Origin of the sequence: Vibrio hepatarius, assembly GCF_043642085.1 — a bacterium.
Taxonomy (GTDB): Bacteria; Pseudomonadota; Gammaproteobacteria; order Enterobacterales; family Vibrionaceae; genus Vibrio; species Vibrio hepatarius_C.
The window spans coordinates 56,701-157,549 of sequence record NZ_JBHZSA010000001.1 but is presented as its reverse complement, the minus strand read 5'-3'; the positions used below and the strand labels follow the sequence as shown (position 1 = coordinate 157,549).

At 44.5% G+C, this 100,849-nt stretch carries 86 protein-coding genes and 3 pseudogenes (1 of these 89 cut by a window edge); 48 read left to right on the top strand and 41 right to left on the bottom strand.

Translation table 11 applies throughout. The features are described from left to right. Positions 1-1,159 (bottom strand): Ig-like domain-containing protein (locus ACHUFZ_RS00730; RefSeq protein WP_394125445.1); only part of this gene is annotated, 1,159 nt, incomplete at its 3' end. A 421-nt stretch (positions 1,160-1,580) separates the two neighbouring features. On the opposite strand from ACHUFZ_RS00730, the gene ACHUFZ_RS00725 reads away from it, so the two are divergent. The 4 genes from ACHUFZ_RS00725 to ACHUFZ_RS00710 all read left to right on the top strand — a co-directional run bounded on the left by ACHUFZ_RS00725 (position 1,581) and on the right by ACHUFZ_RS00710 (position 6,082). Further along, complete coding sequence (locus ACHUFZ_RS00725) at positions 1,581-2,888, top strand: TolC family outer membrane protein (RefSeq protein WP_394125444.1); 1,308 nt, start codon at positions 1,581-1,583, stop codon at positions 2,886-2,888. 1 nt (position 2,889) lies between these two features. Further along, positions 2,890-3,501, top strand: coding sequence for an OmpA family protein (locus tag ACHUFZ_RS00720; protein WP_394125443.1), 612 nt, complete (start codon positions 2,890-2,892; stop codon positions 3,499-3,501). Between the two features lie 100 nt (positions 3,502-3,601). After that, a complete protein-coding gene (locus tag ACHUFZ_RS00715; protein WP_394125442.1) occupies positions 3,602-3,955 on the top strand; it encodes a DUF2750 domain-containing protein in 354 nt (117 codons plus the stop codon). 150 nt (positions 3,956-4,105) lie between these two features. Beyond that, positions 4,106-6,082: a tetratricopeptide repeat-containing diguanylate cyclase gene (locus ACHUFZ_RS00710; protein ID WP_394125441.1), complete on the top strand. Its 1,977-nt coding sequence runs from the start codon at positions 4,106-4,108 to the stop codon at positions 6,080-6,082. Here ACHUFZ_RS00710 and queC read toward each other — a convergent pair. After that, the gene (gene queC / locus ACHUFZ_RS00705; RefSeq protein WP_394125440.1) at positions 6,039-6,737 is read right to left on the bottom strand and encodes a 7-cyano-7-deazaguanine synthase QueC; all 699 of its coding nucleotides are present in this window, start codon (positions 6,735-6,737) and stop codon (positions 6,039-6,041) included. The two genes, ACHUFZ_RS00710 and queC, sit on opposite strands and share 44 nt — an antisense overlap. Before the next feature lie 11 nt (positions 6,738-6,748). Then, positions 6,749-7,417, bottom strand: coding sequence for a 7-carboxy-7-deazaguanine synthase QueE (gene queE, locus ACHUFZ_RS00700; RefSeq protein WP_394125439.1), 669 nt, complete (start codon positions 7,415-7,417; stop codon positions 6,749-6,751). Positions 7,418-7,574: 157 nt separating this feature from the next. On the opposite strand from queE, the pseudogene ACHUFZ_RS00695 reads away from it, so the two are divergent. After that, positions 7,575-8,383 (top strand): annotated as a pseudogene (locus ACHUFZ_RS00695) (Cof-type HAD-IIB family hydrolase). Positions 8,384-8,524: 141 nt separating this feature from the next. Beyond that, the gene (locus ACHUFZ_RS00690; protein WP_394125438.1) at positions 8,525-10,162 is read left to right on the top strand and encodes a methyl-accepting chemotaxis protein; all 1,638 of its coding nucleotides are present in this window, start codon (positions 8,525-8,527) and stop codon (positions 10,160-10,162) included. 95 nt (positions 10,163-10,257) lie between these two features. Here ACHUFZ_RS00690 and ACHUFZ_RS00685 read toward each other — a convergent pair whose 3' ends face one another. The 8 genes from ACHUFZ_RS00685 to ACHUFZ_RS00650 form a co-directional block, all read right to left on the bottom strand. Beyond that, complete coding sequence (locus ACHUFZ_RS00685) at positions 10,258-11,685, bottom strand: bifunctional NUDIX hydrolase/phosphatase PAP2 family protein (protein ID WP_394125437.1); 1,428 nt, start codon at positions 11,683-11,685, stop codon at positions 10,258-10,260. Between the two features lie 12 nt (positions 11,686-11,697). Next, entirely contained in the window at positions 11,698-12,177 is a 480-nt protein-coding gene (locus ACHUFZ_RS00680) for a GNAT family N-acetyltransferase (protein WP_394125436.1), read from the bottom strand. Between the two features lie 104 nt (positions 12,178-12,281). Further along, positions 12,282-14,159, bottom strand: a complete 1,878-nt coding sequence (locus ACHUFZ_RS00675) for a propionyl-CoA synthetase (protein WP_394125435.1) — start codon at positions 14,157-14,159, stop codon at positions 12,282-12,284. Between the two features lie 66 nt (positions 14,160-14,225). Next, positions 14,226-15,404 carry a 2-methylaconitate cis-trans isomerase PrpF gene (prpF, locus tag ACHUFZ_RS00670; RefSeq protein ID WP_394125434.1) on the bottom strand — a complete coding sequence of 393 codons (1,179 nt, stop codon included), beginning with the start codon at positions 15,402-15,404 and terminating at the stop codon, positions 14,226-14,228. A gap of 13 nt (positions 15,405-15,417) precedes the next feature. Further along, positions 15,418-18,009: a Fe/S-dependent 2-methylisocitrate dehydratase AcnD gene (acnD, locus tag ACHUFZ_RS00665; protein WP_394125433.1), complete on the bottom strand. Its 2,592-nt coding sequence runs from the start codon at positions 18,007-18,009 to the stop codon at positions 15,418-15,420. Positions 18,010-18,084: 75 nt separating this feature from the next. Next, the gene (prpC, locus tag ACHUFZ_RS00660; RefSeq protein WP_134836340.1) at positions 18,085-19,227 is read right to left on the bottom strand and encodes a bifunctional 2-methylcitrate synthase/citrate synthase; all 1,143 of its coding nucleotides are present in this window, start codon (positions 19,225-19,227) and stop codon (positions 18,085-18,087) included. Between the two features lie 114 nt (positions 19,228-19,341). Beyond that, positions 19,342-20,238 carry a methylisocitrate lyase gene (gene prpB / locus ACHUFZ_RS00655; RefSeq protein ID WP_394125432.1) on the bottom strand — a complete coding sequence of 299 codons (897 nt, stop codon included), beginning with the start codon at positions 20,236-20,238 and terminating at the stop codon, positions 19,342-19,344. An 11-nt stretch (positions 20,239-20,249) separates the two neighbouring features. Next, positions 20,250-20,945, bottom strand: coding sequence for a GntR family transcriptional regulator (locus tag ACHUFZ_RS00650; protein ID WP_394125431.1), 696 nt, complete (start codon positions 20,943-20,945; stop codon positions 20,250-20,252). A 409-nt stretch (positions 20,946-21,354) separates the two neighbouring features. On the opposite strand from ACHUFZ_RS00650, the gene ACHUFZ_RS00645 reads away from it, so the two are divergent. Then, positions 21,355-22,014 (top strand): hypothetical protein, encoded by a 660-nt coding sequence (locus tag ACHUFZ_RS00645; protein ID WP_394125430.1) that lies wholly within the window; start codon positions 21,355-21,357, stop codon positions 22,012-22,014. Between the two features lie 58 nt (positions 22,015-22,072). On the opposite strand, the gene ACHUFZ_RS00640 is transcribed toward ACHUFZ_RS00645, so the two are convergent. Next, entirely contained in the window at positions 22,073-22,975 is a 903-nt protein-coding gene (locus ACHUFZ_RS00640; protein WP_394125429.1) for a hypothetical protein, read from the bottom strand. Positions 22,976-23,134: 159 nt separating this feature from the next. On the opposite strand from ACHUFZ_RS00640, the gene ACHUFZ_RS00635 reads away from it, so the two are divergent. The 22 genes from ACHUFZ_RS00635 (at position 23,135) to ACHUFZ_RS00530 (ending at position 51,846) form a co-directional block, all read left to right on the top strand. Then, positions 23,135-25,117 (top strand): type VI secretion system Vgr family protein, encoded by a 1,983-nt coding sequence (locus ACHUFZ_RS00635; protein WP_394125428.1) that lies wholly within the window; start codon positions 23,135-23,137, stop codon positions 25,115-25,117. Next, a complete protein-coding gene (locus tag ACHUFZ_RS00630) occupies positions 25,117-25,689 on the top strand; it encodes a DUF6931 family protein (protein WP_394125427.1) in 573 nt (190 codons plus the stop codon). The genes ACHUFZ_RS00635 and ACHUFZ_RS00630 overlap by 1 nt, the downstream gene beginning before the upstream one ends. Continuing rightward, the gene (locus ACHUFZ_RS00625) at positions 25,686-25,985 is read left to right on the top strand and encodes a PAAR domain-containing protein (protein ID WP_394125426.1); all 300 of its coding nucleotides are present in this window, start codon (positions 25,686-25,688) and stop codon (positions 25,983-25,985) included. The genes ACHUFZ_RS00630 and ACHUFZ_RS00625 overlap by 4 nt, the downstream gene beginning before the upstream one ends. Before the next feature lie 208 nt (positions 25,986-26,193). After that, positions 26,194-27,633 carry a type VI secretion system protein TssA gene (locus ACHUFZ_RS00620; protein ID WP_394125425.1) on the top strand — a complete coding sequence of 480 codons (1,440 nt, stop codon included), beginning with the start codon at positions 26,194-26,196 and terminating at the stop codon, positions 27,631-27,633. 28 nt (positions 27,634-27,661) lie between these two features. Then, positions 27,662-28,183: an Hcp family type VI secretion system effector gene (locus tag ACHUFZ_RS00615; protein WP_004413924.1), complete on the top strand. Its 522-nt coding sequence runs from the start codon at positions 27,662-27,664 to the stop codon at positions 28,181-28,183. Between the two features lie 19 nt (positions 28,184-28,202). Then, positions 28,203-28,706: a type VI secretion system contractile sheath small subunit gene (gene tssB, locus ACHUFZ_RS00610; RefSeq protein ID WP_053441626.1), complete on the top strand. Its 504-nt coding sequence runs from the start codon at positions 28,203-28,205 to the stop codon at positions 28,704-28,706. After that, complete coding sequence (tssC, locus tag ACHUFZ_RS00605) at positions 28,706-30,190, top strand: type VI secretion system contractile sheath large subunit (protein ID WP_004413922.1); 1,485 nt, start codon at positions 28,706-28,708, stop codon at positions 30,188-30,190. Before tssB ends, tssC begins: the two co-directional genes overlap by 1 nt. 62 nt (positions 30,191-30,252) lie before the next feature. Continuing rightward, complete coding sequence (locus tag ACHUFZ_RS00600) at positions 30,253-31,641, top strand: type VI secretion system contractile sheath domain-containing protein (protein WP_394125424.1); 1,389 nt, start codon at positions 30,253-30,255, stop codon at positions 31,639-31,641. After that, positions 31,641-32,066 (top strand): type VI secretion system baseplate subunit TssE, encoded by a 426-nt coding sequence (gene tssE / locus ACHUFZ_RS00595; RefSeq protein WP_394125423.1) that lies wholly within the window; start codon positions 31,641-31,643, stop codon positions 32,064-32,066. Before ACHUFZ_RS00600 ends, tssE begins: the two co-directional genes overlap by 1 nt. Then, positions 32,059-33,810 carry a type VI secretion system baseplate subunit TssF gene (gene tssF, locus ACHUFZ_RS00590; RefSeq protein WP_394125422.1) on the top strand — a complete coding sequence of 584 codons (1,752 nt, stop codon included), beginning with the start codon at positions 32,059-32,061 and terminating at the stop codon, positions 33,808-33,810. Before tssE ends, tssF begins: the two co-directional genes overlap by 8 nt. A 17-nt stretch (positions 33,811-33,827) precedes the next feature. Further along, positions 33,828-34,757, top strand: a complete 930-nt coding sequence (locus tag ACHUFZ_RS00585; RefSeq protein WP_394125421.1) for a type VI secretion system baseplate subunit TssG — start codon at positions 33,828-33,830, stop codon at positions 34,755-34,757. 52 nt (positions 34,758-34,809) lie between these two features. Then, on the top strand, positions 34,810-37,422 hold the full coding sequence (gene tssH / locus ACHUFZ_RS00580; RefSeq protein WP_394125420.1) for a type VI secretion system ATPase TssH: 2,613 nt from the start codon (positions 34,810-34,812) through the stop codon (positions 37,420-37,422). 25 nt (positions 37,423-37,447) lie between these two features. Beyond that, positions 37,448-39,994, top strand: a complete 2,547-nt coding sequence (locus ACHUFZ_RS00575) for an MFS transporter (RefSeq protein ID WP_394125419.1) — start codon at positions 37,448-37,450, stop codon at positions 39,992-39,994. Then, complete coding sequence (locus ACHUFZ_RS00570; RefSeq protein WP_394125418.1) at positions 39,991-40,998, top strand: ABC transporter substrate-binding protein; 1,008 nt, start codon at positions 39,991-39,993, stop codon at positions 40,996-40,998. Before ACHUFZ_RS00575 ends, ACHUFZ_RS00570 begins: the two co-directional genes overlap by 4 nt. Continuing rightward, positions 40,995-41,711 (top strand): ABC transporter substrate-binding protein, encoded by a 717-nt coding sequence (locus tag ACHUFZ_RS00565; RefSeq protein ID WP_394125833.1) that lies wholly within the window; start codon positions 40,995-40,997, stop codon positions 41,709-41,711. Before ACHUFZ_RS00570 ends, ACHUFZ_RS00565 begins: the two co-directional genes overlap by 4 nt. Before the next feature lie 3 nt (positions 41,712-41,714). Then, positions 41,715-42,653 carry an FHA domain-containing protein gene (locus tag ACHUFZ_RS00560; protein ID WP_394125417.1) on the top strand — a complete coding sequence of 313 codons (939 nt, stop codon included), beginning with the start codon at positions 41,715-41,717 and terminating at the stop codon, positions 42,651-42,653. Beyond that, positions 42,653-43,138, top strand: a complete 486-nt coding sequence (gene tssJ, locus ACHUFZ_RS00555) for a type VI secretion system lipoprotein TssJ (protein ID WP_394125416.1) — start codon at positions 42,653-42,655, stop codon at positions 43,136-43,138. The genes ACHUFZ_RS00560 and tssJ overlap by 1 nt, the downstream gene beginning before the upstream one ends. A gap of 20 nt (positions 43,139-43,158) precedes the next feature. Continuing rightward, positions 43,159-44,490 (top strand): type VI secretion system baseplate subunit TssK, encoded by a 1,332-nt coding sequence (gene tssK, locus ACHUFZ_RS00550; protein WP_394125415.1) that lies wholly within the window; start codon positions 43,159-43,161, stop codon positions 44,488-44,490. Positions 44,491-44,494: 4 nt separating this feature from the next. Next, on the top strand, positions 44,495-45,694 hold the full coding sequence (gene icmH / locus ACHUFZ_RS00545) for a type IVB secretion system protein IcmH/DotU (RefSeq protein ID WP_394125414.1): 1,200 nt from the start codon (positions 44,495-44,497) through the stop codon (positions 45,692-45,694). A gap of 2 nt (positions 45,695-45,696) precedes the next feature. Continuing rightward, a complete protein-coding gene (gene tssM / locus ACHUFZ_RS00540) occupies positions 45,697-49,077 on the top strand; it encodes a type VI secretion system membrane subunit TssM (RefSeq protein WP_394125413.1) in 3,381 nt (1,126 codons plus the stop codon). A 3-nt stretch (positions 49,078-49,080) separates the two neighbouring features. After that, positions 49,081-49,836 carry a protein kinase domain-containing protein gene (locus ACHUFZ_RS00535; RefSeq protein WP_394125412.1) on the top strand — a complete coding sequence of 252 codons (756 nt, stop codon included), beginning with the start codon at positions 49,081-49,083 and terminating at the stop codon, positions 49,834-49,836. A 222-nt stretch (positions 49,837-50,058) separates the two neighbouring features. After that, positions 50,059-51,846, top strand: coding sequence for a M28 family metallopeptidase (locus tag ACHUFZ_RS00530; protein WP_394125411.1), 1,788 nt, complete (start codon positions 50,059-50,061; stop codon positions 51,844-51,846). Positions 51,847-51,921: 75 nt separating this feature from the next. Here the strand turns inward: ACHUFZ_RS00530 and ACHUFZ_RS00525 are convergent, their stop codons facing one another. Further along, positions 51,922-55,068 (bottom strand): HD domain-containing phosphohydrolase, encoded by a 3,147-nt coding sequence (locus tag ACHUFZ_RS00525; RefSeq protein WP_394125410.1) that lies wholly within the window; start codon positions 55,066-55,068, stop codon positions 51,922-51,924. Positions 55,069-55,453: 385 nt separating this feature from the next. Between ACHUFZ_RS00525 and ACHUFZ_RS00520 the strand changes: the two genes are divergently transcribed. From ACHUFZ_RS00520 to ACHUFZ_RS00490, 7 genes are all read left to right on the top strand, one after another. After that, positions 55,454-56,425: a tripartite tricarboxylate transporter substrate binding protein gene (locus ACHUFZ_RS00520; RefSeq protein ID WP_394125409.1), complete on the top strand. Its 972-nt coding sequence runs from the start codon at positions 55,454-55,456 to the stop codon at positions 56,423-56,425. 202 nt (positions 56,426-56,627) lie between these two features. Then, a complete protein-coding gene (locus ACHUFZ_RS00515) occupies positions 56,628-57,146 on the top strand; it encodes a tripartite tricarboxylate transporter TctB family protein (RefSeq protein WP_394125408.1) in 519 nt (172 codons plus the stop codon). Positions 57,147-57,164: 18 nt separating this feature from the next. After that, positions 57,165-58,691 carry a tripartite tricarboxylate transporter permease gene (locus tag ACHUFZ_RS00510; RefSeq protein ID WP_394125407.1) on the top strand — a complete coding sequence of 509 codons (1,527 nt, stop codon included), beginning with the start codon at positions 57,165-57,167 and terminating at the stop codon, positions 58,689-58,691. A 127-nt stretch (positions 58,692-58,818) separates the two neighbouring features. Further along, positions 58,819-60,207, top strand: coding sequence for a TolC family protein (locus ACHUFZ_RS00505; RefSeq protein WP_394125406.1), 1,389 nt, complete (start codon positions 58,819-58,821; stop codon positions 60,205-60,207). A 9-nt stretch (positions 60,208-60,216) separates the two neighbouring features. Then, positions 60,217-61,194, top strand: a complete 978-nt coding sequence (locus ACHUFZ_RS00500) for an HlyD family secretion protein (protein WP_394125405.1) — start codon at positions 60,217-60,219, stop codon at positions 61,192-61,194. Between the two features lie 14 nt (positions 61,195-61,208). Continuing rightward, positions 61,209-62,351: an ABC transporter permease gene (locus tag ACHUFZ_RS00495; protein WP_394125404.1), complete on the top strand. Its 1,143-nt coding sequence runs from the start codon at positions 61,209-61,211 to the stop codon at positions 62,349-62,351. Continuing rightward, the gene (locus ACHUFZ_RS00490; RefSeq protein ID WP_394125403.1) at positions 62,348-63,496 is read left to right on the top strand and encodes an ABC transporter permease; all 1,149 of its coding nucleotides are present in this window, start codon (positions 62,348-62,350) and stop codon (positions 63,494-63,496) included. Before ACHUFZ_RS00495 ends, ACHUFZ_RS00490 begins: the two co-directional genes overlap by 4 nt. Positions 63,497-63,509: 13 nt before the next feature. On the opposite strand, the gene ACHUFZ_RS00485 is transcribed toward ACHUFZ_RS00490, so the two are convergent. The 4 genes from ACHUFZ_RS00485 to ACHUFZ_RS00470 form a co-directional block, all read right to left on the bottom strand. Further along, on the bottom strand, positions 63,510-65,684 hold the full coding sequence (locus ACHUFZ_RS00485) for a CHASE3 domain-containing protein (RefSeq protein ID WP_394125402.1): 2,175 nt from the start codon (positions 65,682-65,684) through the stop codon (positions 63,510-63,512). Positions 65,685-65,800: 116 nt separating this feature from the next. Next, positions 65,801-68,518 carry a bifunctional diguanylate cyclase/phosphodiesterase gene (locus ACHUFZ_RS00480; RefSeq protein WP_394125401.1) on the bottom strand — a complete coding sequence of 906 codons (2,718 nt, stop codon included), beginning with the start codon at positions 68,516-68,518 and terminating at the stop codon, positions 65,801-65,803. 124 nt (positions 68,519-68,642) lie between these two features. Then, positions 68,643-69,080 carry a DUF3859 domain-containing protein gene (locus tag ACHUFZ_RS00475; RefSeq protein ID WP_394125400.1) on the bottom strand — a complete coding sequence of 146 codons (438 nt, stop codon included), beginning with the start codon at positions 69,078-69,080 and terminating at the stop codon, positions 68,643-68,645. Next, positions 69,059-69,451 carry an ATP-binding protein gene (locus ACHUFZ_RS00470; protein WP_394125832.1) on the bottom strand — a complete coding sequence of 131 codons (393 nt, stop codon included), beginning with the start codon at positions 69,449-69,451 and terminating at the stop codon, positions 69,059-69,061. Before ACHUFZ_RS00470 ends, ACHUFZ_RS00475 begins: the two co-directional genes overlap by 22 nt. Before the next feature lie 129 nt (positions 69,452-69,580). On the opposite strand from ACHUFZ_RS00470, the gene metA reads away from it, so the two are divergent. Continuing rightward, positions 69,581-70,522, top strand: a complete 942-nt coding sequence (metA, locus tag ACHUFZ_RS00465; protein ID WP_394125399.1) for a homoserine O-acetyltransferase MetA — start codon at positions 69,581-69,583, stop codon at positions 70,520-70,522. A 194-nt stretch (positions 70,523-70,716) separates the two neighbouring features. Further along, a complete protein-coding gene (pilW, locus tag ACHUFZ_RS00460) occupies positions 70,717-71,427 on the top strand; it encodes a type IV pilus biogenesis/stability protein PilW (protein WP_394125831.1) in 711 nt (236 codons plus the stop codon). On the opposite strand, the gene ACHUFZ_RS00455 is transcribed toward pilW, so the two are convergent. From ACHUFZ_RS00455 to ACHUFZ_RS00445, 3 genes are read right to left on the bottom strand one after another with little or no spacing between them, the layout of a single operon-like run. Further along, a complete protein-coding gene (locus ACHUFZ_RS00455; RefSeq protein ID WP_394125398.1) occupies positions 71,424-71,612 on the bottom strand; it encodes a hypothetical protein in 189 nt (62 codons plus the stop codon). The genes pilW and ACHUFZ_RS00455 overlap by 4 nt on opposite strands. Positions 71,613-71,632: 20 nt before the next feature. Beyond that, a complete protein-coding gene (rlmF, locus tag ACHUFZ_RS00450; RefSeq protein ID WP_394125397.1) occupies positions 71,633-72,679 on the bottom strand; it encodes a 23S rRNA (adenine(1618)-N(6))-methyltransferase RlmF in 1,047 nt (348 codons plus the stop codon). A gap of 4 nt (positions 72,680-72,683) precedes the next feature. Then, positions 72,684-73,187: a M48 metallopeptidase family protein gene (locus tag ACHUFZ_RS00445; RefSeq protein WP_134836381.1), complete on the bottom strand. Its 504-nt coding sequence runs from the start codon at positions 73,185-73,187 to the stop codon at positions 72,684-72,686. 125 nt (positions 73,188-73,312) lie between these two features. Between ACHUFZ_RS00445 and ACHUFZ_RS00440 the strand changes: the two genes are divergently transcribed. The 4 genes from ACHUFZ_RS00440 to ACHUFZ_RS00425 all read left to right on the top strand — a co-directional run bounded on the left by ACHUFZ_RS00440 (position 73,313) and on the right by ACHUFZ_RS00425 (position 75,979). Further along, entirely contained in the window at positions 73,313-73,543 is a 231-nt protein-coding gene (locus tag ACHUFZ_RS00440; protein WP_053441595.1) for a glutaredoxin family protein, read from the top strand. Positions 73,544-73,811: 268 nt separating this feature from the next. Next, on the top strand, positions 73,812-74,366 hold the full coding sequence (locus ACHUFZ_RS00435) for a phosphohydrolase (RefSeq protein WP_394125396.1): 555 nt from the start codon (positions 73,812-73,814) through the stop codon (positions 74,364-74,366). Next, entirely contained in the window at positions 74,367-74,909 is a 543-nt protein-coding gene (locus tag ACHUFZ_RS00430) for an ImmA/IrrE family metallo-endopeptidase (protein ID WP_394125395.1), read from the top strand. After that, entirely contained in the window at positions 74,906-75,979 is a 1,074-nt protein-coding gene (locus tag ACHUFZ_RS00425; RefSeq protein ID WP_394125394.1) for a beta family protein, read from the top strand. Before ACHUFZ_RS00430 ends, ACHUFZ_RS00425 begins: the two co-directional genes overlap by 4 nt. On the opposite strand, the gene ACHUFZ_RS00420 is transcribed toward ACHUFZ_RS00425, so the two are convergent. After that, positions 75,956-76,582, bottom strand: coding sequence for an MmcB family DNA repair protein (locus ACHUFZ_RS00420; protein WP_394125393.1), 627 nt, complete (start codon positions 76,580-76,582; stop codon positions 75,956-75,958). The two genes, ACHUFZ_RS00425 and ACHUFZ_RS00420, sit on opposite strands and share 24 nt — an antisense overlap. Positions 76,583-76,909: 327 nt before the next feature. On the opposite strand from ACHUFZ_RS00420, the pseudogene ACHUFZ_RS00415 reads away from it, so the two are divergent. Continuing rightward, positions 76,910-77,035: pseudogene (locus ACHUFZ_RS00415) on the top strand (thioredoxin domain-containing protein); the annotation flags it as partial. Between the two features lie 68 nt (positions 77,036-77,103). On the opposite strand, the gene ACHUFZ_RS00410 reads toward ACHUFZ_RS00415, so the two are convergent. The 5 genes from ACHUFZ_RS00410 to ACHUFZ_RS00390 form a co-directional block, all read right to left on the bottom strand. Next, positions 77,104-80,229: an efflux RND transporter permease subunit gene (locus tag ACHUFZ_RS00410; protein WP_394125392.1), complete on the bottom strand. Its 3,126-nt coding sequence runs from the start codon at positions 80,227-80,229 to the stop codon at positions 77,104-77,106. Positions 80,230-80,238: 9 nt separating this feature from the next. After that, complete coding sequence (locus ACHUFZ_RS00405) at positions 80,239-81,384, bottom strand: efflux RND transporter periplasmic adaptor subunit (RefSeq protein ID WP_394125391.1); 1,146 nt, start codon at positions 81,382-81,384, stop codon at positions 80,239-80,241. Positions 81,385-81,631: 247 nt separating this feature from the next. Then, on the bottom strand, positions 81,632-81,877 hold the full coding sequence (locus tag ACHUFZ_RS00400) for a Rho-binding antiterminator (RefSeq protein WP_394125390.1): 246 nt from the start codon (positions 81,875-81,877) through the stop codon (positions 81,632-81,634). Next, positions 81,870-83,336 carry a molybdate ABC transporter ATP-binding protein ModF gene (modF, locus tag ACHUFZ_RS00395; RefSeq protein ID WP_394125389.1) on the bottom strand — a complete coding sequence of 489 codons (1,467 nt, stop codon included), beginning with the start codon at positions 83,334-83,336 and terminating at the stop codon, positions 81,870-81,872. The genes ACHUFZ_RS00400 and modF overlap by 8 nt, the downstream gene beginning before the upstream one ends. A gap of 115 nt (positions 83,337-83,451) precedes the next feature. Beyond that, the gene (locus ACHUFZ_RS00390) at positions 83,452-84,321 is read right to left on the bottom strand and encodes a LysR family transcriptional regulator (RefSeq protein WP_394125388.1); all 870 of its coding nucleotides are present in this window, start codon (positions 84,319-84,321) and stop codon (positions 83,452-83,454) included. A 103-nt stretch (positions 84,322-84,424) separates the two neighbouring features. Between ACHUFZ_RS00390 and ACHUFZ_RS00385 the strand changes: the two genes are divergently transcribed. The 4 genes from ACHUFZ_RS00385 (at position 84,425) to ACHUFZ_RS00370 (ending at position 88,485) form a co-directional block, all read left to right on the top strand. Then, entirely contained in the window at positions 84,425-85,675 is a 1,251-nt protein-coding gene (locus ACHUFZ_RS00385) for an MFS transporter (RefSeq protein ID WP_394125387.1), read from the top strand. Continuing rightward, positions 85,672-86,241 carry a DUF1415 domain-containing protein gene (locus ACHUFZ_RS00380; protein WP_394125386.1) on the top strand — a complete coding sequence of 190 codons (570 nt, stop codon included), beginning with the start codon at positions 85,672-85,674 and terminating at the stop codon, positions 86,239-86,241. The genes ACHUFZ_RS00385 and ACHUFZ_RS00380 overlap by 4 nt, the downstream gene beginning before the upstream one ends. 183 nt (positions 86,242-86,424) lie before the next feature. Continuing rightward, a complete protein-coding gene (locus tag ACHUFZ_RS00375) occupies positions 86,425-87,102 on the top strand; it encodes a response regulator (RefSeq protein ID WP_394125385.1) in 678 nt (225 codons plus the stop codon). A gap of 93 nt (positions 87,103-87,195) precedes the next feature. After that, positions 87,196-88,485: an ATP-binding protein gene (locus ACHUFZ_RS00370; RefSeq protein ID WP_394125384.1), complete on the top strand. Its 1,290-nt coding sequence runs from the start codon at positions 87,196-87,198 to the stop codon at positions 88,483-88,485. On the opposite strand, the gene ACHUFZ_RS00365 is transcribed toward ACHUFZ_RS00370, so the two are convergent. The 14 genes and pseudogenes from ACHUFZ_RS00365 to ACHUFZ_RS00300 form a co-directional block, all read right to left on the bottom strand. Further along, positions 88,486-89,133: an OmpA family protein gene (locus ACHUFZ_RS00365; protein WP_394125383.1), complete on the bottom strand. Its 648-nt coding sequence runs from the start codon at positions 89,131-89,133 to the stop codon at positions 88,486-88,488. 12 nt (positions 89,134-89,145) lie between these two features. Then, positions 89,146-90,438: a TadE/TadG family type IV pilus assembly protein gene (locus ACHUFZ_RS00360; protein ID WP_394125382.1), complete on the bottom strand. Its 1,293-nt coding sequence runs from the start codon at positions 90,436-90,438 to the stop codon at positions 89,146-89,148. Position 90,439: 1 nt separating this feature from the next. Next, positions 90,440-90,988, bottom strand: a complete 549-nt coding sequence (tadF, locus tag ACHUFZ_RS00355; RefSeq protein ID WP_394125381.1) for a tight adherence pilus pseudopilin TadF — start codon at positions 90,986-90,988, stop codon at positions 90,440-90,442. Beyond that, positions 90,963-91,448, bottom strand: coding sequence for a TadE/TadG family type IV pilus assembly protein (locus tag ACHUFZ_RS00350; RefSeq protein WP_394125830.1), 486 nt, complete (start codon positions 91,446-91,448; stop codon positions 90,963-90,965). The genes tadF and ACHUFZ_RS00350 overlap by 26 nt, the downstream gene beginning before the upstream one ends. After that, positions 91,438-92,217, bottom strand: coding sequence for a tetratricopeptide repeat protein (locus ACHUFZ_RS00345; RefSeq protein WP_394125380.1), 780 nt, complete (start codon positions 92,215-92,217; stop codon positions 91,438-91,440). The genes ACHUFZ_RS00350 and ACHUFZ_RS00345 overlap by 11 nt, the downstream gene beginning before the upstream one ends. Beyond that, a complete protein-coding gene (locus ACHUFZ_RS00340; RefSeq protein WP_394125379.1) occupies positions 92,210-93,100 on the bottom strand; it encodes a type II secretion system F family protein in 891 nt (296 codons plus the stop codon). Before ACHUFZ_RS00340 ends, ACHUFZ_RS00345 begins: the two co-directional genes overlap by 8 nt. Further along, a complete protein-coding gene (locus ACHUFZ_RS00335) occupies positions 93,100-94,017 on the bottom strand; it encodes a type II secretion system F family protein (RefSeq protein WP_394125378.1) in 918 nt (305 codons plus the stop codon). The genes ACHUFZ_RS00340 and ACHUFZ_RS00335 overlap by 1 nt, the downstream gene beginning before the upstream one ends. Before the next feature lie 9 nt (positions 94,018-94,026). Then, positions 94,027-95,310 carry a CpaF family protein gene (locus ACHUFZ_RS00330; protein WP_394125377.1) on the bottom strand — a complete coding sequence of 428 codons (1,284 nt, stop codon included), beginning with the start codon at positions 95,308-95,310 and terminating at the stop codon, positions 94,027-94,029. A 5-nt stretch (positions 95,311-95,315) separates the two neighbouring features. Then, complete coding sequence (locus tag ACHUFZ_RS00325; protein WP_394125376.1) at positions 95,316-96,545, bottom strand: AAA family ATPase; 1,230 nt, start codon at positions 96,543-96,545, stop codon at positions 95,316-95,318. Positions 96,546-96,554: 9 nt separating this feature from the next. After that, the gene (locus ACHUFZ_RS00320) at positions 96,555-97,028 is read right to left on the bottom strand and encodes a hypothetical protein (RefSeq protein ID WP_394125375.1); all 474 of its coding nucleotides are present in this window, start codon (positions 97,026-97,028) and stop codon (positions 96,555-96,557) included. Then, positions 97,025-98,347 carry a type II and III secretion system protein family protein gene (locus tag ACHUFZ_RS00315; RefSeq protein ID WP_394125374.1) on the bottom strand — a complete coding sequence of 441 codons (1,323 nt, stop codon included), beginning with the start codon at positions 98,345-98,347 and terminating at the stop codon, positions 97,025-97,027. The genes ACHUFZ_RS00320 and ACHUFZ_RS00315 overlap by 4 nt, the downstream gene beginning before the upstream one ends. 10 nt (positions 98,348-98,357) lie before the next feature. Further along, positions 98,358-99,146, bottom strand: a complete 789-nt coding sequence (locus ACHUFZ_RS00310) for an RcpC/CpaB family pilus assembly protein (protein WP_394125373.1) — start codon at positions 99,144-99,146, stop codon at positions 98,358-98,360. A 134-nt stretch (positions 99,147-99,280) separates the two neighbouring features. After that, positions 99,281-99,553, bottom strand: a pseudogene (locus tag ACHUFZ_RS00305) (prepilin peptidase); the annotation flags it as partial. Between the two features lie 44 nt (positions 99,554-99,597). Beyond that, positions 99,598-99,813 carry a Flp family type IVb pilin gene (locus tag ACHUFZ_RS00300; RefSeq protein WP_394125372.1) on the bottom strand — a complete coding sequence of 72 codons (216 nt, stop codon included), beginning with the start codon at positions 99,811-99,813 and terminating at the stop codon, positions 99,598-99,600. Between the two features lie 259 nt (positions 99,814-100,072). Here ACHUFZ_RS00300 and ACHUFZ_RS00295 point away from each other — a divergent pair, with 259 nt between their 5' ends. Beyond that, on the top strand, positions 100,073-100,648 hold the full coding sequence (locus tag ACHUFZ_RS00295; protein ID WP_394125371.1) for a nucleoside triphosphate pyrophosphohydrolase family protein: 576 nt from the start codon (positions 100,073-100,075) through the stop codon (positions 100,646-100,648). A gap of 71 nt (positions 100,649-100,719) precedes the next feature. On the opposite strand, the gene btuD is transcribed toward ACHUFZ_RS00295, so the two are convergent. Beyond that, positions 100,720-100,849, bottom strand: partial view of a vitamin B12 ABC transporter ATP-binding protein BtuD gene (gene btuD / locus ACHUFZ_RS00290; RefSeq protein ID WP_394125370.1) — the end only. It continues 626 nt past the right edge of the window; 130 of the gene's 756 nt are visible here — the last part of the coding sequence; its start codon lies beyond the right edge, outside the window; its stop codon occupies positions 100,720-100,722.

Sequence of the window (100,849 nt, the reverse complement as noted above, 5' to 3'; positions counted from 1 at the left end):
CTAACGTGAACTGCGCGCCGTCATCTAAATCGGTGTCGTTTGCTAATACATCCACGGTCACGGTGCTGTTTTCGTTCACCGCACCGGTGTCTGCGTTCGCGATTGGTTGGTCATTCGTACCTTGAACAACTACAGTTACAGAGCCTGTAGCCGTACCATCTACCGAAGTAACATCGAATGACAACTCGATCTCTTCACCTTCCGCGAGTGATTGAACAGTGTCACTTTCATTGTTTATTGTGAACGACCAGTTACCTTCACTATCTACTGTGAATGTACCGTATTCATTAGTAACAGATGTAGGTTGAACAAAAGCCTCTCCTTCATCTACGTCAGCGATGGTTAACTTGCCTGATGCAACCTGTGACGATTCGCTATCCTCGACAACCAAGCCTGAATCATCGCTTACTGTTGCAGGATCATTAACCGGTGTAACACCAATATTTACGATTAGCGTATCTGTACCACCGTTGCCGTCATCGACTGTCACTTCAAAGCTATCAGGGCCGTTGTAGTTTTCATTTGGCGTATAAGTCCAAGAACCATCTGGATTTACGGTTACAGAGCCATTAGACGGAGAAGAAGTTTGGGTAAATGTTAGTGTGTCGTTTTGGCTTGCATCTGTCGCGGTTAACTGGCCGCTGATTGGCGTATCTTCCTCTGTCACAACAGCTAAGCTTTCACCTAGTGGAGAGCTGTTGGAGTCGACAAAGATAGGATCGTATAAACGGAATTGCTCTAGTAGAGACAGGCTTTGTGTTTCAGATAGGCCTAATGACGCAAAGCCGGTAGTAACGAAATCGGTTGACGCGATAGTTTCGGTGCCATCACGCTCTACACTGCCTGAAGCCGTGAGGCTTGATCCACTTTGACCACCTGCGGCAGTTGCAAAGTCTTCACCCAACTGCGTCGGGTCTTGGCCTTCTTCTAAAGCAGCAAAGATGTCATCGATCTCTGCTGTAAGATCTTGTGGTACACCACTATCATCGACCAAGCTTACCTGAGGTGATTGTTCCTCAATCGCATTCGGGTCGAAAATTACTTCACCTGGTTTTGGTAGCTCGCCTTCACCTAATACTCTTAGATTTCCATTGATGTCGATTACGATAACTTGGTTAATACCTGAGTTACCCATTGCTACGTAAGTACCAAATCCCATACTAAAGCCCTTTATCCTTGACTAACTACAACACCTGTCTACGGTTACACGACAAATGTTTGACTGATTATAGATTCACTTGCTTTATAAATTATCATTTTTCGGGCTACAGCTAAAACATTTAATTCATAGTTTTTAACATTAAACACGATACAAGTTGCATTTCTCATCATTGAGATTCTGACTTAAGATCTCATTTTTTGGCCAATTTTAAACAGAACGACATGCATTTGTATTAAATTTGAGACAAGCATGCATTTACACCAATAATTAACACTTGGTTAACAGTAATTTACCTAAATGCATTAGTTTTCTTATTCCAAGAGTGTTACTTTATTGGCGCTATTGATGGATATGTATCGAATTTGAGACAGTGAATTTGATTACTATCCTCTGCGAAGAGCACTTGAGGAGAACCAAAGTGAATTGGAATAAGTTGAAAGTACTAAGCTGCGCGGTTGCACTTAGCTTTCCAGCACATAGTCAGACACTAGAGCAAGCAGTCGCTCATACAATTACAACCAATCCAGAAGTTAAAGCGTCGTACAACGAATTTAGAAGCAAGTTTTTTGATTCTGAAGCATCATCCGGTGCTTATATGCCAAGAATCGATTTAGATGCTGGTATTGGGTATGAAGCTATCGACCCAGCAACTAACACACCTGAAACTGAGCTTACTCGTAAAGAAGCTACTCTTACGCTTACGCAGTTGCTTTGGGATGGTTCAGCGACATTAAATGATATGGATCGAACGTCTGCGGATGCTGAATCGGTTCGCTTCCAATTACTTTCTGACGCTCAAGACATTGCTTTAGAAGTAACGAAAATCTATCTCGATGCGACAAAAGCTTATGAAGTGCTCGCGCTTTCTGAAAGTAACCTAGCTGTGCATAAAGAGATCTATCGAGATATTAAAAAGCGCGTAGACTCCGGTATTGGCTCTACAGCTGATATGTCTCAAGTAGAAGCTCGTCTCGCAAAGGCCCACGGTAACCTACTTGCCGCTCAGAACAATCTATTTGATGTTCACACCCAATTTAAACGTATCGTTGGGCAAGCTCCTCAGGGTCTAATTTTCCCACGCGCTGATGAAACTGCGATCCCTTACACGGTAGATGAAGCAATTGATACGGCATTTGACCAACACCCTGTAGTGAAAGTCGCTCAGGCAGATGTTGACTCTGCTCGCTTCCAATACGACCAAACAAAAGGCGTTAACTACCCGACACTTTCTATTGAAGCAAACCAAACATGGCGTGATGATGCAGGCGGCATTGAAGGCAGCAGTGATGAGTTCTCAGCGATGCTTCGCATGCGATACAACCTCTATAACGGCGGTTCTGACTCAGATCGTTCGGAAAGTGCAGCTTATCAGTTGAATAAAGCGAAAGACTTCCGCGACCGCACTTACCGCTCTGTTGAAGAAGGCCTGCGCTTATCTTGGAGTGCTCTGGACTTAACGGTTCAACAAAAAGAGTTCTTATCAGACCACGTAGACTCGGCATCTGATACTGTTATCGCTTACGAAAAGCAATATAAGTTAGGTAAGCGTACCCTACTTGACCTTTTAAACACGGAAAACGAACTGTTTGAAGCTCGCAAAGGCTACTTGGACGCTAAATATGACGAACAGTACGCTAAGTATCGAGTGATGAATGCAACGGGTAACTTGCTTGCATCTCTACGTGTTGACACCCCTGAAGAGTGGAATGAGAAGGTAGAATACTGATATGAACAAATCACTACTAACAATGGTTATTGCTGCGACAGTATTTACCGCACCACTAAAAGCAGAGGATGCATACGAATACAAAGAGACACCAAAACCAAACCAAGTTGATGACTTACTTGATGACGACAAAGACGGCGTTATTAACGCGAGAGATTTATGTCCTCAAACCCCTGGTAAAGCGGATATTGATAATGATGGTTGTGGTACTTACATCAAAACAGAAGAAGAGATGAATCTTCACATTCTGTTCCAAAACGATTCTTCTGTTATTCAACCTATGTTCTTAGCGCAGATCAGAGAGATGTCTGAATTCCTAGAAGCGTACCCGTCGACTTCGATTGAGCTTCAAGGTTACGCGAGTAAGGTTGGTAAAGCCGAGTACAACCAAAATCTTTCAGAGCGACGTGCAGAAGCCGTACAGGCAGCCTTACTCGACAATGGCGTTGCTTCTTCACGCGTACGTATTGTCGGTTTTGGTGATACCAGGCTCGACGAACTTGGTGATGACGAAGTCAGCCATGCAATGAACCGTAAAGTTGTTGCGACAGTGATTGGCCATAAAGGTAACGTGAAAGAAGAGTGGTCTATCTTCACTAAAATAGAAAAATAGCGCAAATTGTTATTTTAAGGGGGCTTATGTCCCCTTTTTTATTTGGCTTTTCAACGATGAGTGTTACTCTAGCAGCGAATTGACTTACGAGATTTTTCCAATGAGCAAATTAACTTCTGATATTCAGGCAAACCTTGAACTATTCGTAGCTGAAACCAAGCAAAACAAACTTGTTTGGGGTATGCGTAATGAAGAAGGCTGGCTAGCTTGTGACTCAACAGAGTTCGAAAACAGTGAGGTTATGCCTTTCTGGTCATCACAAGAAGACGCAAAAGCACATAATGTTGAAGAGTGGGCTGACTTTGAAGTTCTAGAGATTCCACTTGATATTTTTGTTGAAGATTGGCTACTTACTCTTGCTGAAGATGGTGTGCTAGTTGGTACTAACTGGAATGACCAACTTGAAGGCAAAGAGATGGAACCTTCAGACTTAGCAAAATTATATCTTGATTAATCGATACTAGAAAAGCGCCCAGATCGGCGCTTTTCTTTTTTCAACGCCATTCTCTACTCACCTCGCATTTCTCCCGTTCCTATCGACAATACATTGTACTCTATTTGTTTTACGCTCTAAAATACTGGAAACAATTAGAACTCCCTAACAATGAGCCATCAATTCGTCAGCTACATTCTTATTTTTATATGTACCCTACTTTCAGTGCCGTCTTCTCTCGCTAGTAATGACTGGCAAAAATGGGAGCTCGCTTTTCATGAAGTCTCTGCTAAAAGTGACAGCCGCGCTCTTATTATGCTTGAAGATCGCTACAACGCACTGCCTGCTGGTTTTGAAAAACTCTACATAAGCTCAAAAATTCACAGCTTCATGGTACTAAGGGGCCAGCCCTATCATGGGAACCAGATAGCATTTAACCAAGACTATACCAACCGAGAGCAACTGTTCATCGCTGCGCTAAACGCAGAAAAGCAGCTCAACTTCTCATTAGCGTTAAATAACTATACTCAGCTCCTTTCTTACGCAAACCAAGCCAATGATATTCAGGGAAAAATTTTGTTCGAATATCACCTTTGCCGTTCGCTTAACAAACAGGGACAGTACCAAAGCGCTAACCTTTATTGCAGTTCTCTACAAACCCATCTTGAAGACGTTAACCATTCGCTGTTACCCAAATATCAAGCACTGAGAGTGATTGCGAACAATTTCGAATCAATTGGTGATTACCAAACAGCATTACAGTCTTATCAAGAGTACCTCACGATTCTACCGAGTAGCGTTGATCCTTCTGGGGTGTACAATGATGCGGGGCTATTGTTAATGACTTTGGGTCAAATAAACCAAGCGACAGAGTACCTCAATATCGCCTTAAAAATTAGGAATGAGAACAACTCACAGCTCGAACTTGCCCAATCTCATCATAGTATGGGGAAGATTCTACTTGCAGCAAAAAACTATGAGTCGGCTGTTCATCATTTCACTCAAGCAAAAACGATCCTTACTCTCTATCAGCACAGCTATGGGCTTACCTATGCTCTTCTCGGTTTAGGTCAAGCGAGTCATTTTCAAGGTGAGTACGCGCAGGGCCATGAATTGCTGCTAGAAGCGTTGGAACTGGCATCAATACAAGGCAATGACCAACTTAGAGGTGAAATATATTTAACCTTAGCGTCTTCTCATCAAGCGCAAGGGAAATACATCTCTGCCAACAGCTTTGCGAATAAAGCGCACCTTCTTGGCCAAAAGATAGCAAGCGTTGAATTAAATACTTCTTCGTTGAAAGCGCTGGCTTCCATCGCTGAATCACAGCAAGACTATCAACAAGCCCTCACTCTATACAAAGAATACACAACGTCAGAGTTGTCAAAGCGAACCATGCAACATCAATCAGCTTATATTGCACTAGACAGCACGCAACGGGAGTATCAGCAGCAAGCCGTTCATTTAAAATCCATCGAGGAAAATCGTGGCTTAGTTACAAAGATCGATAAACTCAACTCCTTAAATACAATTTATCTAATTGTGATCGCCCTGCTATGTACCGTGATGACAGTGTATACATGGAAGATTAAACAACGAGCTCGCGAAGCTGAGTTGGACCACCTGACCGGAGCAATGAACCGAGCGGCTGCAATACGCGAGATTAAGTCAGTTCCTAAGCTATTCAACCAAGAACAAAAGCACTTACTGGTTTTACTCGACCTAGATGACTTTAAAAGCATTAATGACAATTACGGCCATCCCACTGGGGATAATGCATTGGCTCACGTTGCTGAAATTATCAATAGCCACCTCCACGAAGGAGACATATTTGGCCGGTTAGGCGGTGAAGAATTCGTCGTTATTATCAGAGAAGTTGATGAGTTAGATGTGCTAGAGAAGGTAGAGTGCTTGCATCAGGCTATTTCACAGATACCTTTTGAAGCCGAGAACAAAGAGAAGGTTAACGTGACTGCAACCTTCTCGTATCTCACTACTTCAAAGAGCCTTGATGATTTTGATGAGCTCTATTCAATATTGGATCAGGCTCTGTATCAAGCCAAAAAAAATGGCAAAAATTGTATGATTGACGCGTTAAACGAGCCTATTTATCTGCCGGCTTCTGCTTACGCACCAATTCAGCCATGATCTGCTCTCGGTTATCAAGGTAGCTATTTAAACCAACCTTACGCAACTCACAGGATGGGCAATCGCCACATCCATCACCAATGATGCCATTGTAGCAAGTCAGTGTTTTTTCACGCACCAGTTGCAAGGCATCATATTGGTCTGCTAACGCCCAAGTTTCAGCTTTGTCTAACCACATAAGCGGTGTTGCAATCTCAAGAGCACGATCCATGCCTTGGACAAGCGCATTGTTCATCGCTTTAACAAAATCATTGCGACAATCTGGGTAACCAGAAAAGTCCGTTTCACACACACCAGTAATCACTGTCTGTGCGCCAATCTGGTAGGCGTAAATCCCAGCTAAAGTAAGAAATAGGATGTTACGGCCAGGAACAAAAGAGTTAGGCAGGCCGTTTTCTTGCAGTTCATGAGAAACTGGAATGTCATCACGTGTTAGAGAGCTGATTGCTAGTTCATTAAGCAAGCCAACATCCATCACTTTGTGCGCAGCGACACCCAACTCTTTTGCTAAGTTCTGCGCGACTTCAATTTCAAGCTTATGACGCTGACCGTAATCGAATGTGATCGCATGTACTTCATCGAACTCTTTTAGCGCTTGCACTAGGCAGGTAGTCGAGTCTTGACCACCACTAAATACTACAACGGCTTTTTTCATCTTAATTTCCTTTACGCAATGCTGAGGTATTTGTGAGTTTGAATCGACAAACGCCAATTGCGCGCAACACAAACATCAATACATAGTTGGGTGGCTCGTGGCTTTTGACTGATCGGTTGAAGGGCAATTGTTGTCTTATCAGAAACCTGAGCTCTTTCAATAAGCTCATCTAGCTGATCGATGTCTTTTTGAGTTGCAACTGGGTGCTTGATTTCATTGGCACGTAACAATGCACTATCAAGTACTGGTAACTTACCTTTCATTGCCACCTTTGGTGACACTGTCACCCAAGTATGTGTCGTCGTAAACACCTCAGACGTTCCACTGGTTTCGATCTGGCATTGACAACCCATATCTTCAAACGCCTGAGTCAAAGGTCGCAAATCATAGATACAAGGTTCGCCACCAGTGATAACAATATGCTTGGCAGTGTAGCCTTGCTGCTTGTACTCATTAACAATATCTTCCGCGCTAACACTACACCATGTCGGTGAATCTTTGGTCTTAGCGAGAATTTCATTTAGCGGGCGCTCATCAGTCGGAGTTGCATCCCATGTTTGTTTTGTGTCGCACCATGCGCACCCTACCGGGCACTCTTGCAAGCGAACAAACACTGAAGGAACGCCTGTAAACACGCCTTCACCCTGAATGGTCTCGAACATTTCGTTAATTTTGTACAATTTGATCTCAGCCTAACTCATCTACTAATTTCTGCAGGAACGAGACATTAAAGGGTTGGGCAAGCTAGGTCAACCCATTCATAAATTGATCAATCCAACTCAAGCGATTATGCTGCCCTCTTTTGTCAAATTTTAACTCAACGTTTTTAGGTAAGAGATGTACAAACTGATCGCTCTGGATATGGATGGCACCCTGCTAACCAGTGACAAGACCATTTCACAAAGAACTCACAGGCAATTGCTCAAGCGAGAGAGCAAGGCGTTAAAGTGGTGCTAGCATCGGGACGCCCTCTCGATGGCATGCAAGCCAAAATTGATGAACTTGATATCACTGGCGAGAATGAGTTTATCGTCTACTTTAATGGCTCAATGGTAAAAGAGATTGGCAGCGGCAAATTGATTCATTCCGCGATGATTTCAGGTCGAGATGCAAAGCGCGTAGCGACTCTGGCTCATGAACTTGGTGGATACTGCCATGCGTTCAGTGCTGAGCTAGGTCTTATCACGCCAGAGTTAAACGAATTTACTAATATTGAAGCAAGCATCAACCAGATCCCAGTAACCGTTAAAGACTTTGATGAGCTCGAAGACAATCATCCTATTATTAAGGCGATGATAGTGGCGGACCCTGACACGCTTACTCGAATTAGTAGAACGCTTCCAGAACAATACCGTGAAGAATTTACCGTTGTGCAGAGCGCGCCAATCTTTCTAGAGTTTCTCAATAAAGAAAGTAACAAAGGCGTTGGTGTTAAAGCGATTGCTGATCACATGGGTATCAGCGCAGAAAACGTGATTTGTATGGGTGATGCAGAAAACGATCACCACATGATCGAATATGCAGGCTTAGGCGTTGCAATGGAAAACGCGATGGAAGAAACCAAACGTATCGCAGATATAATTACCGCAAGTAACAATGATGATGGTGTTGCAGCAGTAATCGAAGCTTTTGTCTTAGCTCGATAGGAGATCGGAGGCTCCGCCTCCGACAAATTATACCGATGGTAATGATAAAATAATTTAGTCTACAAAAACAAATAGTTATACGACACCCCGCTTGTAACTGATATTATTCATCCTCGTTTATTATTTCTACAGGCTGGATATATGTTTACCGATTTATCTATTAAGAAGAAAATCGTTCTGCCCGTTATTTTGATCATATTACTTTTTACCACTAGCTCCGTTATAAATGTCATCACATCCCAGAGCCAAGCTCGACTATCTAATTCGATTCAACAACACTACCTACCCGCCTTATTTACGCTTGAGGACGCCTATCGAGACTTATATCAAGCGACTTCAGCAGTTCAAGCTCTTGTACTAGCAACTTCAGAAAAAGAAATCGAGCATCACCGATTTGAATACAAAGACAATGCTTATAAAGCGATACCTAGAATGGGAAGCGTATTAGAGCTAGTTGAACTTAATTTACTACCTAAGTCAGTGGAACAAGATATAGACCACCTTGTTAGTCTAGGCAAGAACTGGCTTGCAAGTTATGAAGTATTTATAAATACGCCAGAATCTCAGTGGCAATTGTTCTACGAGAAAAATAAAGGAACATTTGATCGCCAATTCATAGAGGTACGCCAGCAACTAAACGTAGTTAAGGATGCGATTGAAGCAGCACGTAGTGAAGCTCAATTAAAAAATGAAGCAGCAGCAAAACAAGCAGAATTAACATTAGAAATTGGTACGATAGTCGTTATTTTAATCGCTCTGTTAACCTGTTGGTTTTTAGTTAAAGTGATAGTCAAACCCGTCGAAAACATCACACGAGCGATGAACGACATTGCTTCTGGAGATGGCAATTTAAACCAACGAATTGTAAGTCAGTCGAAAGACGAAGTCGGACAACTTGCTGAGGGTTTCAATATATTTGTATCAAAGATACAAAACACCATTGAACAAGTTATAGATAGTGCGGCCTCTGTCCGCGCAGAGATGTCACACCTTACTAGTGTTGCTCAATCAATTTCTAATTCAACCAATCACCAACAACGCGAAAGCGAAGTTGTTGCCTCAGCGGTACATGAAATGCAAACCACAAGTCATTTGGTCAGTGAAAATGCAAGTAATGCTGCTGAAGCAAGCCATGGAGCTAACCAAGAAGTTCAATCAGCAAACCTAGTGCTAGAATCAACCGTGAATTCTATTCGAGCACTCGCTACTGATATCGATAATGCTAGTGGAGTGATCCACAAATTAGACCAAGATGTTACAAACATCGCGTCGATACTCGATGTTATTTGCGGAATTGCTGAGCAAACCAACTTACTTGCTCTTAATGCCGCTATTGAAGCAGCTCGCGCTGGTGAGCAGGGTCGCGGTTTTGCAGTTGTCGCAGACGAAGTGCGCTCCCTTGCAAGTAGAACACAACATAGTACCGGAGAGATTCAAGCAATGATCGAACGTTTGCAATCGGGTGCCAACCAAGCTGTAAACGTTATGCAAGCAAGCAAAAATAGCAGCGAATCTACTATTTCATCGGCCCAGTCGGCAACCGAATCACTACACGAAATCCTGACCGCTATCAGCAAAATGAATGAAATGAACACTCAAATTGCAACTGCTGCATCTCAGCAAAGTTCTGTTAGTGAAGAGGTTAACTGTAACGTACAAAAAATTGCGGACAGTAGCATTGCTATGGTTGAAATGGTTGGTTCCGCAGATCAAGCGATCTGTGCTCTCGAAAACCAATGTGAGCGATTAGAAGAACTGGTTTCACAATTTAAGTGCTAGCACGAAATTCACGACCAAGCCGACTCAAATTAGATTCGGCTCTTACTAGCTAAGGTAAAAAGGCAGCCATACGCTGCCTTTTTTATTCAGATCAATTAGCGCTTAAACTTGGTATAGATGCGAATGATCATTACAAACAACAATATCAATATTGGATAGCGGAGCGTTTCAGCAATTAATGACTGTAAGCCACTGTGAGACAACGTTGTCACCAAGCGATCCCAAACAAGATCTAAAGCAATGGCCAACAGAGCAGCGATAGCGATAGCCATCCCTGAAGCTCTAGTGTGGTCATCCTTAAGCGTCGCGACCAAAGCACAAACAGTGATCGTGATGGCCAACCAATAAGTGAACGCAGGAATTGGCCAGAAGAATGTTAATACTGCCGTCAACACAACCAATGTCAACCAAACGGCTTTAGATGATAAGGTCTGGATGAGGTTTATATCTGGCTTCACATCCAATCGAATCATATGCCACGCACAAAGTGCACCAAGAATTGCGCCACTCACGCTATCGATCAAAAACGCAGCCCCATTGTAGAATCGAGACAAACTGAGCCAGATAACAATACACAATAAGATTACAGACCACCGATTCACGGATAATCGCTTACAAGCATGTAATACCCATATACCCACACAAAACCATATGGACATGGATAAGCTTGGTAAACTGTACCCGTAGCTATGTGCAACCTCTACAGCGGGTATATATACATGCGGTCTTGGATGGTTAAAACCTTGCTGAGCTATCAAGGCGAGAAGCGATGTTACTGTAACCGCAAAAAACACTTTGTAAGCAAACTGCTTTCCAAACTTCCAATAAATAAGTGGGATAACAACAAGCAATAGAGTTGGAGTTGCTAGTACCCCGCCCGCATAAAATATGTACTCAATAATCGAACGTGTTTCAGAGGGAAGTCGATGGATCGCACTTTGAGCTTGTACCATCCAATCCAACTCTATCTGATTGATCTCAGGGGCGGCTTCGACAAGGTTTCCAACATAAACGACTGGTTGATCGGTGGCACTAGGCAAGGTGTCAATTAGCCATTGTAGTTGCTCGGGGAACCGGTATCTGTGCGCAGGTACTACTCCAGGATCGATCAAGGTAGCCGACGCAACTTCGATACCATAGTGTGGTGCAAACCAAACCGGTAGCTCATTACCATCAAGATGGTTGTTAAACTGAAAAGCAACAATATCTGAGTCACTCACGCAGTCGTAGAATACTGCTTCCTCTGTACGCCCTAACTCACCAGCAATTGAGACCACAAGCCCAGTTTCTTCCCAAGTTTCACGCTGCGCGGCCAAAGCTGGGTCTTCCCCTTGAAGAATGGTTCCGGCAGGTAACGAGAGCTTTTTGGTCAATATTTCATTGACCATTACGACTTTATCATCAGACCGGATTACGCAAACTGCCCCTTTAAGATTGGATGCTTCATTCGCTGAGGCAATAGGTAGCGAAGTAATCAAGAACAAACCGAGAAGGAATATAAAAAGGTTTCGAGTCAGTGTCATAATGTCCATGATTTAAGAGGTAACGGCTTTACGCATCCAATGGATGTGATGGTTAAAGCCCGAGTGGTTATAAAATTCAATAGCAAGTTGGTTGAACTCCCATACTTCAACGAAGATTTGTTTAACACCATACTCTTCAAATCGAGTTTCGAGTTCGCAGCAAAGACGCTTAGCTATGCCTTTCTCTCGATAGGTTGGCTTTACATAAAGCTCATCGATACTTCCCATTTGCACAGGTTGACTCACAGTCGATACAAGCTCGCAAAAATGTCCGGAGATAAAACCGACGACACTTTCGCCTCTGCACGCCACTAAAACTATACATTCAGGGTCATCAATGTAACGTGCAACGCTCTTCTCTTGCTCGATTTCGTGTGCACTTTTAAAGTGTTCCGGGCATTGGCGATGATGTTCATCATGCAACTCAAACATTTGATCGTTGAGCTGCTCTAAGTCATTCATCAACGCCGCGCGAATAGCTACTTTCTGCATAAATATTTTCGCGTAACGAATAAAGTCATAGTTTGGCTGTTTAACAAAAATATATCAATAAAAAAGCCCCTACAAATAGGGGCTTCATCTTATATTTCCTGAGCTTAAGCTTTTAATACTCGCTTAATTTCATCTAGGCTGGTCGGGTCGTCTATTGTCGATGGCACCGTGTATTGTTCCCCATCCGCGATTTGACGAATTGTCCTACGCAAGATTTTTCCTGATCGAGTCTTAGGTAATCGCTCAACTACCAACGCATGTTTAAAGCAGGCTACCGCACCAATTTCATCACGAACCTTACCCACCAACTCACCTTCAAGCTGAATGTCATCAACCTTAACGCCATCTTTAAGTACCACAAGACCAAGGGGCATCTGGCCCTTCAAGTCGTCATGTACGCCGACTACCGCACATTCAGCAATAGCCGGGTGACCGCCGACGATTTCTTCCATTTCGCCTGTCGATAAACGATGCCCAGCAACGTTAATCACATCATCAATACGCCCCATGATGAATAAATAGCCGTCTTCATCAAGGTAACCACCATCACCAGATACGTAGTAACCTGGGAACTGGCTAAGATATCCCGATTCGAAACGATCGTGGTTACGCCATACCGTAGGCAGACAACTTGGTGGAAGTGGGCGCTTAAGAGCCACAAAACCTTGTTGATTCGCTTTTACACTCTCACCAAGCTCATTAAGGATTTCGACCTGATAACCTGGAATTGGCTTAGTCGCAGAGCCCGCTTTCACTGGCATAAACTCTATACCAGCCGGATTACCGGCAATTGCCCAACCTGTTTCTGTCTGCCACCAATGATCAATTACTGGCTTATCCGCTTTACTTTCTACCCACTCTAGAGTTGGCGGATCAAGGCGCTCACCAGCCATAAAGATACTAGTGAGCTTTGACAAGTCATACTGCTTAACACAATTACCGTCAGGGTCTTCTTTCTTAATTGCGCGGAATGCAGTTGGCGCTGAGAAGAGTACATCTACCTCATACTCTTCACACACTCGCCAGAAAGCGCCCGGATCTGGAGTACGAACTGGTTTACCTTCAAACAGTACCGTTGTACAGCCGTGAATCAGTGGGGCGTAAACAATGTAAGAGTGACCAACCACCCAACCGACGTCCGATGCAGCCCAAAAGACGCCATCTTGAGGAATGTTGTAGATAGAGGTCATTGAGTACTTCATCGCGACCGCATGACCGCCATTATCACGTACAACGCCTTTCGGTTTCCCTGTCGTGCCCGAGGTATAGAGGATGTAAAGTGGATCGGTCGCTAAAACGGGCACACAAGCATGAGGAAGCGCAGCATCATAAGCCGATGACCAATCTACATCTCGTTCATTATTGAGCTCGGCTTTACACTGAGATCGTTGCAAGACCAATACACTCTCTGGCTTCCAACGACTGTCCATAATCGCTTTATCCACCAGCGGCTTATATGGAATGACTTTGGCCACTTCAATCCCGCAAGAAGCGGTCATAACCACTTTTGGCTCGGCATCTTCAAGGCGCACTGCAAGCTCGTTAGCGGCAAAGCCACCAAATACCACCGAGTGAATCGCACCAAGTCGAGCACATGCCAGCATCGCCATTGCAGCTTCTGGTATCATCGGCATGTAGATGACGACTCGGTCACCTTTGGTTACGCCTTGTCGCGCAAGCATACCTGCTATTTTGGCGACTTTGTCTCGCAGCTGACAATACGTGTATTGCTGCTTTGTCCCAGTCACTGGGGAATCGTAGATTAAGGCAACCTTATCACCACGCCCCTGTTCACAATGGTAGTCCAGCGCTAACCATGAGGTGTTAAGAACGCCATCTGGAAACCATCGCTCTATGCCGTTCTCATCGCTCGCTAGAATCGTTTCCGGGGTTTTAAACCAATCAATATTGTTCGCCTGTGCGCCCCAAAATGATTCCGGTTCACTGAGTGCCCATTGATATTCTTTCTGATATGCAGACATATTGCTTCCTCCAGTATGTCCTGACATTGCTTTATTTATGTCGTTAGGCAATTGACTTAGTGCCAATTACTCAAAGATATCGGAGGGTACACGCACAAAGCCCTCCATTAAGATGCGAGCGCTTCGGCTCATTGATGCTTTTTCTGCTGTCCAACCATCGCCAGCGTTCAGCGCTTTGGCACCGACTTTAAGTGTGCCTGACGGATGGCCAAACGTGACGGACTCTCGCTCACCGCCACCACAGGCACTATTCACTAACGTGCCGGGAACGCATGCTGCGACAGCGATGGCAACCGCCGCGGTGCCCATCATTGCATGGTGGAGTTTCCCCATCGATAAAGCTCGTACCAACAGATCAACTTCTTGTTTATCGATTTTCTTACCACTCGATGAGATATAGCTTTTTGGCTGTGATACAAACGCAATTTTAGGCGTGTGCTGGCGGCTACTGGCTTGCTCTAGAGACTCAATGAGGCCCATTTTTAACGCGCCATAGGCTCGGATGGTTTCAAAGCGGTCTAATGCTGCTTGATCATTGTTGATCGCCTCTTGTAGCTCGGTGCCTTGATAACTTAGTGCCTCAGCATCAATAAAGATGGTCGGTATACCCGCATTAATCAGGGTCGCATTGAAGGTCCCTACGTTAGGCACTTCCAAGGAGTCCAACTCGTTACCAGTCGGGAACATACTCCCTTCACTTGCTCCCGGAGACATAAAGTCTACTTGTATTTCAGCAGCAGGAAACGTCACGCCATCAAGTTTAAACAATCCTGTTTCTTGAACGCAGCCGTCAACAATCGGAACATGAACGACAATGCTCTTGGCGATATTTACCTGCCACACTCGCACCTCTACGATACCGCTGTGAGGAATGCGATGTGGGTCAATCAGACCAGCATGAATCGCAAAAGGCCCAACAGCGGCAGACAGATTGCCGCAATTTCCACTCCAATCAACAAACGGTTTATCGATTGATACTTGCCCAAACAGATAGTCCACATCGTGATCAGGTCGAGTACTTTTCGAAACAATCACTGTCTTGCTGGTGCTTGATGTTGCCCCACCCATACCGTCGATTTGTTTACCATAAGGATCAGGGCTACCAATAACGCGCAGCAATAATTTGTCCCTCGCTTGACCTGGTTCTTGAGCTTGCGCGGGAAGATCTTCGAGGTTAAAAAAGACTCCTTTACTGGTACCTCCGCGCATATAGGTAGCGGGAACCTTAATTTGACTTGATGTCATGATTCACTCCTACCTATTGCGCTAAAAAGTCTTGAGCAAAGCGCTGTAACACGCCGCCCGCTTTATAGACATTCACTTCGTCTTCAGTATCTAAACGACACGTTACCGGAACATCGATTTTTTCACCGTTTACTCGGGTGACCACGAGCGCTAAGTCCGCTCCCGGTGTTATTTCACCAAGCACATCATAAAGCTCGCTACCATCTAGCTGGAGGGTCTTGCGATCTGTGCCTGCTTTAAATTGCAGTGGCAATACGCCCATACCCACCAGGTTCGTTCTGTGAATACGCTCAAAACCTTCTGCTGCAATGGCTTCAACGCCCGCTAAGCGAACACCTTTCGCAGCCCAATCGCGTGATGAACCTTGGCCATAATCCGCACCTGCGATAATGATCAGCGGCTGCTTACGCTGCATATAGGTTTCTATCGCTTCCCACATACGAGTCACCTGACCTTCAGGCTCGATTCTCGCTAGTGATCCTTGAACCACTTCGCCATCCTCTAATACCATTTCATTGAATAATTTAGGATTAGCAAACGTTGCACGCTGCGCGGTTAAGTGATCGCCTCGGTGGGTCGCATAAGAGTTGAAATCTTCCTCCGGCACATCCATGGATGCTAAGTATTCACCGGCAGCGCTGCTGGCTAAAATAGCGTTGGAAGGCGATAAGTGATCAGTGGTGATGTTATCCCCTAGTACAGCTAGAGGACGCATACCAGACAGGCTACGCTCTCCCGCCAGCGCACCTTCCCAATAAGGAGGCCTGCGTATATAGGTGCTCTTTGGTCGCCAGTCGTATAAAGGATTGCTGCTGCGCTCATCGTCATCAAGCTTAAACATTTGGATATAGACCTGTTTGAACTGCTCGGGTTTGACGTGCTTACCCACGACAGCATCAATCTCTTCGTCCGTCGGCCATAGATCATGGAGGTAAACTGGATTGCCACTTTGGTCAGTGCCTAATGAATCACGTTCAATATCGAAACGCATCGTTCCTGCCAATGCATAGGCCACCACGAGTGGAGGTGAGGCAAGAAACGCCTGTTTTGCATAAGGATGGATACGCCCATCAAAGTTACGATTTCCTGATAACACAGCCGTTGTATAGACATCTCGCTCGATAATCTCTTGCTGAATCTCAGGGTCGAGTGCGCCACTCATGCCATTACATGTCGTACACGCATAGGCCACAATACCAAAGCCAAGCTTTTCCAATTCAGGTAACAGCCCGGCATCTTCTAAGTAAAGTTTGGCAACCTTTGATCCCGGAGCGAATGAAGACTTCACCCAAGGTTTTCTAATTAGGCCGAGCTCATTGGCTTTCTTAGCCACAAGGCCCGCTGCAACCACATTACGGGGGTTACTGGTATTGGTGCATGATGTGATCGCCGCAATAATTACCGCGCCATCTGGCAATTGCTGAGAAGACTGCTCTTCTATCGCATTACCTGCAATGCCGCGTGCAACAAGCTCAGAGGTAGGAAGTCGACGATGAGGGTTCGATGGCCCCGCCATATTGCGAGTTACCTGAGACAAATCAAACTCAAGCACACGCTCATACTGAGCCGTTTCCAAATCATCAGCCCACAAGCCAGTTTGCTTAGCGTACTGCTCTACCAGTGCAACCTGCTCTTCATCACGACCAGTCAACTTAAGGTAATTGATTGTCTGCTCATCAATATAGAACATACCCGCAGTGGCACCGTATTCTGGCGTCATATTAGATATTGTCGCTCGGTCGCCAATCGTAAGATCTCTTGCTCCCTCGCCAAAAAATTCAAGGTAAGAAGAAACCACACGTTCATTGCGCAGAAACTCAGTGATTGCTAAGACGATATCCGTCGCGGTAATACCCGGTTGGCGCTTACCTGTAAGTTTCACGCCGACAATATCTGGCAGTCTCATCATCGAAGGACGCCCTAACATTACCGTTTCCGCTTCTAAGCCACCAACACCGATAGCAATGACGCCTAATGCGTCAACATGAGGCGTATGACTATCAGTCCCCACACAAGTATCTGGGTATGCAATCCCTTGTTTCGCTTGGACAACTGGCGACATTTTCTCTAAGTTGATCTGATGCATGATGCCGTTACCCGCAGGTATCACGCTGACATTTTCAAATGCCGTTTTACACCACTCAATAAAATGAAATCTGTCTTCATTGCGCCGTTCTTCAATCGCGCGGTTTTTCTCAAATGCATCAGGATCGTACCCGCCATGCTCAACCGCAAGTGAGTGATCAACAATGAGTTGCGTTTCGACCACAGGGTTCACCTTAGCGGGATCGCCACCCTGCTCTGCAATGGCATCTCTTAGACCAGCAAGATCGACAAGTGCAGTCTGGCCAAGGATGTCATGACACACCACACGGGCCGGATACCAAGGAAAATCGAGGTCTCGCTTACGATAAATAAGCTGCTCTAGGCTTTGATTCAGTTTGCTAGACTCACAGCGTCTAACCAATTGTTCGGCTAATACGCGGGAGGTATAAGGTAGCTTTTCATACGCACCATCAGATAGTGCATTGACCGCTTCTCTGGCATCGAAATAGTCAAGTTCGGTTCCAGAGAGCGCTTTACGGTATAAAGTGTTATTGCTCATATCTGCTTCCATTCAGGTAATAGGTTATTCGCCTCACCGCTTTGTGAGGCGAATCGTTGTCAATTACCTAGCCGCTTAGCGACTTTCGATATCAACCCAGTCTTGATGATCAGGTCCGGTATAATCCGCACTTGGGCGAATAATGCGGTTATTCGCGCGTTGCTCATAGACATGCGCAGCCCAACCCGTCAATCGACTCATCACGAAGATTGGCGTGAACAATTTTGTCGGAATATCCATAAAGTGATAAGCAGAAGCGTGGAAGAAGTCCGCATTACAGAACAGACCTTTTTCGCGTTTCATTACGGATTCTACACGTTCAGACACCGCATAAAGGTGCGTGTCGCCCACCGCTAAAGACAACTCTTTCGACCAACGTTTGATAAGCGCATTTCTTGGGTCACTTTCACGATAGATAGCATGACCAAAGCCCATAATTTTGTCTTTGTTAGCTAACATCTGCATGATGTTGTTTTCCGCTTCTTCTGGCGTTTGCCAATCTTGGATCATCTCCATTGCGGCTTCATTTGCACCACCATGCAGAGGGCCACGCAGCGTACCAATTGCTGCGGTAATGCATGAGTGAATATCAGATAGCGTCGACGCACACACGCGTGCTGCAAAGGTTGAAGCATTAAATTCATGCTCTGCGTATAGGATTAGCGAACAGTGCATCACTTGTTTATGAATCTCTGTTGGCTCTTTATCCGTTAACATCTTAAGGAAGTAGCCGCCAATACAAGGCTCAGATTGGTCTTGGGTATCGATGCGAACGCCGTCATGACTAAAGCGATACCAGTAACAGATGATGGCAGGAAATAGTGCCAACATTCGCTCTGTCGCATCGAGTTGCTGGTCAAAACTCATTTCTTGCTCAAGATTGCCCAGTACTGAACACCCCGTCCGCATGACATCCATTGGGTGAGCCGATGCCGGAATCAATTCAAGCGCTTGTTTAAGCTCGGCTGGTAAGCCACGCAAACTTGTTAAGCGCGTTTTATATTCATCCAGCTCTTTCTGATTCGGTAAGTGACCGCGTAACAGTAAATGGGCGACTTCTTCAAACTGAGCGTTATTGGCCAGATCGGTGATATCATAACCGCGATAAGTTAACCCTGTCCCCGTTTTCCCGACAGTACACAAAGCTGTGCTACCAGCGCTTTGACCACGTAGGCCTGCGCCACCTAACTCTTCATTCTTTTTTGATGATAGAGGCATTTTTTGAACTCCTTTTCTGTTTGATCTCGCTCTCTTATCGGAGCATTTTGTTATCAAACAATTTCACGTTATTGGTTTGGTTCCGAAACTCTTTTCTTGGGCTTCCGTTTGTTTCTACTTTCCTTCAGAAAACAGCTGATCAAGCTTATCTTCATAATCATGGTATTTAAGATGGGTATAGAGCTCTTTGCGCGTTTGCATAGCATCAGTCAACGCTTCTTGATTGCCCACTTCTAACAGATGTTTGTAGACCATCTCAGCCGCTTTGTTCATCGCACGGAATGCACTGAGTGGATAAAGCACCATGTCGACCTTTGACTTCGCCAGTTCTTCACAGCCATACAACGGCGTTTGACCAAACTCAGTAATATTGGCCAGTATTGGCACATGCTTGCCTGTTGCCTGCTCCAGAGCCTCAGAGAATTGAACGTATTGATCTAGGCGGCTCATCGCTTCCGGGAAAATCATATCGGCTCCCGCTTCAACACAAGCGATCGCTCTCTCAATCGCACGATCAATGCCTTCGACAGCCAGTGCATCTGTTCTCGCCATGACAACAAAACTTTCATCGGTTCGCGCATCAACGGCCGCTTTCACCCGATCAACCATCTCTTGCTGGCTAACAATCGCTTTATTGGGTCTGTGACCACAGCGTTTCTGCGCTACTTGGTCTTCCATATGAACCGCACCAGCACCCGCTTTTTCCATCGCCTTGATGGTACGTGCAATATTGAAAGCACCACCAAAACCGGTATCAATATCGACAAGTAACGGTAAGTCACATGCATTGGTGATACGCTCTACATCGACAAGAACATCATTAAGCGTGGTAATACCCAAATCAGGTAGTCCGTACGATGCGTTGGCAATCCCGCCACCAGAAAGATAGATCGCTTGGTGGCCTAAATTTTTTGCCATCATGGCGCAATAAGGGTTAATCGTACCCACGATTTGTAATGGGTCATTTTGTTCAACCGCGAGCCTGAACTTAGCTCCTTGAGATAAACTCATGTTGTCTTCCTCTAGTCCCTTAGGATTTGTTGCTCAATCAAGGTTCGGCTGCCCGAAATATGACGCCTCATCAGCATCTCTGCTAACTCTTCATCTCTATTTCGAATCGCCTGTAATATGTATTTATGCTCATCTAGTGCCTCAACTGGTCGAGACTGAGCTCTTGGAGATTGGTAACGATACATGCGCAGTAAGTGGTAAAGCTCATCACAAAGCAGTGAGATGAGCTTGCTGTTTCGGCTGGCCAATATAATGCGGTAGTGGAAATCAAAGTCGCCATGTTGATGGAAGTACGACGCCCCCTCAACTTCATCAATGTGCTTAGAGTGTGTCGACAATACTGACTCTAGACCAAGCAACTCTTCTTCAGTAATGTGTCTCGCTGCCAGTCTCGCTGCCATGCCTTCTAACGCTTCACGCACCGAATACAGCTCAATGAGTTTCTCAGGAGAGAAAGTGATCACTCTTGCACCTACATGCGGGATGCGTTCGATGAGGCCAAGGCCTTCAATACGCATGATTGCCTCTCTCAGCGGACCGCGACTGACTTGATATAACTTGGCTAACTCAGGCTCTGAAATCTTACTACCCGGCGCTATCTCGCCGCTGACTATCGCTTCTATCAAAGACTCAGTAAGGCTTTCAGATTTGGTATTTTCCTTATCCGTAGCACCTTCTTTTTGTCGAGTTTTAAGTTCTATATTCATGATCAATACACTCGCGTTAGGAAACCACACTGTCTACAATTTGTTCTGATGTATCTAAAATAGACCACAACATTGTCGACAATCAAGAAGATTGTCGACAATTTAGACTAAGGTATAAAGTATTGGACGTTATGAGCTAGGTAACGCGATGTATGCAACAATACGGCTAATGTGACGTACGCGGCTTTATTGATCTTTCTGCAGTGAGTCGTTGTCCTATTCAGATTAGTATCTGAAAACCATCAGCTATTCTCGTAAACTAAACCATATGTACGTTAGTAAAGCCCTCACGTGTAGCGCGCTCACCACAAGCTTACTCCTAAGCGGATGCGCTTTTTTCTCAGCCCCAGAGCGTGAGCCTTATTACCCTCTCCTAAGTGAAGCGACATATTCTGATGAAGAGATAGCTGTGATTGAATCAAACAATGTTCTCAAATCAGCGATCAAGCAAAACGCGTTAATCAGCATAGAAAAACAAAATGAGATCGAAGCATCCTTCAACAAAGTGTTTGCTGAAGTAGAAAACAGTGAAGGATTTTCATTCGAAGACTTAAAAACACCATCTTTTCATTACGCTTTAAAGACGATAGTTCAGCAGTTTTCTTGCGAGGTTTATGCTAGCCAACAAGATGCTAATACCATTCAACTCTGCCCACAAAACGAAAAGATTGTAGACAATAATTTGTCCTACCTTCCGTTTAACGATGGGATAAGAGTAATCCAGCGCTTGGCGGCTGATGAGGTAAATGACGAAGGCACACTACAACTAGAGATGTTCTTAAAAAGTACCCACGAGCGTCCCCTCGAATCGCTTTGGGGCGCCGTGCATGAATTAGGTAGGTTTAAAGGTAGTCAGTTATCAGCTGAGAGTTTAGTCCTAACAGTCAATCTCTCTGCGTATAAAAAAGACCGTTACGCTCATGCGTGGCGATCTGCTTACCATGAACCACTGGTTTTCTTTGTAGTTCTTCCGCCGGTCGACGAGATCGCCACACAACCCAATGAAGTTGCCAGCATGGCATATAGCTTAAACAAGGCGAAGCTTATTGCCGCAGATAGCCGTGAATAGGCATAGCGAAAAAAGGAACTCGATTGAGTTCCTTTTTTGGTTTCATACATAATCGTGACTATTGCGTATATTTATACTTAGCCATACTTGGGTCCATCATGCCTGCTTCAATCAAGTTTCGTTCAATCATCATCTCTTGTAGTTGTTTCAGTGAGTTGATATTGCCGTAGCCGCGCTTAATCTGATCGAAGGCTTCTTCTAACTTAGGTAGGTTTTCAGCGGTCATTTGCTCTGTGGCCGCTTCGCTCGACGCGAGGAACCACTCAACATCCTTCGTAATTTCTTGGATATGTACCAAGGTATCTCGCAATTTATCTTGATAGTGATTCACTTCTTGAATGGCAGAAAAGTATGCAGCCCATGCCTGCATACGCTCTAAGGTTGCCCCTTCACTTGAGTCCATGCTGACTATCGTTTGTGATAGTTTATTTCTCGATGAATTAATCGCCTCTTTGAGCTTAAATAGCCTTAAACTCAATTCATCGGCTTTTTTAGGCAGTAGCTTAATTTCGTATTTAACAAGCTTTCGAATCGCATGCATCTTTTGATCGCGTTTTTGGGCCGAGTTCACAAACACTTGATGATCCACTTTTCCGACAGGATTGACCTTAAGTTGCTTTCTAGCCGATTCTATTTTTTTAGAAAGCAAAGACTTAACGCCTTTTTTTGAGCCTTCTTCCCAAGCTTTTCTCGATGCGGCCTTCAAAGCGGCACCACCCGCAGTTTCAAGTAAAGCGGCCCCTTCTTTACTGCCTGGAAACGGGATCATCCCAATACCGGTTTTCACCCCTTTTTGAACCACGTCCATCGCGACCATTTTTTTGTCACGTTTAACCCAGTTCTTCGCAGATTGATACTTATTGCCAAACTTTCGCGACCAACTTTTATGGTATGACGCACTTTCCTTTTCTACATGATTCAGGAATTCCTTTGCCATTCTTTTAGCGTCTGAGCTCGCCATTTCTCTCTCCTTATAATTATCTAATTTATAAGATAATAGTGAATTTAATTTATTTCAGAATCAATACCTGCTACTTTTTAATGAATTATTAACAATAAATCACAAATCATTGTTTAGAGTAGACTTACTCAAACGGGAAGTCAGTAATAAGGAAGTGCCATGGCTGAGAACTTTTCCGCCACCTCCGGTCCAATGTCAGCAAAAGATTACCAAGGGCAGGATCATGCAATAAGCCAATTTTCTGTTACCCAAACCCTATCTGAACCATTTTTAGTGACCGCCACTCTTATTTCGAATAGTTTTGATATTCAGAATCAACTTGGTCAACTGCTCACCATTAACCGCTATTCAAACGTCTCAGGCAGCTCGACGCTATCTCGCTCATACAACGGCATTGTTACTGGTGTGAAAAGCTTGGGGATGGATGGCAACCTGCAGTTCGCTCTGTATGAAGTGACACTCAAACCTTGGTTAGAGCTTCTGAAACATACCCATTCATTTCGTGTGTATCAGAATCAATCAACCAAAGATATTGTCAGTGATATTTTTGATAATGCAGGCTTCAAAGGCTGCTACAAAGCCGCGAAAATGCCGACCACCAAGCGCGAATATTGCCTTCAATATAATGAATCCGACTATGACTTTGTAACGCGTTTACTCGCTGAAGAAGGCGTCTCGTACTATTTCACTCATTCCGACAAAGATCATACGTTAGTACTACAAGATGCTCAGTCCCCGTTTGATAAAGCAAGCGACGCAAAGTTTGATATGGTCGAAACCCCAAGTGGTTCTTTGCCACTTATCGAAACTTGGTCCCCTGTTTTGTCATTCCACGGCGCAAGCGTTGAGTTAGCCGCCTACGACTACAGCCAGTCAAAATTGGTATCGAGTAAAGCTCAAAAGAGCAATCATACAATAGCGAATAACACCAAACTGGCTAACCGGCACTATCCCCCACAAGGGGTTTCTGGTGATAAAACAGATCTAGCAAGTAATCTTGCAAAGAGACGTATTGGTTACTTGGAGCAAAACTATGAGAAAGTCATCGCGACCGCGAAGCATGACCTTTTTGACGTCGCGACCTGGTTTTCATTAGCTAGCCACTTAGACAAATCTCAGTTGGCTGATTATTCAATCATTTCGGTGGCAACCCAATACACTGAAGATGTCGTGTGTAGTACCCAGATTACTGCGATTCCAAAAACAACCTCTTACTATCCGACACCGATTGAAAAAAGTCGCGTTCATGGTCTTCAAAGTGCAACAGTCGCCGGTTCTAGCGCTGGAGACATAAACCAAGATGATCAAGGACGAGTCTACATTCAGTTTCATTGGGACACAAAATCGAGCGGCGATAAAACCAGTTGTTACGTTCGTGTCGCGCAAATGCTGGCCGGGAATGGCTACGGAACGCAATTTGTCCCTCGTACGGGTCAAGAAGTGTTGGTCTCATTTATTGATGGTGACCCTGACCAACCGATCATCACTGGTAGTGTCTACAACAGCAAAAATGCGCCGCCATACAAAGAAGCTAATACCACCAAAAGCGGCATTAAGACCAAGTTAAGTGGTCAATCTAATGAGCTCTATTTCGATGACAAGAAGGATAACGAACTTATCTATCTCCATGCAGCGAAAGATTTGACCAACGAAATCGAAAACAATCACATCGAAACGATCAAAGGCGAACTGGCGCAGACCGTTACCAAGCAGATGGCGATCAAGACGGAAGATAACTACACCTTATCCGTGACAAAGGCTCTTTCTGAAAAAGCTAAGACGATTACGTTAGAAGCCGATGACACAATTGATTTGAAGGTTGGCTCTAGCAAGATATCCATCTCGTCATCTTCCATCTCGATTGAAGCCAGTAGCATAGATATCAAAGCGAGTAATGCGCTCAACCTTCAAGGTACCAATGTCACCAGTAAAGCCACCTCTGCCAATAAAGTCAGTGGAACCACCACTGCACTTGAAGCGACCAGTTCAAACTCGATTAAAGGCTTAAGCGTGGCAATTAAGGCCGACACCACCCTATCCGCCGAAGGTTCACTCAGCGCGGAATTTAAGTCTGGCCTCAAAGCAACGTTTGATGGTGGTGTGATGGGCGAAGTTAAAGGCGCGATTGTCAAGGTAAACTAATGAGTTATAAAAAAATTCCATATCAGTCCTGCGGGCAGATTTTGCCGCGATTCAAAGCGTCAGAAGAGGCGATGGCCCTGCTAAATCCAGATCTGACGATTGACGACGCAATTCAAGCTTTACGCGAGAACGAACTCTACAATGACTTGATTCAATTCCTTGCACATGCGCTACCAGTTAGAGAAGCGATCTGGTGGGCTAGCCTATGTCTATTACAACGCAAGGACGTTTGGAGTGCTAGCCAAATGCAATGTATCCAAACAGCCCAGCAGTGGGTGCATTCCCCTAGCGAAGAACTAAGGCGTAAGGCAGAACTACTCTCTAACCGATTAGAACTCAACTGTGGCCCATCTTGGTTAGCTCAAGCAGTATTTTGGAACGGTTCGGGAAGCATTGTCTCCCCAGACTTACCCGTGGTGCTGCCCGACCCATTCTTGTTTGCCAAAGCGGTTGCAGGTGCAATTAACCATTCTGCTGCGTTACCAACTTGGAATAACGCAGATGACTACTATACTAATTCAATGACTTACGTTATCGATATCGCGTGCGGTGGCAATGGAGGAGCAGCATGACCTTAGCGGCAAGACTGACTGATATGCACGTTTGCCCAATGCAAACACCTGCCGTACCGCCAGTACCTCATGTCGGTGGCCCTATTACTGGCCCAGGAGTACCAACCGTGCTAGTTGGCAATATGCCGGCCGCGACAATGGGCGACATGTGCGTCTGTGTGGGCCCTCCAGATTCGATAATTAAAGGTAGCGCTACGGTACTAATTATGAACAAACCTGCAGCAAGAATGGGCGATACGACCGCGCACGGAGGCTCGATTGTCCTAGGAATGCCCACAGTGTTAATAGGTGGATAAACCATTTCACAAACAAGGATTTAGCAAATTTTAACCGTCCTCCGTCCAATTTTCTAGACACAGGTCACTATTTTGAGCAAATAGTAATTTTGGACGAGCCTTTTTATAAAATAACCCTAGACTATATCTATGCAGGAAAACTCCTAATCTAACAATTAAACAACCACTTGCATTAACCAAGCATTCACACTCAGGCAACGGAAGTCGTATGGTAGATATCGAAAGTTTATTGGCGCCAATTTCAGATGAGGCAGAAACAGGAACCTACCTGAAACTCGATCGATCGGCGTACCGTTCTCTCCGTAATAGCTACAACACGGCGCAATCTTCATTCCGCCAGCTCATTGAAACACCTGATGCATCCAGTGATGAAGTACTGCTAGACGCCAACGATTCCAATTGGGCTCAGTTAAGACAAGATACATTTGATGCTTTAACAAAGTCGACAAAAGACATTGAGCTTTTAGGTTGGTATATCGCCAGTCAGTTATTCACTGCGAAACCTTATCAAGCGCTCGCTGATTCAACCAAAGTACTAAGCGAGCTCGTTGAGCGCTACTGGTCTACGCTTCATCCGACCCTACCTGAAAATAAACTCAAGAGTAGTGACGAACAGGGTATCGCTAGAGAATTAGCTGAATTCAGAATTAAGCCTCTGCTCCAGCTCGTCGGTGAGAGTAACGACTCCACTGCTCTTTTCATGCCCCTGCAACTTATCAGCCTTGTTGATGAAGTAACCTATGGTGATTATTTACGGGCAGAGCGTTCCGGTGAGCTAGCAACACTTAAAGAGAAAGCCCAGAGCCAATTCTCACCTGAAGTTGAAGAGACAGTAATGCTTCTCTCGCAAAGCTATCAACACTTTTCACAAGCAGAAGCAGCGATCGCGAAAGAGTGTCAGGCAATTGGTGTTACACCAACTAGTTTTCGCTTTGTAAAAGCCAATATTGCAAACTCTATCAACGCTATTCGATTCTTAACTGAAGAGAAGTTTGCTAACTGGCCTCTTGACGATGAATACCTGCCGCGCAAAGAGGAAACTGTTGAAGAAGTACACATAGAAGTGACGCCTGAGGCTAACGTCAGCGAAGCTCCAGTGGACGCAACTACAGCGACTAACGTTACACAATCTGTCGAAGCCGCTACGCAAGTAAACACTGTCACGTCAAACCATGCGTCTCCATCTCCAAACCAAACTTTAGTGAGCAATGCTCCTACTTTTTCCAGCGTGGGTAACCTTGCTTCACGCGATCAAGCTTTCCAAGAGCTCAGAAAAATCGCTGAGTATTTCAAAGCGACCGAGCCGCATAGCCCAATTTCCTTCTTACTTGAACGAGCCATTCGCTGGGGCTACATGAGCCTACCCGAGCTCCTACAAGAAATGACGGGAGGAAACAGCAACGTAATGGAGCATATAAACCAATTAACGGGCATGGATAACTTAGACAAAGTTGACCTTGCTGATAAAGGAGAAGTTTTATCTCCGGCTGTAAACATGAGCAGCCCTGTGATTAATCATGCAGATGTCGCTCAAACGTCACCTTCTTCCGTTACCCTTCCTACAGAAGAGAGTGTACCAACTCAACCTATAAAAACTGAAGAAACCATCTCTAAGTCGCCAGACAGTCTTAGCGACTTTGAGTGGTAAATAATGCTAGATAGCAAAGGAGAATAAAATGGCTTCTATTTTCATGAGAATCGACGGCACGAAACCTAAGGGTGCAGCTACAGTAGAGAAGATTGGTGGTAAAGATGGCTTTTTTGCTATTGATACTATCACTTGGAATGCTGTGCGTGGCGTTGGTATCGACGTTGGTAATGCTAATAACGCTGACCAAGGTATGGTTGCGCTGGGTGAAGTAAACGTTACTCGTGGTTGTGACGGTGCAACACCTCACCTGACGACTTTCCTATACGCTCCAGGCGGCGAAGGTAAAACGGTAGAAATCGTTATGACGAAACCTAACCGTGAAGGTTCTGGTGCCGATCCTTACCTAATTCTTACTCTGAAAGCAGCTCGTATGTCTAGCTACAACATGGCAGCTTCAGACGGTACGCTACCAAACGAATCATTTAGCCTTACGTACACTGAAATTTCTAAGGCGTACTACATCGAAGGTGAAGGCGGCAAGATTGAGAAAGGTCCAGAAGTGGGCTTCGATGCAACTACGGCGAAAGTAACGTCTACAGCATCTTAATTAAATAAGGAGATCCATTGTGGCACTGAATTCCCAACACAAACGCGTAAGTAAAAACCGCGTAAGTATCACTTACGATGTGGAAACCAATGGCGCTGTAGAAACCAAAGAACTCCCATTTGTTGTTGGGGTAATTGGTGACTACTCGGGTCATAAGCAAGACAAAGAAGATGTCGAGGAACGCACTTTCTATAACGTAGACAAAGATAACTTTGACAACGTTATGAAGCGTGTTGGCCCTGAGCTAAGCATGAAAGTCGACAATGTTCTAGCTGACGACGATAGCCAATTTGAAGCGAACCTGACGTTCAATTCGATGAAAGACTTCGAACCTGAAGCGATCGTTGAACAGGTAGAGCCTCTTAAAAAGCTAGTAGAAACCCGTAATCAGCTAAAAGTTCTACTTTCTAAGGCCGACCGCTCTCGCGACCTAGAAAAGCTATTAAAAGAAGTTCTGCAAAGTGCAGATACCATCAACGCGCTATCTGATGAACTCGGCATTAAAAAAGAGGGAGATGAATAATGAGCACAGAAGCTGAAAACCAAACCCAAGCGGAAGCTGGCGCTGCCGAAGGTGCTCTGAGCTTCCTTGATCGAGCCATTGAAGCAACAACGCAAACACCTGCAGATACGACTAAAGAGCTTTTCTCTGTTCTAGCCGAGCAAGCTCTTTCCGGTACGGTAACGTGGGACAAGAACCTAACTAAGACTATTGAAAATGCGATCTCTGAGATCGACAAGAAGCTTTCTAGTCAGCTTTCTCAGGTTATGCAGCAAAAAGACTTCCAAAAACTGGAAGGGTCATGGCGTGGTCTACAGAAACTGGTAAAAGAAAGCGAACTTGGTCGCGACCTTAAAATCAAAATGGTCGACTACAGCCAAGAAGAGCTGTTAGAGCAGTTTGAAGATGCACCTGCTATTGACCGCAGCCCACTTTTCAACGCTGTATACCAAGGTGAATTTGGTACTGCGGGTGGTGAACCATACGGTACATTCATTGGTGACTATGAATTTAGTGCAAAAGATGAAGACGTTGCCCTACTTCGCTACATGGGTGAAGTTGCTGCAGCGTGTCACGCACCGTTCGTTGCTGCTGCCAATGCGCAAATGTTCGAATTCAATGATTTTACAACCTTCGACGAAGGTAAGCCAGTCGCGGCAGGCTTTGACTCACCAGCGTACGCCGCGTGGAACTCATTCCGTCAAAGTGACGATGCTCGTTACGTAACCTTAACGCTTCCTCGTACTATGGCTCGTTTGCCGTACGGCGCTAAAGGCCTAGGCACAAGCTTATTCGACTATGAAGAGCTTGGTACGGATATGGATGGTAATCCAAATCCAGCAAGTAATGACGAGCTTGTTTGGTCAAATGCTGCCTACGATTTGGGTCTGAAAATGACTCAAGCTTACACTGCATCTGGTTGGTGTACTTCGATTCGTGGTCTAGATAACGGCGGTAAAGTAGAAAACCTACCTAACCTTACCTACAAGACTGAAGCTGGTGACCTAGTTCAACAATGCCCAACAGAAGTTAACCTAACGGATGAGCGCGAAAAAGAGCTCAGCGACTTAGGCTTCCTACCGCTTGTTCACTATAAAAACAGTAACTACGGCGTGTTTATCGGTGGACAAACAACGCAGCAACCTAAGACTTACACAGACCCAGACGCAACAGCGAATGCTGCAATATCAGCTCGCCTACCGTACATCATGGCAAGTGGCCGTATCGCCCACTACCTAAAAGTGATGGGTCGTGACAAGTTAGGTTCGAACCTTGAAGCGCCAGATATCCAGCGTGAACTTCAGCTGTGGATCGATCAATACACCAACGCTGGTGCTATTGGTAACGAGCAGCGCGCGAAGACACCGCTTGCGGAATCTCGCATTGAAGTTGTAGAACAACCAGGTCGTCCGGGCGCATATTCAGCCGTCGCTCACCTGCGTCCTTGGCTACAACTTGAAGAGCTGACCACGTCAGTTCGTATGGTTGCCAAAATCCCAGGTTAATCATTGATAGGCCGGCTCGTCCGGCCTTCTTTTCCCATTATTTTTCAAGGACGATGTTGGATATGAATCTTGATTCTAAATGGCAGCTCGACTTTACCTTATTAGACAGCACAGAGAGCGACTTTTTATTAGAGTCTCTCTCTATGTTGTCTGATGTGATGCCTGATGCGTTATCAAGCAAAGGGCAGCTCATCAGTAGTGTTTCTCACCTTATAGTCGAACTCGATAAAAAAATCTCGCAGCAGATGGATCAAATCATCCACCATGATGACTTTCAAAATCTCCATTCAAGTTGGTTAGGTTTAGAAGGCCTAGCAAAGCTGCCGGTGAGCAAGCAAAGGACTAAACTTAAGCTGCTCGATATGTCGTGGGAAGAAGTTTCTAGCGATGTAAATCAAGCCTATACGATCAAGGCAACTGATCTATTCAACAAGATTGGCAACCGAGAACTGAATACCCTTGGGGGACAACCTTTTGGCTGCATGATGTTCACTCACAAGATCTCTTTAGATATGGATTTCGACGCCGACTATGACGACCTCTTCACTTTAGAACTTCTCAGCAAGTTAGGTGAAATGACCCTCTGTCCGATGCTGTTCTCTCCATCTGATGATTTTTTTGTCCAATCGACGGCTGATTGGCTGTCCGATACTAAGCGAATCAACAAAATCCTTCACGGCGAAGACTATCAACCTTGGCAAGCATTAAGAAATAAAACTTCCTCAAAGTTTCTTGGTTTAGTCATGCCGTCAATTCGTATGCGTAGCCGATACGAAAATGAAAAAGTTGGCTTTATCTATAACGAGTCTGGTCAAGGTCTATGGGGAAACGCGACGTTTGCGTTTGTTGCAACCATTATGCGTGAATACCACCGTGTGAATTGGTTTGGTTTTCTAAAATCACGCTGGAATGATAAATCACAAGGTGCTTTGGCGAATATTGACCTTCATACCAGCCAGTTTCTAAATCGACCAGAAACCGACGTAGTTTTATTTGGCCAAATATCGACCTTCTATGCGCAAAATGGCTTTATTCCGCTGACAAAAAGTGTCTTGAGCGAAAAGTTCTATTTTAACGGCAATAACTCTATTTGGTTGAGCGGCGGGACAGATAACGAGAAAGTTCTGACCCAGATTCAAACCAGTTTAATGTCTTGCCGTATTGCCCATTACTTGAAAGTACAAGTGCGTGAAATGATCGGTAGCTTCAATACCGCAGCGGAATGTGAGCTGTTCCTGACGCATTGGATCGAAAAGTTTTCCAGCAATGTCTCTTTTGCAAATGAAGAGACACTGTCCAAGTACCCACTGAGTTTCGCTAAGGTTTCTATTGCCGAGTCACCGCACAGTGCGGGCAGTTTTTCTTGCACATTACGAATGGTCCCTCAATACCAATACGATCACTTCTCTGGTGAGGTTGTCCTGACCACAGAGTTTGATGAGGTAGCGTAATGAGCTTTTGGCAGGCATTTATTCAACCGACAGACTCCTCAACGTCAAACGCTGACATTGAGGATATCAAGTATCATTTAACTCGCCTTCTCGAATCAGAAGCGTCTCTTGTCGATATCGATGACCGCTTCACTGAGCTTCAACGTTCTAACTTTCGTTTTGGCATTGAAGATGTTCAATTGCTGAGCGCCAGCCTAGACCAAACTCAGCTCGCGCTTCGTTTAGAACGTTACATCACCCACTTCGAGCCAAGACTGACCAAGGTATTAGTAGAGCTAGGCGAACGTAAAGAAAATGAAAATGCGATTGCGTTCAGCATTGTGGCAAAAGCGAAAACAGAACAAGGGCAGAAAGATCTGATCTTTGACTCAAAAATATCCCTGAACAATTTAAAAACCATAATGACGGAGGACAGTTATGAGTGATCCGTTATTGCGCTATTACGAACAAGAACTGACATTAGTACGTCGTGCCCTAGGACAATTTGGCCAGCAGCATACCGGGCATGCCGAGCGCCTAAAAATACACCAAGGGAAAATTGAAGATCCAAGCCTTGCACGATTACTTGATGGCGTCGCGTTACTCAACGCCTCTGTAGAGAAAAAGCTCTTCGACCAACTCCCTGAAGTTATCGAGGGGCTGTTAGGTGTGCTCTACCCTAGCTATATTCAAACAATACCAAGCGTTGCTTACTTAGAGCTTGGCGAAGACGCGGATCTTGCTGAATCAACATTGCTGCCAAAAGGCTCTCAGTTTAATGCAACAGCGCAAGGTAAAGACTGCGTATTTACAACCGTCGATGACCTTCAGACTAAACCGTTTTCAATTATTGATACTTACGCCTCGAGCGCGCCTTTTAAATTCAATCGTCCTCGTGGTACCGAACTAACCACTGGCGTGATTCAAATTAAGCTCTCAACTCAGGATCCGGACACTCACTTCAGTTCCTTAGATTGCGATAATCTCGACCTGTTTGTTCAAGGCTTCGAAAATAACGCCGATTCGCTTGTCGAGTTGTTGCTGGCAGAGACTCAAGCAATCTCTGTGTCTGATGTTAGTTGCGAACATCACGTCGTACTGGATACAGCAAACTTATCAAGTCGTGTCAGTGATGAAGACTTTCGTTTTCTGCCACAAAAAGGCAATCAGTTTTCCGGCTACCAGTTAGTGAGCGAGTTTTTCTTCTTTAAAGAAAAACGTCAGTTCTTCCGCATCAAAGAATTCAAAAAAGCATTAGCAACATTTGATCAGTCAGAGATTGTACTCAACCTGTTCATGCATAGCTTGCCAACAGAGTTTATCCGACTGTTCGACCGACACGTATTTAAACTAAACATTGTTCCAGCCATTAACTTATTCGATAAAACTGGTGAACCGACTAACTACGACCAACGTAGCTTAAGCGTTCCTGTTAATGCGGACGCACATAGTGATGACGATATCGAAATCGTCGAAGTCAAAGAAGTGTTTGAAATCACCTCTATGGGTGAAAAGCCTTTAGTACCACTCTTCAAAGATAGCTACCGCTCTAACAAACGAGCAGACCACTGGCAATGTACTCGCGACAGCAACAATGAGTTCCGCCTGGCGATTAGTTTAAACAACCAGCAAGAGCTGGAATTTAACCGACTATATGGCACACGGTTACTATGTACTAATGGGAAGGTGGCCTGCTCCGTTCAAGGCAGTTTCGAATGTTTAGAAAGCATCAACTTACCCGGAGAGTTCTACGCCATATATCCACCTTCAGCACCGATAGCGAGAGAACAAGATCCTCATTTACACTGGCAGTTTGTTGCATTGCTCAACGCTAACTTTTCCTCTTTATTGCACAATGAACAGCCTGCTGAAGCCTTAAAGCAAATGCTACGCTTATGCAGTCGCAGCCAGCTCCCCGCGGACGAAATCCAAACGATCCGCGATGTGACATTGCGTTCTCAAGTTTCAGCACTGCGCATATTAGGCAAAAACGTCTTTTGCCCCGGCACTGAAATTGAAATCACACTCGATACACAGAGCGGCTTCTTAGCCTTTAGTGACGTATTAAATCGCTTCTTCCAGCAGTACTGCAGCTTCGATCGATATATCCAGCTCTCTATTCGCGTCTATGGACGAGACGGTTTCGTAAAACGCTACCCTAAATACCATGGAAGCCAATACGCGCTTTAAGTGGCATAGGAGTTAGCATGAACATAATTAAAGACCTTAGCCAAAACCCTCAACAATACGACTTTGCTCAAGCAATGCGTATGTTGTCTCACTTTATCGAAAGTTCAGAAACTAGAGTTCAGCTCGTACTTAAAGCTGAAGCGATGCCAACCGGTGACGCAAGCGAGATCCAATACTTCTCGTTAAAGAACAATAAGGCTAAATTCCGGCTAGCGAAGCAAGCGCTGTCTGGCGTAAAGGGCGTCATTCCCTATTACATTTATGAAGAGTTATTGCTGGCACTGCATGATGATGACCATGCATTAAAAGACTTTCTCGACGTTTTTAATCAACGCTACTTTGAGCTTGTTGCACAACTAGAGAGCAGACAGTGGTTATTGGTTCAAAATGAACTCGACGCAGATAAAACACAGTTGTTGCATCACATTGCTGCGCTAGAGGAAGAGCACGCTCACCTGTTTCAATACTCACTATTACTCAACCAGAATAGTCGTAGCCTGAGTAGCCTCAAACAAATTCTCAATAATTACTTTCCGTATGAAATTGATGTAACAAGCAAACACTTTGAGCGCAGAAAGTTGCCAAGCGACTCCCTCACTCGCTTAGGGACGAACCAAGCATACAACAGCAAAATCGGCCAAGGGTTCTTGATTGGGCAAACCTGCCTAACCCATTTTACTCATTTGATCGTATCAATCAGACCAGCCAATGAGCAGGAGTTATTGGATATTCAAAACGATACCATGCTGGCAGATTGTATGAAAACGTTGATCCAACATTACTTAAAAGACAACACACCAGTTTCGATTTATCTCGAGGTAAAACGAGCCTACCTCGCTCGCCCTAAGCTGTCCTCAAATATGAATCAAGCTGCAAAACTCGGTGAGGTAGATTGCCTCGCACCAGAACGAAAACCTCAGCAAAGGATTCGTATTTTGCTCAAATAGGAGCGTTCAGTGGCTGTAATGCTCTGAACAATCGAAATACAAGGATAAATGTATGACACAAGTAACCTTAACTAATTTAGTCGCCAAGCTATCTTCAGAGCTTAAACAAGCTTTAGAAGTGTCTGCAGGTGCCGCCATGAACCAAGGTGTTGCTTCAATTGAAGTCGAGCACTGGCTACTACAACTTATCTCTCAACAAGATGCGAACTTAAATAGCCTGATTCAATCGCAGAACTTATCGCAAGAGAACCTTGTGAATGAGCTTTCTAGCAAAATAGCTCGGCTACCTAAAGGTAATGAAGGCCAGCCAACACTTAGCCATGGTTTAACCGAATTAGTGAAAGATGCTTGGATGCTTGCGTCAGTCAACTATGGTCACGGAGAAATCATCAGCCTCCACTTAGTTCAAGCTTTACTGCAGCAAAACGTACTAGGTGTGAATACCCTTCAACTCGATAGCTTGCAGTCTGTTTCTCTAGAATCCCTGCAGGGGCTGATTAACAAAACGGCCGTTGCTCGCTCGAAAACGTCCACGTCCGCTGAAGCTGTTGCCAATGGTCAACCAAGCGGAAATGATGCATTAAGTAAGTACACGGTCAATCTCACTCAACAAGCGATCGATGGCAATATCGACCCAATTTCCGGCCGTAACGCTGAAGTGAGAAAAGCGATCGATATCCTTTGCCGTAAACGCCAGAACAACCCCATTATGGTTGGTGAACCCGGTGTTGGTAAAACCGCTGTTGTCGAAGGTCTTGCGCTTCGTATCGCGGCAGATGAAGTACCCGGCGCACTTCAAGGGGTTCAAATCCACTCGTTAGATTTAGGTCTTCTTCAAGCTGGCGCCAGTGTTAAAGGTGAATTTGAAAACCGCCTTAAAGATGTCATCAATGAAGTCAAAAACAGCGAAGTCCCTATCATTGTCTTTATTGATGAAGCACACACCCTAATTGGTGCTGGCGGCGCTGCTGGTCAAAACGATGCAGCTAACTTGCTTAAACCTGCGCTAGCTCGCGGTGAATTCAAAACCATCGCTGCGACTACATGGGCGGAATATAAGAAGTACTTTGAAAAAGACCCTGCACTGACTCGTCGATTCCAAGTGGTTTCAATTGAAGAGCCAAACGCAGAAGACGCGAAACAAATGCTGCGTGGCGTGGCAGTCTCTTTACAAAAACACCATGGCGCATTTATCGCGGAATCAGCGATTGACGCTGCGGTACATTTGTCAATCCGCTACCTTCCAAGTCGTCAGCTGCCAGATAAAGCGATTAGCTTGCTTGATACTGCAAGTGCGCGAATTGCGCTTACTCAGGGCGCAAAACCTGAAGTGATTGAGTCGCTAGAGCAAACTATTCGTTACCAGAACAATGAAAAAATCGCGCTCGAAAAAGAGAACGCGCTATTTGGTATCGCTGAAGAAGAAATCGCTGAACTCACAGAGACAATCAAAGCCAACGAAGCAGAGTTAGCCGCTTTAAATACTCGTTGGGAACAAGAAGTCGAACTGGTTGATAAAATCAAAGCGCTACAAGAAGAAATCAGCCAAGCTGACGACAGTGACGCCCCTGATCTGACTAAACAGAAACAGCTTAATGACACGCTTGATGAATTAGCAACACTCCAAGGTGAGCAGCCTTTAGTGAATGCAATGGTTGACGACAATACTATCGCCCAAGTGATTGCCAATTGGACCGGAATTCCTGTCGGCAATATGATGAGTGATGAGATCGCTCGACTACTCTCACTGGAAGAAGAACTTGATAAGCGTGTTATTGGTCAAAACGTTGCCAAACAAGAGCTCGCCAAAGCGATTCGTATTTCACGTGCTGGTCTTACCGATAGCCGCAAACCGATCGGTGTATTTCTAATGTGTGGCCCAAGTGGTGTAGGTAAAACTGAAACCGCTATGGCGCTTGCGGAGCAGTTATACGGTGGTAGCAACGATATGACTATCATCAACATGACTGAGTTCAAAGAAGAGCACAAAATCTCTATGTTACTAGGCTCGCCTGCCGGCTATGTTGGTTTTGGTGAAGGTGGTGTATTAACAGAAGCGATTCGACGTAACCCATATTCAGTATTATTGCTTGATGAAATGGAAAAGGCCCACCCAGGCGTTCACGACTTGTTCTATCAGATTTTTGATAAGGGTCATATTAAAGACAGTGAAGGCCGAACCGTGGACTTCAAAAATACCATTATCATCATGACCTCTAATGCGGCTGACCAAGCAATCTGTGACGCCTGCGAACAGCAAGATGAGCGAATGAGTAACGAACAGCTGCTAGAGAGTATTCGCCCTGATCTTCAGCATTACTTCAAACCAGCATTCTTGGGACGTACCACGATTGTGCCTTACTACCCACTCAACGACGAAGAGTTAGCGAAGATTACTGAAATTTCTCTCAACCGTATCAAGAAAAAACTAGCAGAACAGTACCAAGCTAGCTTTACTTGGGATGAAGGCTTTATCGACTTTGTGGTAGGTAAAAATACTGACCCAACGACAGGCGGCCGCGCAGTTGAACAGATCATCAACCGCTCCTTAATGCCAAAATTAGCCGAAGAATGTATCACTCGCTTAAGCCAGCAGCAGCCTATTACTCAAGTTTCAGTGGTCTCAGCAAGCAATGCGTCAGGCTTTGAGCTAACTATTAACTAATCATATGGCCAAAGGAAAAGTCGTCATGGATAAGCACCACAACAGTAAATCACAATCGTTTTTCTCGTTACGAGTAAAGCTTGTGCTAGCAATTATTGCTGTGTTGCTCTTTTCCAATGGCCTAAACACAACGTTAAATTATCTCAACTTTGAAAAGCGGTTAACTCAAACGAGTGACTCCACATATCAAGTTGTCCTTAGCGAAACAGACAACGATATTAAACAAGCCATGAGCTTGGGTTTACCGCTATCCGCTATTTCAAACATTCAATCTTTGTTAGAGCGTCGCCTCGCGTTAGTAGACGGGATCAGTAAAATTGAGGTATTGGATAAGAATGGCATTGCTCACTACTCTGCCGGGAAAAACATTGCATCTGAACGTATGATCAGTGCCGACATTTCCAATACATTCGGACAAAAAGAAGGACAATTAAACCTTTATTATTCAACCATTTATTTAGACGACATTAAAACTAAGTTATTAACACAGCAAGTAATGGACACGTTGCTTTGGGTGCTCGTTACCTCGTGTATTGGCTATTTTGCGCTGAATCTCGGCTTAGACTTTCTACTCAAAAAAATACACGCAACACGTAATGTGCTTAATGAGCAAAACGTCAATGATGAACAACGCATCGAGAACGCGTACAAAACATTTTTCAGTTCAAATGGTAAAAGTAAGTGGCAACAACTGCGTGATAACTACTTTCCGCTAATGATTATTTTTCTTGCGATCTTACTGACCTTTACTTCGAACATTGGCAGCTCGTATCAGGCGCTAGATAAGTTCTCTGCCACTTATCAAACTCAGCTTGAACAGAAATCGCACGTCATCGGCGACACCTTATCAAGCATGATTCAACGACTTCTGAAACAAGGTGTCCCACTGGATCGCTTATATGGCTTAGAAGACGAATTTTCTTCGTACATTACCCAGCACCCGGAACTACTATCCATTCAGTTACAACAATCGGGTACCGATCTGTATCAATACCCGAAACAGATCGTCGTTAGCCAATCGATGATGGCATCACAATTGCCGATTGATGATTCTGTCGGCATCGAACTGATGATGACAACAGATACCAATATTATCCCTCAGCTACTGGAAGAGAGCCTGATGGATATGATCACTGTCCTCATTGCCTCGGCATTAATCGTGATTGAAATTATCCTCTTTGCGTGTAATTTCATGATCATTAAACCTTGGCACCAAATAAAGCAGCTACTTAGAAACGCTAAGCAAGGCCAGGCTGAATGGGTAGCGCAGGTATCAACCAAAGATGAATTGGGTAACATTATTGACTCGCTCAACATCATCACGCAGCGTAAACTACCTAATGACAAGCTAACCGTCCGTAGCTCGCAAGACTATCGCTTTATTCGACTGCCACTGTTTATGTTGGTTTTTGCAGAAGCCGCGTCATTAGCCTTTTTCCCAAACTTTGTAGCGAGCCTTTCCCACTCTCAGTCGTGGATTCCAGAGAGCTTAGTGACCAGTCTGCCGATCTCACTGTTTATGTTCTGCTGGGCGATTTCACTACCTTTTGCGGGCTATTGGTCAGACAAAGTAGGTCGCAGGAAGTCTCTCATTGTCGGCGGCTTAGTCACGAGTTCAGGCCTAGCACTTACCGCTTTTTGTCACACATTAGAGTTGCTGCTATTAGTGAGGGCTTATACTGCAGTTGGCTACGGTATCGTCTTTATTTCAGCGCAGGGCTATATCACAGATACCACTACAACCAAAAACCGCACCAAAGGTATGTCGACCTTCTTGTCAGCATTCTTTGCGGGCTCTTTATGTGGTGCTGCCATTGGCGGGATTGTCGCTGACAAACTTGGCTACAACGTGACCTTCTTGCTTGCAGCGGTACTTGCTTTAGCGAGCGTGTTGTTTGTGGTCAACTTCTTTAGCCACGGCAGTTCTAACTCGGAAAGCAAACCCGTTAGCCTTAACGATTTTAAAGTCCTGCTAAGTAACAAGTATTTCGCGTTAATTACTTTTTGTAGTGCGATTCCATCGAAAGTCGTTTTAACCGGCTTCTTATATTACTTATGTCCGGTTTATCTCCAGTCTCTTGGTGAGAGCAGCGCGGTGTCAGGTCGAGTGATGATGAGCTATGGCTTAGCGATTATCATCATTTCGCCGTTAAGTGCTTTCCTTGTTGATCGCTGGAATAATAAAATTCGCTTCATCGTTATTGGCGGGCTGTTATCCGCACTCGCATTGATAAACATCATGATGCTACCGGGCACACTCGGTTTGTTGCTTATCGTCATCATGATTGGTGTGGCGCACGGCATCAGCGTTTCCCCTCAAATTCCTCTAGTGATGGAGTTACTTGCTCATGAAGGACTCGATAAAGGGAAAACCATTGGTATCTTCCGCCTAACCGAGCGCATCGGCAATATTACCGGCCCTATGCTAGCAGGTTTAAGTTTAAGCCTGTTTGGCTACCAAGATACGATCGTATTGTTTGGGGTAACGCTGTTTATCAGCTCTGCAATGTTGGTCATTTTCTACGCTCTATTTACTAAGCGCGATCGGGCACATTTGGAGGTAGCAAAATGAAAAGATTAGTCTGGATTTTTCTCGTATTACTACTGCCGCTGACCAGCAGCGTTCACGCGTCACAAAGCGAGCCTAAGCAAGTCGTCATGCTACTTTGGCGTGGTGTGACTGATGCTGAGCGTGGATTTATGGAGTACTTGTCTAGTAAAGTCGATGTCAAATACACTCTACTTGATGCAAAACGCGACAAAGCGACGTTGTCTCAATACGTTGAGAATATCGAGCAGTACAACGCAGATTTGATCTACACCTTTGGCACCACTACCACATTGACGCTGCTAGGTACTGAAAACAAACCGAGTAAGTTCCGCACCAACAGTGACACGCCAGTTGTATTTAGCATTGTTACCGATCCTGTCGGTTCAAAGATTGTCTCAAGTACAACGGAGTCAACACGCAACTTTACTGGTGTAAGCCATATCGTCCCTCATCAGGTGCAATTTAATGCGATTCAGAAACTGCCCAATGTCGACACTATGGGTATCGTTTTCAATCCGTTAGAAAACAACGCAGTGATTACCGCGCGCAAGATTCAAATGCTTTCGGCGAAGTTTGGTATGGACGTCTACCTATACCCTCTTCGCACAAAAGACAGTAAGCCAGACTTAAGCTCACTTTCATCAGTTATTGATACCATGCTTGAAGATAAAGTTCAGCTTGCTTATCTGCCGCCCGACTCTTACATCATCAGTCAAGGTAAAGGCATCGTCGATAGTTTGCATAAACATGGCATCGCTACATTCTCCGCAACTGAGTCTCCGATTCGCAAACATAACGCTTTATTTGGTATTGTTAGCCGATACTATAACGTCGGCGAATTTGCCGGACACAAAGCAGAGCAAATTTTGACCCAAAAACGCGCTCCACAAGAGGTCGCCATAGAGCCCTTGAGCCAGTACTCCTATATTGTAAATATCGGTGCAGCTCGTACATTGGATTACTATCCTCCTGTTTCTATTCTAAAAATTTCCGAGCTTATTGGAGGGAATGAATGGCAAGAATGATTCCGAGTTTTACTTTCTGCCTAATGATTATGTTATTCAGCCTGAAATTCAGTGCTGATGCTTTTGCTCAACCTACTTTTGGCCCTTCTCGTCTGTTATTAACGACTCAAGACTGGCCTCCGTATCAAGAGTATAAACACGGACAAATGCAAGGTATTGCCCTAGACCGTGTCAAATGTGCGCTAGGAAAAATGGGGCAACCTTACCAACTGACAATGACGACTTGGTCTGACGCGCAATTACGTGTCCATAGTGGCTCTCAGCATGCCTTTTTTGTTGCGACACAAACGGCTGAACGTGATGACTACGCTACCCTATCGGCCCCAATCGCACAACAAGAGCTTATGTGGTATTTCGGCCCTGGGGTTGAGCCTAAAATCAATGAGTTGTCAAAGTTAAACCTTAAGTTCTCTGCCAAGTTTGGGTCGAATAAGTGGTTTTGGCTAAAACGTAATGGCTACAATGTAGTCAAACAGCCACGAGATGCTAAAGTATTACTAAAGCTTTTAAAACAAAGGGAAATTGATATCGTACTTGAGGATAAACTCGTGTTTCAAGGAGAGTTAGATGAAGCTGACCTACCGAGCGATTATTTTCAGTCTAAAACCCATGAAACTAAACCTATGGGTGTCTATTTTTCAAATCGTTTCCTAAATAAGTATTCTGGTTTCTTACCTGCATTTAATGCAGCGGTTTCAAAATGTGAGAGGTAACTAGTGGCTATCAGCATTCACCTGATTTCTGTACCCACTGAAGAGGTTGTCACCTCTAGAGTTGTGTATTTTCCTGAATCAGGAGGCACTATTGGTCGTGCTCCTGATTGTGATATTTCTTTATCAGACCAAACGAAACGTATTTCGCGATTGCATGGTGAAGTGCGTTTCACGGAGCGTGGCTACGTCTATATCAGTCGTGGTCAAAATAGCGCTGCGCTAAATGATAAACCGCTTAGCCAAGACAAAGAGTATCCACTCAGCGATGGGGATATTCTTAAGATTGAAAACTATACCATGTTGGTCTCTACGCTCGTATCGTCAACTGATATAGCCCCAGAAGCGCAGATTGATGACCCATTGCTAAAGCCATTCGAGTTAGATCTTAATGACGATACCGACTTTCTTGAACAAGAAAGCGTACCTGAGCTTTCGAAACAAGCGAGCAGCTTTTCTCATAAAAATGTCTTAAGCGATGACCCATTTGCCGCCGACCCTTTTGAAGATATTGATAACGAGGAAATCGCCCAGCACGTCGAAGTCGATGAAATCGCGCATAACGAGGCATACAAGCAAAGCTCTGACCTAGAGTTTTTTCCATTGGATACACCCAATAACTCTCACCTCGAAGCTTCGATTGAGAAACTACTGATCCAATCAGAAAAGAATCAACAATATTTGCAAAACCCGATGCTTCATCATGACGCCCTGTTTGATGCTCTTGAAAAGACTGTCGACCAATTTCTAAATGAGTTTGCGCCTCAGGAACTTGAGTCGCAATTTAGTGAATACATTTCAGGTGGTTTGTTTAGTAATAAAGACAAACGCTACTGGAAGATTTATCGCAAACACTTCCAGCATCGTCAGCAAAATGGAGACTTCCGTCGCCAGTTTAAAGCACTGTTTATGGAAAACATGCAAAAACAGCGAGAGGAAAGTTAATGGCAAAGTGGTTTTGGGCACTGGCAGTATCACTCTTGGTTGGGTGTTCGTCTGATCCAGTGCCTGTAGTGTCGCAATATACGTTGGCGATCTCTTCTGACGATACCATGAATCCGTCTGAATCAAATCAGGCAAATCCAGCGGTCGTGCGTCTGTATCAACTTACAGATGCGCAAATGTTCAAGCAGTTGCCATTTATTGATTTGTACAATGACGACGTCACTTTGCTAAGCGCCAACTTGGTATCAAAGCAAATTCTGCCGGTCGTATTACCGAACAGTAACTTAACACAAACTTTGGACATTAATTCCACGACCCAGTATGTCGCAATCTTGGTCGAGTTTGTTGATTACCAAAATAGTGAGGCAAAGGCATTTTCCACTTTGCCTCTTGAAGATGAGCAATTCCTACAGCTCACAATCGAAGGGGCGAAAGCCTCATTAAACATTGTCACACCAGATTCGAACTGGTGGCAGATATTTTAGTCAGTAGATAGGGAAATTACGTGGACGCGTTTAAAAAAGTAGTATGGCAAGAAGGCATGTTCATTGCCCCACAACATTTTCAGCAGCAAGATCGTTACGTACAGAATTACGTTAGACAAAACGTCGAGACGCTTGCTGGCTTTGCTCCCTTTTATGGTGTAACTGAACTTACAATTAATCATGATTTGCTTAAGATTGGCAAACTCTCAATAACCACCAGTGCGGGCGTATTTCCAGATGGGACTCACTTTGAAGTCAATCATGAAGTCGCTCGCGATGTACCGGAAAATAGTATTGAAACTGTTGTTTACCTTGCTCTACCTATCTCCTTACAAGGCAATAACGACTACGGGCAAGAGCAGTCAGATCAGGGTCGCTATCTAACTCGCACTGTCAACGTATTCGATACATCAACATCAGAAAACGCCAGTGTAGAGATAGACATTGCACACCTTAACATCTCTTTAAAACTGCAAGGTGAAGACACCTCAGGCTTTACCTTAATTCCTGTCGCTAAGATTTTGGAATGTACCGAATCGGGCGAGATTATTCTTGATCGCGCTTTTATTCCTGCATGTTTACACTTTGGTGCATCGCAATTGTTGATTGAGCGAATTAAAGAAATCCACGCGCTCACCTCTAATCGCGCTACGACCCTGCTACAACGAATTCAAGCAGGCGAAGGGCAAAAAAGCCCTCAGTCAATGATGCACGATTACTTATGGCTGCAAACGCTCAATACATGGTTACCGTGGTTCGACCTCACGATTGCTAATTCAAAACTTCAGACTCATGAAGTTTATGGAGAGTTACGCAAATTTGAAGCGCAAATCATGGCGTTGACCCCTGCTATCCCGGAGCCGTGTCGTCAGCTCCAGTACCATAAGATGTATGAAAGCTTTAACCCGCTATTCTCGTCACTACGTAATATGCTCACGCTCGTCCAGCAAGATTCTGTACTCGAGTTTCCTTGGGACACGACATTATTTGAAAAACGTCGCTTACTGCGCAGCCTAATCAAAGATACAGCAAGCATTGCTAATCGCAGATTTGTCCTCTCGGTCAAATCAACCATTAGCAGCGCTGAGCTTAATGAACTGTTCCCTATCGCAGCGAAGCTAAGTAACAACTCGCGCATTGTAGAAATTGTTCGCAATGGACTATCGGGCATTTCCTTAACTCCACTACCGGTTACCCCGAGTGAGTTAAAACCTACACAAGGTACGGCTTACTTCGAAATCGATACCTCTGACCGAATGTGGTTGGAGATGTTGGAAAATCGAGATGCTATCGCCCTTCATGTAGACACACGAATAGCGGATCTTGACGTGATGCTCTATGCATTGAGATAACGCCATGGATTACTTGGATGAAGAAACGCTCGTATGGGATGCTAAACAAGCAGACTTTGTGAGCAAAAATGATGAAGCCTCAGGTGACTCTTGGTCACCTGTCGATGCCAGCCGTGGGCGCGGCGAATTTTTGCATTACTTCGATAAAGCAGAGAATCAACTGTTTAATATCAGTAGTGAGCTTCTGGCCATCACCCTAAAAATCTCGACACTACCGGAACCAGAAGATGTCGCTAACCTGCGCCAACAACTGGTCGAAAGTATCAACGATATTAAGACCAAAGGCGCAGAGCTCACCTACCCCGTTGCCGTTATTGATAAGCTGTGCTTTCTATACGCAGTCGTGCTAGATGAATTGATCATCTACAGTGAATGGGGCGAGTCTCGCGGTTGGGAGAATAAAACCTTACTCAGTGAACTGTTTGGTATGCGTAATGGTGGTGAGCTGTTTTTCACCGTTGCAGAGAAAGCGCTTCGCCAACCCCATAAAATGATCGACCTTTTAGAGATCATTCATATATTCCTTAATATCGGCTTTAAAGGTCAATATCGAGAATCAGGCAGCGAACAGTTAAAAGCGTTTATCCACCAGCTTGAACAGGTACTCAGTCGTTATCGACAGCCTGGCAACATTCATTGTCATAGCCGCACCAAGCTACCAAAGGCACGCAAGCCTACCAGAAGAAAGCGCTATTTCGTTACAACCGTGTTCTTTGTATGTCTGATCGCGACAATCGTGACACTCACTTACTTTTGGTACGATAAGACACACTCCCAACGAGCTCGTGACTTCTATAATCTACCTGACTTTAGCGCTCGTTACGTCTTGTCCGGTGAGGTGAATGACATCGTTTTTGTTAGTGAAGATTCCGATCTCGACGCTGCGCCGAAAAAAGCCAGTAAAGTTGAAATGGTCGAAGCGACACCGCCAAGTAATCTTGCAACCAGTTATTCATCGTGGTTAGTTCAGTTAGCAACCTTTAAGCAAGGTAATAACGCAACCAAGTTTGTGGCCAACCTATCCCCTTCGAAATACGAACCTGTGATTGACGAATTTGATTCTTATTACCGCGTGATCGTGCGCAGTGATTCGTCGTCTCAAGCTATCGAAATTAAAAAATGGTACACAGAGCACGACAAACTTACTCCGATCATCGTCAGAAACACCCATTCTGATAACAAAAATAATAAAGAGGCAGAATAACGATGAGCGAAAAAATACCCACTCAGAATAAGAGTAGTAAGCGAAGCATTGTTTGGTCATTGCTCATCGCCCTACTTACTCTAATGATTGGCGGCGGACTAACTTGGTGGTTTGGCTACCCAGAGCACCTTATTAGCGGCATCGTTATTACACTGCTAAGCGGCATTATACTTGCGCTGCTTTGCTATTGGCTGATGCAACGTAAAGGTAAACAGAAAGCGAAATCTAGCCAAGAAACCTTATTGATTCAAAAGCGCAGCAAACTGTTAGCCCAACACTTTAAACGCATGCTTAACGTACAAAAACGTAAGAAGCGGTTAAACAGTCGATATGACCAGCCGATTTATCTATTGCTGAGCGACGAACCAAGTAAAGATAAAAGCATCATCACTCAGATGGGTTATGAGGCATATAAACTCGACGATTTTGGTAATGATGTCGAGTTCCCAATTCTATTTTGGTTAAGCGAACACTCAATTTTAATCTCATTGAGTATGGGTGAAGATCAACAATCTGAGTATCTCAAAACTCTATGCCGTTGCTTGAACAAATGGCGACCACGTCAAGCGGCGAACGGTATTTTGCTGACAACTGAAGTGTCAATGTTGCTTGAAAATAGAGAGCTGCTTACCCAAAAAGCGGACGAAGTGAAGTCAACCATTAAGACATTCAATGACGCCTTAGGTCTCAACTTACCTATCTATAACTTAATCAACAACATGGGGCAAATTAACGATTTCTGTCAGTTTTTCTCAGCCTTTGACGAATCAAAACGCAACGAAGTGTTCGGTGCAACTTCCCCAGTACTTAAAAACGGTGGTGTCGATGCCGATTGGTTCAACGACGAGTACGATCATTTAATTGGCCAACTTATCGCAAGTACCAGCACTGCTCTCGCTTCTCAATTGAATCAGGAGTTTCGTAATTCTATCTGTGCAGCGCCCTATCAATTTGGACTCCTGAAGCAGACTCTGTGGCACTTCTTACAACGCCTTTATCGTGGAGATCAACTCAATAACGGCCTTAACTTTAGAGGTTTCTACTTCACTCATAGCGGCTCAAGTGAAAAGCAATATGACCTCCTAGCAAACGTCGTCAATGATTCTCTTGGCAATGAGAAGTTCCAGCAACAACAGCAAACACCAGTAAACCAATCCTTGTTTGCGCAGCACATCATGAGTCATGTGATATTAAACGAACATGAATTGGTGGGTGTAAACCGCAAAAAAGAGAACCTATTGCTGATTTGGCAAGGCGCTTACACGATCTTTTGTGCGCTTACTTTGGTCGCCATTCTCGCTATTCTTAAGTTTGACTTTGACTACCAGAATGCTCGCGAAACCCGCGCAGACAATATGCTTGAGCATTACAAAGAAGCGATCGCTGCATCACCCTACGATATTGAGAATATGGCGGATAACATTCCGAACTTGTATTCTCTTAATCGAATTTACGCACTCTACTTACGCCCAGACCCGTGGTATACCTTGCCGTTTATGCCAAGCTCGACGATTAAACAAGAGGTAGAAAATGCCTATTTTACTGAGCTTGCTAAAGTGCTTATTCCTTCAATGGAAAATACGTTAGAAAAAGACTTGTTCGTCTACGTAAACCTCGAAGACCAAGCTAAGACGCTGTCGCTGCTTAATAACTATCGCCTACTGTTTGATCCAAACAGAACAAATATCGAAGAGCTTAAGCTGTATTTTATGTCTTCTCTGCGTGATCAAGGGGCAGCTGACAGTGTTAATCTAGCTCAGCTCAAAGTGTTGCTTGATGACGTTTTTGCTCAAGATCTCGTGCCAGTTAAGCCTAATTTTGATCTAGAAAGCCTGGCGAAAAAAGTCATCAATCAAACCGGGATTGAGACGCTTCTCTATGAGCATATCCTCAATTCATCAACTTATTCTAAACGTGTTGATGTCAGACAAGAGCTTGGAGAGAACTTTTCTCAGTTGTTGAGCTTCTCTCCGAACTACGTCGGTTACTTAGTCCCTTACCTGTTTACTCCGTCAGGATTTAACGAGCTCGATCTTTCTGTCGACTCAGCAATTCTGCGCGAAGCATTGCAAGCCTACGAAGGTGTAGCAGGAAGCTCTCCAAGTGCATTAGAAATGTACCGCGTGAGTCGTGACTTAAAGCAGATGTATCAAACCGATTACATCAACTACTGGCGTGATTTCGTCAACAATGTTCAGGTAAACGAAATCAATAGCCCTGATACCTTAAAGTCGACTCTATCGGTACTGACTACCGCATCTAACAACCCTCTCGCGCAGCTATACAACACCGTTAGTAAGTACACGTCGGTAGAAATCGAACTGCCGAAAGAAACAGAGGAAGGTGCACAGCCTCCGCAGCAAGATGTTGAGAAGAAAGAGACGGCTCGTCAGATATACATCGCGTTTACACCGTATCACAAGCAAGTTACCGCCTCAAACCAAGATATAAAGCCGATTGATCAATTGCTGAGTCAGTTTACTGCGCTCGAAACTTGGTTAGACAAGTTCTTTACTGCGGATAACCCTCAGCAAGTTGCCTTCAATTCCCTAACGGCCGAACTGAAAGTCAGTAACCCAGTGTCTACTGTCGCGGGTATGGAATCGAGTCAACCAGCAATATCCGCGGCGATCATCAAAGGTGTGGCGAACCAAACCAATGAAATGGTCATGCAGCTTGCCCACGGCTACTTAAACAACGCTTGGCAGTCAGAGGTCTTCCAAACCTATCAAAACACAATTGCCGCCTATTATCCTTTTAATCGAGCTTCTTCTGTCGACGCGTCTACGAGCGACGTGAAGACATTCTTCCAAAATAACGGAGTTTTGGATGCCTTCTATCAGACAAAGCTAAAAGGCTTCATTACTGATGAACGTTCACCGTTCTTACCGGGTCTATTGCCAAATAGTGGCCTAGCTTTGGACCCGAATGTTTGGCAAATGATCAATAAAGCAGAAGATATTCGTAACGCGTTGTTCTTAAGTGACCCGCAAAACCTATCGCTGCAGTTTCAGCTCAAAGCGCAAGAGATGAGTGCGAACCTGACTCAGTTCTCCATCAATGCAGAGAAGTCACTGTTTAGCTACCGTCACGGGCCTCGCCTTTGGAGTAAACAATCGTGGTCAGCGAGTGACTTAGATAAGGACACCATTAGCTTTAGGTTACTCTCTCAAGGTAATCAAATCGCGAATGAAACCTTCAATGGAAGCTGGGCTTGGTTTAGGTTGATTACACCTAGAGTCGTATCAACGACATCACAAACGACTCAAGTTAAGTTCTCGTATAGTGATAGCGAAGTCGAGTTGAACATTAAGACACAAGGACAAAACAATCCATTTGTGCCTAATTTCTTCTCTGCATTTTCGCTTCCGTCGAGTATTTAATGCATGGCGCGTATCACTGAGGAAATAGACCCAACAGACGGGTATGAGCTCCTGTTTAGAGCATTGGGGTTGTCTCAATGCTCTAGTCTCAGTCAATCCGTGTATAAAGGCCATAGCCAAAGTCATGGTTGGGTATGCCTTAAGATCGCAGAGACATCTCTGGCAAAAGCGCAACTGACAAGTGAAATTAGGTTCCTCAGTGAGCATCAAAGCCCCTATTGGCCAACATATCTAGCCTCTGGAAACGACGCCTCTTATGATTGGCTATTGCTGTCATTTGAAGAAGGTGTGGTACTAAGTACATCTGGTCTTGAGTTACCTGAAATAAACTCACTACTCGAATCGCTGCAAAATGCGCTTAACCATTTGCACTCATTCGGTTACATCCATGGTGATATCAAACCAGCCAATATTCTTATCACTCACGATAGAAGCATCAGACTTATCGATTTCGGCAGCGTCTTACCGATTGGCGTAAATTACACCTCTTTCCCACACAGCTCTATATCACCAAGGTTTAGCGCGCCCAATCCACACTTTCGCCAAGGGTGCACGCATGCGAAGGATGATTTTTTCTCGATAGCAGTGTCCGCCCAAAGCTTGTATCAATGCCACCCATTTCAAATGCAAAGCATCATCTCTTTTTGCCAACAAACCAGCGAACCTGATACTAGCGCCCTTCCAGCTCGTTATCAGATGCTAATTTTACAATCCATTACCCGTGCGCAACGACTTCTCGCTAAGCCGCCCATTCAATAAATAATTTTGGTAGGTACTTGGGCACAATTCCCCTATTTATTAGAGTGTTACTAGAATCGTTGAATCTGTGATTACCTGCCGGACCAAGATGTAATTCATAAAATTAATAGGTAAAAGTTAATTGATATGGATTCCGAATTTAGGAACTTTACTCTAATTAACATTTTATTAACCTTGTGTTTCAGCAACCATGGGGGGCTTATTTAATACAAGGAGTCACACATGCAAGTAAGCATTACAACAACAAAAACAATTCTCGCCAGCGTTATCAGTGCTACCCTGCTATCTGGATGTTATTGGGATGATCCTGAAAAAGCGGCGAAACACGTCAGTAATAAAATCGACCGAAAAGCAGTAGTAGAACACCTTTCCGAGCTAGAGGGACGCGCATCAGTTACTACTGATGGCAACTCTACAACTCGTGCAGCAGGAACCGACGGTTACAAATACTCAGTTGAATACATCATCGAAACCATGCAAGACCACGACTACAACGTCAGTGTTCAAGAGTTCGATTTCCGAGCGTGGGAGGAACTTGCTGGAACGTCACTTAATGTCGCTGGCGTAGAACTAGTAGGCGTTAGAACTGTGGCAGAAGGTCAAGAAGCCGATTTTGCAGCGATGTCATATTCAGGTAACTCAAACGGCACGATTAGCGCAACTGCAGCTTTTGTCACTCCCGACTTCCGCTTTGATGCCGCTGACTACGACAGCACCGATGGCTGTGAAGCATCAGATTTCGATGGTCTAAACGTTCAGGGCAAAGTTGCTGTCATTCAGCGTGGTGGCTGTAGCTTTGACGCAAAAGTCATCAACGCTCAGAACGCTGGAGCAAAAGGCGTCATCGTATTCAACCAAGGTAATAGCGAAGGCCGCACCAGTGTCGTAAATGGCACGTTGGGCAGTGATAGCGCGGCGACGATTCCCGCTTTCGGCGCACGCTTCGATCTTGGTAAGCAGTGGTATGACGCAAGCCAAACTGGCGACGTTAATGTCGTTTTGAACATCAACGTTCAAGATGAAATGGTCGTAACGCAAAACATCATCGCCGAAACCAAAGGGGGTGATGACAGTCAGATCGTCATGCTGGGTGCTCACCTAGATTCCGTTCCTGAAGGTCCAGGAATCAACGACAACGGCTCGGGCACCGCTGGCCTATTAGAATATGCAGTAACACTTGCTGAACTTAAAGCGCCAGTAAAAAACAAAGTACGTTTCGCATGGTGGGCAGCTGAAGAAGCCGGGTTAGTCGGATCTGAGTACTATACCAACGAGCTCTTTGGTCCGCTATACAATCAAGCGCAGCAAGACATCTTGGCTCAGTTTGAGCTTGAGAATCCAAGTCAGTTCACCCCAGAACAAATTGAAATGGTTGAAGCGCGTTACAATGAGCTCAACAAAATCAAGCTTTATCTAAACTTCGATATGATCGGGTCACCAAACTACGTCTTCGGCGTAATGGATGGTGACTTATCTGATACGAAAGACAGTCCTGATAATGCTTACACGGGTGACTTCACTCCTCCATTCGGCACTTCTCACATTGAGTCCAAGTTCAATGACTTCTTTGATAACAAGAAAGAAGGCACTGTACCTCAAGCACTTTCAAAACGTTCAGACTATGCAGGCTTCGCTGATTGGGGTGTGGCGTTTGGTGGTTTGTTTACCGGTGCTGAAAAAGTGAAATCAGCCGAAGAAGCTGAGCTATTTGGTGGAGAGATCGACGTTGCGTACGATGTCTGTTACCACAAAGCATGTGATGACTTAAACAACATCAGCCAAAAAGCGCTGTATGTAAATACCCAGTCGCTCGCATACGTTACTACCTTCTACGCATTTAGTCAGCCAATCTTCCCTGAGCAACAAGCAGAGCCTGCGCCACAGGTACGCACGTTTAGTGCTGATGTCGAACCTGTCGATAAACTGCGTATTGGTGAGAAGCTAAAAGCGGCAGACAGCGTCTCTGACCATGATCACTTCCACGGTGATTTTGACCAAGACCGCAAATAACTTCCCGCCCCTTTCTATGGCAAGCCGCACTATACAAGTGCGGCTTTTTCACTTCCTTTCCAGCATTTTTCCGTACTAGGCGACGGCCGTCTGAGACAAATACCTGTTGATATCAACAGGGTCAATTTGTTCTTGAGGAAGAAATTTCTGCGCATATTCTAAGTAAGCGCCACTTTGTAAGAATAAGATGAACAGTTCCATATCAATGTGCTCATCCAGCGCCATTTTATGCATGATGTCGATAGCGACACTAATTGGTTTTGCTTTACGATAAGGCCTATCCGCTGCTGTCAGCGCTTCAAAAATATCAGCAACAACCAGTACACGCTCTGGGACTGAAATATCTTTATCCATGAGTTTACGTGGATAACCTGTCCCTTTTAACGTTTCGTGATGAGTTGAAGCATAGCGCGGCACTCGACTGAGTTCTGGTGGAAACGGTAACGCTTCTAACATCTTTATACCGCTAATCATATGCTCATTGATCTTAAAACGGTCTTCTGCCGTCAACGTCCCTCTAGAAATAGATAAGTTGTACGCTTCGCCAAGGTTGTAGAGATGCTTTGGGACTTCAACTTTAATGCCAAACTTTTCATCAAAGACCAGCGGACGTATCCGTTTTATAATGTGCTCTGGTTTATCAGCTAATAGTGGCTCTAATACAGGTAAGGTTGACTCAACATGTTGCTTGTTTAGCTCTTCTAACGGAGACAAACCAAGCCTATCATCAAAGTTCCTTTGCCATGTTTTTGAAGCAATGGACCTGACTCGTTCAATAGACTCCTCTCCCATAAATTCCCCTCCTACATTTGAACGAGCAATAAATGCAAATTCTTCTTTAAGAGTATCTTTTTCTTGTTTAAGGTCCGCCAACGCCTGTTCTTTATTGGTGGTCTCAGCTAGCTGGCCAGTGAGATACTTAATCTCGGCATCACGCCACAGTACTTCGAAGCGCATACGGATCTCATGGATCCGGTTGTAGTTTGCTTCGAGCTTCGTTCCCTTGTCTACAATATGCTCTGGCGTGGTAATTTTTCCGCAGTCATGTAGCCAAGCTGCTATCCTAAACTCCCTACGTTCATCATCATTAGCAAATTGGAAATCTTTAAATTTGCCCGTGTTACACTCTTCAGCCGCCTTCGCCAAAATCAGTCCTAGTTCTGGAACACGATTACAGTGTCCCGCGGTGTATGGTGATTTGTCGTCGATCGCTTGCGCAATCAGCTTAATGAATGCTTCAACAAACTCTTCTTGTTGTTTTTCATGCCTATCAAGCTCTGTCCCCATATTCGCTATTGATTGCGATAACTCATGCACCTCTTTTATCCGAGTTTCGACTCCGGTCAGTTGATCATACTGACGCGCTTTAATTTTCTGAGTTTCCACACGAAGCGCACGAATTGGTTTAACGATCGGAGCACTGAATCTCCATGCTAAAGGCATAAGGCAAAGCATCACTGCCGTGGTCACGGCAATAGACGTGATCAATTCAGGAATGATTTTCGCCATAATCACCGAGTTGGGCACCAACACCGCAAAATACTCTTTGTCATGTTTGCCTGAACTCATTTCCGTAATAAATAGGTACTTTTCCTCACCACCCAGCGCGATTTTCCTGATTTGGTTTAGGCTTTCCGCGCTTCGGGACAGTTGATAAAGCTCGGGATAAGGAACGAAAGTGCCTCGCCACTGGTTTGTGTCTAGCCATTTTTTTCTCAGTGCACTTCGCTGCTCAGGGGAAATTGCTTCTATCGCTAGATTGATAATATTAACCAGTGCGCTGTTTTCTTCCTTCATATAGAGATGGAACGATATAGGGTCCACATTCTGGAGTTTGGTTACAGCGACGGTCGGCTCAATAACCAACTCATTGAGCTCGCCAAGAGTGTGGTAAGTATCGACAAGATAATTTAGTTCCCCTTTCATGAGCGCTTCTTTAGCGTCATCAAGGCTCTCAAGTTCAACAATGTCCAGGTGCGGATACCTTTCCGAGAGCCAAGATTTCATCTCAAAACCACCAACAACACCTACTGGTTGTGACAATAAGTTGTTCAAGTCTTTAGGTACGCTCTTAGTCACTTTAGCAGCCAATGCCAGCTCCCCTTCAAACATAGTGCCGCTTCGTACGCCTATTGTGTCGATGTTGCTTGGTACCGAATGAAGAATGTCCAAATCTCCCACTCTATATTTCTCTGCGAGTTCAACCGTGCTAAAGCCATTGATAAACTCAAATTTCAAACCTGTTTTTTCTGAGATCAAGTTCAATACATCAATGGCGTAACCTTTAGGTAGACCTGACTGAGCATAATCATAAGGCCCCCAATCATTTTGATTAGAGACCATTAGAGACTCGGTCGAATCAATTAACGCCTGATTCTGAGCAGATAACCCCATTGGAGCAGAGTCAGGAATATTAACTTCTTGGTATAAGGTAATATTCGACGCAATCACTTCCCCTTTGTCATTGAAGATAAATGACTCGGCGCCGCTTCCTTCACTTAGACCTAATTCTGTTGCGGTGATTTTCTCATTAACCGCAGAGAGCACCACATCAATACCAATCGCACCTTTTTTGCTTTCGATTGAGTAGGTTTGACCCGTAATTTTTAAGTGCTGAAAAAGGTAAGGATCGGTTTTGAATACATTATTTCCCTTAGCACCTACGTACCACGGTCTTTGAGTCGGGAAATAATTGCTTTCTTCTTTAATGCTCTTGGTAAGCGTAAAGTCTGACGTGTAGTAGTCCGTTGTGCGTATACGATGTGCTTCGGGCCCAGTAATCTTAATAATAACCCAGCGATCATCTGGGGACGCTTCAATTCGGTCTCTAACAACTGGGGATGACTCTAGGTTGATGACTTGAAAAAAATCGTCGTTATTTAGGCCGAAATAAAGACTATAAAACAAAGGGTTGTCATCAAGGATTTGGGTAAAAATGTCACGTATTTCTTGATCAGAAAACTTGTGGTCAATCGTTGTAGATACACCACGCAATATGCGAACGCTGCTCGTCGCGTTCATTTCTACCTGCTGAAGATATTCACTGACATCAGATGAAGCAATTTTCAGCTTGGCCAATACTGCTTCTTGCGACATCTGTTTTCCAAAGTAGTACTGCAGACTTATCGCAACACAAGCAGTAATCGCGGTGGCAAATAGAAACATGCTGCCGACTGTAAACTTTATTGAGTATTTTCGGCTTTCCCTAGGCGTTTTACTCATTTCCGTGCCTCCATGGCGCTAATTTTATTGTGCAATTGATTTCTTAATTTCAATTGACTTGGTCAATTATCAAATGAAACTAAACACATTTCAATACACTATTCGATAAAAGCACAGCGATCTCATTCACAGTTCGGCCTACAAATGGGATGAAAGTCACTCACTTTGATGTGCATCCAGTTCGATAGCTGATCTCGTGAACTTTATGAACAAAACCCCCAAAATGCTCAATATTGTTTTTATCAACGCATTAGAGACAGGAATGTAACAACCTCTTAACCTTAATCACATCTATCAACAAGCTTCCCTCCCTTGCTGATAGTAAATTCATAATGATAAGTACATTTTCAATGAAGAATGTACACATACATAAGGAACGTGAATCATGTTTAAGGTACTAAAACCAACACTGGCAGCTTCGCTCATCGCAGCTTCATTTTCGTTTAGCGCAATGGCCGCTGATGTAGAGAAAATCCACTTTCTAATCCCTGGTGGCGCTGGCGGTGGCTGGGACATGACAGCTCGTGGTACTGGTGACGTATTGGTTAAATCTGATATCGTTGAAAATGTCTCTTTCCAAAACCTATCTGGTGGCGGCGGCGGTAAAGCAATCGCACACCTAATCGAAACAGCAGAACGCCAAGAAGATACGCTAATGGTGAACTCAACACCTATCGTTGTTCGCTCACTAACAGGTATTTTCCCTCAATCATTCCGCGACTTAACGCCAGTTGCAGCAACAATTGCTGACTACGGCGCAATTGTTACTTCTGTTGACTCTAAGTACGACACTTGGGAAGACGTAGTAAAAGAATTCGAAGCGAACCCACGTAAAGTGAAAATCGCTGGCGGCTCAGCACGCGGTAGTATGGACCACTTAGTGGTTGCAGCAGCATTCAAAGGCGAAGGCTTTGACGCTAAGAAAGTACGTTACATCGCCTATGATGCGGGCGGCAAAGCAATGGCAGCACTACTTTCAGGTGAAACTCAGCTACTTTCAACAGGTCTAGGTGAAGTTCTGGAAATGTCGAAATCAGGCCAAGTTAAAATCCTTGCAGTTACGGCACCTAAACGTCTAGATGCGGCTCCAGAGATCCCAACTCTAACTGAATATGGTAACGAAACAGTCTTTGCGAACTGGCGTGGTTTCTTTGCCGCTCCTGGCGCTAGCCAAGAGAAGATTGACGAGTGGAATGCTGCTTTAACTAAGATGTACAACACTGACGAATGGCAAGTCGTGCGTGACCGCAATGGTTGGATCGACAACTACAAAGCGGACAAAGACTTCTACGCTTTCCTTGAAGATCAAGAAAAGCAAATGGGTGACCTAATGCGTGAGCTTGGTTTCCTGAAGTAATTTCTGCAAAGAAGTTTAAGGGCGACTTGCACCGCCCTTATACCCCTTTCGCCGTACATGAGCTAACTACACAATCTCCTCTGTTTATTTATAGACAGTTAAGCCTTTGACTAGCAGCAAGTGGCTTATTTGTTAGTGAAACATGCTCATTAACCCTCATGTACGGCTTTTTTCTTTCTATACCTGTCACATGGAGTTGGATATGTCGGATTTGCCAACGAACTCTTTCAATAACGGGAACTTTTTCTCCAAAGAAAACCTTCTCTGCCGCGACCGTGTTGGTGCGATGATCTTTCTACTTGTCTGCCTATGCTATGGCTACCAGACATCTCAGATCCCACTGTTTCCCGGAGACGAATACGAACCCTTTACGGCAAGAACGTTACCTACATTGCTAACCTTCATCGGTATTGGACTTTCCTTACTTTTACTTGTGACTGGCCAACCTGATGTAAAAAGTGGTGCTGTCGTTGAATTTAACTGGAAACTTCTCATTGGTTTCTTAGCGCTTATGGCTCTATACGGTGTAGGTCTTACCTACGTCGGCTTTGTCATTGCAACCAGTTTATTCCTATTAGCCGGTTTCTACTTACTGGGTGAACGACGTAAAAGCGTGCTGCTTGGCGCCTCTTTTCCGTTTGTTATCGCTTTTTATCTTCTTCTTACCCAAGGCCTGGATATCTACCTAGAGCCTGGTGTTATTTTCACCATTTGGTCGTAATTTAAGGGAAATGACATTATGTTAGACGGAATCTTACAAGGCCTCTCTACTGCGGTAATGCCAATGAACATCATGATGGTGGTCGTTGGTTGTTTCGTAGGTACATTCATTGGTATGTTACCGGGTTTAGGCCCTATTTCTGCCATCGCACTGATGATCCCAATCACCTACGGTTTAGAACCTTCATCGGGCCTGATCTTGATGGCGGGTGTTTATTATGGTGCGGTATTTGGTGGTTCAACCTCTTCAATCCTAATTAACGCTCCTGGCTGTTCTTCTACCGTTGTAACCGCGTTTGATGGCTACCCTATGGCTCAGAAGGGCCAAGCGGGCAAAGCTCTGGCCCTAGCTGCCTACTCTTCATTCACCGGTGGTACATTATCTGCAATCATGCTGCTCGTGGCGGCTCCTGCACTAGCAAACGTATCGCTGAGTTTCCAATCATCTGATTACTTTGCGCTAATGCTTCTGGGTCTGTCAGCGGTAGCGGCTTTTGCCGGCCCTGGGCAGGTTATCAAGGCGTGGATGATGACAATTCTTGGTCTGATGCTATCAACTGTCGGCATCGATAAAGGCGTGGGCGTAGAACGTTTCACTTTCGGCCTAACTGATCTGATGGATGGTTTTAGCTTCCTTCTTCTTGCGATGGCGACCTTTGCGTTGGGCGAAACCTTGATGGGAATTCTTAAGCCTGAGCAAGATACTCGCTCTGATGAGCAAGATAAGATGAGTAATATTGGCAGTATGAAAGTCACTAAAGAAGAGATTAAAGAAGTTGCACCTGTTTCAATCCGTTCTTCTATTCTTGGTTTCTTCACTGGCGTTCTACCGGGCGCAGGCGCAACAATCGCGGCATTCTTAAGCTACGGTATGGAACGTAACCTTGCTCCTAAAGAGAAAAAAGAGGAGTTTGGTAAAGGCAGCATCCGCGGTCTTGTTGCTCCTGAGTCAGCAAATAATGCGGCATCTAGTGGCTCTTTCGTACCGCTATTGACGCTGGGTATCCCTGGTTCTGGTACCACTGCTATCATGCTTGGCGCCCTTATCGCCTACGGTATTCAGCCTGGCCCTCGCCTGTTTGTTGAGCACCCAGACGTCTTCTGGTCGGTCATTATTTCTATGTACTTTGGTAACATCGTACTGGTTATTTTGAACCTGCCGTTAATCCCGTACATCTCTAAGCTGCTTGCAGTACCGCGCACTGTGTTGCTGCCAATGATTTTGTTCTTCTCTATCACTGGCGTGTACCTAGTTTCTTTCAACACCATGGATGTCTTCATCATGCTGTTGATTGCGATGGCCGCTATTGCTCTGAGATTGGCGAACTTCCCGCTCGCACCGCTGCTACTTGGATTCATTCTTGGCGGCTTGATGGAAGAAAACCTTCGTCGCGCATTAATGATCAGTGATGGTGAACTGAGCTTCCTGTGGGAACGCCCTATCACAATGACATTTACCATTTTGGCTGTTTTGGTGCTGTTTAGCCCACTCTTCGTAAAGCTGTTCCAAAAACTAAAGCCGCCCCCGGCTAAGGTCGAGCAATAGTATTTACATTCCTATGTATTTGGGGCATAACGGCCCCTTTTTTATTGCCCCTAACTCTATCGACACATGTTGTAGAAAACACACTTAGAGTATAAACTCTATTTTTTAACAGTTAGGGAACATTAGTATGTCATTGCGTCCACTTGCGCTATTGATAGGTTGTGCCAGTCTCGCCTCTCCTTTCGCATACTCCGCGCCAATTAGCTTTGACCAAGCATGGCAGGTCTTGCAGCAAGAAAATAACTCACTCGCGGCACAACGTTCTAATGTCGAACGCTATCAGCACCTTGAAAGTGCAACCAGCAACCTTAATCTCCCTTCTGTCTCAATTGGTGCCAACTACACCCGCCTTGATACCGATGTCACCGTTTCAGGCAAACAACTTAGTGATTCTCTTAGTAATGTCTCACCTATTGGTCAAGCAATCTTGCCTTTATTCAATGAGGTTACGTCTACTGTAACCGAACGCGACATCTTCACTTCATCCATTCGCGCAATTTGGCCAATTTTCACCGGTGGGCGCATTAATGCCGCTCAATCCGCCGCAGAAGGGAAAAAAGAGCAAGCCAAGAGTGAACTTGCGATGGAAACCCAAGCGCGCTTTGAAGACTTAAGTAAATACTATTTTTCCGTTCTACTTGCTCAGGAAGTGGTTCAAACTCGCCAGTTAGTCGAGCAAGGACTGACCAAACATCGTGACAATGCGGTTAAGTTAGAACAACAAGGTCAAATCGCTCGTGTTGAGCGCTTACAGGCCGAATCTGCATTAGATAAAGCCACCATTGAACGCAAGAAAGCTGAAAAAAGTTTGGAAATCGCTCAATCGGCGCTAACACAAATCCTTAACCAAACAAGCACGGTTGAGCCGGCCGATGGTCTTTTCATTAACCAGAATTTACCCGAGCAAAACTTGTTCGTTGAACGCACATTGGCAACCTACCCTGGGCTAGCACTACTTGATTCGAAAGAGAAACAAGCGAATAGCCTGATTGATGCAGAGAAAGGCAAATATTACCCAGAGGTTTACCTTTACGGTGACTATAGCCTGCATGAAGATGATTCCCTTGCCAGCCAAATGAAGCCAGATTGGTTGGTTGGTGTTGGTGTCAATATCCCATTGATTGAAAACAGCGGTCGCAGCGAGCAAGTAAAAGCGGCCCACAGCGCGGTTTCTCAAGTTCGTTACTTAAAAGCTCAGGCCAAACAAGACTTATCGGTATTGGTGCAAAAAACCTATCTCGAAGCTCAACAAGCTCAAGAGGAAGTGCTTGGCCTTCAATCAAGCATCGAACTGGCACAAGAAAATCTAAAATTGAGAGAAAAAGCCTTCACTCAAGGCCTTTCGACATCAACCGATGTGGTCGACGCACAGCTTTATGTCGCGAGCGTACAAACGCAAAAGGCTGCAGCAAGTTTTAATTACTTAATCTCACTTTCAAAGCTACTGGCTCTCTCTAATGAGATGAGTTCATTTAGCCAGTACCAACACAACGCAATCAACGTTTCGAGTTTATAAGGATCCAAGATGAAAAATGCAAAAACACTTCTACTCACTGCCGCTGCATTTGGTGTCGCTTCTTGGGTCGGCTATAGCTTTTACCAAGCTTACCAGCCACAACCGATTCGCTTACAAGGTCAAATCGAATCTCAGCAATACAGCATTTCTTCCAAAGTGCCGGGGCGTATTGACCAAGTGCTGGTTCGTAAAGGTGAGATGATTAAACAAGGTGATTTAGTCTTTACCCTTCACAGCCCAGAAATTGAAGCCAAACTAGAACAGGCCAAAGCAGGCGAAAAAGCGGCTGGTGCCTTAGCGATGGAAGCCAATAAAGGCGCTCGTAGCCAGCAGATTCAGGCAGCTAAAGATCAATGGTTAAAAGCAAAAGCCGCAGCTCATCTGATGGAGAAAACCTACCTTCGCGTTAATAACCTCTACAATGAAGGCGTAATCGCAGAACAAAAACGCGACGAAGCCAAAACCCAGTGGGAAGCGGCTAAATATACCGAAAGCGCTGCGCTGCAAATGTATAAGATGGCGGAAGAAGGCGCGCGCAGCGAAACTAAGCTTGCCGCGGCTGAGAAAGCACGTATGGCCGCAGGCGCAGTAGCGGAAGTAGAAGCGTATGCCCAAGACACCACAATTAAAAGTTGGTTTAACGGCGAGGTTTCTCAGGTTCTGCTACAAAGCGGCGAACTCGCACCGCAAGGCTTCCCTGTCGTAACCGTCATTGACACTCAAGACTCATGGGCAATGCTCAATGTGCGTGAAGACCAGCTTAAGTATTTCGAAAAAGGCCAAACCTTTAATGCATATCTGCCTGCTTTAGACAAAACCATCGAGTTTAAAGTGAGCCATGTTGCGGTGATGGGTGATTTCGCAACGTGGCGTTCAACCGATGCCTCACAAGGTTTTGACCTACGAACATTTGAAGTAGAAGCTCGACCTACCGAGCCACAAACCGGTCTTCGAATGGGCATGAGCCTAGCAGTCGAAATCAACTAAGCGCAGCAGCAATTATGCATACCAACCCAACCTCTCAATTGGAAATCGTTCGCCGCGATAAATGGCTGCTATCCAGTGTAACTTGGATCCCCTTGCTGCTAGCAGTAATGATTTGGGCAATATTCTCACAAGGTATTGCCCGTGATTTACCCGTTGGTGTCGTGGACCTATCATCTAGTGCACTTTCACAAAAATTGGTACGCTATTACGATGCGACGCCTGCTATGCACGTCAGCGAAACATTTACCAGCGTACATCAAGCGAAACAAGCCCTCATCAACGGGGATGTTTACGCCTATGCCGTTATTCCTTACCAATTCGAGCAAGAGATCTATAAGCAGTTAACGCCCCAAGTGAGTGTGTTCTACAACAGCCAAATGATTCTAATCGGAAAGCTGTTAAACTCCGCATTTTTACAGGCGCAAGGTACGTTTAACGCTGAGCTAAGCACCATAAAAGGTCTCGCTGCCGGTAACTCTACTCTGCTTTCCGCCATGGGTAACGCTGTTCCGGTACGCACCCAAATTACTCCGCTATTTAATAAGAACTCGAATTACGCGCAGTTTTTAGTCTCAGCGATCATTCCAGCTCTGTGGCAGATAGTCATCGTTGTCACCACGATTCTAATCTTAGCGGCCAATTTAAGAGACCGTCGATTATCACCTTGGTTGGCCAACCAGCCAATACGAAGCCTGTTTTCAACGCTCGCTCCCTACTACTGGGTATTTGCGCTGCAAGGCTTCGGTTTTTTGTGTTGGTTCTATCTAGGCTTTAAATGGCCAATGAACGGCAGCTTTTTAACGCTTGTTATTGCTCAAGCGGCAACGATCCTTGCGTGCATGGTTATGGGCAGTGTGTTTTTCTTTTTGACCCTAGATGCAGCACGCGCGATGAGTTTCGCAGGAGCCTTCACCGCACCGAGCTTTGCATTTATGGGCATTACCTTCCCAGTGACCGACATGAGTAATCTCGCGCAAATGTGGCGTAGCCTGCTGCCAATCAGTCACTATATTGAAGTTCAAGTGAGCCAAGTCAGCTACGGTCAAGCATGGGCGACGTCTCTTAGTCACCTACTTCCAATGTTTAGCTATGTCTTACCTTTGCTTCTGACCTTCGCACTGATTAAAAAGCATCTATCAAATGAGGTGACAAAATGACCATCATCGAACTCATTAAGTCAGAGCTCAAAGCGATTATCACCAACCCTGTAGTAGCATTAACCGTTTTTGGTGGGGTATTGTTTTACTCTTTTCTCTATCCGCTCCCATACAGTCACCAGACTCCACGTGAGCAAGAGATCAGTATCGTTAACCTGGACCAAAGCCAAACCAGCTATAAGCTAGAGAGGATGGTTGATGCGACACCACAGGTAAAGGTGGTTCAACGCGACTACAGTGTGGAAGCGGCGCATCAAGCGTTCCTAGCAGGTGAAGTTAGCGGGATTTTGGTCATACCTGAGCACTTCTACAAAGACCTTATGCTTGGCAAAAGCCCGACGCTTGCTTACGCGGGCGATGCCTCCTATTTCTTGGTATACGGCACAATTGTTGAAGGGTTAGCGCAAGCAGGCGGGACATTAGCCGCGCAGACGACAGTCGCTAAGCTGGTGCTTGACGGCCAGCCCTTATCATTGGCCAGTGAACAATACGCGGCGACGAAGCTGAACTTAAAGCCAACCTTTAATCCTCGCATGGGTTATGTCGACTATGTTGTTCCAGCCGTATTCGTATTGATTTTGCAGCAGACACTTGCGATGGCGGCCGGCTTAGTCGGTGGAACTCAGAAACACGGTAGTGGATATTGGAATCAAGTTGCGCCACTCAAACTGCTGAGCGTTAGGACAGGTATCCTTGTTGCTATCTACTACTTACTGAGCTGCTACTATTTTGGCGCTAGCTTTACAATGCATGGCATCAGTCAGTTAGCTAGCATAGGGAATCTACTCACCCTACTTCTACCCTTTTTAATTGCCTCTAGCGCAATTGGCGTCTGGCTTGGCAGCATTACACCGCGAAGAGAATTAGTTACTTTAGTCGTATTGATTAGCTCTATGCCGCTAATTTTTAGCGCCGGCTTTATATGGCCAATAGAAGCGATACCTACACCGATTGTTTGGCTGTCACAGCTATTCCCGAGTACACCTGCTATTCAAGGGTTTCTGAGACTCAATCAAATGGGTGGGGAATGGCCAAGTATTGCTAACCAATACGCTTTGCTGTGGCTACAAGCGATTGGCTGGGCAACGATCGCTTGGCTATCACTCAGAAAGTCACTCAATACAAAAACAAAGGCTGGTTATTAACCAGCCTTGATTCTTACACCTTAAATTGATTCACCATCTGTCGCAGTGATTCCGCTTTATTCGCGAGCTCTTGCGCTGAACCAGATGCAACACCCGCTTGCTGATTGGCATTTTGTGACGCTTCTGAAACGCTCTCTACGTTTTTAGCTACTTCACTACTTGCAAGAGACTGCTCCTCAGCGGCTGCAGCAATACTGTCAATCATACTCGCTACTTCTTGCGCGCCACTCACAATATCTTCCAAGCTTTTACCCGCCTCAGTCGCAAGGCTAAGCCCTTCATGGACATGGCTTGTACCTGCTTCCATCCGATTCACCGCTTCATTGGTTTCACTTTGGATTGCCTCAATAGACTCGCCAATTTCTTTGGTCGCGCTTGTGGTTCTATCTGCAAGGGCTCGAACCTCATCTGCCACCACCGCAAAGCCTCGACCCGCTTCACCCGCACGAGCAGCCTCAATCGCAGCATTGAGCGCAAGCAGGTTGGTTTGCTCTGCGATATCATTAATCACATTAATAATTTCACCGATTTGAGCACCGCGTTTACCCAATTCGGCCACACTATTGGATGACGCCGATACTGCTTCGTTGATAGAGTTCATTCCCTCAATGGTACTTGAAACGATTTGTCCACCTGAGTTTGCTGTCACCCCAGCATCTTGAGCTCGCGCCGTGGCATCCGCAGACTTAGTCGCCACCTCTTGAATACTGACTGCCATTTCCTCAATCGATGCGGAGATTTGCGCGACTTTATCCGATTGCAATTCAAGCTCTCTAGTCATATCAATGTTAGCTTGACTGATAGCCACGGAGCCACTGACCACCTCATCGGTTGTGGAAAGTACTTGAGTCATCGCGCTATTGGTTTTTTCCACAGCTTGGTTATAGCTTCGAGCCATCTGGCCCAGTTCATCTTTAGACGCAACGGATATCGTTGCGGTTAAATCCCCATCAGCAAGCAGTTCAAGGCCCTTCGCCACTTCGGGAACAGGTTCTGTGATCGCTTTGATTACTCCCCACGAAATCACAGAGCCAAGAACAATGGCCAACAGTGTACCGAGAATTAACGTATTCTCCATCGAACTCGCCGCCCCTTCCGCTGCGGCTTGACGCTCGATCAGCAATTCATCTTCCATTGCAATGAAATCAGCAATTTGAGAGCGGAACTTATCAAAATAGACTTTCCCTCTCGCCTCACCAACCAAGGCCGCCATATCATTCATACTCTTAGCGTCACCGATATCCGTTCTTAGCTGAATGATTGGCGAAACGACCTCTTTCTGCCATTCATCGATGGTTACTTTCATGTCATCGAGCAGTTTCACCTGAGCAGGGTTGTCACTCACGGTTTGCTTTAATGAAGCAATATCTTGGTGGAACTTCTCACTACCTTGGTTATAAGGGTCTAAAAATTGTGGCTGCCCCGCCAATAAGAAACCCCTCATCCCCGTTTCCATATCAACCGCAGAAGCTAAGATTAGTTGTGCAGCTTCAATGACTTTATGGGTATGGTTCACCCAACCACTCGCCTCATTCAACGAATTTAAAGAGGAAGATAGTTTTCGATAGTCTTGCGCTGACATGAAGCTTTGGTCGTTCACTTGATCTAATAAGCTAACGCTATTGGTGAAGTTTGATTCGTTCTCTTCTTGACGCTGTTTGAGCAGTTTACTTTCTCGTTCGATAAACAAACTGACTTGACCACGAAACTTATCAAAGTAAACCTTCCCTCTGGCTTCCGCGACGATATCAGAGATGTCATCCATGGTTTTGGCATGGCCAATTTCTCGACGCAATGCGATGGCAGGCTCAGTCACATTGTTCAACCACGAATTAATGGTCGTTTCGATTTCACCGAGTCGATTAACTTGAGTAGGGTTATCACTGACTGTGTTTTTAAGATCTGTTACCAGCCGAGAAAACTCCTGCTGTCCATTATTATAAGGCTGCAAAAAGCCTTCCTTGCCCGCAAGTAAATACCCACGCATCCCCGTTTCCATGTCGACAGCAGCAGCTTCTATCTTCATCGCTTGCTCAATTACCTTGTGGGTATGGTCAACCATACCACTGGTTTCAACCTGGGAGTGAGAGCTAGAAATGGAAAGAACTGAAAGGAAAACAAGCAGTACGAGGGGAATTCCCGCAGCAAGAGCGATCTTAAACTTTAGAGGGATATTTTTGAATGCCATTTTGAACTCCTAGACCTAACTAAGCGAGTTATAAAGTCACTATAGTTAGGTATAGACTTGTTCATTAGTGATCGCTAGGCAATAAACTAAAGTAGTAGTCAATTACCTATTTTGGTTTACCCGTGAGAACCATTAATCAATTTTATCAATTCGCCTTCTGCCATCGGCTTATAAAAATAGAAACCTTGGATCTCTTCGATATTCCAGTTTTTCAGTTTCCTTGCCTGTGAAGCGGTTTCTACCCCTTCAGCTACCGTTGTTAGGCCAAGCTCTTGGGCCATGTTAGCGATATTACGTACCAAGCTTTTTGCGCGGTCATTCTCTTCAAGCTGATCAATATAGGACTTATCAAGCTTAACGATATCTAACGGGAAACAGCAAAGCGTACTAAATGAGGAATAGCCCGTACCAAAATCATCAAGCGCAAACAGCACTCCAAGGGATTTGATCATCTCCATTCTCGCAATTACCTCTTCTTCGATTCCCATTAGCATGCTTTCTGTAACCTCAATCACCAATTGGCCTGGAAGTACGTTATAGCGCTGAATGATATGAACAAGATAGTCCGGCAAACCTGGGTGATAAAAATGTGCCGCGCTTAAGTTGACATGAATAGTGAGTGACGTTTTCCCCTGAGAGCGCCTGATTTTGTCAACGCGCGTCATAAATTCGCAGGCCTGCTCAAGGATGCTCTCACCAAGCTTTATGATTTGATGGTCACGCTCCGCTAATGGGATAAACACACCCGGTGATACAAAACCAAATTGAGGATGCTGCCAACGTGCCAAAGCTTCGAACCCAACAATCTCAGCGGTCTTACTATCGACAATTGGCTGATAGTTCGCGTGGATCTCTCTGCTCTTAATCGCATGTTCAAGATCGCGCTTAATCGCTGCTGCTGCTTGTGCTAATTCAAACTCTTCGTTTCCAACACGCAGAAGGCTGGATGGAGGGAGCTGAATTCTGCTTGTTTCAAGGCTATGAATTGATGAGTGCAGCAACTTATCCAATGATTGGTGCGTTATTTCAGGCTCAATAAGTACAATCTGACACCTTAAATCCACCATCAGTGTTTGAATTTGGCGCTTTCTCGATAGGGCTTCTTTAAAACGAATTGCGCCCTGCTCTGCTGTGTCAAAGTCGTCAATAGACTCAATTAACACCAAAAACTCGTGCGAACTAATTCTTCCAACGGGAAACGCAGATAATTCTTCTCCAAATAATTGAGCTACTGATTCAAGTGATTCGTCAAAGATCTGGTGGCCGTAGACTTCGGACACTTGCATGAGGTTTGGAATAGTAATGTAAAGCAAAGAGAATTGATTTGGCTGAGTGTGTACAAGATTTCGCGCCTTCTCCATGATCGCCTTTCTGTTCCACAAGCCTGATAAATGGTCCCGCTCAACCAAGTCTTCAATCATTTTGGTTTGCTTCTTATGCTCTCTCACATCCCTAACGGATAACATAACAGCGTCACGACCTTGGTATTTGATCGATTTCACTTCGATATGACAATCGATCAGTTCACCACTCTTAGTGAGCATCTGAGATTCAAATTGAGTTTGTCCTTGCTGAAACATTCGATACATCGTATCAATTTGACACTCAGGCTTATCGTCATCTGGGCATATTAGATCCAGCGGTTGATGAACGACCTCACCAATATCATAATTAAGCAGCTCCAATGCAGTTCGATTGATCTCAACAATTTCGCGCCCTAAAACTAAAATCATTGCGATGGTTTCACTTTCATAGAGCGCTGCAAATTTTTGTTGAGTATCGTGCAATTGCTCCTTAGTTGCCGATGAATCGCTTGCCAGCGCCTGTACCAGCTTCGTTAACCTATCTAGCTCATCTTTATTTGGTTGGTTAAGACCTTCTAATTGGTACGATGAAAAAAGCTCATCAATATCTTTTTCCAAATCGGAGAAACGCACGGCAACCCTACGACGGAACAATACATAAGTCATTGCGGTTATAACAATCGCCACAAAAGCGACCGCCATAAATAGGTAGCTAAAAAGCACGTTTCCTTTCAAAAAATGAACACGTTCTAAAGTTGTCTTTAGGTGAGCGACCGGTGTACCCGACATACCAACCAGATCTATCGTCTGACTCATATAATGTCGTGATTTTTCAACCTCTGGCGTTAACGATAGCTGATGCGTATGACCTACATGAAAGATCTCGCTCTGAGCAATAAGAATGGATTTAAAATTACCTGGAAAACGTAAAGATAAGTTTTGCCCCCAAATTAACCACCCGGAAGAGGCGGACGAACCATCACTGTTTCGCACCGGTGTTAATGACACAGACCATAGCTGCTCATCTAAAGCCAAAAGCCCGCTATAACTTTCGCGAAATGAATCCATCACCTTGTTCATTGCTTGCACGTGGTGATGGATTGCAGGTTCAGACATAACAATATCGGCAAAACGATTATCAACTTCTTGGTAACGTGCGACAGAATCAATGACATCTCCACGGAGCGTAGTAAATATCATCATATCTAGACCTAGCGAGTCTAAAGACTCTTCAAGAAGGTTCCGCTCTCGGTACTCTTGTACGCTATCACCCAGTAATAACGCATGAGTCTCATCCCAATAGGCCCAATCATACGAGCGCTCTTCAAGCTCCTCGACCATATTGATGATGAGGTTATACGCTTGATCACTGGCTCTCGTTGATTCGACATTTTCGAGGTTATCGAGGCTAACAAGAAAAAAGTAACGGGTGATATATAAGCAGCTTAACGTGACGCCAAGCAGTCCAATAAGGAAGTAGAGTGTCGTTTTGGTTTGTAACTTGAGGTTCAGCAGACGAAATTGCTTCATATAATATTGTTATAATTCTATCGATTTATAACAATATTATATAAAAATCCGACCACACAGTTTGATATGCCTCTAATTTAGTCCATTGATACATGGATTTAAAAATTTCATTCATTGAAGTTATTTAAAATCCGCGACGCTTCCAAAACTCCCCTTCGTCACGAGAAAATACGTCAAACGTTTTGTCGGCAATCACTTTGCGGTTCATGCTAATGGTCATACGCCACTTACCAATATTGGATTCATATCCATCAATCGGGTCAAGTAGCTGGATGGTATCGCCTAAGTAAAAGTCCCAATCATTACTGCCGACATGCATATCTCCAGTGAACGGCTCTAAAGTCTGGCCTTTTTTACCTTTAACTCCTGGGTGTTGAATACAAAATTCAATAACTTCACCCTTGGCCTTTTTGATATTGACGATATAGCCAAATTCTATCTCTTCATCGGCGGGCACTTTAGTTGTGAACTCTTGAATCTTTGGTAGGTGCTTAGACTTAGAATCCCACTCTTTATAAATGCCGTAAGAGAGCATCTCTACTACTGGGCTTCGCTTCGCCATTCTTGCCACCTTTTCTTCATCGTTTCAATAACATGAGGTTCAACGCCGTGAACGTTGCCATAGTTTTCATGGCACTCAATCACTTCAAATTCTGCGCCAAAGCGCTTGGCCATTTTGTAATAAGGCATCATTTCCCAACGCCTTACGAAGGTATTGGAAACCACGACATTGTTGTGATTTGATAGGGATTGTTCCGTCATCGATTGGCACCACTGATGGGCCTCTCCGATTTTCTCTGCTTGATAGCGGTAATTGCCATCAACATCAACGAAATACATATCCGCTTCAAAGTGGTCGACTTTAAACGTCTTGGCTAAGGTGCTTTTCCCTGAGCCGGGAAGACCTCGGATTAGTGTCAGTTTCGCTGTCATAGTAAAGTTGAATAGATAACGGTAGCCGAATCTTAATACAAATGAGTCTAAAATTGCTATCGACATCTCATTCTGATTGCGTTAAGTTTAGAAGTATAGACGTCCATAATAACGCTTAGGGAGTAAGCTGTGCCAATTAAGATCCCCGATCAACTACCCGCATCAGACGTATTACGCACTGAAAACATCTTCGTGATGCCAGAATCTCGTGCATCCACTCAGGAGATTCGTCCACTTAAGGTTTTGATCCTCAATCTTATGCCTAAGAAAATTGAGACGGAAACTCAATTCTTACGTTTATTATCCAACAGTCCACTACAGGTCGATATTGAACTACTGCGTATCGATGATCGCCCAAGTAAAAACACACCGACTGAGCACTTAGATAACTTTTATCGCCAGTTTGAGATGGTTAAAGAGCGCAACTTTGATGGTTTGATCATCACAGGAGCCCCACTTGGTCTTGTCCAGTTTGAAGATGTCATTTATTGGGATCACCTGCAAACCATCATGAACTGGGCTAAAAACCACGTCACGTCGACACTCTATGTGTGTTGGGCGGCGCAGGCGGGACTAAAACTGCTTTACGATTTACCAAAACGTACTCGTAAAGAGAAGCTATCCGGTGTTTACCACCATAAGATTCATAACCCATATCACCCAGTTCTGAGAGGCTTTGACGACACATTTTTAGCACCACACAGTCGTTATGCTGACTTTTCGCCTGAGTACTTAGCAGAGCACACGGATCTTGATGTGTTGGCGACGTCAGATGTCGCGGGCGTTTACCTAGCGGCGACCAAAGACAAACGTAATGTGTTTGTTACGGGCCACCCAGAGTATGACTCGCACACGCTGCATAATGAATATGTGCGCGATCTTGGCGAAGGAATGGAACCTGCGATTCCAGTCAATTACTACCCAAACAACAACCCTGACAATCCACCATGTGCAAGCTGGCGTAGTCACGGCCACCTATTGTTCTCAAACTGGCTGAACTACTGCGTTTACCAGCAAACGCCATACGATCTGGATAAGTTCAGCGAAGCAAACTTCACTAAAGATGATTGATAACATCACCCTATAAATACTGGGGAACTGAAACAAACAAAGGCGCGAATCACATGATGATGCGCCTTTTTTCATTCTTCTGTTTCATTCAAATATTAGTTATCGACCACACTCATCGCATCTCCTTGCCAACAAGCCAATCAAATTTGGTTTAGAGCGTAAACTAGGCATTGCGAACCACGATGAGTCAAACCATGCGCCCAGTACTACTCACCCTTTCACTGCTTCTTTCCGGTTGTATGACCACAGAAGTGACATCAACCACACCCATTGAATCAAGACCGAGAGAACGCTCTGACGCGAGGGTGGAGCTCGGTATTGGTTACCTTAAGCAAGGTAATATGATCAAGGCACGTGAAAACTTTGAAATTGCCCTGCTGCATGACCCTAACTATTCTCGCGCTCAACTTTCACTCGCCCACTACTTTGAACAAGTTGGAGAAACTCAATCCGCGCAAAGCTTGTACTCCACTGCACTCAAGCAACATCCTTACAATGGCGATGTACTCAACAACTACGGCACGTTTTTATGTAAACAGAAACACTATGACCAAGCCGACGATCTGTTCAATCAAGCGATTAAACAGCCGAGCTATTACTTAATATCGGTGAGTTTTGAAAACGCGGCACTTTGCTCATTAAAATCCGGCAATAAGCAAAGAGCTCGAGAGTACTTTCAGCGCGCTTTAGCACACCAACCAGATCGCCCGATATCCTTACTAAACTTGGCCAAATTGGAGATTGAAAATGAGGAGTATACGGATGCTAGACTTAGACTTTTGCGATTCCATCAAAGATATGGCGTGAAGAAATCATCACTAAACCTGCTCATTGAGTTAGAGCAGAAAGCGGGAAACAAAGCCTTAGAAGATGGATATAGACGTCAATTAGAGTGGCTAGATTAAGACTTATTTTTACGAGAAGCATCGCGTCTTGCTTTACGCTTCTTTACTCGATGGATACGGCGGTATTCTTTATAAAGAATATAGATAAAACCTGCTAACCCTAATGCAAAAAGTACTGAGAATAGCACCAGAAAGCTATCGCAGATCCAGGCAGGCTCACAGGGCATATAAATTTCAAACTCCATATGCCCTCCGCTCTATTCGATTAACTTTTTAGCTTCAGCCATTGCTGGCGTTCAACCTCTGATTTAAACGTCCACGCCATGAAACGACTGGTTTTCTGGCCTTGGCTCATTTCGACGATATGAACTTCACACGCGCCCGCTTTTTCGAGATTTTTACGCATCCAACGTACGTTCTCTTTTTTTGAGATTAAGGTGGTAAACCAAAGTACTTGCTTGGCAAAGTCTCGGCTTTCAAATGCCATGTTTTTCACAAAGGCAGCCTCACCACCCGGACACCAAAGCTCGGCTTTTTGTCCACCAAAGTTAAGTATAGGTGACTTGGTTGGCTTCGATTTCTGTGCCGCTTGATTTCGTTTGTTCTTATTTGCCGCTAAGTTATTAATTTTTCTTTCGGTGCCTTGCTGCGCTTCTTGAAGAGACTTATGGAACGGTGGATTACACGTCGTTACATCATAAAACTCGTTTGGTTGGATAATACCTTTGAAGAAGTGACCACTGTCTGCTTGCAAGCGACACTCGACACGACCTTTCAAAACAGCATTAGCTTGAGCAATCTTGTTTGAGTTCTCGACCGAAACCGAGTCAACGTCCGAGCCTACATACTGCCAACCATACTCGGTTGCACCAACTATCGGGTAAATGCAATTAGCACCCACGCCTACATCCAATGCTTTTACCTGATTGTGTTTTAATGATGAACTCTCACTGCCTAATAGCTCAGCTAAACGATGAATGTAGTCAGCTCGCCCAGGAATTGGAGGGCATAAGTAACCCTCTGGAATATCCCAAGACGTGACGTTGTAATGATTAGCAAGCAATGCCTTGTTAAGTAACTTAACCGCTAACGGATCGGAAAAGTTAATGCTTGCATCACCTTTCGGGTTCTTAATGACATGCTTTTGCAGTTCAGGGAGCGCTTTTACCAACTTGGAAAAGTCATACCGACCTTGATGGGCATTACGCTTGTGTAATCCAGCCTTACCTTTAACCGTAACCACTTTCATTGCTGAAACGTTGGCGTCTTGAGTTTGCTTCTTTTGACGATGAGGTTTATTTGGGCGAGTCATAACACTACTTTTTCTTATTAATTTCTTGGTAAATCATGAATAGGCGAGCATCAAGCTCTAACTGATGATAATCCGGCTCCATGTGACAGCAGAGCTGATAAAAAGCCTTGTCGTGCTCTTTCTCTTTAATATGAGCTAACTCATGCACCACCAGCATTCTTAGCAGAGGCTCGGGCGCGTTCTTGAATACGCTCGCAATACGAATTTCGTTTTTCGACTTAATCTTGCCACCGTGCACTTTGGCGACATAGGTATGTAAACCTAAAGCGTTATTGATCAGGTGGATTTTGCTGTCGTAAATCACCTTACTCAACGGCGCTGTTTTCTTCATATAGCGGTTTTTAATCGCCATCGTATATTCAAACAGCGCTTTTTCACTTTTGATGTCGTGATTCGCTGGGTAACGCTTTTCAAACCAAGTGGTAAAGCGACCAGACTCTATCATTTGAGTCACTGGCTCTAAGATGTGTTGAGGATAGCCTTGAATATAACGAAGTAACGGATTCATAGTCGCAGTAATGAAAATAGAGCCAACGGCACAAATATGGGGGCGTAAGTCTACCCTATTCATACTTGCCATTCACGGTCTTTTCGTTAAACTCTGCGCCAGAGATAACCCGTAGGAAACCTAGCATGAAACGACTTGTCCTGTACGTAAAAGATAAATGCCCGCACTGTAAAGACGCGCAGCGCTACTTAGATTCAAAAGGCTACAAGTACAGAATGACCAATGCAAAAATGCAGCGCGGTCGTAAAGAGCTCGACGCGATTGGTGCTCGCTCTCTGCCTGTTCTGAAAATTGGTGACCGTATTATGATTGGTTGGAATCCGGGGAACTTTGAGAAGATCTACAACGCTAAGTAATTTCAATGCTATAAACACCCGCCAATTGAATACAGCAAAAGCATTAGATTGATTAAACTATCACCATAACTATTTGTTTAGAAAGGTCTCATGAAAAACACATAAGTATTATGGTGGTAAAGTGAGGAATATTTCCTTATTAAACATGGGTATAGTACAATTCCACTATATTTATGTGGAATATAGAAACATGCCAGAGAAGAGAAAAAGTACAACTAGAATTGTCTTATGCGTAAGTTGCATTACATGCCTAATCTTTAGCATCATAATGTTAACACTTCTAGTTTTCCTGCCCGCTCCATCTCTTCTTTCCTATCTAGGTTATGCAGATGCAGTTGCTCTAGCAAATGCAACAAACATAAACGACCCGTTCACATCCCATATAGTTGGTGAACTAGTAAAGGATGGAACATTAATAAGCCTCAAAGACGTTTGGTCTTTCCAAACTGGGTTCTACCAAACGATCATCACATTTTTGATTGCTATTAACGGCTTAATCGCAGCTTTCTCTGTTGTGTATATTAAAAACTCTTCTGATGAAAAAGCGGAAGAAACCACGAAGAAATATATGCATAGCGATAGCTTCAACCTAGTTATTAATGACAAGATCAAAGAACAAGCAAACAGAAAACTAAAAATTGTACAGACTGACTTCCTAGACAAAGCAGAAAGAGCATCACATTACATCGCTTCCGTACAAAATTTAGAAGAGGAGAATCGTTCTCTTCGACAGCAAATCAAAGTCATATCAGAAAGAGTTGCATTACTAGACACTGCCGATACCGAAGGTGCTAAAAATAAACTTTCAAGAAAGGAACCGTAAATGGCATTTGTGAGAAAATCAGTGATAAAAAACAACCCTGTACCCGAGTTCGAAGATTTATCCACTCCAGATAATTTGATAGAGCTTGCTGAGAAAAAAGGTATAGATACTGATCCAGTTAATGTATCTGAACTGGCTAGTGCTCTTGGTATCGCAGTAAGATACGAGCCAATGCAAAATGATGATTCTGGCAGTTTAAAAAAGGAACGCAAAAGCGGTAAGTGGGTAATGACCGTTAATTCACTGCATCACCCGCATAGACAGCGCTTTACGATTGCTCACGAAATAGCACACCGTATTAAGCATGCAGCAAACAGTGATTCTTTCTCTGATACGACTTTCTTTAGAAATGGAGATACAAACTGGATGGAAGTGGAAGCTAACCAATTTGCAGCAGCTTTACTAATGCCAGAAGAAAAGTTCATCCATTTTGTAGAAAATGTATCGTCTACTGTCGAAGATATTGCAAAGCACTTTCAAGTATCTTCGATGGCAGTTCGCATACGGGCGCAGGTACTTGGCTTCGATGGGCATAATCTATGAATTTAAATAACATCTTGTACTATCCTATTATCAAAACAAGAGATGGGGAGCTACGCTGTTTCAATCATGTTGACGATGATACCTTCTCAAAGATTCTTCCCATTTATGAGCTCACAAAGTCACGAGTTTCAAAAAAAGCTCCCGATGGTGATATCTATCGCCGAATGAAGCAAATCGCGGAAATACAAGGTAATAGACCTTTTATATTGGATTTAAGTACTGATAGTCGTTACATCAACCCTCAAATAGAACAGTTGCTATCAGAACAACATGGGTTCAAAGAGTGGCAGTATTTCTTGTTCGATCTACATACGGACTTAAATATCATCCCGATGGTTCACATCTACGAAGACGAATTAGGCGAATTTGGAGACGTTGAAGAATTTGTAAGAGTTGCTTCAACTAAAACAGACTTTGTTGCAGTAAGGCTTCCATATGATCTGGAACAACAAGAAATCGAGCACTATCTAGAGCCTATTAGTAATAATTTAGGTGATGGCTGTAAGCTAATAGTCCTGCTGGATGCTGAGTTTGTACGACACCAAGTGGTGGAAGATGTTGTAGATACTTTCTTAGAATCTTGTGAGGGTACAAAGCTCTTTGAAGACAAGATCGCTGCTACCGTAATGCTTTGTACAAGCTTTCCTTCAAATGTAGCCCAAGCTGGTGGTGAGGATATAGCAGGTTCGATCACTATATCAGAAGAAAGTATCTACCAAGGTATCAGCCAAGAATTTCCTATTAGATATGGTGATTATGCTTCAATCAATACTGAACAAATCGAGATGAAAGGAGGAACATTTGTTCCTCGCATAGATATCGCATCTCTAGATGGTAAACACTTCACATATAAGCGTTACAGACGTCACAGTGGAGGGTATGAAGAATGTGCTAAGCATACCGTCAGAGATAGGAAATCTTATGTCTCTTTGGGTGTCTGGGCAGATGAAGAAATCCTTGAAGCATCAAGAGAAAACCCATCGGGTATCAGCCCTGCTTTCTGGATTTCAGTGAGAATGAATTACTACATAAAAACCCGTGTACTATTAAGAGAAATGACGTCTTCTTAATTTAGTTGGTGCTCGTTTCGTAATCGTATAAATATCATCGGAATTTAAATGTTGTGTAGTTTCTTGTTTTAATAATCTTGAAACTACACCATACTTTTCTACGAAATCTTCCCTAGATAACTCCCGTAACTTATCCATGGTCGTGTTTTTTGAAACATATTCACATAGCGCGTTTTTTGAGCGCAAATTAGCTCCGTGAGCCAGCTTTTTTAACTTAGATACACTCTGAACACTTGCGAGCACAAACTTATCATGGCGCTTAAAACGTTTTGAAATACGAACTTGTCTTATAGAAGATCCATCAACAACTAGTATCCCTATCTCCCTAGGTAAAGCGGCCCTTACTTCAGAAAGGTTCTGAGACTCACAAACAACATAGCAATAATCAAAGAATTTTTTATAGCTCTCGATTTGATAATCAAGCCTTGTAACATTATCTCTAGCACTCTTAATCTCATAAGCAGTCAATAACCCCGAATCCAATACTGCTAAATCTGCTCTTCTTTCACCAAACGAGAATGAAACTTCCGCTCCAAGTACAATGTCATCGCTACTCTTGAGAAAATGCTTAACCAAAAGCATCTTAATGTCTAATTCTGTCATTATTCTATACATCTGTATATTTGAACAGTATTATCGTTCAAAGCGCAACAAAGAACAAGAAATTATCCAGTAAGGGACGTGAAGTTTTTAAACATTTTCTTTTCCAGAACAACTCTTCTTCAGCTACCTATGAAAAAATATACGACTTCTTAGGTATTGAGCTGCGCTTCTACTCCATAAGATTTTATCTCGCCGCCTTCGTGCTCTCTGTTTAAAGTTTTTAACTCTCAGGTAAAGTAGTGAGTGCCTTTAGCAGTGACGCAATTTTATCCTGCCTTTTTCGATTAACCTATCGAATGTTACCCCATTGGTTATGTCTGGTAACTTATACAACGCGGTCGTAAAGAGCTCGACGCGATTGGTGCTCGCTCTCTGCCTGTTCTGAAAATTGGTGACCGTATTATGATTGGTTGGAATCCGGGGAACTTTGAAAAGATTTACAACGCTAAATAATCTTAGCCTTGTTGTTTGTACGACCTGATCACCTTATGAGTGTCAGGCCGTACAATTCGCACCACTATCTAAGTGACAACTTCAGAATCACTTCGCTTGCGAGTCACCACGCTTTTCAGCTTTGAAAACACTCCTTTAATATCTTCAAGCATGAGATAGAGACACGGTACTAGTACTAAGGTCAGCAGCGTTGCAAACAGCACAGCAAAGCCAAGTGCGACAGCCATTGGGATGACAAACTTCGCTTGCAAGCTGGTCTCAAACATAATTGGCAAGACACCAACAAAGGTAGTAATTGAGGTTAGTGTGATCGCTCTGAATCGCGCACACCCCGCTTCAATCACCGCTTCTTTAATGCCCACGCCCTTAGCTCTAACTTGGTTAACGTAATCGGTCATCACCAAAGAGTCATTGACGACTACGCCCGCGGCGGCAATCAGACCAAATGTCGACATCATGCTGAGATCGAGCCCAAACCAATAGTGCCCCCATATTGCGCCAGTTAAGCTAAACGGAATCACCGACATAATAATCAGTGGTTGAGCGTAGCTCTTAAGCGGCACTGCAAGCAGAATGTAGACGATAATCATGCCAGCAATAAAGAAGATGATCTGTTCATTTTGCTGGGCTTGCTGCTCTTCTATAGAGCCACCTAATTCACTCTTAACGCCGGGGTAATTAGCAAGAATATCTGGGATGATCTCACTATTCACTTGCTCGACGATTTGGTTTGGTTCAACTAACTCTTCATCAATAGAACCGTATACATAAACGCTGCGATAACCGCCTTCACGACGAATGCTACTAACGCCTGGTTGCTGATTTATCTCGACCACATCGCCAAGCATCACTTTCTTACCTTCCGGCGTGGTAATAACCGCATAACGCAGCGATGAGAAGGCTTCACGGGTCAGTTTCGGGTAACGCACCATGACTTTAATCTCTTCACCATCGCGTAATACGCGCTGCGCCTCGCCGCCATAGAAGCTACCGCCGACTTGAGTGGCAATATCAAACAGGTCTAAACCAAGGTCGTAAGCGACGGGCGCGAGCGACAATAGCACTTCCTGACTACCAGAATCGATGGAAGATGAGATATCGAACAGGCCTTGTTGTTGCTGAAGAGAGATGATCAAATCACGTCCTGCAGCATTGAGGTTTTCTATGTCAGAGCCATACAGTAGAAAGCCAAACTCATCGCCCTTTTCGTCATCGTTGACGTTATCTGACACGTTCAACATCTTTAAGCCAGGGATGCTTGGCAGTCGTTCACGCCAACGCCTAGCCAACTCGAAGGTGTTGAACGGCCTTAGCTCTTCATCCACCAGAGGGATCACTAAACGTCCTTCTTTGCGCCCTTGGCTGAAAGTCAGAATATCACGCACCATTTTCTGACCCGTCTCCTGCTCTATCTCGCTATCAATGGCCAGCACTGTGGATTCAACCAACTTGAGCGCTTCAATGGTTTGCTCACTCGACACATTGTCATTCATCACGAGCTTGATACTAGGAAAGTCATGAGGAACCTTAGGCGAAGGAACAACTCGGACATAACTCGCCATCACCATAGCGACACTTACCGCTAATACGCCGACAAAGGTTGCAAACACACTCCAACGCCAATGTGTACACCATTTAACGAAGTTTTTGTATGGGCCATTGATGAAGCCAAAGAAGCGAGTGTTAAAACGATCTCGCCAACTGCCTTTCTTAATTGGCTTAAACTTTGAGTGTGCCAAGTGCGAAGGTAGAATCAGCTTAGATTCAATCAAGCTAAAGAACAGACAGAGAATTACGATGGATGCGATGCCAAAGAAGAAGGCTCGCTCTATCCCTTTGGACATTAAGAACGGCGCAAACACTGCCATGGTTGTCAGTACGCCAAAGGTCGCAGGAGTAGCAACTCGCTTAGCGCCACGCACGACATTTTCGACGCCACCGCCGTGTTTCTCAATTTCGCTGTAGGCACTCTCACCAATCACAATCGCATCATCAACTACGATACCTAACACCATAATGAAGGCAAACAGCGAGACAATATTGATACTGACACCAATGAATGGCATCAACATAACCGCACCTAAGAAACAGACCGGAAGGCCAACCATCACCCACATTGCTAGCTTAACGCGTAAAAACAAACTCAACATTAAGGCAACCAGCACCGCACCTTGAAGCAGGTTTTTAAGCATCATGTCTAAGCGAGCATTTAAGTAGTAGGTCATATCGACCAAGGTTTTGATCTGCAAGTCCGCAGGCAGGGTTTGATTTTTCTGCTCCAAATACGCCTTCACAGATTCAGCAACCGTGACCATATTCTGATCTTTAGTCGCTTTGACCGAAAGATACATCGCATTTTGGCCAGAATAGCGAAAATAACGGTCATCCTCGGTAAAACCATCTTTAATGGTCGCAATGTCTTGCAGTAATACCTTACCGCCGTTTGCTCCTATCTTAACTGGAATATCGCGAAACTCTTCACCGCTATAGTATTGGTTTTCGATTCGTACCGAGATCATCCCTGCATTAGTTCTGACTTCACCTGCCGAGTAATTGGCCGAGTAGCGTTGAATCGCCCTACTTACATCATTCAACGTTAGACTGTATTTCTGTAGCACCCTTGGCTCGATTTCTACCGCAATCTCATACTCAGGCGCACCGAGGTCAACCAAAGCCACGTTGTTTAACTGCAGCAGTTCATCTTCAATTTGTTTCGCTATCGGTTTAAGCTCAAGTAGCGAGCGATCACCGACCAAAGCCATCTCGATAACATCTTGTCGCCATTCGTATTGATAGACTTGAATCGGCTCCATCGCGTCAGGAAAATTAGAGGTCGAATCGACCTTTTGCTTAACCTTATCCAGGACCGCATCAATGTCTTCATTAACATTGATTTCAAGCTCGATATTACCGCTACCTCGGTACGCGGTTGATACTGACTTTTTAATCCCAGTCACGTCTTTAAGTGACTCTTCCAACTTGATCAGGATACTTTCTTCAATCTCTTGCGGCGAGGCGCCCGGGTATTGGGCACTAACATTGATATAGTTGACCTCAATATTGGGGAACATCTGTCGCTGGATAAAGAAAAAGCTCACCGTACCGATGATCAGTATGAACGCCATCATCAAATTGGCGGCCACTGAGTTATTGGCAAAGTAAGCGATCAGCCCTTTCTGTTTAGACTCTTCCATGACCGACCTCTACTTATCTAGCTGACTGTCTTGAACAGCGACTTCAACTTGCAGCCCGGTTTGCGGATATTCAGGCACGGTCAAAACGATTTGATCATCGTCACTCAAACCTTGATTGATCAGCATGAACTCTTTTTCAGCGCGCAAAACATTGACCGTTCTTGGCTCAAGTTGGTTGTCACTATTCACCACCCACACTTGGCGATTATTGACCAGTTCCTGAGGAAGACGATAAATGTGTTTGAGTTCTTTGCCAGGGAATTGCACCTCAACATAAGAACCAAACTTCATCGGCGTTTTATCGCTTTCTATCGCGTACGGATTATCTACTCTTACGACCATATTGATCATACGAGTACTGCTATCAATCACCCCTAAATCACGATCAATCACACCTTCACGATGAGTATTCTTAATACCTCTTTGAATCACTTGCGCTGGAAGCCCTGCATAATCTCGGGGCAAGAATGCACTATCAAAACCCGCAATCGGGATGTAAATTTCACCTGCTTCAACATTGTTTAATGTGGCTACATGCGCCCCTGCTGAAATAAACTGACCGACGCCGATATCTTTTGCGACCACTAGCGCGTCGTATGGAGCAACAATTTTGCAGTTTGCTAAGTCGCGTTTCGCACGTTTAAGCTCAGCTAACGCCGACTTAACCTGCGCGTCTGCGCTCAACAGTTGTGGCTTACGTAAATAAAGGTCTGTAACCTGTTTTTTAGGAAGGTTTTTAGCCTGGCGCGCTGCAACTTCTGCTTTGGCTTTCTCTTCGATAAGCGCAGCTTTAGCCCCCGCTAGTTGCGCTTCAGCTTGTAGTACTGCCGCTTGATAATTATCACTTTCAATTCTGAATAAAACTTCGCCTCGTTTGACGATGCCACCGACAACAAAGTTAGGATGCCAGTTGACAACTTCTCCAGATACTTGGGAAGACAGCTGAGTGACTTCAACAGGTTGAAGCTCTCCATGACTGGTAATCACAACCTTGTGATCGCTAGAGCTTATTTTGGAAACTTTAACTATTGGCGGTGCTTTCGGTGGTTTACTCTCTAGAGACTCCGGCGCACTTGATGCAATCGCAGAATACCCAGCATATGCGCCACCTAAAATGATAAAAGGCAGCAGCCAACGTAACGGCTTAGTCGTCATTTGAGTTCCTTGTCAGTTTATTTATTATTTATATGAATAGTTGTACGTCTGAATAGTGCTTCGACATCAATTACAGGAAAACTATCCCATTGATTGAAGCATTTTTATAGATATAAATAATATCTTGAGCACGAATCATTATTGAGACTAAATAAAGTAATGCGCAAAGCAGTACCACTTCATATTACTTGGTGGGTATTTGATGCCCTAAGGAATGTCTGGGCATCGAGTGTTAACCTAGATTAAGTTAGCCGAATGTCTTTATCTGAAAGTGTGGGTTGTCCACCAGCACTTCCAATTTTGACAGCGTATCAAGTACAACAAGTTGCTCGGTGGAATCTACGACCAGCTTAATACACTCTTGTTTATCTTCATTGCGCGCAGTATCCAACGCCTTCCCTTCTAGACTTTCACCGTCTTTGAATGTCAGGCGAACCGGATACCGGTGCATACACGCTATCTCAATATAGTCATAGTCACTGCAGCTAATCATCGCACTTACCTACTCTCACTTGTGGTTTATAACACTGCACATCGTCATTATAGATAAACTCAACCTCATTTTTGATGCTGTCCAATTTATCTTTCTGATAATGAGAGACATAAAGGAGCTGACTTAAATTTTCTTTGGCTATCAGCTCTAAAGTATTTTTGACCAAACGACGGCCAAGATAATCTAGCCCTTGGTATGGCTCATCTAGAATCAACATTGCTGGTTGCTTGACGATGGCTCGCGCGATCAAAAGCAGTCGCTGCTGACCATATTCTAACTGCCTAAATGAGGTATTGGCATGCTCTGACATGTGCAAGATCTCAAGCCATTCCCGCGCCACGATGATCTCTTTTTTACTCGGCTGTTGATAGAGACCAATCGAGTCATAAAACCCAGATAGAATCACGTCAATCGCTTTGCAGCTAACGCGGTATTGTAAATGCAGCGCTGAAGAAACCATGCCAATGTGCTGCTTAATCTCCCAGATTGACTCACCGCTACCACGCTGCTTACCAAAGATCTGAATGTTGTTGGAATAGCACTGCGGGTGATCGCCAAATATCAAACCAAGCAAGGTACTCTTACCGCAGCCATTGGGCCCTTTAATCTGCCAATGCTGGCCGTTCTCAATGCGCCAGTTTAAATCGGTAAAAATGGTTTTCTCTGTGTACTCGACACGGCCATTTTGTATTTCGAACACTGGATTTTCAAAGTAATGAGAATGCTGGTAGCGGTGGATTAGCTCCATCATTTGCTCACTCTGCTGCTGAGACTGAGCTTTGATTTGGCTGATGATTGGATGCGACTCCCACTCGTGCTTGTTCATCGTGCTTTCAAGCTTGCCGTGATTAAACAGAGCAATATGATCGATCCATTCTGGGATATCTTCTTCACGGTTGAAGGTGACAATCATTTGTACGCGCTGAGACAGCTCAGATAAGAACTCAGCCAACGCCGCACGATGGGCAACATCTAAGCCAGTAAATGGGTTGTCCAATACAATTAGATTTGGCTCGGTTGCCAATGCTCTGGCAAGCATTACACGGCGTGTCTCTCCGGTAGAAAGCACTCGAAAGCCACTCTGCTTTAGGTGCTGCAGATCAAGCTGTTCAATCAACAGCTCGGTCAGTGACTGCGACTGGCATTGCTCATAGATCAAGTCGTAAACAGCGGTGCCGCTATCCACCTTGTCGAGATAATCCGTTTCGTCTTTTGCGATTTCTTCTTCCAACAGGCGCTGCTGCTCAACCAAAGAGACTTGAGCAATACGGCCTTGGGTTAACTTTAGTGATGCTGCATCTGCTGCTAGCTCACCGCAGAGAAGACAACCTAGCGCAGAACCAATGTCGCCTTCGGTACTAAAGACGCCCCAAGATTGTTTCTCCGCGATGGTCCATTGCTCAATATCAAGCTCATGCGTGCCTAAGTCTAAGTGAAGCTGTTGAATATCAATTTGCATGAAACGGTGTCCCTACCTTTCAAGATTTGCGAGTGTTAACTCCAAATTACTGTAATTGTTTAATAAGTGCGATAGAGATTAAGCAAAGTGTGATATTTGCAGATAAGTGCTTTCATCACACGTATTGCTTAACAAAATCGATAAAGGTTTTGTCGGCAATAGAGAGATAACCGTCCTTTCGCCACGCCAATGCCAGATCCAGCTTTACCTTGGGTTCAAAAGAAATGCCGACCACGTCTTTTTCATGTTGAGTGACCAGTTCTAACAGCGCGGTAATGGCAAACTCATGCTTGACGATACTTAAGATCATTGGCAATAAATTGGTTTCAAATGAGAACAGCATTTCTTTGTCACACAGCTTGGCTTGATTCTCGATAAAGTCTCGGTGGAAATAACCCGCTTTAAACATCACAAGTTCATGTTCAAAGAACTCATCAAACGCAATCGAATCTTGATTAGCAAATTCATGCTCCTTGGCGACAACCGCGACCATTTCAGAGGTGAGTAAATGGTCAGTTTCTAGATCGTCAGGGACATTCTCGTCATTAATCACACCTATATCGAGCTCTCCATCTAACAGCATTTGCCTGATTGAACGGGTTCCGGCATCGACTAACGTCAGCTTAAGGTGTGGATAGCGGCTCTTAAACGCCATGAGCACTTCGGGGAAAAAGTAAGATCCCATCATGCTCGGCGCGCCAAGGCGAACTTCCCCTTTCTCTAGCCCTTTAAGCTCATCGATCGCAAGTTGAGCGTCTTCTAACTGTTGTAATACCCGCTTAGCATGCTCATAAAGGATATGCCCTTCGTCTGTCAGTGAGACTTGCCTCTCTTCTCGGCGAAACAGCTCTACCCCTAAACTCTGCTCAAGCTTTTTAATCGAAACACTCAACGCGGGTTGGGCAATATGCAGCGCTTTAGCCGCCTTGGTAAAGTGTTGATGCTCGGCAACAGCGACAAAATGCTTTAACGGTTTTGATTCCATAGTGGCTATACTAAAAATATATTAGGTTTATATTTTTAATATATTTTATATATCATCATTAGACTGATATTTTGCTCACATAGTTTCCAATCAGATACCAACCATGATCGAACTCAAGAGCAAAGATTACCGCCGCGTCACCTTCAGCCTAGCGCTAGGATCCTTCTTAGTATTTTGTAATCTTTACCTTTTCCAACCAATGCTGCCTTATATGGCAGATTACTTTTCCGTCAGTGAAACCCAAATCAACTGGCTGTTTGCTGCAAGTACATTAGCGCTCTCAGTCTGTCTTGTGCCATGGGCCGTTGCCTCTGAAGCGGTTGGACGACGCAACGTGATGCTATTGGGCCTGCTCGCCATGCCGTTTATTGGTGGCATTATGCTGCTGAGCGACTCGCTATTATTACTCGTATTCGCCCGAGCACTAATGGGCGTTGCCTTAGCAGCTTTTGCTTCTGTCGCGGTGGCGTACATGGTAGAAGAGCTTTCAGAAACCGCCTTTAGTCACGCCATTGGCGGCTACATTGCTGCCAATTCGTTGGGTGGTATTGCTGGTCGTATTGTCGGTGGGACGCTCACGGATGCCTACGGTTGGCAACAAGCAGTGATGGTAATGGCAATATTCACCTTGATGGGTGCCATTTGCGTCGTGTTTCTTTTGCCTAAGCAGAAGAACTTTACCCCGCAAAAAGGGATGCTACGTCAGCACAATCGCGCACTCATAAAACATCTATCGAACAGGACTATCTGGTTTGCAATGCTCATCGGCGGCGTCAATTTCGCCTTATTCGTTAACCTCTACTCTGTAATGGGTTTTAGACTGGTTAGTGAACCACATAATCTGCCTATCGGTTTAGCTTCGCTTATCTTCCTGTGCTATTTAGCCGGGACCATCAGCTCAAAAATGACCTCTCTATGGACGAAAACTCGCAATACGATTTCAGGGATGATGACGGGGACCCTCATCAGCTTACTGGGTATGCTCATCGCCTATATTGATGCATTGCCATTTATGCTATTGGGATTGCTACTTATCAGTTTTGGCGCATTTTTCACTCATACCTTGGCCTATTCGTGGGTAAGCCGCAAAGCAACCCATGCCAAAGCGACCGCAACCGCGCTCTATTTAGTTCACTATTATGTTGGTGGCAGTATTGGTGGCTTCTTCCTGATCTATTGTTGGCAACACGGGGGCTGGGGAATGGTCATCACTGGTGGTCTGTTCCTGTACGCAGCAATCTTCCTGCTATGCCAACTATTGAACAAATTTGAACAAAGCAGCGCACTAACAGAGGAGCATCCCTCAAACGATTCTGCTATTCTTGCGCCAAATACTAAATTGGAAGCAAAATGACAGCCAATAACTCAACACCTAACAACACTGAAATCGTCGCTAATGCTGTCGAGCAATGGCTAAATGATGTGGTGATTGGTCTTAACTTGTGCCCGTTTGCAGCAAAGCCTCAACGTAATAAACAAATTAAGATCTTCGTTAGTGAAGCAGCAACAGAAGAAGCATTACTAGAAGATATTTTGACTCAACTACTAGAACTTGAGTCGACGGAACCAAAGCAGTTAGAAACAACGCTTGTTGCGGTGCCAAACATGCTGCACGATTTCTATGATTACAACCTGTTCATTGATTGGGTCGAAGCACTAATTCGTCAACAAGAGTGGGATGGTATTTTCCAGTTAGCGACTTTCCACCCTGACTACTGTTTCGGTGGTGCACAGCCTGAAGACGCAGAAAACTTAACCAACCGTTCTCCGTATCCGGTGTTCCACTTGATCCGTGAAGAGAGCATGGAGAAGGTACTTAAGCACTACCCTAACCCAGAAGCGATCCCTGATACCAATATCGCCCGCGTTGAGTCTTTAACTGCGCAAGAGAAAGCAAAGCTGTTCCCTTATCTGGTCTAGTTAAATCACATATCTAAGCCATCAGTCTGACTGGTGGCTCTTTTGTTTCGTACATATTCTCGGCTTCAAACAAACACATCAGAAATACCTTAACCCCGTGTCACAACACGCTTATTCGTTGGTTCTTGACCGCTTAAATGGTATCGTTAGCTCTTCAATTAAATGCGTATTAGAGGCCTCGCTATGCAGGTTGTTTTGGTCGAAGACAACGAAATTTTAAATCACCATCTTTCATCTCAGCTTAAAGACCGAAATCACACTGTCTACTCGGATAAAACGGCTTCTGCTTGCTTGCAGACTATCCAAAAGCAGCCTAATGCGGATGTGATGATCATTGATCTCGGTTTGCCCGACTTTGATGGGATTACCCTCATCAAGCAAATACGCCGTAAAGAAATACAAGTGCCTATTTTGATTTTGACTGCACGTGGCGACTGGCAAGATAAGGTGGAAGGGTTAAACGCTGGCGCGGATGACTATCTAACTAAGCCGTTTCAGTTTGAAGAATTAACCGCAAGACTTGAAGCTTTGGTCAGACGTTACCAAGGCTTTGCTTCATCTAACATTACCGTTGGTGATCTTACGTTAGATACGCAGGCAAACAGTATTGTTTTCCAAGGCAACTTACTGAAACTCACCGCTTTAGAGTATCTAATCTTCGAGTATTTGATTCGCCATCATCAACAAGTGATCTCCAAAGAACAAATTGCTAGTTCCCTTTACGATTCAGGGCAAGAAGTTCAATTGAATAACATTGAAGTGATCATTTCTCGCTTAAGAAAGAAGCTTGCCGCTTACAGTGATGTGAAAGTTATCTCTACAATTCGTGGACAGGGTTACCGTCTAACTAGCGGAGAGTAATGTGTGAAAAACATCCTAAAAACTAGCTTTCGCCGTTTAGTAGTTTATGTATCGATCTCTATAACACTTGTTGTAGGGTTGATGCTTGGAATTATGGGATACCAACACCAAAAGTATCGCTTACTCTCTCACTATACTGTCGATATGACAAACGACTTACCTGCATTTTTGAGCGAAATTTGGAGTTCAAACATCTTACCTCCTTTTGACGAATGGCAGAATCTACACCAAAAAGATGCCTCAAATTTTTCAATGTTCATTTGCGATAGCCAAAACAATGAACTCTGGCGATCTGTCTCTGCCGATGCAGAAGAGATACTAAGAGAGATCGACTCCAACTCTGTTACTACAAACCTATGCCTTCACCCAGACCTAACACTCAAGAAAGGCACCATTAACCTGATACGACTAGAAAATGATGCTCATGCCCTCCTGCATACCATTGGCTTAAGTACGAATGACAACGTTCCTGATGGAAGGCTGGTTGCGCTTAAACGAATGAGCCAAAGCACCAAACCTATTCAGCAACTATGGCTTCGCGTACTCGCCTACTCGATTACTGGGACACTAATTACTATTCTGATCGTTTATCTCATTTTTAAGTATGGCTTTCGTCCATTTAACTTGCTTGAGGAAGAGTTGAATAGTATTCGTGCAGGTAAGACTCAAAAGTTAAGTGGAAAATATCCCGAAGACCTTCACAATATAACCTCGGCGTTTAATGAGCTGATGTTTCAACAAAAAGAAAACGAGCAGCGCTACCGTAGAGCCCTTAACGACTTGGCTCATAGCTTAAAGACACGAGTGGCGGTGTCGCAGGCACTGTTGAGTGACATAGAACAAGGTAAGATCGACGCCATTAACCAACAACTGCTCGAAATGGATGACGTGATTCAAGGCCAGTTGAAGAGAGCCTCTTTTGGTGTGAAAGGCATTACCGAAAACTCCACTCTTATCAAACCGGTTATCAATAGCCTACTGATGATGTTTGATAAAGTTCATATGGATAAAAGACTGCAAGTTGAACTGTTTATCTCTAAGGGACAAACGCTACCTATGAGTAAATCAGACATTATGGAAGTCTTTGGTAACATACTTGAAAACACATATCGATTTGCTCAGTCCCGTATCGATATATTCGTGAACAATGGCGAAAGCGGCCTCATGGTCACCATCAATAACGATGGTCCCCCTATTGAGCCTGAAATCCGTGATAGATTGTTTCAACGAGGGGTCAGAGCCGATGAGCAAAACCCAGGAACAGGTTTAGGACTGGCTTTGTGTGATGAGATCATTCACAGCTATAAAGGGGCGATTTGGTTTGAAGATCCAGCTGACCCATCCATGGGTGTCAGCTTGAAAATTATGTTGCCTTATAGCTAACTAACTTTGTGGTTTAAGCTCGATTTCCACTCGTCTGTTTAGGTGGCGTCCATACTCTGAATCATTACTTTTGATTGGGTGTTGTTCGCCATCTGAATTCCCTTCTTTCTTGATATTCAGATAATCAGTAACCGATTTTGAACGCTTAAGCCCTAACACTAAATTGTATTGCTCAGAACCTAGAGAGTCGGTGTTACCAACTACAGCCAACTCACTCTCACTAGCGTCGATACGCGCTTTCACTTGTGAAAGAAGGTAGCGTGACTGCGCATTAAGATCGCTTTTATCAAAATCAAACAGTACTTGCGCTTTTAACTGTGGTTGCCACTGTTCATTGGGCGCAAGAGTAGCGTGACTTAACAAATACTCAGCACAGCTTGCCTCAACACCTACCTGCTGGAGACTTTGTCTAACACTGTCTAGCTGTTCTTGGTTGCCTTTATCGGTTGAAATTTGCATAAACGCACCTTGGTGATACATCACTTGCTGACCGCGTCCTACCACTACTCGCTCTTCGTACTCATTACCGCCCTGCTGACAGTAATAGTAAAGCGCTTCATTGATATAGCTATTTACCGTTTCTGCCATAGCGAATTGACTCATTGGCAATACCGCCAGCAGACACAACTTCAATTTACTATTCATCATTATACTTCTCTGTTATTGCGCCAAGTGACCCACTTCTTCGGTGATCAATGACAAAATTTTGTTCAGGATATCGTCTTTATTTTCAGCCTTGTAAACGTTGTCTTTGCCGACGCAGTTACGCAGACCAACGTTGGCATTTAGGTCATAGTCAAAGCCGATTACTGCCATTCGCGCATTCATTTGCTCCCCATCAGGGGTTTTCATTCCTTTACTGTCAGCCATACCATTGACTGTCATAGGGCCGCCATTAACCATATTCAAAATGTTTTGGCACATACCTAAGTTAACCAACTTCTCCGTTTGGCCTGCATAATGGTTAAAGTCTTCACCATCAGACAAAATAATGATCAGCTGCTTTTGGTTTTGCGCCAGTTCTTTAACGATTTGCCCCGCACGAATAATGCCTTGCAATGATGCAGTACCACCTGACGCCTTAAAGCTGTTTACTTGGTTGATAAAACCATCAAAATCAGTGGTAAAGAAAATGTCCTTAAATACCGCCAAGTCATCTTCGTTCGGAATGCGTTTCGCTTTACCTTTGACAACGAACTGATTGTTGATGGTCTTTTGCGGGTAAAAAACATCGTCTTTATCCCAAGAGCTTGGGTCAGAGTTAAAATCCGTAATACGTTGGTCTCGAATGAGTAGCTTGCCGTTATTACCCGTATTCATAGTACGGCGGTTGTAACCCGTTATTGCGACGCGGTGCGGATGTTCGGGGTATAACTGATTGTACACGCCCAGCTCCTCTGTCACTTGTTCGATAATGTCTTTCAGATCTTCAATTTTGCTTTTGCTGCCCCCAGACCAGTCAAAGTTCATCGAGCCAGAAAAATCGACCACAAAGGTGATATCAACCGGCTGGCTCTGATAACGACGAGCCTTTGAAGAACCAGTTACATCAAAGCTTTCGCCAAAACCTGCGATGACGTCATTACCTGGGAACCAAGATTGATGCTGAGACTGACCCGCGACACGATACTCAAAGAATCTTGCTTCACCCTTTTCAATGCCTGCGGCGCATTCTGGGATCTCTTCACAAGATAGCTTTCTGACCGATACTGCTTCCAACGATTTCATGTCATATAGGTAGTGATCAATGTAATCCTGAGCAAGCTGATGATCTTCTTCATCTTTTGCCGAGACCGCTAATACCGCCGCCTCTGCCGCCTCTTCTAATCGGGCTTTGATTTGCAGTGCTCGCGCACCATCTGAACCCAACATAAAGACGCCAAATAACACCGGAATCATAATGGCAAACAGCATTGCAGCGTGGCCAGATTGTTTACTCATTGAGTGTTTCATTTTATCTCCCGATCACCACAGAATCAGACATCACGTTAGTGAAGTTTTTTCCTAACAAATCACCAATCCAGTTACTGGTCTCATAACACATGGTCACGCGATACAAAGGCATTTCTCGGCCTCGATTACTGACTACAGATAAATGCTCCAAATCACTAATCGACTTCGCTACTTCACAGGTCACACCACCACGGTGTTCTGCAACGACAGGATTTGGTCTGCCTACTTCTTCAAAGCTCAACTCTTCAACCAATAACCCGTATTTATCGGCTTCAAACGCGCCAAAGGTTCTTTGGAGAGAGCGCTTAGCGAGTGTATCGAGATCATTCACTTCTTTAGCGGTCAGTTGATAATCAGCCTCATAGAGTTGCGTGCGCTCTTTGACAATATTCACTAACGAATAAGAAAGACGGTCTAACTTACCTTTCACCGAAAGTTTGATGATTACGTCGCCACTAAACGCCAATAGCAGGCTAAAGAACACACCGACAATGGCAAACTCGATACTGAATGTACCGCGCTGTTTAGACTTCAAATTGGGAGCGTTCATATTCTTGTACCACTATCATTTCACGACTCATCAAATTCGACATCGTGACGAAGTAACTGAAGATAGGTTTAAAGCGATAATTAATCCGATAAATTGCTAGTGCGGCATTGTCGGCTTTCCCGCACTCGGTACTTTCGAGGACTTCGGAACTGCCACAGAGCTCTTCTACATCAACCAGGTCATCAAGTGATTTCACATATTGAATCGTGACTTGAAAGTCATCACCATCGACCACTTGGTTCCAGATACTTCCCTCTCTGTGTAGGACGTCTTGCACCGTGTCCATGTAATCATCCGAGCCCTTCTTGGCAGTTCGAGCAATCTCTGAAATCGCTAGATCATTGATGGCAGAGATATAGGAGATGTAACTCATCTCAACCCAAGCCATACACATCAGCCAAAACGCAAAGAAGCCAATGGCAAACTCGATACTTGCCACTCCTCGCTGCTTAGCTTTCATCATGTGACCCTACATCCTGCATTCCACTCACGGATAGTGAGCGGCTTTCTGCTGAGTAGATACTGTGGTTGCGAATCGCGCGATAGATCTGTTCGATTTGATGCTGACTAAAGCGGTCACTCAATACCGACTCGACAAACGAGTAATACCCTAGCTTGGCCATACTTAACGTTAAGTTGGCGATCATCTGCTCGTCAGCTTGGCCGCGCTTGTACAAAGGCAATAACCGTTGTGCTGCCGATTGATAATTTTCTTGGGCGATATCCAGTACTGCTAAGTTATTGTTCACCGTTGCGGAGTCATAAAAGTGCTCTCGTGCACGTTCAAAGTAACCACGTGCTAACTCATACTGATAGCTATAGCCATAAAAGGTACCAAGTAGGTTCTCGGCTTCTGCGTTCTCTGGTGATTTTTCAAGTACACGTTTAGCACTATTGATAGCCGCAGGGTATTGGCCAAGTTCACCATAGGCTCTACTTTGCAGTAACAAACTATCAACACTGGCTTTGTTTTGCTTCGTCAAAGGGGCAATGTAAAACAGTGCAGACTCTGCATCTCCCATTGCTAAGTAACTCGCCGACAGTTTTTCTCTCAGTTCAGCCGTATCTTTTTGCTGAAGCTGCTTTTTGTACAACTCTGTCAGCTGAACATGATTATTAGTTTGTTTGTAGATGGTTTCCCTGGATTCGTCTTGTTGCCAGTTCGATTGTGTCGAACTGCAAGCGACTAAAGCGAACGTCAAACCCACTGTGATTATTTTCTTAAGCATTGAGCATTAACCTCATGACACCTGGTGCGGCGATTACAAAGACAATTGGGATCAAGATGAAGACGATAAGTGGTATCGACATCTTGGCGGCTAACTTCCCTATTTCTTCTTCCAACTCCAGCATCTGAACTTCTCGGATATCTCCAGCCAAAGTCGTTAGCATGGTGTAGATTGATGAGCCATGTTGAATGCTCTGGCTCAATGTCATCACAAAGCTACGCATTTCTGACGACGGCACTTTTTCATACAGCTCTTCCAGTGCTCGTTGCATACCCACAATTCGTGCGCGATGGTTCGTTTTGTCCAATAGACTGGCCATCTCTTGATTGAAGCTGCCCATTTCCACCGATAAATACTTCATCGAAGCTTCTATGGTCATACCGGTTTGGACACAGATCGCCATTAAATCGATCAAATACGGCATTTGCTTTGAGACTCGTCTTTGACGTGCTTTTGCCATCGAATCTAAGATAATGTCAGGCAAAGCAATGGCCATCATGGCCCACGCCCCCGCGGCCGCAATCCAGTGGTTAGTTTCGCCTTGGTTAAACCAGAAAATAGCGCCAATGATCACTTCACCTAATACCAATGAACAGTACTTGATTGGCATAAACAGATGAGCAAATCGATGGTTACCAAGGCCAGCACTTTCGAAACGAACGCTGACGTCATCTTGAGATGTTGACAACACCGACGTAACAGGCTGCAGCCACTGACTAAGTTCTCGCTTAGACTCATTTTTACTGGCCGCATATCGATTATTCTTCGCTAAAGACGCAATGCGACGCTTTTGTTGAACTTTATAGAACAACCAATAAACCAAGATTAAAATGCCGAAAGCGATACCTGTCCAAGCAAAAAATAACTGTAACTGGTCATTCATTACTTCACCTTTTTCATTAACAACCAGATGATGAACATACCAATACTTTCACTGATAATGACGTAATAAAGTATCGGGCGGCCCTCTGGGTGAAACATCACAAACTCAAAGTTTTCTGGGCTTAAAAACTGCAAAATGAACAGAAAGAAGAATGGTGTTGCACCGACAATCTTGGCTGAGATACGCGCTTCAGATGTCATAGCGTATTTCTTTCTTTCTACTGCCCTTGCTTCGAACATTTGCCTATTCAAACGCGACATCACATCTTTTAGCTGGCCACCACGCTGCATGTTGGCACGCAGTGTAATGACGAAAAAGTGAAACGACGGATATGGAAAACGGCGACACGATTTTCGAAACACTTCATCAATGGGTTCACCTAAGTTAAGACGTTCACTCATCAACTTAAATTCTTTGCCCACTTCACCTTCTAGCTTTTTGCCTACATAGGTAATGCCTCGGCCGATACTTTCTCCAGCACTAAGAGAGCTAGTTAGCATGTTCAACGCATCGGGGAATGTCTCTTCAAATCTTTGTTGTTCACGTCTTTGTAAAAACAAATATCCCCAAATCCAAGCGAGTAATAGCGCAACAGGTAACACTTCAAACATAGGTAGCCGCAACATGGTTTGGTTAATAACGCCAACAACAGCTAAAGCGACTACTGAAAACACAACAATTTTTAATGCAGCCATATTGCCTAACTGACGCTGAAGGTTATCCCAACGCTGCAATACTCTTTGTCTAAAATTTCGATCGGACAGACTCGCCATATTGATGGCTTGCTGGGTAAAACTCGCGTTATTTGCTGCGTAGGCTTTCGAGTTTTCCAAATAGTCATTGATCGTTTGCTGTCGCTCAGGCTTTAGAGCAACAAAGACGAGCGCAAACCCGCCAAGGATGATTAACCAATACATACCCACTCACTAGTTGCTTAGTGCCATTGACTCAATAACTTGGACCAGTTGATGCTCGACGCCAAAGAAACGTGCTTTTTCAAACAAGGCAGAGCGCGCCATAACACCAGAGGTGGTGTATGAGCCTTGAATTCGACCATCGAGGTTTTCTGGCAATGCTTTAAAAGAGAACAGCTCTTCTAACACCACGTTAGTGCCTTCAATCCCTACCACTTCAGTGATACTCATGATCTTACGAGAGCCATCATGCAAGCGGCTGACTTGAACAATGAGATCAATCGCGCTGACAATCGAGCGTCGAATTGCTTCCAACGGCAAGTTGCTGGTTGCCATCATCACCATAGCTTCGACGCGAGCAAGCGCATCTCTTGGCGTGTTGGCATGTAAGGTTGACATCGAGCCATCGTGACCTGTATTCATGGCTTGAAGCATTTCAAATGCCTCACTGCCACGACACTCGCCGACAATAATTCGGTCTGGGCGCATACGTAGAGAGTTAATCACCAAATCTCTTGAAGTCACGGCTCCCGTTCCCTCAATACCGCTGTTTCGAGTTTCCATTCTCACAACATGTGGCTGCTGTAAGCGAAGCTCTGCGGTATCTTCGATGGTGACAATGCGTTCACCATCCGAGATATGTTGTGATAAGGCGTTCAGTAGCGTCGTTTTACCTGAACCCGTGCCTCCAGAAACAAGGATATTGAGTCGACAACGCGCTGCGATTTGTAGTAACGCGGCCATTTCTTTAGACAGTGAACCGAACTCGACTAAATGTTCAAAACCAATACTCTGCTGGCGGAACTTACGAATTGAAATCGAAGTACCATCCAGCGTAATTGGCGGAATCACAATGTTAACGCGACTCCCATCCTCTAAGCGTGCGTCACATGTTGGTGACGACTCATCAACACGGCGCCCTACTCGGCTCGCAATCCGTTTTGCGATATCTAGTAACTGCTGCTCATCGATAAAACGGATCGGAGCCTGCTCAACCAAACCGTTTCTTTCGATATAAATTTGCTTGTGACCATTGATCATGATGTCGGTAATCGAATCATCATCCATCAAAACTTGCAGTGGCCCCAGGCCGATAAGTTCATGAATTAGGCTAGTGACGTACTCAGATTTCGCCAACGACGACACTGGAAGCTGCTCACGGTTGACCAGCATATCGACGGCATTGGCCAGCTGAGCTTCTAACTCACTACGCGATAAGCTTTCGATAACACTGGCATCTAATGCATCAAAAATCTGGCGACGCAGTTTGAGGTAAACACTTTGAGATTGTTCCATCACGATTACCCATTACGCTTTAGCAAGTTACGTAGAGAGAAGCCTTTGGTTGGTTCTACTTTCTCACCGACCAATAGCGCGACTAGATTTTGTAACCCTTGCTTCATTTCAGAGCGCGTGTCGCTAATCAAATCACCTTGGAGTAAATAGTGATTCGCTTTAAAATCAAATACTAATTGCGCATCTGCTTTACGACCAAAGTACTTCTCAACATCTGATTCGTTGATGGAAGCCGCATTATCAGGTCTAGAACGATTCATGACTGTCAGTACGGTAAGCTCTGGGTATCGCAGCTCGATTTCAGAGCTAATACGATTTAGCTCACGTAGTGATGAAACTGTGGCATCAAATACCAAAACTAACACGTCAACACCATCTGTCGCTTGCTCAAATTCGGCATTCGTTGTTGTGGTATGTGAGTAGTCTTCAACAACAAAAGTATTACTTTGAACCATCTGCTGCTTAAGCGCTTGAGTGTACTGATGAAGCTCTTCTCGGCTAAACTCATCAGACTCAACCGCTAATATCGACAAATGCTTTTCAATGTTTTGTACTAGGCTTAAGGCGATATCGCTATCAATGCCCGTTGCCAGCGTTCCTTTTTGAACGCTGCGTTTATTGAATTTCTTAAGTCCCATCATCACGTCGATGTTGCTGCCAGTGTAGGTGTGGTCAACCAACAGTGTGCTAGCGTGATGATACTTCGCTAGTGAGCGCGAAACTTCACAAGCGACCAAAGATGTACCCACCCCACCTTTTACGCCCATAAACGCAATCTGCTTAGCTTTACGATTTTGGCCTACGCCACGCTTATCAATATGGTTATTTGCGACATTGCTATAGAAATCGGCAATTTCAGCTTCGTTCGCAGGCCAGAACAGGTAATAAAACCCCAGCTCTTTTAGTGCACGAATAGTTGAAATAGCATCTTCACTACCGATGATGATCACCGACACATGCGGAGGAAGACTACGCGATAGTTGCTTTGCATCTTCAACCACATCATTGCTTTGGTTAAGCTCAACCAACACAACTTCAACATCAGGGTTTTGTTCGAGCTTCTCAAAATTTTGCGTTTGATTGATTAACGCTTCGGGCTCTTCAAACCCTTCAAAACGAAACGCTTTTTGTACTAAAGCGCTGCAAAGCTGAGACTGATAAAACAGCACACTACGACTTTTTTTCGTCATTTTTTTAGGTTCGCTACTACTTAACTTATCAACTAAATCAAACATGAAATTCCCCTAAATAGCGTTCTGCGGGTTAACCATTGATTGCCAACGGCTGGTGTCAGTATTGCAACCTAAACTGCCGCGACCATATTCACCTACTCGTTCTTGATGACAAATCTCGAGTTTCACTTGGTGCACCGTCGCCGCCACTTCAATCTTAAATTGCCCACTTTTTTGATGTTTGAAGTAGACGATGCGATTTGAATCAACGCCAGCTTCAATCAATTGTCTTTTCGCCTTTTTGTACAAACTGTCTCCATGAGTACCGGCAATTTGGATTTTCCACTCTGCGCGAGTAATCAGAGATGGGTGTTTTTCAATAAAAGTGTTCAGCCGTTCAGCTATTTTTGCTTGGTTGGTTTCAGTCAATTTAAACTGATAAGTCACCGGTATCACTTCGATTGAGGTGCCTCTAGGCTCTTCAATATGGTCGGCGCAACCGACTAACGCAACGCCTAAAACAAGTGAAATTAATACTGCTCTCATTGGCTGAACCCTCCGGCTGATAGGACTTCATCTGCCCACTTTTCTTGCGACGTTTCATACTGGCGGTCTAGGGCAAAGAAACGTTTCAACGTGCTGGTTTTTTTCATTGTTGGTAGCTGGATTTGATTAGCTTTAATCGGTTGAACAAGGTTGACTGTCGCTACAATCACCAATTCCGTCTTATTACGCTCCGTACCTGTATGACGGAATAAGCTACCTAGAATTGGAATATCACCAATGAATGGGATGCGCGTTAACGACTCTTTTTCTTCACTGTTAAGTAAGCCACCTAAAACAAAGCTCTGACCATCACCTAGTTCTACCGTTGTTTGTGCGCGGCGAGTACGAAGTGCTGGTAAGTCATACATTTCGCTGCTGTACTTACTATCCAGGGAGCTCACCTCGGGCGTTAGTGCAAGCTTGATTTTGTCATCTCTAAGCACCTTCGCCATGAGCTCTAATCGCACACCAAATTCTTTATAGCTAACGTCTGTCGTGCCATCGACTACTGTGACTACTGGCAGCTCACCACCCACTAAAAAGCTGGCTTTCTCGCCTGAAATCACAGAAAGGTTTGGTTCTGCAAGTACTTGGCCCACACTATCTACCCCCAATGCAGAGATAACTGAGACAATGTCGCTTGCACTAAAACTGGTCAGTTGATCAACGAAGATCCCCGCATTACCACCACTGCCCATCTTGATACCAAAATCTTGCATAAAGGTATGTGAGACTTCCGCAATAGTAAGTTTGACATTCACTTGCTTGGTTGCCGTGACTTCAATGTTGTTAACCACACCTTGATATTCAAGTTGGGTCATAAAACCGATTTCAATGTCATCATCATCTTCTTCAGCCATTTCATAATCCATCACCGTTCTTAGCTTTTTACCAAGCAGTTCACCAACTAGCTTAAGAATATTGTCTTTTTCTTGCTCGGTGCTGACGCTGCCGCCTAGTACCACATTGTCGCCAATGCCGGACACGGTCACTTGCGCATAGGGAAACTGCACTGCGATCTGCTGCTCTATCGCGCGATAGCTTTTGTTTACTACCAGCGTTTTATTAAGCAATTCTTTGCCATTCCCATCAAACGCGATAAATGAAGTGGAACCTAAGTCTTTTCCAAGAACGACCACTTTATGCGCATCAATCACTTGATAATCGGCAACCGTTTGTGACGAAATAAATACCGAAGCAACTTCGCCTGAAATAGACAGTGGCTTGGCTTCGCCTTGAGTTAAGTTGATTGTCCCTTTAGCAAATGCACATAAAGGCATTAAGGTCACTAGCATTAGGGCGCTTATTGTTTTTTTCATACCCAGCCTCTTAGTTAAAACGAAATTCACGGATACCACTTGCGCGGCCTTGAACACGAATGATGTCAGCCGAATCTGCCACTAAGTCGTTGGCATAGGCTTCGCCTAGCGATTTGTGTACCGCTATCTCTGCCACTCGATTTGCGACAGTGAGTCGAGCTAACTGCTGATTGGTCACTTGAAGAATCAACGTCACTTCACTGTCATCATCTCGATTTAGAGAGTCCAATGACTTTTCGGGTAAGACCATATCGAGGACTTTAATCTGCGCCAGTAACGGCATCATGGTTAAATGCTGAATGTCCGATACAGATTGATCGGTCGATAGGTTCTGGCTTGGTGTTGAGAGTACTGAAATATCAACCATATCTCCGACATTGATCGTTCCCCCAACCACATCCTTACCAGGAACCGTTACGTTGTATGGAACAAAACCAGATTGCAGTACAGCATTTAAGTAATCACCATCACCCGGCATTGCGACAACATCGTCACTGACAATGTCACCAATGGATAAATCCTTCACGGCAAACATGGGTTCATCCCAATCCAAGTCAATATCACTGTCGATTCCGACTAGCGCAGCTTTGGCTTGGGGTAGATGCTCAACCATTAAATGACCACGGGTTATTTTGGCGCCTTTTGCTAACTCATGTTTTACGCGCCAAACTTTATACGCCACTTCCATTGGTTCAGGCGTGGTTGGCTTAGGAGTTTTTGTTGGCTCAGCGTTGGTCACGCCATAAAGCCCAATAGATATAGCGACGAACGCTAAACCAAGAATGATTTTTGAATTCATTGATTAACCTACAACGATGCAGCTATACCTAATAAGCTTCCTAAACAAATAGGTACACCATATGGCACCCCTTTGTTGACCCAGTTGGCATTGCCAGTCATTTGACTGACTGCCCATTGGGAAATGGCTAAGGCTCCACCTGCACTTAAAATAATAACAACGGTCAGCGGAAAGTAATTGGGCGATATCATCACACTAAAAGCCGCTAATAGTTTGCTATCTCCGGCAGCCATAATGTTGAAGTAAAACAACAAAGCTCCAATAGAAAGCACTGGGATTGGCATAGCTAACTGTTCATATCGACCATATTTAAATACAAAAAAAACACCCAACAGAGTAATCACTAGCACCACTCCATTGGGTATTTTTCGATGTCTGATATCTTGATAACTGGCTGTTAAAGCCATGGCGGCTAACATACTTAGCCACCATAGTTTTACATTCACTTTCCTTAGCCAGCAGGTGTAGTGTTCGCTGCTGTGATGTTGCCAGAAATCGTAGTAATAGCACCTTCTAGAGCAGTACGAAGTGTGTCGTTAAATACAGCAAGAACGATAGCTGACATACATACACCTAGGATTGCGTATTCAATTGCTGTTACGCCGCGCTCGTCATTTTTGAATGATTGGATGAATAGTTGAGTTTTTACAAATGCTTTAGTTAACATCTTTGTTTCCTGTTGATTAATGGACTGTGTTGTTTACGGGAGAGATATTAAAAACTGTTGCATTTGCTAACAATGGAAGTGATAAGCTCCTCACATTTCCATGACAATAACGGCGATTTCATTCAGTTTGGATTCAGTTTCACAGTGAATATCGGCCCCTCAACTCATTCACAGAAGATTTAATGAGGTTCGCGGATAGCGAGAAGGGAGCCGCTTTGGTAGTATTGGCACAACATAATGACATCCGGACCTATTGGATATGCACCTTTCAAAACTGACCACAGACATTTTCAACCACCTTTACCGCGATATTTCTGAATTCCGCAGCACATTTGATTTACCTGTTGCCGCGCCAGAAAGCTTAGATGACAAAGCTGATACGCTGCACACATCGCTTGCGATTGAAGAGCTGACAGAGCTAGCAGAAGCGGATAACAAAACAGAACAAGCTGACGCAATCATCGATAGCGTTTATGTTCTAATGGGTCGTTTGGTGCACCTAGGTCACGACAAAATCGAAGACAACCTTGCAATCAACTACCTTATTGATCTACTGCTTAACGTTGCTGTAAACCGTAGTATCGACTTTATCCCTTGCTGGGATGAGGTTCACTCGAGCAACATGAGCAAGGTATGTCGAAACGAAAAAGAGTACGCAGAGACTGAAGCACATTACGCAGAGCAAGGCATTAAGCTAATGGCGGTGCAGAAAGGCGATTACATCATCGCAAAATGTGCAGAAGACTTTGTCGCTGAAGGCAAAACGATTCGCCAAGGTAAAGTTCTAAAATCGGTTTACTACCGTCCAGCCGATCTTGCGCCTTTAACTAAGTAGTTAAAAGCACAACTCAAATAAAAAGCCGCTTGCAGTTCAAGCGGCTTTTTTGTGTCTGTATAACGCTGATATTAGTCGAACAGTAAAACGGGGCTTCCTTCGACGTGCGCTTTAGTGACTTTGGTTTTGAATACTCGTGACAGTTCTTCAACCGATAAGACGTCTTTAACCTCTCCCACTCTCTGTAACACACCCAGCTCT

Bases quoted from the DNA above. Each gene is read 5' to 3' on its own strand.
- ACHUFZ_RS00405 (WP_394125391.1), bottom strand. From the start codon at position 81,384: ATGACGACTAAGCCGTTACGTTGGCTGCTGCCTTTTATCATTTTAGGT.
- ACHUFZ_RS00365 (WP_394125383.1), bottom strand. From the start codon at position 89,133: ATGATGAATAGTAAATTGAAGTTGTGTCTGCTGGCGGTATTGCCAATG.
- ACHUFZ_RS00330 (WP_394125377.1), bottom strand. From the start codon at position 95,310: ATGGAACAATCTCAAAGTGTTTACCTCAAACTGCGTCGCCAGATTTTT.
- ACHUFZ_RS00585 (WP_394125421.1), top strand. From the start codon at position 33,828: ATGAACATAATTAAAGACCTTAGCCAAAACCCTCAACAATACGACTTT.
- ACHUFZ_RS00620 (WP_394125425.1), top strand. From the start codon at position 26,194: ATGGTAGATATCGAAAGTTTATTGGCGCCAATTTCAGATGAGGCAGAA.
- ACHUFZ_RS00320 (WP_394125375.1), bottom strand. From the start codon at position 97,028: ATGAGAGCAGTATTAATTTCACTTGTTTTAGGCGTTGCGTTAGTCGGT.
- ACHUFZ_RS00570 (WP_394125418.1), top strand. From the start codon at position 39,991: ATGAAAAGATTAGTCTGGATTTTTCTCGTATTACTACTGCCGCTGACC.
- ACHUFZ_RS00300 (WP_394125372.1), bottom strand. From the start codon at position 99,813: ATGTTAACTAAAGCATTTGTAAAAACTCAACTATTCATCCAATCATTC.
- ACHUFZ_RS00315 (WP_394125374.1), bottom strand. From the start codon at position 98,347: ATGAAAAAAACAATAAGCGCCCTAATGCTAGTGACCTTAATGCCTTTA.
- ACHUFZ_RS00340 (WP_394125379.1), bottom strand. From the start codon at position 93,100: ATGAATGACCAGTTACAGTTATTTTTTGCTTGGACAGGTATCGCTTTC.
- ACHUFZ_RS00335 (WP_394125378.1), bottom strand. From the start codon at position 94,017: ATGTATTGGTTAATCATCCTTGGCGGGTTTGCGCTCGTCTTTGTTGCT.
- ACHUFZ_RS00630 (WP_394125427.1), top strand. From the start codon at position 25,117: ATGAGTTATAAAAAAATTCCATATCAGTCCTGCGGGCAGATTTTGCCG.
- ACHUFZ_RS00675 (WP_394125435.1), bottom strand. From the start codon at position 14,159: ATGTCTGCATATCAGAAAGAATATCAATGGGCACTCAGTGAACCGGAA.
- ACHUFZ_RS00375 (WP_394125385.1), top strand. From the start codon at position 86,425: ATGCAGGTTGTTTTGGTCGAAGACAACGAAATTTTAAATCACCATCTT.
- ACHUFZ_RS00625 (WP_394125426.1), top strand. From the start codon at position 25,686: ATGACCTTAGCGGCAAGACTGACTGATATGCACGTTTGCCCAATGCAA.
- ACHUFZ_RS00370 (WP_394125384.1), top strand. From the start codon at position 87,196: ATGGGATACCAACACCAAAAGTATCGCTTACTCTCTCACTATACTGTC.
- ACHUFZ_RS00520 (WP_394125409.1), top strand. From the start codon at position 55,454: ATGTTTAAGGTACTAAAACCAACACTGGCAGCTTCGCTCATCGCAGCT.
- acnD (WP_394125433.1), bottom strand. From the start codon at position 18,009: ATGAGCAATAACACTTTATACCGTAAAGCGCTCTCTGGAACCGAACTT.
- ACHUFZ_RS00615 (WP_004413924.1), top strand. From the start codon at position 27,662: ATGGCTTCTATTTTCATGAGAATCGACGGCACGAAACCTAAGGGTGCA.
- ACHUFZ_RS00485 (WP_394125402.1), bottom strand. From the start codon at position 65,684: ATGGCATTCAAAAATATCCCTCTAAAGTTTAAGATCGCTCTTGCTGCG.
- tssJ (WP_394125416.1), top strand. From the start codon at position 42,653: ATGGCAAAGTGGTTTTGGGCACTGGCAGTATCACTCTTGGTTGGGTGT.
- ACHUFZ_RS00360 (WP_394125382.1), bottom strand. From the start codon at position 90,438: ATGAAACACTCAATGAGTAAACAATCTGGCCACGCTGCAATGCTGTTT.
- ACHUFZ_RS00390 (WP_394125388.1), bottom strand. From the start codon at position 84,321: ATGGAATCAAAACCGTTAAAGCATTTTGTCGCTGTTGCCGAGCATCAA.
- ACHUFZ_RS00535 (WP_394125412.1), top strand. From the start codon at position 49,081: ATGGCGCGTATCACTGAGGAAATAGACCCAACAGACGGGTATGAGCTC.
- ACHUFZ_RS00650 (WP_394125431.1), bottom strand. From the start codon at position 20,945: ATGAATATAGAACTTAAAACTCGACAAAAAGAAGGTGCTACGGATAAG.
- modF (WP_394125389.1), bottom strand. From the start codon at position 83,336: ATGCAAATTGATATTCAACAGCTTCACTTAGACTTAGGCACGCATGAG.
- prpC (WP_134836340.1), bottom strand. From the start codon at position 19,227: ATGCCTCTATCATCAAAAAAGAATGAAGAGTTAGGTGGCGCAGGCCTA.
- ACHUFZ_RS00480 (WP_394125401.1), bottom strand. From the start codon at position 68,518: ATGAAGCAATTTCGTCTGCTGAACCTCAAGTTACAAACCAAAACGACA.
- ACHUFZ_RS00380 (WP_394125386.1), top strand. From the start codon at position 85,672: ATGACAGCCAATAACTCAACACCTAACAACACTGAAATCGTCGCTAAT.
- tadF (WP_394125381.1), bottom strand. From the start codon at position 90,988: ATGAACGCTCCCAATTTGAAGTCTAAACAGCGCGGTACATTCAGTATC.
- ACHUFZ_RS00385 (WP_394125387.1), top strand. From the start codon at position 84,425: ATGATCGAACTCAAGAGCAAAGATTACCGCCGCGTCACCTTCAGCCTA.
- ACHUFZ_RS00495 (WP_394125404.1), top strand. From the start codon at position 61,209: ATGCATACCAACCCAACCTCTCAATTGGAAATCGTTCGCCGCGATAAA.
- icmH (WP_394125414.1), top strand. From the start codon at position 44,495: ATGGATTACTTGGATGAAGAAACGCTCGTATGGGATGCTAAACAAGCA.
- tssE (WP_394125423.1), top strand. From the start codon at position 31,641: ATGAGCTTTTGGCAGGCATTTATTCAACCGACAGACTCCTCAACGTCA.
- ACHUFZ_RS00635 (WP_394125428.1), top strand. From the start codon at position 23,135: ATGGCTGAGAACTTTTCCGCCACCTCCGGTCCAATGTCAGCAAAAGAT.
- ACHUFZ_RS00400 (WP_394125390.1), bottom strand. From the start codon at position 81,877: ATGATTAGCTGCAGTGACTATGACTATATTGAGATAGCGTGTATGCAC.
- ACHUFZ_RS00690 (WP_394125438.1), top strand. From the start codon at position 8,525: ATGTTTACCGATTTATCTATTAAGAAGAAAATCGTTCTGCCCGTTATT.
- ACHUFZ_RS00435 (WP_394125396.1), top strand. From the start codon at position 73,812: ATGTTAACACTTCTAGTTTTCCTGCCCGCTCCATCTCTTCTTTCCTAT.
- ACHUFZ_RS00295 (WP_394125371.1), top strand. From the start codon at position 100,073: ATGCACCTTTCAAAACTGACCACAGACATTTTCAACCACCTTTACCGC.
- tssF (WP_394125422.1), top strand. From the start codon at position 32,059: ATGAGTGATCCGTTATTGCGCTATTACGAACAAGAACTGACATTAGTA.
- ACHUFZ_RS00685 (WP_394125437.1), bottom strand. From the start codon at position 11,685: ATGACACTGACTCGAAACCTTTTTATATTCCTTCTCGGTTTGTTCTTG.
- ACHUFZ_RS00565 (WP_394125833.1), top strand. From the start codon at position 40,995: ATGATTCCGAGTTTTACTTTCTGCCTAATGATTATGTTATTCAGCCTG.
- ACHUFZ_RS00715 (WP_394125442.1), top strand. From the start codon at position 3,602: ATGAGCAAATTAACTTCTGATATTCAGGCAAACCTTGAACTATTCGTA.
- ACHUFZ_RS00440 (WP_053441595.1), top strand. From the start codon at position 73,313: ATGAAACGACTTGTCCTGTACGTAAAAGATAAATGCCCGCACTGTAAA.
- ACHUFZ_RS00720 (WP_394125443.1), top strand. From the start codon at position 2,890: ATGAACAAATCACTACTAACAATGGTTATTGCTGCGACAGTATTTACC.
- ACHUFZ_RS00425 (WP_394125394.1), top strand. From the start codon at position 74,906: ATGAATTTAAATAACATCTTGTACTATCCTATTATCAAAACAAGAGAT.
- ACHUFZ_RS00575 (WP_394125419.1), top strand. From the start codon at position 37,448: ATGGATAAGCACCACAACAGTAAATCACAATCGTTTTTCTCGTTACGA.
- tssC (WP_004413922.1), top strand. From the start codon at position 28,706: ATGAGCACAGAAGCTGAAAACCAAACCCAAGCGGAAGCTGGCGCTGCC.
- ACHUFZ_RS00515 (WP_394125408.1), top strand. From the start codon at position 56,628: ATGTCGGATTTGCCAACGAACTCTTTCAATAACGGGAACTTTTTCTCC.
- ACHUFZ_RS00345 (WP_394125380.1), bottom strand. From the start codon at position 92,217: ATGCTTAAGAAAATAATCACAGTGGGTTTGACGTTCGCTTTAGTCGCT.
- ACHUFZ_RS00430 (WP_394125395.1), top strand. From the start codon at position 74,367: ATGGCATTTGTGAGAAAATCAGTGATAAAAAACAACCCTGTACCCGAG.
- ACHUFZ_RS00490 (WP_394125403.1), top strand. From the start codon at position 62,348: ATGACCATCATCGAACTCATTAAGTCAGAGCTCAAAGCGATTATCACC.
- ACHUFZ_RS00475 (WP_394125400.1), bottom strand. From the start codon at position 69,080: ATGGCGAAGCGAAGCCCAGTAGTAGAGATGCTCTCTTACGGCATTTAT.
- ACHUFZ_RS00680 (WP_394125436.1), bottom strand. From the start codon at position 12,177: ATGCAGAAAGTAGCTATTCGCGCGGCGTTGATGAATGACTTAGAGCAG.
- queC (WP_394125440.1), bottom strand. From the start codon at position 6,737: ATGAAAAAAGCCGTTGTAGTATTTAGTGGTGGTCAAGACTCGACTACC.
- prpB (WP_394125432.1), bottom strand. From the start codon at position 20,238: ATGAGTTTATCTCAAGGAGCTAAGTTCAGGCTCGCGGTTGAACAAAAT.
- ACHUFZ_RS00470 (WP_394125832.1), bottom strand. From the start codon at position 69,451: ATGACAGCGAAACTGACACTAATCCGAGGTCTTCCCGGCTCAGGGAAA.
- tssH (WP_394125420.1), top strand. From the start codon at position 34,810: ATGACACAAGTAACCTTAACTAATTTAGTCGCCAAGCTATCTTCAGAG.
- ACHUFZ_RS00640 (WP_394125429.1), bottom strand. From the start codon at position 22,975: ATGGCGAGCTCAGACGCTAAAAGAATGGCAAAGGAATTCCTGAATCAT.
- ACHUFZ_RS00325 (WP_394125376.1), bottom strand. From the start codon at position 96,545: ATGTTTGATTTAGTTGATAAGTTAAGTAGTAGCGAACCTAAAAAAATG.
- ACHUFZ_RS00410 (WP_394125392.1), bottom strand. From the start codon at position 80,229: ATGGAAGAGTCTAAACAGAAAGGGCTGATCGCTTACTTTGCCAATAAC.
- ACHUFZ_RS00710 (WP_394125441.1), top strand. From the start codon at position 4,106: ATGAGCCATCAATTCGTCAGCTACATTCTTATTTTTATATGTACCCTA.
- pilW (WP_394125831.1), top strand. From the start codon at position 70,717: ATGCGCCCAGTACTACTCACCCTTTCACTGCTTCTTTCCGGTTGTATG.
- ACHUFZ_RS00530 (WP_394125411.1), top strand. From the start codon at position 50,059: ATGCAAGTAAGCATTACAACAACAAAAACAATTCTCGCCAGCGTTATC.
- ACHUFZ_RS00310 (WP_394125373.1), bottom strand. From the start codon at position 99,146: ATGAATTCAAAAATCATTCTTGGTTTAGCGTTCGTCGCTATATCTATT.
- ACHUFZ_RS00525 (WP_394125410.1), bottom strand. From the start codon at position 55,068: ATGAGTAAAACGCCTAGGGAAAGCCGAAAATACTCAATAAAGTTTACA.
- ACHUFZ_RS00445 (WP_134836381.1), bottom strand. From the start codon at position 73,187: ATGAATCCGTTACTTCGTTATATTCAAGGCTATCCTCAACACATCTTA.
- ACHUFZ_RS00505 (WP_394125406.1), top strand. From the start codon at position 58,819: ATGTCATTGCGTCCACTTGCGCTATTGATAGGTTGTGCCAGTCTCGCC.
- tssM (WP_394125413.1), top strand. From the start codon at position 45,697: ATGAGCGAAAAAATACCCACTCAGAATAAGAGTAGTAAGCGAAGCATT.
- ACHUFZ_RS00420 (WP_394125393.1), bottom strand. From the start codon at position 76,582: ATGACAGAATTAGACATTAAGATGCTTTTGGTTAAGCATTTTCTCAAG.
- ACHUFZ_RS00600 (WP_394125424.1), top strand. From the start codon at position 30,253: ATGAATCTTGATTCTAAATGGCAGCTCGACTTTACCTTATTAGACAGC.
- rlmF (WP_394125397.1), bottom strand. From the start codon at position 72,679: ATGACTCGCCCAAATAAACCTCATCGTCAAAAGAAGCAAACTCAAGAC.
- ACHUFZ_RS00350 (WP_394125830.1), bottom strand. From the start codon at position 91,448: ATGAAAGCTAAGCAGCGAGGAGTGGCAAGTATCGAGTTTGCCATTGGC.
- ACHUFZ_RS00510 (WP_394125407.1), top strand. From the start codon at position 57,165: ATGTTAGACGGAATCTTACAAGGCCTCTCTACTGCGGTAATGCCAATG.
- prpF (WP_394125434.1), bottom strand. From the start codon at position 15,404: ATGACATCAAGTCAAATTAAGGTTCCCGCTACCTATATGCGCGGAGGT.
- ACHUFZ_RS00455 (WP_394125398.1), bottom strand. From the start codon at position 71,612: ATGGAGTTTGAAATTTATATGCCCTGTGAGCCTGCCTGGATCTGCGAT.
- ACHUFZ_RS00500 (WP_394125405.1), top strand. From the start codon at position 60,217: ATGAAAAATGCAAAAACACTTCTACTCACTGCCGCTGCATTTGGTGTC.